This window comes from Candidatus Uabimicrobium amorphum (genome assembly GCF_009002475.1).
GTDB classification, from domain to species: Bacteria; Planctomycetota; Uabimicrobiia; order Uabimicrobiales; family Uabimicrobiaceae; genus Uabimicrobium; species Uabimicrobium amorphum.
In genome coordinates this window covers 7067982-7183324 of sequence record NZ_AP019860.1, presented here as the reverse complement: position 1 = coordinate 7183324, position 115343 = coordinate 7067982, and the positions used below count along the sequence as shown (strand labels likewise).

Here is a 115343-nt window from a genome sequence, read left to right as displayed (position 1 = left end):
CCACAAGTGCGTGGATGCCAAAACTACTTTGTTTTGGCGGAAGACCATAATTTCCCCACTGTCCGGTGAGAACTGCAATCAATTCTTGGTTGTCGGTAAGTTTTTCCAGATGTTCATACGTAGTATTCTTCGAAAATTGCAGGAACTTTCGCGTGAGAAGAGGATATGTTAATTTAGCAAGGGGACCAGGTATTATTTTTTGCACAAAAAAATTAGAACGACACGCAGAGCCACCCACAATATCGTGTATGTAGGTCTCTATCGCTGTCTGCTCTTCCGGAAAATCGACGCAAAGGCTATTTTGAAATTTTTGTGGGTCAGAGTAAAAACAGTAAGATCTATCGGGGAAAAATAAGCGATCGTACACCTCACCCATATGTGCCCATTTTAATTTAAAATCACTCAAATAGTCGAATATTTGGCGCATGGTGCTTTCGGGGTTTTGTACTTGACCGATGTAATGTAGACCGGTGTTCCACTCGTATCCACGACGTTTAAAAGTGTGGGTGAATCCTCCTATTTCGTAGTGTTTCTCCAAAACGACGACTTTTTTTCCCTCTTTGGCAAGAACACCCGCCGCAGTTAGGCCACTAATCCCCGAGCCGACAATAATTACATCTATATCTGAGTTTAACTTTTCTTGTTGATAAGGTGTCCAACGCATTGTGATTCCTTACATGTACATTCCGCCATTGACCGCGATAACTTGCCCGGTAATATAGCTACTTTTTGCCGAAGCTAGAAAACCTACGACTGCTGCCACTTCTTCAGGAGTACCGATTCTTTTCATCGGTATATGAGGAAGCACTTTTTCTTGATCCACATGCTGCACCATTTCGGTATCGATAAAACCTGGTGCAACGACATTTGCGGTGATTTTCCGCGAAGCAAGTTCTATCGCCAACGATTTTGTGGCGGCGATAATTCCCCCTTTGGAGGCGCTGTAGTTTACTTGACCACGCATACCTGCTTGGCCTGAGGTCGACGCAATAGAAATAATTCGTCCATATTTTTGTTTTACCATGCGCTTACTGACGATTTTAGAGACATAAAAGAACGCGTCAAGGTTGGTGCGTATGACATCATCCCAATTGTCTTTGCTCATCCACACAATAGAGTTGTCGCGAATAATACCAGCATTGTTGACAAGAACTTCAATTCCCTGTTTTTGTTCTTCAAAGATAGGTAATAGATGCTGTTGCACTTCGTCATGGTTTGCCACGTTGAACTTCAACAATGTGGCACTACCACCTTTCTCTTCGATCATTTCTTTTGTGGTATTCGCTGCGTCATCGTCGCTGTGATAATTGACCATGACATGATAACCACTCATCGCCAATTCAATACTAATCGCGCGACCGATACCCTTACTTCCCCCTGTGATGAGAGCGTTTTTTTTCTCTTCCATTTTTTTAAACCCATATCATAAACGATTTATAAATACCTTGTGTTTCTTTTACATATAGTGCGTGGCGTATTTTCCCTGAAGAGCCTTGTATGTTATAGCCTTCGATCTTATCAGGTAATTCACCACGTTGTAGTGTTGCAAGTATTGCGGTTATTTCCATACCACTGTCTGTAGGGTAATATGGATTTTTTGCGTTGTTTATTACATTTACTTGCGTAGAGAGCTTTTGCAAGAATGGTTGCGGAGTAGAAACGCCACTTAACCACAACATGTCTATGTGAACATCGCGAAGTTTATTGGCTAACTGCGAGGCATATGCGACAGTTTTTAATGTATCTGCTAACGAAATTATTTCAAGATACGGTCCATGGTCGCAGTCGCGTGAAAGTAGGAAACTCGAAGCCCCACAACCAAAAGTATGAGGGTATTTCTCATTATGCGGATCGAGAACTGAAAAGCGAAAATATGTGTCGACGCCGCCCACGAGAGCATGCTGTGTTTGTTGACTATTTATCAATAAATGTCCCGCTGCCAAAGCGGCTTCTAATGAATGGTTTTCTTGACTAATTGTCAACGTAGGGCCTTTCACTTTCAACATGATACCTAAATAACCCGCCGCGGTATTGTGAACACTGTTGTGAAATTGTGTGGGAGATAAGGCTACGTCTCCCCCTTCAATGATTCCCATGAGAAGTTTTTCTGTGGTTTCGAGTTCTCCCCAACCTGTGGCGATGATGACACCTAAATTTTCGCGATCATACGCGCAATCTTGTAAACATTTCGTGGCGCAAGAAATCATCATTTGTGTTAAAAAACTCATGCGTCGCTTTAGTCGCGAAGGAATCATTGATGTATCGACATTGTCGATTTTTTTTATGTGTTGCGCGTATTCTTCATTGAAAAATTGTAAACTACGTTCCGTGCTTCCCTGGAGGCTTTGGGCGAAAAAACGTTCGGTAAATGCGGCATAATTTTCACCACTAGGAGCAATAATTTCATTGTTTACTATGGATATTTTTGTGTGATGCATTACATTTTCCCCAAGACAAGACTCGTGTTGTTTCCGCCAAATGCAAAGGCATTGATCATTGCGTAAGGAACTTCTACATCAACTCCCTCTTGTGGTACCATGCGCAACGAACATGCTTGGTCGCGTTCGCGTAGTCCCAATGTCGGGGGAATATATCCATGTTTCATACTACAAATGGTGATGGCAATCGCCATGGCCCCTGCGGCTCCCAGGGTATGACCTACATAAGATTTTAAACTATTCACGTATATATTCCTAGTGTGCTCTTGAAAAACTTTATTAATGGCAATACTCTCGGTGTGATCATTTAATATAGTTCCCGTACCATGAGCGCTCACATAGGAAATTTCTTGCACCGTGATACGCGCATTTTTCATCGCGCGATTCATCGCCAGTGATGCACCACTGCCTTCAGGATCGGGGGAACTCATGTGATGTCCATCGGCACTCATTCCGACACCCATGACTTCCGCATAAATTTTTGCACCACGCCTTTGCGCATTTTCCAGTGTCTCTAAAACAACAAAAGCCGCCCCTTCACCAAGATTCATTCCTTGACGGTTTACATCGAAAGGTGTACATGGTACAGGAGACATCACCTTTAGGCTTTGAAAACCATAGTATGTCAAACGACACAGCGCATCAGCTCCTCCGGCAAGTGCAGAGTCGCAAATGCCGCTTTGCACTTGTAGAAAAGCATAGCCTATGGCATTGGCACTTGAAGAGCATGCGGTAGAAAATGAAGTCGTTGTGCCTTGTATATTATATTTTCGTGCCAATTTATTGGCAAATTCTCCCACGGAAAGCGCGTCGTTATAATTGAAATTCTGTGTACCTCCTTCATGGCGCAACAGAAAATCTTCTTCCAATTCTGGCATACCAATCGTTGAGGTACTAAAGACAAAAGCATATGGATCTATGCCACTGTCTTTTATCGCTTCCTCACAAGCGTTTTCCGCTAAATCTAAGGTACGATAGCCGGAAGGGGACATAAAATTTTTGACTTCAGCAACGGGGTAAGTGGCCGTAGTCGGAAATAAACTAACGCTTCCGATATTGCGTTTACAGGCGCGAAGAGCCGGCAAGAGTTGTGAAAAATCATTGGCAATGCTGTTAATAACTCCCACACCAGTAATAACTACTCGATTCATGTTTTAACTTCTCCGGGGACAAATTTTTCGTCAGGGATGTCGCGCGATTCGACCTGGAGTATTTCTAACTCTACAGTAATTCCCGGATAAGAAATAAATGCTTTTTCAAAGAAAGGCCCATCGCCCAACTGAAAACGAATTTCTTTTATCGTATCCGAGCACTTGCCCACAGTAATTTGTTGTGGAACTCCTGTGGAGCTTATTTTCCAAGCGATCCACGAACCATCGTCATTGTTTTTTACATATGTGGTGTTTTTTTTGTCATCGGTAAATATTTTGTTCGCACTATCGAAAGGGGAAAGAAATAACAAGCGGATATCTGCCGCAATATTTTGTAAAACATCGTATTTTTCTAAATCACGAAATGTTTTTACTGTCGTAAGTGGTTTATTAATTTCGTGGTATATATCAAAAAGTGTGATACCAATTTCGTTCATTCCCAATAAGCGAAAATTATCATTTTTGACCATTAAATAACCAATTAAATCAATTTCATTATTCTCATCGTTATCAAAAATAATGTTGGTAATATGTTTCACTGTAAATTGAGAGGAAGGTTTGGTAAACCAATTCATTTTAGGAGTGTCGGTGACAACATTGCCAAACGTAGGCATACGACAACAACTACAACAAAGAATCATAAAAATCCATACTAGTTTTTTCAATTTTCAACTCCGACTCTAAAATATCGCAGATTTGACTTGCATGTAAAAAAGTTACTTTATATAATAATATTTTCTACAGTGTCAATAATTTTCGAAATTGAGTATTACGTTTTACAAAAAACAAAGCAAGCGTTAGCAAAATCTGAGTATATAGTTTCATAATATCAGCAACAAAACAAAAATCCGAGCTATTTCTTTATCACATTGCTCCATATACACAACCTTTACACAAAATATATGAAATCTTTTTATAAAGATCAAACGCTCCACCCATACTCAAAAATTATATTGACTTACTAAAATATAATTTATTTCCAATTTTTATTAAGGTTGTACTTATGTCAGATAAACAAACAGGTACAGTAAAATGGTTTAACGAGAGCAAAGGCTACGGATTCATCCAAAGAGAACAAGGTGACGATTTGTTCGTCCATTATTCAAGCATTTGCGGTGATGGATTTAAAACCCTTCATGAAGGACAACAAGTAGAGTTTACCGAGTCTCGCGGACCAAAAGGTCCTCAAGCAGAACAAGTGCAAGTTACTAGCTAGTTCATGCTCTAATTGAGTTCAAAAAAAGTTATTGTAGTGAAGACTACAATAACTTTAAACACTTCCAGCCCAAACACTTCCCTTATTCGTGCCAAACGAAAAATTATTTATAAAAAAAATTTTTCCACTTGCAATTTCACTTTCATGTTGTAGAGTTAACATATGTAATAACTTTTTCTGTAGTGTCAATAGTTCTCAAGATTGAGTATACATCTGTTTTTCATAAACAAAGAAGTAAGCGTTACAAAAATCTGAATTTTCATAATAGTGTAACCATACATTATTAAATCATATTCGCAAAAATCCGAATTATCTCTTGTTATATTGCCTCGTATCACAAACTTTGCTACAAGATTTATGAAATTCCTCTATAAGATCTAAACGCTCATCCCATACTCACCAAAGTTACATTGACTTACTGAAAGTACCTATGTTAGTAAGTAAATTTAAGTTTTTTATTAAGGCAATTCTTATGTCAGAAAAGCAATCAGGCACAGTAAAATGGTTTAACGAGAGTAAAGGCTACGGATTCATCCAAAGAGAGCAAGGTGACGACTTGTTTGTTCACTATTCAAGCATTAACGGTGATGGATTCAGAACTCTTCATGAAGGTCAAAAAGTAGATTTTCTCGAATCTCGCGGCCCAAAAGGTCCTCAAGCTGAGCAAGTACAAGTTGTAGAATAATACGACTCAAAAGAGGTTATTGCAGCGGTACGATGCTGCAATAACTTTTTAAAATTGTAAAAAAAGTTTTTTTTGCATTGAAATTATAACAAACCATTGTTATAATCATAAGAACGAAAGAAACAACAGCGAATTTTTTTACAATTAGATTATAACAAACCATTGTTATAAGGGAAATATAATGGACACAATACACAAAACTATCGACATAAAACTTATACAAGAATATTTCCAGGTGGCAAAGTCCACAGCGTATTACTGGTTGAGAAATGCAGTGCTGGATACGATCGGAGACGGACGGCGAATTGCGCTAATTAACAAAAAATTTTATAAATTAGCCAAAAAGAGAGATCTTCCACTATTCCACAGATGGGTGAAAAAACTACGTGGAAAAATCATAGTGGTGAGCAGTCATCATACGATTGTAGAGGAGAGTTTGAAGGAAAAACTCTACAAAAACCAGCTAGATCATGGAGCAATTGTTGACTACTTGATTGAGAATACCGCATGGCTCAGAGAGCAAATACCTTTTTCCATCATTTATGTAAACTGTGAAGGAAAAAAGTACATAAGAAATCTCAACTGGATTCAGCTTGCGAAATTGTCTAAAACACACACAATTTCGACGAGAAAAGGGAAAGAGGTGAATTTTCGCCAGTACCTACACCAACTTTCTCACTACGACAATCCTCGTGATCGTTACCTGAAATATAAAGCTCTGGCAGCTTTAACTATTTTTGGGTAAATGTAGGGGCGGACCTAGTGTCCGCCCGTCTCACAAACACAAGTAGATACACGAAAACCTAGAAAGATTTACATGGTACTTGAATCCACGTCACAAATCACCAAAGAGTGGTTACAACAAACAATAAACCAATTTTATCCCCAAGCACAGATCAAAAACGTCACCTTAAATTGCGGCAATTCACGCCACGCAAACAATGCGATCATAAATATAGAATATTGCGAAGATCACCATAGCTATCCCACATCTTTTTTTCTCAAAATTTGCCAAAACTGTGCATATTTCATCACCGACTCAGAATACGATTACTATAAAAAAGACTATGTCGATTTAAAAAATGCCCCGATCCCCGTTTGTTATGATGCCCAATATAGTGAGAGTGGTTATCATTTGTTACTCGAAGATTTATCCGCGACACATTATTCCAACCAAGATATTGAACCAACGCAACAACACGCTATTGAATTGGCAAAAGAGCTAGCGCGCTTACACGCTTTTTACTGGCAGGAGGATTCACCAATTTCTGCGGTGGATAAATATATTGAAAAAACATCACAAGGTTTGCCCGCGATTTTTTCGCATACTTCGTTGTCTCAACAAGACAAAATTTCCATTGGCAACATTATCGAAAACTGCGGACAAAAATTTTACGAACGACAACAGTACCGCAATGGTTTTACAAAAATTCACGGTGACGCGAACCCATGTAATGTCATGTCACCCTATGATAAAAAAGGCAAAACCTATATCATCGATCGCCAACCATTTTTGTGGTCGTTAACTCACTTTTTAGGCATGTACGACTTGGTTTATGCGACAATTCCCTGCTGGGAAACTGACAAGCGCCGTAGTTTTGAAATGACAACGTTGCAGACATATCACCGAAACCTGCAAAAATTCGGAGTACAAAATTATAGTTGGGAACAATGTCTTGACGATTATCGATTATGTATTATTCTAGCGTTCTATGTTCCGATTTCGTGGGGACTCAGTGAAAAGTCCATGAAGGAAATGCAGTGGTTGTGGGAAAAACAATTGCGTCGCTTACTACAAGCTTCTCGCGATTGGTCTTAAACTTAGCTTCACTTAAGTATGGATAATTGCTGGTATGCGATGCCCTCTCCAGCGGGAGAGTTTACGTATATCAAAAAGTGTTGAAAAAACGCAACTTTGGTTCAAGTCAACCAGCATGAGTATTTGTAACGCATCAACGTGTCGTTTTTTCTCTTACGAAGTACACTACGTAAGTCCTCCCAGTGGGAGGACAGCCGGCGGTTAGCCGGCAGGAGGGCACCGCATATCATTAGAAATACTATACTTCTGACAACTAACTCGATGTAACAAGAGAAAATACCCGTTCTACCATCTTGTGTAAACTTTCACGATCGTGATGAATTTTTCCGGTAATGCTCATTCCTTCTAAAAAACACATCAACAAACGCGCGTGTGTTTCTAAATCTTTATCTGCGGCAATTTCATTACGTTGCTGCGAAGCTTGTAGACAATCGTAAAAAACTTTTTCTTGTGCAACTAGGTGCATTTTGACACACGAATTGATCTCTTCATTCAAAACTTCTTTTTCTGCGACACTATTGACGAGAAAACAGCTTTTACACTGCTTGTTGGTAAGTATGTCAATGCAATTGTAAAAAAACGCTTTGATGTTCTCAAAACCTAAAGGTTTGCGAAGCAATATACTCATATTGTCTTTCATCGCTTCACCAACGTAATTATCAATACAAGCTTTGAACAATCCCTCTTTATTGCCAAATTCTTTGTACATGCTATGCTTGTTTAAACCGGTTGCTTTTACTAAATCGTTGACGGAAGTTCCGTGAAATCCCTTTTCCCAAAATACGTTCATCGCAGCATGAAGCACGTCTTCCTTGTGGTATTCTTTTAATCGCGGCATAATTATCTCCTACTACTTTTCTCTATAATAACCGTTGCCACCAAAGTTGAAAACCATTTTTTTTAAGGCCAGTTAAGATATAAAACCCTCATGGTGTCATCCTGCAAAAGCACATGACTGTCAAGCTAAAATGTAAACCTCTTATGGTGTCATCCCTGCAAAAGCAGGGATCCAGCGTTTACAAGTCAATTTTACATTGCTGGTTTCCCGCTTACGCGGGAATGACATGGATTTGTAAGTCTTTATTAAGAAAGCTTTCACGCTTAACTTGATAGCCATGCGCTTACGCGTGAATGACATGGATTTGTAAGTTTTTATCTTTTAAAATTTTACGCCTTAGCTAATCTGGCTGGCCTATATTTTTACTCTTCTGCTAATATGGCATTTTGTGCAAAACTTTGGTATTTTTCTCCAAGATCTCGGGCAATGGTATCGGGAAATAAATGGAAGTCTCCAGATTTTAAAGAATTAATAATTCCCTCCGAAACCACTGTAACCGGTTCCGCGATGTCTGAAATACCAGCATCTTCCGCCATATCCGTGGCAATTGGTCCAGGATGCACGCTTAAGACAGCGGTATTTTGTTCCTTCAGCGCACTGCGCAGTGATTGAGTAATCGAGTATGACGCTGCTTTAGAAGCGGAATACGTTGCAATATCGGGATAAGATTTTAAAGACACCACCGAATTCAATTGTACAAAAGCTCCGCCACCGTTTTTTTGTAAGACAGGAGCAAAAGCCTGTGCAATTCGTACTAAACCAAATAAATTAATATCGATTTCAAATTTTAATGACTCAAGAGCATTTTCTGACAAAGGATTTGATAAAGCTAATACACCAGCGTTATTGACCACAACTTCGACATCTTGTACTTGTTCTGCCGCAGAGATAATGGTTTGTGGTTTTCCCAAGTCGATTTCTACCGCGACAACTTTGTCGCCGTATTTTTCAATGAGTTCGTTGGCAGATTCTAATTTGCGTACCGCGGCATATACTTTTTTTACTCCATACGCGATAAATGATTCCACAATCGCCTTACCAATACCTCTATTTGCTCCGGTGACTAAAGTGACCTTATCTTTGATATCATAACTCATGATTATTTCTCCTGTTTTAAAATGATCGTTCTGAAAAACGACAAAAAAATATAAACTTGAAATGCGTCGGGTGATTAAGCCAACGTGAAAAATTATAAAACGATCGTTCTGCAATGTCAAATATATTTTTAAAAAAAGTATAAAATTTTTTGTAAAGCTCTGAAAAAACTAGCATTTATTGCGCCACACAACGTAGAATAATTTATAGATGCTTCACTTTTCAGCGAAACATCCATCGATACAAAATAAAACTATGTTCAATATTCGAGATATTCGCAGCGTAAACCACTAAAGTCTGGTGGACTAGTAAGTTCATTTCCTTTTAAATCTAGTCCCTCTAAATCACTAAGTTCGTTAATTTCTAAAGGTACACTGCGTATTTTGTTTTGTGATAAATCGAGCTTTTTTAGTTGCTGGAGTTTACCTATTCCCGCAGGGACTTCCTGAAGTTGATTGCCATTGGCATACAACTCTTCCAACAAAACTAAATCGGCAAAAGAAGGAAGAAATTGCAACTCATTGTAAGCGATGTTTAGGTATTGCAAATGTGGAAAAAACTCCACCTGCGGAAGTTCCACCAGAGAATTTTCGTACAAAAATAAATGTGTAAGTTTTGTAAGTCGCGACATTCCCTGAGGCAATTGTTGCAAATTATTGTCCGATAACAATAAAACTTTCAACTTTTCTAAGCTGGCAATCTGTGAAGGCAAACTTTGCAGTGAACACCTGTGCAGAGCCAATGATTCAAGATTTTGCAAATGTGAAATTTGTGGTGGAATTTCTCCAATAAAATTCTCTGATAAGTCTAAAGCGCCTATGCTTTTCATCTTTAAAAGCGGTTGTGGAAATTCCTTGAACATGTTAGCGCGTAGGAGAAGAACTTGCAAATTCACTAGTTGTGTGATTTCCTCGGGCAAAGTCTTGAGCATGTTGTCTTTTAAGTCGAGAAACATTAAGTTTTTTAATTCGCAAATTTGCTGCGGAACCTCTTTCAACCGATTTAAACTGAGGTTTAGCTTTGTTAGATTGGTCAGCTGTGTAATTTGCGGTGGCAAACTACTAATTTCATTGCTCGCTAAATTTAGACTTTCGAGCTCTGGCATTTGCAAAACTTCCATGGGAAATTCTTTGAGATTCATACCGCATAGTTCAAGGTTTGTTTCGTTGTATTTTCTTGCTGTTTCGATTTCTTTTAGTATCGCATTCATAGCTACTCCTTTTTATCTCGTTTTTAAGAGGATTCTCAACCGAGTTGAGAATAAAATTATTAGTTAGAAGCAAAGGATTTCGCATGAAAACTTACGTATTTACAATTGTAGTGTTGTCCTTACTGACTCTAGCATGTTCCCAGGAAAATAAGTTACCATCGCAGAAACAATACTATAAAGACGTTTCGTCTCTCGACGAAAAACTACAACGCCACCACTTTCGTGCGGTGGATGAATTACAAAAACCATTTCTCTCTCTTATTGAAAAACACAAAATCTTCCATCCTGGCGGAATGCATGACTGGTATCCAAGTCACAAAGAGCCAGGACAAACGTTCTTTCAGTACAAAAAACGCCAAAAAAATTCCAAACTCACCACGATTTACATTCAAAAATTGGGTGATTTTTCCCAAGAACAAAAGCAGGTAGTCGCCTTAGTAACGCGTTATATTAGTTCGTACTTTCAAGTACCGGTGAAATTCACCAAACCAATACCTTTGAGTAAAATTCCCAGATCGGCGAGACGGATTCATCCCTCATGGGGGGACAAACAAATTCTGACAACGTACATACTACGCAAAGTCTTATACCCAAATCGTCCTAAAGATGCGATTGCGTATATCGCTTTGACAGGTACAGATCTCTATCCACGAGAAAGTTGGAATTTTGTCTACGGCCAAGCATCGTTAACTCATCGCGTAGGTGTTTTTTCTATGTATCGCAATGGTGATCCATCTTCGTCGAAAGAGTTGTTCTTGCGATGTTTCTTACGCACAGCAAAAACCGCCACACATGAAATCGGTCATATGCTCGGCATGAAACATTGCATTGCCTTTGCCTGCTGTATGAATGGTTCCAATAATCGCGAAGAGTCCGACCGCGGTCCGCTATGGCTTTGCCCAGTTTGCTTGTGTAAATTGCAGTGGTTTTTACCTGTTGATTTACAAAAACGCTACGACGAACTCGCAGCCATCGTCCAGTCTCTTGGTTTCCATACAAGAGCCCAATTTTTTCGCGATTCAATAACACTCATCGATAAAAAATAAATCTCAACAATAACAATTACGAGAGGCAAATGAACATGGTCGATAAAAGTATGACAACCGGTGTAAAGGGTCTAACAAAGATCCTTATGCCAAGTCAACACTGGAAAACAAATAACATTCACCAACTACGTTTTGACTTGACCGTCGGTTGGCCACCAAAACTAGAAGCACCGCACATCACTCTCCTAGATCCCATTGCCGCAGATGACCGCTTTGAAGATATGCGAAAGCACCTATGTGAAGCACTGAAAGACTTTCCCGTATTTACTGTGAAACTAAGCAAATTTGATTTTTTTAGACATCGACGTCGCGGTTACACGCTGTACCTTGTTCCCGAAGTAAATCCACAAAACGCCTTGCGAGAACTGCAAAGCGCAATTTCTACGGCATGCACAAATCTTCACTTTTTAGAAAACAAGATCTCCAGGGGATTCAATCCTCACGTTTCCATCGCCAAAATAGCCGACGAAAAAACGTTGCACAACACCATGGAAAAACTACAAAAAAATTGGAAACCCATTGAATTTCAAGTACAAGAAATCTACATAATGTCAAAATTACTACACGATACCGTAGTGCGTCACGTAGTGCCGTTTTCAGCGAACACAACGCCAAATTTTTCTCCTATACCTTTTTCACAATACGGACAACATTCGATTAACATTAATCATGTTCCCTTAGGAACCACAAAAAAACAATTGCTAAACACCTTTCAACAATTAGACGCCCTCAAAGCACGTGTGACATTCAAAACAACAGGAAGTCAAAAGCAAAAAGGCTGGGGACACGTAATTTTCCCCTCCAAAGAAAAAAGAGACCAAGCACTGCACCACGATTTTTACATAGACGAAAACTTACTGGAAATATTTCCCTGCGACTAAATGACAAAAAAATAAAAAAAGAAATTGTAAGCCATTGAAATATCTAAACTTAAACAAAATTCTTAAAATAAAAAATATTTTAATTTGCATTTTCCATAAATCGTGTTGTAGAATTCCCGTCAGAGTGTTGCAAAAAAACCTAATTACCAATAGAGGTTTGTTACATCCCCAACTACAGTACTCAAAAACACTGTAGTTGGGGCTAGTAATAACCGAAATTGTAATTAGTACAAAACTCTTCCCTAGACAAAAGTTTAGGTTACAAAAAACTCAGGTAAATGTAAGTAAATTGTAATAGATTTTAACCATTCACAAAAAACCTTTAGGAGAGTTAAAGGATGAAGATTAAAAAAATTCGTTCCAGTATCGATCTATATACAAAAAAACCATTTCAACACGTAGAATTTAAGGAAGCCTGTGATGTCACCTAGTGACGCGAGCGAAGGCAATCGCGACGACATAGACACACACGCTTCGGATGATCCGAAGCTTTTTTTATGCCTTCACCGAAAAACAGAATGCCGGCCTCTGTTTTAAAATAGGGACGTAAAACCTCAGGAATATCAAGTGGTATGTAGGTTCGATTCCTACCGTCTCTTTTCCCGACCTTGTGGTGAAATTTAGGTAGTCACGCAACACTCAGAGCGTTGTGCCGAAAGGTATGGGGGTTCGAGTCCCCCCAAGGTCAATTGCAGTGAACTAAACTCCGAGAGTGGTTTAGCTACAAGCCAATGTCTCCTCCTCTCGGAGATATTTTTCTTTGGAGAGATATGCCCAAACTCCTCTTTTGTAAGCATCATTCCGCAACACGCCGATTGTGAATCCCCAAAACAATAGTCAGTAATTTGTCATCGTGTCAGAGGTTTTTCTTCGCACAATAACACCACTTTTTTTTCTAAATCAGCCAATATTATTGCTTCTTCAACAAAATCTTTTATTTGTGCAACTGGTGCCTCAACTGGTGCCTCAACTGGTGCCTCAACTGGTGCCTTTTTTAGCTGTAGTCTTTGAGTTTTCAAGCGGCGGTGAATACGTTTTGGATTCGCTGGTATGTGATGCCCTCCTGCCGACGTTAGCCGGCGGGAGGGCACCAAATACTAGCATATTTCTATACTCAGAGAATATCGACTAATGTTGCAAAGTACTCAACTTTACTTACGAGGCAATCCACCGGTGTCGAGATGCTTTAAAGTGTCGGTACCTCCCAGCCACAGTGTAAAATAACGACTTTTTACTCCGACAACACGAGCATTTACTATTTGAATAGGCGGAAGCTTTTCTATCCAAATAACACGCCCTCGCGAATCGAGAACTTCGCGTGTAGGTGTGTACGAAGTAGTTCCATCGACAATTGCCACGAATTCGATGTCGACAAGTCCAGGATATTTCCAATCAATATGCCCTTCCTTCGTCATTTCATATTTTTGCAAAATTCCCGCACGGAAATCCCTAAAAATCTTGAATTCGGCGAGTTCTATTTCGCGAAAACGTTTCCACAATTGTGGGTCCCACACATAGGAAAACATTTCATTACCGTGTTGTAAGAACCATCCTTTGGTGTTCCAACTTGCCACAGGGAATTTGGCATTGGCAATGATCTTACCTTCGTAGTTTTCAGGATTGTTGAGCATATCCATACGATTGGCTTTTGCCTGGGTGTATTGATCGCGAAATGTATCAAAACCTTGTTGGGCCGCTTTTTGTGAAGCGGTTTCTATACGGCCAAGTAAATCTTGTTTAAGCTGTTTTAACGTACCGTCAATTTCATTGTAGATATCCGCATAGGTGATGTAGTAATCGAGAAATTGTTGTAGTAACGCATTGCCTTGGGCTTTTTTCTTGGCATCGGCAATTTGGCTGCGCTTAAAATCTTCTTGGTTATTCTCGGTGATATTGCGAATACTATCGCATAGTCCCAAGAATTCCTTGTACTCAAGAGCCTTCTTCGAATTTGCTTCAATATTTTTGCACCATTTTTCGATTTGTGGAGACAGTGCGATTCCTGCGCCAAGAACAGCAATCAACTTTTTGTTTTGTTGAAAATACGTTTCTAACGGTTGGTTAAAAGTTCTTGGTCCTTTATTCCACTGATCACGTTGTTTGATGACTTGTTCCACATCGGCAAAACGCTCGTTGGATAAATCGTTGATACGTGTCGCTGCGTCGGATAGTTTGCTCTTCATTTCATTGAATTTCGGCGCAATCTCCTCATGGAGTAGTAAAGCTTTGTAGCGAGGATCATAAGGTGAATTTTCGATCTCTAAAGCTTTTTTGGTATCTTCTCTCAGTGCCGATAAAACGCTGTCGATGGCTGAATCAAGATAACGTCCACCGCGGTCAATATCTTGGAAATAGCTTCTGACACTGGGGTTTTCTTTTTCTAGACTTTTCCCGACTTCAATGATTTTATCCTGGTTGAATTTATACTTACACAACAATAACATGTTGTCGGTGGCTTTGAGTCCTTTTCCTACTATTCCAAGAACACGGTCTATTAGTGCTCGCTGTGCACTATTTGCGGTATCGGCGATGCGCTTTTCTAATGCCGCAATTTGTTCGAATAGTGGTTTGACTTGTGGGTGATTGCGAACACTTTCGAGATCTCCTGTGTAGTAAGAGGTATTTTTGAGCATCGAACGCAAAACATCTACATCTTTGACACGCCCTGTACTCGCAAGAGTAGCCTTCAGGTTCTTAATCGCCTTTTTTTGGCGGTAAGTGAGTTCTTTGGGTGTATGAGTATTGTCAGGTGTAGTCGTGGTATTGTTGTTGTTTTTTGCCGCAAGTATGTCTTTCAAACGTTGTTGCTGTGCGTCGAGTTGCTTTTGCAGAGCCTGAACTTCGGGGTGAGCGGTTTTGTTTTGCAAGTCGGTCATTTGGTACTGAGCGTTCTTGATAGAAGAGCGCAAAACGTCGGGGTCGGTGATGCGATCCATGTTGCTGAGTACAGCGCGCACATTACCAAGAGCACGTTTTTCACGGTAAGTAAGCTCTTCTTTTTTCGGAGCGGTCGTCGTGGTGGTGTTGGTGTTGTTTTTGGCGGCAACGATGTCTTTCAAACGTTGTTGCTGTGCGTCGAGTTGCTTTTGCAGAGCCTGAACTTCGGGGTGAGCGGTTTTGTTTTGCAAGTCGGTCATTTGGTACTGAGCGTTTTTGATAGAAGAGCGCAGAACGTCGGGGTCGGTGATGCGGTCCATGTTGCTGAGTACAGCGCGCACATTACCAAGAGCACGTTTTTCACGGTAAGTAAGCTCTTCTTTTTTCGGAGCGGTCGTCGTCGTGGTGTTGGTGTTGTTTTTTGCGGCAACGATGTCTTTCAAACGTTGTTGCTGTGCGTCGAGTTGCTTTTGCAGAGCCTGAACTTCGGGGTGATCGGCCTTGTTTTGCAAGTCGGTCATTTGAGATTGAGCGTTCTTGATAGAAGAGCGTAGGACGTCGGGATCATTGATGCGATCCATGTTGCTGAGTATAGAGCGTACATTACCAAGGGCACGCTTTTCGCGGTAAGTAAGCTCTTCTTTTTTCTCAGGAACTGTTGTGGTCGTGTTGGTATTGTTTTTGGCGGCAACGATGTCTTTCAAACGTTGTTGCTGTGCGTCGATTTGCTTTTGTAGAGCCTGCACCTCGGGATGATCGGTCTTGTTTTGTAGGTCGGTCATTTGGTACTGAGCGTTCTTAATAGAAGAGCGCAAAACGTCGGGGTCGGTGAGTCGGTCGATATTACTGAGTACAGCGCGTACATTACCAAGGGCACGTTTTTCACGATAGGTAAGCTCTTCCTTCTTTGGAGCTGTCGTAGTGTTGGTATTTTCTTGTACTTTGGGCTTTGTTGCTTCGTTGACTTTGTTTTGCAATTCTTTAAAGGATTTTACAAGTCCGAGAACCTTTTCATGTTGTGCGTGTTTTTCAACAAGCGCTTCGAGATCACTTTCTGCCTGAGCCAAATATTTTTTGATCACTTCGGCATCATTGCTTTTTTGCGCATTATCAAGGAAGTACTTTACGTTGTTGAGTTTTTTACTGTCTTGATACGAGAAACGTTGTTTTTTCGTTTCTATTTTGACCTTGGCATCGGCTATTTTTTGTTGATACTCTTTTATGGAAGGATGCGTAGCGCGACTTGCCGGCATTTCCGCTATTTTGTCTTTGGCTTGCTGTAGGTATTTATTGGCAACACTACTGTCGTCCGTGTTTCCTGCCGCATTCAAAAAGTACGCAACATCTTGTAGTAACCTTTTTTCCTTGTAGGAAAGAGGTGTCATTTTTAATTTGGCATGAAAGGCAACAACCGAAGAAAAAGAGGTACTAATTGTCCCTGCGGTGATGTGCTCTTTTGTAATCGTGAGTTCCTTGAGTCCAATAGCGTCATTATTGCGCAAGTCGGAGTCTTCTATTGTTATTTTGATTTTATCTCCGGCAACGACATTGATCTTTGTGTCTATTTCTTTTTCCACCTTTAACACATTGGAAAGTTTTGCAGAAGTAAATTTTTTTTGCCACACCTTACCGTTCCATTTATAAATGGAAATAATGAGGTCTGGCTTGCCGAGAGCATCCCATGATTTTCCATTGGGCTTTTTGGCAGCAACTTCCACTTTGTTAATCGTCATTGCATACTCTGCAAATATAGGTATCCACATGATACATAACAGTAATATAGATTTTTTCATTGAAAACCTCAGTCGTGAAAATGAATAAGGAATTATTCGAACAATTTACACTGATTTTCGAACTTGAGTTCGCCTTGAAAACACATGAACTTCTATCATTTTGATTCCATTAGATGATGATTTCTATTGGCCTAACGGAATCGTGCGTCTACAGCTCGAATGTTGCGAAAAGTTCTGCGTATTGTTTGGCTGCGTCCTCTTTGGGTAAAATTGAATTGCCCAGGCCTTTTTTTTACGGTGGCAGGGTTTACCTCAAAAATATTGTTATTTTGTAAACGAAAGAGCAGTTGGTAATTCCAACTTTTTTCCTGAAAGACGCGTACTTGGTAGGAGATGATAAACCTACCTGTTTTAAATATGGTAACTGTGGCATGTTGTATACTCACTACTCTTTCGCCATCTTCAAAAAGCACATCTCCAGTAAGTTCAAAATCTTTTTCGGTTATTTCGGCCTTAATGACAAAAGAAGCTGTCTGTTCGACGCCATAACCATCGGAAACGGTGACGTTGTAAGTTCCCGGTTGGTTTCCTGCGAGAAATTCTCCGTTGGCGTTTATTTGTCCCCCTCCCGCTTTCCATACAGGCTCAAAATACAAAGGTCTATTTTGATAATCGTAGCCCACGGCTTGAAAAACATGGCGATCACCACCGTATATGAATGGGGGAATATTGACAATTTTGATGCTTTTTATAATCGGAATAATCTTATAGTACATTCCCACGCGGATGTCCGTTCCGATACCTTCGACAAAAATTTCGTAGGTGCCAGGAATTTCGCCGGGGGTCAGATTTCCGTTGGCGTCTACTTGACCACCTGTTGCCGACCATTTTACAGGAAAATTAATTTCATTGCGATAGCGATCAAAGCAGACGGCGCGGTATTGGAATGTTTCTCCTGGGCGTAGGCTCTTTTCTGTACCATATAAATCAATGACTTTGAGCGGCGCTTGTATGTGAACAAAACGCGATATACTTTGTCCGCTGTTGCGATCGCGCAGACGAATTTCGTGGCGTCCATATTTGTTACCCACTACAAAATGCCCCTCGGCGCTAATTGTACCCGCAGGAGTATTCCATTCAGGTTTGATGGGGAAACGATCACCAAACTGATCATAGGCAACGACGCGAAGGTCGCAACTTTCCCCTGCGTTCAATGTACCGGGCAAACCTTCTATAGAAAAGCGCGATAAACGTGGAATTTCGGTAATGTCGATAAAGGCATCGCCGTTGGCAAGTGTTTTTTTATCGGTACAGCGTAGCCAACCAGTGCTTTGTAGCGAACGATAAGTAGTAAGTTTGATTTTATTTGAGGCCATATACTCGATTTTACCAGCATTTGTACTCCACTTTCCCGAAAAAGAAACTGGTTGCTCTTGTGCGTTGTACGCCGTGGCGGTAAAAATATCCGATCCTCCGGGTTTGAGTGTCACTTTTTGCGGAAAAATTTCGATGCGTGTCACATTCGCACTTCGTTTCTCTTCTTGCTGTTTTTGCAATTTGTTGAGATTTTGGACAATCGGTTTTTTGGGCAGTTCTTTGGGTTTTAAGGCCGTATCCTGCGATGGAGAAATCTCTTCCACGACTTCACCATCTTCAAGCTGCGGTTCGGTGTTTTCCTCTTCGGTAACGACGACTTCTTTAACTCCGCCTACTCGTTCTTCTGTGTCTTGCAAATTTTGTTCGTTGTCACTTGTATCACGTGGCTGAACGCCTTGGAAGACCAAAAAAACGAAAATACTTACCCAAAACAAACCTAATAGAACTAAAAACTTATTTTTCATACAAAAATCCTTGTTGCATAGACAAAGTGAAAAACAAATGTCAGAATAACATTGCGATTACTCTTTACCATCAATTTCTTTTAACATGGGAACAATGATTTCTTCCACAGCAACGTCGGAATGATTTCCTTTGATCGTGTCTTGTAGCCACGTTTTAAACTGCTGTTGCTGCTCTTGTGTCCACTTAGAAGTAAAACCTTGCTTTTCTCCATCTTCTACCTTTACTTTGGTTTCTACGCGTTTTCCGTGTGCTCTATTGACCATATACGAATAGTACAATATCATGCGGTCAACTAAAATATAATAAAATTGTATTTTCTTGTTGGCGATAGTGACATGTTGTTGTTTACCAACAGACACATCGAACATATCTTCGCCTTTGAAGTGCGCTGTTGCGGCAGCAGCGGCTCCGAGAAGACCGCCAACAGCAAGGCTTGCCCCTCCAGTAATTGGGGCAAGTAAAGCGCTAATCCCCAAACCAATACCTGTGCCCCCTGCTGCCGCAGCGAAAGTAAGTTGATTCTTAGTAAGACCCAAAACGCTCCATGTTTCTTCGGAAAATAATTCTTCATTGATAATGGATTTTTGTGGAATTTCAACGTCGAATATTCGGTGGCGATACACACTGCGGACTTCTTTGCGAAATTCGCTTTCAATTTTTTCGATTCCCTTTTTGTAGGAGATGATAAGTTTTTGCTTTAAAGTTTTGATATCACCGATGGTGTTGCCTTTTGTCGAAAAGGCGATGCACTTTCTGAGTTTGTCTGAGATATGTTCTGCGATTTCTTTGTACAAACGATCGCGTTGTTGCTTGAGGTTTTCGGTAACAAGCTCCAATGTGTCGGCCAGATTGTCTACCAGTGTTCCCATTGTTGTTAGTAAACGTACGCGGTCTTTGAAGTTAGCACGGTGTGCATTGAAGTTTTTCACACTATTGAAATATTTGCTGCACTCATTTTTCCATTTATCGATGTGTTCTTCGCTGTCTTTACGGCAATTAATAAGAGCAATGCGCCCACAGCCGGACATACTGACTATTTCCATGGCCCATATATCTTGCTGATCCACAGGACGAGATCCATCAAATACGTAAAGAATACAAGCCTCCATGTAGTTTTTTATCGGAGCGAGTAGTTGACAATCGAGTTCCAGATTTTTTTTCTTGTGGTGCATATCGCAAAAAGCGCTGATCAAGTTCTTGCTATTTTCATAACTATTTTCGTTTTTCCTCAGCCATTTAAGTATTTTTTTCGGGTGTTCAAAACCAGGCGTATCGATAAAATCCATGATTCTTTCGCCGTCGATTTCTATGGGGAAAACACGATATTCTTTTGTGGTCCCCGCATCGTGATCTACTTCTACTTTATCGTGACCAACGAGTGTGGAAACAATAGAAGACTTTCCTTCATTGCTTTGCCCCATAATGATAAATACCGGTGTATCACTCATCTTTTTCTCCTAAACAAACCACACTGGTATACGGATCTCCTAGCTTCGCGATAGCATTTGTCCACATTTTGTAGTCGTTTTTGTCTACCTTGTGTTGCTCACCATCTACAGGTTTTCCAAGTAAAGCAACAATAATTTCTTTTTGCGCAATTGTTTCGCGTATATCGCTAATAAACTCCACAGCTTCGCCAATAGGAGGTTTCCATGCCGCTTGCAAAACAACTATACCATCGCAATGAGAATTTTCAATATAGTCAATGGCTTTGTCTTCTCCCTCTAAACTCGATTCTATCATGTATATTTCATTTTTGTATGTCAATTTTTTTTGCACTTGTTGCTGCAAATAACCGTCCGCGTACAATTTGGCAATCGATTCCCATAGCAAGATTTTATACTCACTTTGCGCTGTCTTTTCCACTTTTTTGATTTCGATATTGGATATTTCTGTGGTTTGGTGTTGTTGGTTCTCTTGGGCAACATTTGTGCTGTTGCCGTCTATTTCGACATATTGTGTAACAAAACGGCGCACTAATCTTTGGCAGTTGGCGTGATTAAAATCAAAGTGAGCAACACTGCGGCGTTGCGCAAAATAGCCAATAAATAAAAACAGTAGACGAGGTAGTAATCCGTAAAATAATATCGACAAACACAGAAATGGCCACCACGAGGCGAGATGTTCGCTCTGTAAGTGGTAAATACCATCTTTGAGTATGATGCGGCTGCCCTCGATCTCTTCTAAGGAAGGGTAAGCATGTTGCTCCATGCACCATGACCATGGTGTGGCGATTACTTTGACTGTTTTATGAAGTACTTCACTTTGAATTTCGGCGGTAGACTGCCAACCGAGCGCAAGGTCAGCGGTAAAAACTTTAAATAGCAGCGTGAGAAGAATGGCGATATTGAAAAAAATGGCAAACAACTGTGTCGCGTTGAAAATTTGCCATTTGAACAAACGACCATAAATCAATTTTTGTGAGCGAATAAATCCCATTTTAGCTTCGAAATTCTTAGCATTTTTACTAGACAATTTGTGGTAGGTATTTTTTAAAACAAATAGCGCAAGTCTTTTGAGAAGTCTCTTAATGATAGGACTCAAAAATGTCAAAGAGCGCAATTTGTTGCGCAATAAAAATACAAAAAACGCCGCAATTAACAGCAACATTTGTAAAATAATGAGCACAAAGAAAAACGCACTGACATTTATGGGCATCTTCCCATCATACCACAGAAAACTATTGGTAAGAGCAAAACCCGAAATAATACCGACAAAAATCAAAATGTTTTTGAGAAGTAAATAACTGTTGTTGTAGATGTCTCCAGGTAATTCTTCGAGATCATCTTCTTGTGAACGACGTAGCTCGAGCCACTTTTTGATTTGCGTTGGTTTATCTTTACACATTTCCTCAATTTCATTGACGAAAAGCAAACGGTCACGCTTAATTAAATTTTCTTGATCTTTTTCGCGGTCGGTATAAAAAAAGTATTCCAAGTCAATAAAGTCTTTTATTTTCCACATAGTTATTCCATTGTTACTAAATTGAAGTTGTTTAACAGTAAATTTGTCATCATCAAAATACACTACTTATGATAAAATAATTGTTGGAATGTGTCATCAGTAAAATTTTGAGAGTATTGTCTTTGATTTTGGTTTCAGCAATGGATTTTCTAGGGGGGAAATTCAATATGTTTTTATTGCGAATATATATATTATTTACGGCGACCATGTTAAAAATGATGGTTCTCATCGTTCTGATGGCCTTACTATGCGACATGGTACGTATGATTCCCGCCTACGCTACGGCCTTAACACACGGTGATTTTTGGGAAGATGCAAATGAGTATGCCACAGGAGAGCAAAGTTTAGAGCAACTTACCGCAAAGTATGGCAAAAATTTTACCAAAATCGCCAGTGGTGCTTTTTGGATGTTTCTTCCTAGCGAAAAAACCATCACATTTCATTTGACGCTGGCCACAAAATCCGGAGGTTCCATCACTCAGATTTTAGTTCTCATGATATTTTTTTACATACTATTCCGCATCACAATTTCCTGGTATGCCAAGCAATGTTGTTGCGAGAACGATCCATTTTTACTTTACCATGAGTATTTCTATACGACCTCCATCGCACATAAACTATCTATACTAACCTCTGCGATCGTTGTATTGGTGATTTCATATATAAATGCTTCTTTAGAAACACAATACACGCACTTGTCTTTTCACGAGTTAGTGGCGGTGTATTTTGTACTGTCTTATACCAGTGCGATATGGTTTTTGGTGATTAAATACATTATCGATATACAATACATCGAACAAAATCGTAATCCGCACGATATGTACCGCGATGATGTGATTGCGGTCATTTTGACGATAGGTATTTTATTTTTTTTCAGCAACTCTTTTTTATCTATTCTCTCGGAAATCATTGCCGGAGTATTGCCGTTTGTGTTGGTGAAAACAATACGTTTTAATGTACCAAATAGCAAACTACTAGAAGAGAAAGACTCTCTCGTATACAAATATGAAGAAGCAATGGGGATGCATAGTACAATATACCGAGAAATCTCACTGGCACTTATTGGTGTTGTTATTCTCGCGGTGATTATTGGGCAAATTTTTATGGCCGATGGTTTAATGTGGAGTTAAAATTTGAGCCCGTTTCGGGCTTCAAATTCACTATCTCATATGATTGGTGATGTTACAAACAATGTAGTCTTCCGGAAGACCCTGTTCTTGCGCACCTTCTAGTACTTTTTGGTAGTATTCATCAGAAGGCAGTTGTGGAGCGCTGAACACACTTTTGGATATATACGTAATCGCGCGCATAGGTTTGTTATTTTTGGTTTTCACATTGACGTAACTTTGGTCGTAACCACCTTCGTAGCGAGCGAGTATAGGCAATGCACTTTTGTCGACCTCATAACAAACACCCCAAACTTCTTGCTCCTCTTCTACAAAAACATTTGCTTTTGCGGTTCCATCTTTTCCTTTTTTGTTGAAGGTGAACTTGTGGTTTTCGAGATACACCACACAGTAATTGTGTATTTTGGCAGGTTCGTCGCCGCTTTGCAAACGCTTGAGGAGTCTTTCGAGTTTCATATTGCTACCATAAGCAAAATAGTAAACATGCTCTATACCACATAACTCATCTATTTTGCGGATAAAATTACGCCGTAGTTGCAAATCTTGTGCAAGTTGTCGCTTGTAGTTTTCGATATACTGCAAAATAGCTTGTTGAAAGTTGGTACGGTAGATAATCATATTGCCGTCGTCAAGCGCTTTGATCAAATTCTCACGACTAGAAGCACGTATCTTCGACGTTTCCTTCGTTTGCGCTTCATGTAGTAGTCCACAACGAATATTACTGTAAAAAACATTTGCTAGCTTTTCGGTGAAATAATCTTTAAAAGGTGTGTGGTTTAATAAAAAGTCTTTGAATAACTGTTTGCTACTGACATACTCATGTACCCACAAATCTTTATGCTTTATCGTGTATGTTTTTCCTTGATAGAAAGCCTCGAGAAACTCGATCAAAATGCACTGAATAGCCACAATGGTAAAACCTTCGCCACCCTTGAGGTCTTTTTCTAAAATAGAATCTATGGGGTCCAGGAAGCGCGAACGTATTCGCCAATCAAAAATCTCATAGGCTTTCTCCCACGCGTCCTCTGGCAACTCTTGTATGTTTTTTAAAAGAGTTAGACGTAAAGATTTCCAATCTCCAACTGTCGTATGCCCCGAAATTTTTGTTTTGTCATCGATTTTTGTCGACATTCTATTCCTTTCCATTGTGGGAGTCATATGAACTAATGTGAATCAATAGCGAAATTGTCGCATATTCTTAATCCGCAACTCAAGTCAATTTTAAACTTTAACTTTTTTCGTATTCATTTATTTTTATGATTTGATTTTGACTTTCTAATTCATAGAATGCTTTTGTTATTCTGTCGATCCTGTCCATTTTTTAGAAATCTAGAAGAGAGACTGACATGATAAGTTTATTTCATTTAGCCGTACCTGTTGGTGACTTAAATGCCGCCAGAGATTTTTATAAAAATGTCCTTGGGTGTAGCGAAGGGCGCAGTAGTGATTCTTGGGTGGACTTTAATTTATTTGGTCACCAATTTGTCATTCACCACGTACCAGGTTACGTGGCAAAATCGGCAACGAACCCTGTCGATGGTCATGAAGTCCCCATTCCACATTTTGGCGTTATTCTGACCATGGACGCATGGTGTGCACTACGCGACTCGTTGCACAAAGCAGATATTTCTTTTGTGATTGAGCCATATATTCGTTTTAAAGGTGAGCCTGGTGAGCAAGCGACAATGTTTTTTCACGATCCGAGTAACAATGCTTTGGAGTTTAAGGCGTTTGCTAATTTCTCTCAAGTATTTGCTAAATAGTGACCTGTGCTATATACGCTTCATGAAAATGTGAGATTGATTAAAGTCAAACTTTCTTTTGCAAAATTCGTCAAAAACATATGCGATTCTGTTTGTAATATTTTTACTAAAGAATGAGGTGCTACGTTGCGTTTATTTAAAATATTTGGAGAAATGACCGACTTAGGGGATGAGGGAACGATTTATTTTGGAGTTCCCCAGTACCGCTACCCATCGCAAAAAGCGGTGGTTTTAAAATTCGCGGTCGCGATGATGATGGTTTATGTCGTTATTTACACAATACAAAGATTTCATTTGCACCAGTCAGTGGTAAGTTCATCTGTCATTGCTGGATATTTTTTTGTCGCTTATTTTGTACACCCCATACCCGATAGATGCGGAATCAGATGGTTCAGCCTTTTGATTGACATTCCATTTTGCGTTTCGGATGATCACCATAGATTTCTTTTATTTCTCGAAATTTTACTGTCGCCAGGATTATTTATGATGAGTTCGGTAATCGATTTCTCACGACTTTTTATTACCCCTGGATTTATTACAAAATAGCTCTTTTACCGTTAGGTGTTTTACAATGGAAGAAAATAAAGTTAACGTTGAATTTTATGAATTCACTAGCAAGCAGTTGTTCGCAAATTCCCAAATTCCATTAGAACAACTACCCGATTCCTTCGCGATCAATACCACGATTCACTTTGGGGATTCGGATTGGAAAGTAATGGCGGCACAACCACTCAAAAAATCAGAATTTGCGGTGTCGGGAAAAGTGGAATTGTTTCTTTCCAAAGTAGAAACAATGGACCCTAAAAATATACTCTACAGTTTACCTTCGATTAATGATGAACTTCCCAATGTGGTTGAGCAACAGGGAGAGAACGTTCTCGTCTTACTCGAAGACGACTGGCGTCAAGCGGAGTGCGTGAGCACAGATTTTTTAGAACAAATCAATGTCGAAATTGAGCAAATTCGCGACATTTACAAAAACGATCGCGAAAGCTCTGGATTTCGCAATATGCATTTGCGTAAGAAAATTACCGCACCACTTGAAGGAAAAAAAATTGTTTTGGAAGATTTATACAACCATTTTAAGTGTAATGTTCTTTATGATGGTGTTGGTTTTAATACGAGTCATGGGGCGATTGAAAATGGGTTTGCGTTTTCCACGGCAGGCAACTGGATTTTTTGGGGGCAGATCGGGGAACAAAAAAGTATTGCCTTTTTAAACGTAATCGCGATGGCAAATGCCATCATTGAGCCATTTTCTTCGCAAATGGACCAGTTTTTAAAAGACCAAGGGTTATATGTTGTGGATTGGACGCGCATGTTGATTGTCGGAGATGGACAGAGTTCTTTCGATCAGTTTATGACTTTCTGAAAATAAGATGAACAGGAAAATTCCTGTTCATCTTGCTAGGGGGTGTACCATTGCCCGTTTATCAATACATGAATTTTGGCGTAGCCAGCCAAGGGCAGAGCGTGTTTTTCATATCTTTGGTACATTGTGGTTTGTTTGGCATGCCCAATAAGCGTCGCGCAAATATCTCCGTGGCTAAATATAATGATCGTTTTTGTGGTCTTATATTCACTGAGTTTTTGCAAACAGCGTTTTGTGGCATCGGATAAAGATTCACCTTCCGTAGGGCGAGGGTCTTTACCCTCTTTCCAATTTTGCGTACGCCACTGCCAACTTTTTCCGCCTTTTTTCATCGACAAAAACGCCTGTGACGTTACCTTTTCCCCTCCGTGATTGTTTTGAGCAAATGCGATATCACGTGTTTGCATCGCGCGTTTTTTTGTCGAACTGATCCATAGGTCAATGCGTTCGTTTTCTAATATTTTTCCTAGAGCTTTTGCTTGTTTTTCTCCGAGAGTTGTCAAACTATCTGCTTCGGCGTTTTCTGGTATCTTCGCGAGATTTTTGTAAGCTTCGGCGTGACGAACTACGATAATTTTTTGCACGACTTTGGGAGAGGAGTAAAAGTACCCGAATATGCCTGTTAGTACAGCGAATAAGACAAATATAATTGTGTTGCGCATTGTCATTCCTCGTTAATCTATTTCGTAAAAAAACAACCATTGGTATGTCGATTTTTGTCGCATTTCCAGAGACGTTTGTCGATTTTTGCTTGCGGCGTCTTTGTTTCCTTGTTTCTCGTAAATAGCAGCTGCAAGTTCGTAAGCCGCAGCCGGGCGTTTATCGGCGGCAATGGATTTATCTATACACTCTAAAGCCTTGGTGTACTTTTCTTGTATATAAAAGACACGCGCCAACCAGAAAAATTGCAATGACTTATCAGACATTTCTCGTGCGATTTTCGCGACTTGTTGCAGTTTTTGTTCATATAAATCGTCATCATCTAGATATTTTTTGGCAACAATCGCTAGATAAAAAGAGGGATATGGTTCCTTGGGTAAAAGCTTTTCGAGTTTCTGTAAAAGTTCCGCAGCGTTTTGCGGTTGTTTTTTGACGAGACCAATGGCGCGTACGACAGACGGTTCGCTCTCTGGTGAGGGAAACTGTGTGGCGACTTTGGCATATAATTCAAAGGCCTTTAAGTTTTGACCCAACTTTTCCGCTATTCTCGCACCCTCGACAAAAAAAGCCGGCATTTCTTGTTCGCGTTCTAGAACAAACTGCACATCTTGCCATGCGCGTTCGTTTTTTCCCAAAGCAGCATAAACTTTGCCGCGCCACAAAATGGCGTGTAGTATGGGAGGAATATGGCCATACGTTTGACAAAATTCTTTGGTAAGAAGTTGGTTAAATACCGTGAGTGCTTCGGAAAACTGTTCGGTGTTCACATGCATTTGCGCCATTCTAATGTACAAATCAGGCGTGGCACTCGCAGGTTGTTTCATGATATCCAAAGCTTTTTGTATGTGGTCGATGGCCTTAGGATATTCGCCTTTGTTTTCGTAGTAATGCGAGCAGATAATAAGGGCTTCGACGTCTTGGGAATTCTTTTCGAGACGCTTTTGCATCGCGGCAAAGACTTCTGGCGTTACCACATGGGCTTGTAGATAGCCAAGAAAAAATAAAGCGAGAATAAAGACTCTCATATTACCTCCTTTAATGTTTTGTTCTCGCGCAAACAACGCGATAGTAAAGGCACAATATCTCCTTCTCGGTCTAGGTATTGCGAAATTATTTTCGCAGGAGGAGATGAAAAACGTTCGCGCAATATTGTGGCATATGGAGAATCATCGCTTTGCAAAATGTTTTCGAGCATCTGCTGTGCGTAAGCAGGCAATGATATTTTATTGCCATTAATATGTATATGGGCCTTTTCGCCATGGATCGTTGCTTCGTATACATTGTTGCGCAACTCATCTTCATTATGCGTCATAAGTGGCCATATGTCATCTAATTGTTCAACTATTTTTCGCAGCAGATAACTAATTGCCACCGTGGCTTTTGTGCACTCTTGTGCATCAATACACCTCACCTCCAAGTATTCGGGATATCCGCTTTGTTGGTTAAAGCGTACTGCTTGGTTGGTAAACAATTTGTAGAATCCCCACAGAGAGTCGCGGTATTTACTGATGACTTCTCTTGGAGTTAGGCCGTCTTGTGTAAAAAAAGGGTTGTGATGACGTAGGCGATCCTCCGCTTTTTGGATGACGCGTTCCAAGGAAAGTGTGTATTGCGAAATTTCATTCAGCGGGAAAGTGTCTTGTAGACAAATGTTCGATTGAAGGTACATTGCATTGATGAGTTGTTGCCTACGACTCCAAACGTTTACTTTGCGTCCGTGAATGCATGATGAAAGGGAAAAGGCATAGACAAAAACAGGTGAAAGTCCCAAAAGGCAGTTGTATAATTTGGGATGTAGTTCTTTTTTTTTGGTACTTATGTTGATGTGATCTGCCGCGGTATAACGCATAAGCGAGTCTGCGGGAAAAACGATATTAAACTCATTCCAAAAAGCATTTTTTCCCATGCCACTTTCATTTTGCCAAATATCGAGATTGGGATCATCTTGCCCTTGATATGTACCGCAACTGTGTACATAGTCACTGGGAGCTATTTCAAAGAGCTTTTGTACTTTTTGTTGTAAGTTTCGCTGCGCTTCCTCAGGAGAGTATTCCTCTTCTCCATTTTGTGTACGCAGTTCAATTAGGTTTTCTTGGTATTCTAAATCTCCGCCGTTTTGTTGTAGTTTGTGGCAAAACTCTTGGTTGTCTTTGATGTTGTAAGCGTAGTAATTTTCGGAACTACGCTGTACAATCCATAATTCTTTCTCGATGCCACAACGTGTTGTGTAATCAGTGATGTTTAATCTCCAAACAATTTGTTAACTTCTACAGATGTTGCTCGCTTAACGGGAAACCATATACTACTTGCTTTTCCTAGAATATTGCTTTTGGGCAACCATCCCCACACGCGGCTATCTTTACTGTTGTTGGTATTGTCCCCCATGACAAAATAACAATCTTTGGGTACCGTGATTTCCGATTTACATGCCCAGCGGTACATTTGGCGGTCAAAACCTACGATTTCACGTCGGTGATTTACGATGGGAATTTCACGCACATGATTGTACTTGATATTCTGAAAAATTTGTGGCTCTTGGAGTTTTTTCCCGTTGATGTACACATGGGGGAATTTCACTCTTATTTTGTCTCCTGGTAGCCCCACGACTCTTTTTATCACAAACATGTCTGGGTTTTCCAGAGATACAAATGCCACAATATCTCCGCGGCGTATGGTGTCGTATTTAATGATGCCTTTCCACGCGAGGATGTGGTCGCCTTTGAATAAATGGAAAAGACTATTTGGATTTGATTTGACACCATTCTTTACAGGTATACCGTAAAAAGTGGGTTCCATGGAACCAGTGGGAATGCGGTAAGGTTCGGCAATTAAGTTGATGAATGTTATATAAAAAGCGCCAAACACTACAATCGTTTTTATCCAATCTTCGGCAACGCGGTATGATTTGTTTTTATGAATCTTATTGCCTTTACTAGATGGAACAAAAGAATGGAAATCGTGTAACATACAAAACCTCAAAAATTATTGACAATAGACTTGACTATTTGTTAGCTGCGATTCAGAATACAGTAGTATTTACAACAAAGTTTACCGCGACATTTTGCGGTAAAGTTATTGTGCAGTTTTCTAACTATAACATTATTATTCAACAGAAAACAATTTTTTCTATATAAAAATATTTTGATATGAATACACCTACTTTTCAACCACATCCACTTTTAAAAGGGGGAAATGCGCAAACTATTGCCGCTGTTTGGTGGCCTGCCACGCGTTTTTTTCCCAAGCACACAAAAAAAACATTTCGCACAGTGGTCGACGCGGAAAATACCTTGATTACGCATAGCCATCTACAACCACAGAATAGCAGTGAGTGCGATGATATTTTATTAGTACACGGTTTTGAAGGTTCTAGTGTTTCAAAGTATATGTTGCGTATGGCCAAAAAGAGTCTACAACGCAAATATAACGTACACCGTATGAACTTGCGTAGTTGTGGAGATAGTATGCGTCTTTGTGCATTGCCGTATCATGCAGGGTTATGGTCAGACGTACTCAAAGTTGCGCAAGATGTACAGGTAGGAAAACGCCTGTTTATCATTGGATATTCTCTTGGTGGAAACATAACACTCAAAATGGCCGGTGAAAAAAAATTACCAGAGTCTGTTGCCGCAATTGCCTCTGTTTGTGCACCGTTAGATTTACAAAAAACTCTCGATCGACTTATCGAGCGCCCGCTGTACCACAAAAAGTTTCTCGGCTATATATGCAAAAACTACGAACGCAAAAGGCGCATTCATCCGCATACATTTCCCCGTTTAGACGCAGCGCCGCGTTCTTTAGTCGATTTTGACGAAAAGGTAATTTGTCGTATATACGGATTCAAAGGGTCACAAGATTACTACACCCAAAGTAGCTGCAAAGATGTTTTGTCGGAGATTGAAGTTCCTACTTTGGCCATTTACGCAAAAGACGATCCGATTATCCCCTGTGAAAATTACGATGATTTGTTGCAACAAAGCGAAAACATCGAAATTCTCGCACCATCACACGGTGGTCACGTCGCTTTTATTGGCGATGGCAAAGTGGCCGAAGATAGCGATCGTTTTTGGGCAGACGAACGAATTTTTTCTTTTTTTTCTCGTTTTTGAGAGGTTTGGTATGCAAATTGGCAAAATATTACTCTATATGTGTATATTGCTATCCACGGTAATATATGCAGACTTGGAGATTCTAAAAATTGAAATAACACGTACGGAAACGCAAATTGCCGGAGATGGAGACCTTCTGCACTACGCGTATGGCAATGTGTATCGAAATTCGATCAATCAATATGGAAAGAAAAAACGCCTTCCATCACTCAATAACGTTTTCCTCGGAGAGTTACGCGATATGCGTCGCCTTTCCAAGATGGGTTGGTATGTTGTGGGAGATATGAGTTATCAGCAGCGTAAAAATTTTCGTTGGGGAAGAAGTTATCGTATTGCTGGTAAACGCTACACTAGTTTTTTAGGGCTGGGAAACCATTTCCCTCGCCGCACGCGCCGCTATAGAAAACATCGCAATCCATTCAACGATCGCAACGATTACTACAACCGCGACAATGATTACGATGAGGAGTACACCGACGAATACGACAACGACGACTATGAAGATGAACGCCGAAACTACGAAGACGATGAACAGTACAGCGACGAGGAATATGACGAGGAATACTACGACGATGAGAGCGATGAGTACTACGATGACGAGGACTACCGTGAAGAGGACGACACGTACGCCCAGCACGAGAATTTGCGAAAGTTTCGCCGTGAAATAAAACGCTTGGCGTTTTTACTCACCACCGAAGAAAACCTAAACACACGCGCGCAAATTTTTGGCGATCACTTTTCTCATATCACCAAAAACCATAACGGTTTGGCAAGAAAAATCGATGCGGCTCTCGCCAAAGAATCACAAAGAACCAAAGGCATATTTTTTTCTACGGCCATTCAACACTGTATTAAAAGTGGCACGACCTATGGCTTTTCTTACTACTTGTCGCGTCTTCATAAACTAGTCAATAATGAAGACACAAGTATTTACGCGCAGAATTATCGCGACGGAAGTCGTTACATGGGAGATTGGGTGTCACATCAACGCCACGGTTATGGAATTCTTACCAAAGAAAGAGGGGCTCGTTACGTAGGCCAATGGCGTTATGACAAGCGCAATGGCGTTGGTTTGTACGAATGGAACGACGGCTCCTTTTACATCGGTGACTGGAACGACGGTCGCAAACACGGATATGGTACTCTTGTGTCGCGCGACGGGCACATTCACCGCCAAGGTTGGTGGCGTAATAATCGCTTTGTTGGAAAAAACTATCGCGAAGATTAATCACCATTTTTTCGTTAGGCAGCCGTGTAACGACGGCTGTTTAACTACCCACTCCTCTTGAGACTACAACCAAATAAAAAACAATTGTTCTACAGACCTACCTTCTAAGAATCAACATCGAGAGCACAAAATCACAACAAAATCTATTCGAAAGGAAAAAAATGCGAGCATTTTTATTCACATCCATCCTTTGTGTCTGCTTACTTGCGCAACCCGTTACCCTGGGAAAGCTCCGATTTGATTTACCGGATAGCGACACCTGGAAGATAAGCCAAACCAGATCAAACAACATAACAATAAAAACAATACAAGGTTCTTCTGACGATATTGCATTGGTGACATATCATTCGATATCTCTCAGGGGGAATTCACTCGCTGGAATTATTCAAACATTGGGTAACAATTTTGTGAGTTCGGGTTTGCGTTTGAGATCTAAAGAACCATTTCGCGTGTCTATGAGAAAATCGCCAAACAATTTACGTTATGCATACCAAAAATGGTATATGAGCGATGAAGGTGGTCGAGGCTGGATGGACTTTTACGCTTTTGAAATGAGAGATCGAACAACAGAAGTGGTGGTGGTGAGTACATATAACAGAAGTCAGAGAACCGCGAATACAATCATTGATAGATTGCTACGTAGTGCAAGTACTAAAACTGTGAGGATTATCGAAGAAAACAGTAATCCCCGCAACACTTCCTTGTTTGTGACATCTGATAGTTCCACGCGTTTTAATTCTATGTCTTTTGACATAGAGTGGTGGAAAAGTGGATTTTCGAGTACCTATAAATATATGAGGCATGCATACGATGGGCAGAGTATTTATTGGGTAAATGCCGACAAAAAATACAGTTTTCATCAAGACGGTGAAAAGGGGGTGTGGGTTTACTTAAATAAAAGTAAAAGTAGTCGTTTGACTGGCATTAATCTCGACACAGTTCGTAGATCCCTTGGTAAAACTGTTTATAACTTTGATAAATTGGAAACGGACCAGCAAGGAAACTTTTATCTCCATGTCGGTTTTGCTTCGAGTAAAAACGGTCCTATTATCACTTGGAAACCACCATACTATCGGCCAAAAGTTATGGTTTCTTCGCGTTACATGCAATCTATCGCAAACAAAATGAACATTATCGATTATAAGCCCGAAACATTTCGCGTTGCACCCAATGGAAATGCATGGATGGTTTCTATGTACAACGGTATCTTTGACATGAGATTTTTACAAAAAAGTGGGGGCGAATGGAATACTGTTGCTGTAAAACCTACTTTCATGACACAAAATGGCAGAGTTCCGACACCTTATCTTGCACACATAAGATGGGGAGCGCCCGACTGGAGAAATGGTTGGATTTTTTACTCTAGAGGATACTTTTGGCGGTTGGCATATACAAATAATCGCTTTGTTGGTCAACCACTGGCAAAGATTAAACTTCCCTCTAAAGATGAAGTTTATTTCAGCAATATGGTAGTGACGAAAAATAACGATGTGTGGTTTGCAACCACCAGTAAACATAGATCACATATTATCACGGAAGACAATTTTTCCACAGTACACTCTTCTTATTCTATCAGTGGTCGGTCGCGTTGGATACGTGTGGGGCTTGGTGGTAACAGAATAAAACTAGGAGAAATTTCCGCAGAAGCTTTGGTCGCCAAATTCAAGCGCGTCGGATTTCGCACCGATAGTACGGTGGTTTCAACAGATCGTATTGCACTGGACTACAAAACCGGTCGATTACTGGCGTACGATGACCACCAAAAATTACTGTACCTAGTTCGTCCGAGAAACTAAGTTTCCAAAGGAAAAACATACATCCGATTCTAGGGCCTGTTCTCTGGAACTACAAAACAAAATGGTTTTGCAGTTTTGACCGTAAGTAATAACTGTACAACAATTTACACGACCAAATTGTACAATTCCAACAGCAAGTTGAAGTAGTTTCATTTTAATAAAACAACAGCGAACTGTTGGGCACGGACATCATTCAAAATATTGTCGTTTTTTCGAGCCCGAGCCCAATAATACTGACGTATCATTAAATGAATCAGTTATATCTGTACGGAATGATGACAGGCCCTACTTACAAAATAATAGGACAACCATTATGGCGAAAAAAACGATAAGCTTACTGTTAAAAGTAAACTCCTATTCTAACATCTGGGAAAGTTTGTGGCGTTTTAAAGAAGATGCCATCGTCGAAGACGTTCTCAAATCTAGTCGTGTCAGAGAAGGCTACTGCACTCTACCGGATGGAAAGAAACTGACAAATGATACTCCTCTTTCTAAAGTGATTAGCAAGAAATACTCTTCATTGCCCAAATTGTACGATCCTATTATCGAAATAGGTCGTTTTTTTGTATTCTGCAAGAAAAGCGAAGTCAATGGTGATTTTTTTAATCATCTTGGTTTCAAAAAGACGCCTGCGTTGATTTCGCGTTTTTTTCCCAAAGATTTACAACGTTCCTTACATCAAATCTCTAACAAAAAACCATTATTTCGAAGTTTATGTGCGATATCCACGGATCGTTTGACATATGAGCCTGGAGACAAGGTGAGTGCCTTCATTATGTTGACAAATGAAGCGTCGCAGTCACAGAAAATACGCTGTTATCTAAAATCGGGTGGTGGCACTGTCCCTAACTCCGAAAAACATCTAGACATTGAGCATGGTCTTGCCAGTGTTGGCTGGGATGGTTTACCACCTGGATATTACACTGCCATCGTTGGTGGGAGTGGTGATCAAAGTGAATGTTCGTTTACTGTAGGGACGTTTTCTCTTTCGAGTGCACAGGCCACTTGGGAGCAACAACCACTACTGCAAAACGAACAGTGGCGAGGAACAGCGCTTCTTAAGTTATACGGAATCAATGTGAAAAATACTGAGGTAAGAGTACGACTAGAAAATGCCACGGATGTTGAGAAACTTATCACAACGAATGAACATGGGATGTTGGAAATTGAATTGCCACAAACCAACTCCGAGGCAACTTACATCGAAGCGCAATGGAATGACTCTGGTTTTCACAGTGTACAACTGCCACTACCTTGCGCAAAGAAGACCTATATCGGGGAAGTGGAGTTGTGTGCTGTACAGCAAGAACATACGCAAAAAGCAGCGGGAATACATGTCGGATATTCTGCAAACAACGAAGAATGTCTACACATAACGAAAATTGTTGGGCGCAAAATTCACATTGTTGCCAATAACGATCTTGAGGTTGCGGGTGTCATTGGGATGTTTCCTGGCGAAAAACACATTGGAGAAGAAGTCCGCAACATAAGTAAAGGACAAAACATCGTTGTCGTAATTCCAGAAGAAGTGAGCCACGGTTACCTTACAATTGGTGCTATTAGTAACGACGGCAAATGTTTTGAAAAATTGCTTCCCGTTTTTGCAAGTAACGACCTGAAAATAAAGTCTAAAATGGCCAAAACCGTAACCGCGGGTAGTAAAGTACCGTGTACTATTACGACCAATAGCGATGAACCCACAGCGGTTGCAGTGATTGTTAAGGATGCGCGCTTGCACTCCGGGGGTGGTTTGCCAGCGGCTGCGGCGAAAAAACGCATCGAACGCCTAGAAGAAGAATGGCAGCAATTTGATGCAAAAGAAAATAAGTTTTCTGAGTGTTATTTTGCGGGATGTTTGCACGTGATGGAAGATATTACGCGTTTGGGCGGTGGTGGTTCCGCGTTTGCGATCGATGATGTATATGGGGTTACGGCACAAATGTCAATACCAACCCCGTTCTCTGCCTCTCCACGATCGGGTAGTGCGGAAGTATATGCTCCGACAATGCAGGTTTCTTGTGCACCTTTAGAAATGAACGGATCACCAATGCAAATGCGCGGTTTTCCAATGGCCGGAAGCATGAGTACACCCGCCCCTATGGTGAGTAATCGCACACAAGTTATCGCCTATAAACAAAACACTTTATTTGCCGATGTGATCATTGTCGAAAATAGTACCACTATTACTCTCGATGTACCAACAGCGCCCGCAGGTTATACGATTGAACTTCTCGCCTTGAATTCACAGGGATGGGTCGTACATCACAATCACTTTCAAGCCCAGCAAGCAATCGAAATTCACACCTCCAGTTTGCCTAGTGGTGTCTCTCCACAAGATAGCATTACTGGTTCGATTGCAGTCGTTGCACAGTCTGCTCATTTTCATTTTACCGTTTTGCGCGACAATATACCCTTTCCTTGTATTTTAGAAAACGGTACTATTGTCGATGGTCCTATGGAATGTGAGTCGGGAGAGCCAGTCACCATACTTTTAGAGGATCTACAGCCAGGGCACTATACATTTACGGCAAGTAACGATACCCATGAGTACGTAGAAAAGTTATGGATAAAGCCGCTTAATCGCATTTGTGAACGTGTACGGCGCTTAATTATCTTGGAAGAGGGGCAAGGATTTCACCACGACGAATGCGATCACTTATTTGATATAAACTTTGTTGAAGACTTCAATGAAGTTACCAAAACATGTGGGCAGGCCATCGCAAATTATGCACACGCTTGTTGTGAACAAACCGCAGCAAAAATGCTCGGCGCCTTTCTTGCTTGGTGTGTGGGCGATGTCAACGAAAAGTCGCAATCCATGTCCTCTTTATACCAAGGATTAAAACGCTTGCAAGGAATGTGGACGAAAAATGGATTTACGATGTACCCCAACCACAGTAAACCTTGTGGTTATTGGGGACCACTGGCATATCGTCATTTACTTACGATGCAACCACTATCGCAAATGAATATGCTTGATATGGACATGAGTAATTTATTAACAGAACTCGCCACTCTGACACAAAAAGCCGAACAAGTATATGGCGAAGCGAATGAAATCAAGTCGTGTCGTGATGCATATATTAATTTACAAAAGCAACCACAAACTTCTTTAGAGTTTGTCTTGCAAAATTGGCAACAACAACAAGATGCTGACTTTATATACGGAGTAGCAAAAGCCGATGACTCCAATGCGGTAGATCTACGCGCACAAACTTGTTTTGCCGCAGCAGTACTACTTAGTGACGAACAACAAAGCCAACAGCGTCAACAAGAGCTCAACGGTACCTTACAGTGGTTGGGTAAACAAATGAAAGAGGGCGGGCGCTTCTATAGCACTCCCGACAGCGCAGCATTGGTGGCGTTATTGATGAGCCTGACCAATAGTGATTTTGTACAAGGTGGCGAAGTATGTCTCGATGATCACGACGCATTGCCCGTCGTCGAAGCAAATAGTATGATCAAAGATTCTTTACCACAGAATGTTTTTTGTAGCAAAGGGAGAGTGCAATTTTTGCTAGACGCCGTTTACGAAACGACCATACCCGAAAGCTCCATCGAAATAGGGCGAAATCTACTACAAAAAGATGGCCAAACAATTCGCAAGGCCGCCGTGGGGGAGCATGTTGATTTAGTTGTGGATAACGGTGGTTACAAAGACGGAATGGTTGCGCATATTGCTTTGCCTCCATGTATGGCTTTTGAAAAAGGCGGAGCGCGTTTACAATTGTTTGAGCATGATTTTGCGGGGGAAGACCAATTACACATTCGCTGCAAGTTTATCGCTGAACCTGATCAGGAGCAACACGGTATGGTGGTCATACGCAATATGTATGATGAAGAAGTGTGCCAACCTCTGGAAATTGTTGTTAGTTGATTGATACGTCCGAGAAATTAAGTGTAAAGTAGAAACATGTAAATGCAAATGGGTTAAGCAATTCTGATTTTACCGGTTGCTTAGCCCATTTACGTTGACAGGTTTACCATTTTCATTTTGAAATAAATTTCGGAAAAGAGCTGTATTTTTTGTAGACCTTACCATCGTGTGCAGGAATGATTTCGAGATGAGGATATTTTTTCGACAACCAGTGTAATTTGACGATCATGTTACGTGTTTGTTCTTCATCATGGTCTGGTTTTACAAGGCATCTTACCAACCATGCTTTTTGAGTTGGAATTTCAACTCCTTCAATGGCCCAAGTGGTATCTCCCGAAAAAAACATGCGCCTTCCCGAGGGAAAATTGACAAACATGCCGACGGAGCCAGGGCTATGACCTTCTAAAGGAACTAAGATGACAGAACCATCGTCGAAAATATCTAAACTACGTGTAAAATTTTCATAAGGTATGTCTTGAAAAGAAAAAAGTTTCCAGTTAATCGTACGTGGATGAATTTGTTTGGGAAGTACATGAGGCGGAAACATGGACTTTGCCCATAGCAGTTCATTTTTTTGTATCCATACTTGTGCATGTGGAAAATCAACAATACCACTCGCATGATCCCAATGCAAATGTGAAGGGATGATCATTTTGATATCCATGTCATGAGACGCTAATTGCGTTGAAGCAGCCTGTGTTTTGTTGTAAGAAAGTATCATCTGGTGAAAACAGCAATTGTCGGCAAACTGTTCGTCAATATTTTCACCAAGACCTGTGTCGAATAAAAAAGTTCCTTGGGGGTGTTTCACCAATACGGCCACAAAGACTGTTTCGTGGGAGCAAAAAGTTCGTCCGCCATCAAAAATCATGGATTCAGATGAAAAAGTATTACCGGTATGTATGAAGGCTATGGAAACATCTGTCGTTGCGGAAGTTGTCGCTTGGGTAAACGTATCTCTATGATATTTTCTGGTATCAATCGCTCCTGAACAGGAAATGTAAAGTAGTGCACATATCAGGAACAACTGGTGAATATATTTATTATTTTTTGTTGATTTACACACCGCAAGTCTCCTAGTTTTGAATTCGACAAATAAGATGTTTATGGTTTGTAGCCCAAGTTATGAAATCTATGTAGATAAAAAGTCACGAATCGTTTGGTAAAAGAGCTGTGGCTCGTCGGCATGGGTCGAATGTCCCGATTTTTCAAAAATGACCAGTTTAGAGTTAGGAATTAAAGAGGCGATCTCCTCGGAGTACTTCACCGGAGTAATCCAGTCGTATCTACCGACCAAAACCAGCGTTGGTATCTGTAAACTTTTGAGTTGTTCGCGAATATCGTATTTCCAAAAATCTCCCTTTTCGCGATCAAAAAAAGCATTGTGCGTTTCGTAGTGGTAGTGTTTGGTATTCAAAAATTCGCGTATTTCGCTTTGCGAATGTTCGCCTTTGCTGTACAGTGGATAAATACGCGCAAAAAAATCTTTATACTCTTCTTTGGATACAAACCCGCCTTCAAAGCCGCGCATCATTTCTTCGTAGGTCATCCCACCGCGTCCATCCTCCAGGGCATTTTCGATAGAATCCTCAACAAAACCATACCAGCTAGACGTTCCCCTTAAAACTAAATGACTTACCCTTTCGGGAAAAGCAAGTGCGTATAACATGGCAATAAACCCACCGTAAGATCCGCCAAAAACACTCATTTTTTCGATTTGTAGGTCCGCACGTAACGCTTCCACGTCTTGGATAAGTTGTTGGTGCGTATACGTACTTTTGTCTGTTTCTTGCGAAAGACCACTGCCGCGTTGGTCATAGTAAATAACGCGGTGATCTTTACCTAAAGGGCCGATCCATGTTTTAGGTTCTCGAAAATCACTCACCCCAGGACCACCGTGAATAGTAAAGATCACCGGTGAACCCGAACCTTCGTCGAAAACTCTTAGTTGTGCATCGTTGATTATTTTCTCCATGATATTCTCCTACTCTGATATACTAAGAAGTAAAAAAGTAAAATAGTTTTTATTTAATGGAGTTGTTATGCGTTTTTTCGTTACATTGTTATTGACCGGTAGCATTGTTTTTGCCCAAGAAACAACAGATGAGGTGACTTTGTTAAAAGAACAAATTCAGATGCTGCAAAAACAAAACCAAGAACAACAGCTACACTTTGCACGTCTATATGCGATGAGCTTTCACCAACAAGCCTTAGAATATTTTCGGCTAAAAAATTATACAAAAGCTATTTCCTCTTGTGAAAAGGCTCTGGAACATAATCCCAAACACATTCTTTCTTTGGAATGCATGGGGATGAGTTATATTCACTTGCAAGATTATGAGCAAGCCACAAAACATTTTCGCAAAATTTTAAATATAGAGCCTGACCACTCGGAGAGCTTGATGCATCTTGGGGAGGTCTATTTCTTCCAAAAAAAATACCAACAAGCTTTGGAATACTTCTCTAAAGTACTAGAATTTTATCCAAATCGGGAACTCGTATACTATAACCGTGCGCTTACCTACATGAAGCTGGGAAAAAATGATCTTGCTCATGGCGATTTCTCATGGATTATCAAACACAATGCCAACAGTGTTGCCGCGTATCAAAATCGCGGGAATATTCATTGGACAAAAAAACAATACCGAGAGTCAATCAATGATTATACAAAAGCAATTGAACTCAACAGAAACAAGTTATTTCACAACTACTACGATTTGAGAGGGTATGAAACATCTCAGCAATACGACATTATTTTATTACAATTGCATGCTTCTTACAACAATCGTTCTCTATGTTATGAAAGCCTCAAACAATACCAACAAGCAATTGATGACCTGTCACAAGCAATTGCATTGCGTCCCACACATATATTGGCGTATCGCAATCGCGCGAGAAACTTAATGGCTTTGAAAAAAGCACGCCTAGCAGCCGCAGATTTAACAAAAGCGATTGCGATCGAGAAAGAAGTACCCTACCTCTATACTGCGCGAGCTAAAGCTTATAAGGATTTTTTGGATTTACAATTTACAACTCCTCCTCTGAGTACGTCATATGAAGCCAATAGAGCTGCCCTAAATGACTACGCGTCGGCCATTAATTTGAACCCCAATGACTACGACGCTTACACGGAAAAGGCATTTCTTCATTACGAGGAAGATCAATTTGTATCAGCGGCACGATGTTTTACGAGTGCCATTAGGCTAAAACCCCAGGTTGTCGAAAACTACAACAATCGCGGTTCTTGCTATTATTCATTACAAAAATACGAAGACGCTATGAACGATTACCAAAAAGCACTACAGTTGCGACCTAAATTTGTCTTGGCTCATCGAAATATCGCTCGAGTTTATAAACGCCAAAAAAAGTATCGAAAAGCTATTGAACACTGGCGAATATTAATGGACCTCAAACCGAGTTTAAAAAGAGAACTCGAAGACGATATTCAAGATGCGGAACGTTATTTAAAAGAAAATGAAAAGTAAATTTAGACAGGATTAACAGGAAGAACAGCATTATATATTTTTTATCCTGTTCTTCCTGTCTAAAAATTTAATTAGCGTTGGTTCGCTTCTTTGAGTACTTCGTCAATTGAGCGTCCTGTGCGTTTCGCGACAATCTTGGCGAGATGGTTAAATTCCGCAGTATTGATGATCTGTTTGCGAACATAGCGACCGAGATCGGCAGGCTGAACGTTTTTGCCCATCTGCACCGCAATTTCAGAACGGATTTGTTTAAAAGCCTCTCCGGTAATTTCACCGTTTTTCAAAGCATTTACCGTTGCTTCCATGGCGGCGGCAGATCCTTTGTTGCTAATTTGTTTTTGAACAGCCGCGCGCAACTTTTTTTCGCCCTGTTCACGGAAAATTTTTGCGGGACCACTCGTTTCAATTTTCTTAAAGGCGTCGGCCAGCTTCTCCACCACTTCCTCTTTACTAGAACCAATCGCTTTGAGCATCTGCTCTCCTTGTTCTAGAGGAATTTGCCCTTTGGCCACTTTGTCAAAGATCTCTTTTCCTTTTACCAAGGTGGGGTCAAGATAAAGATCGGGGTCCATACCGTATTTTTTGAGACGCGTCGTAATGGCTTTGTCATATTGCTTGGTTGCCTGACGCATACCTTCTGTGGTATTTTTTACCGCATCGCCGGTTGTTTTCTGAAACCAGTCGGTGGATTTCGTCTTCATCGTTTCGGTAAAGTTGTTCAACTGTTTTTTACCGGTAACGCTGACATTTCCTAATCCACCTTCAAAGAACTCTTCTACGGTTAGGTTACCTATATCATAAGCTTCATGGTGTTTTGCAGAGGTAACCATCTGATCCATGCCGTCTGCGAATTTATGGGCATCGTCCATGTTTTTGAGTTTTTGACCTGGATGAGCCTGTTCCCATAAGTTCTTTTTGTAGACGTTGTCACTCACTCTATGGTCGATATCCATGGTTTTGTAACGCGGATTTCCGGCTTTGGCCAGGGCATCGTCTTTGATTTTGACACGATAGGTAACGTCGCGGTCGCGGCCGACGGTGCGTTTTCCTCCTTTTTTGTTGGTCGGAGCAACGACATCTACCTCTAAGTCATCCACGTCAAGTCCGTGTTTTTTGGCAAATGCCTGAACATCGTCTTGGAACTCGGTCAACTGCTTGGGGGTCATCCCCATTTCATCGGCCATTTTACTTAGTTTTTTGGGATCTTTGGTCTTGAGTACATCGTCGAAATATTTTTTCACACCTTTGTCCGTTTTTTGGTAAAGTCCCTTACCGGTTGTCGGATCGTCCAGGTAGTCGATCATTTTATCGCGGACCGATTGATTGACACCATCTTCATTGATCAAACGCTGGGCAGTTTTATCATGCTGAAGTTTCTTACTTAAGTCGGCGATTTCATCTGGATCTGTTGCCTTGTTGAGCTTTTCAATCAACTCGCGGGCCTGTTTTTCATCCGCAGCTTTGCGTAAATGGGCGGCTTTGCCTGCATCTGATTTGCGAAAAATGTCTCCGGCAGTATCGGCCATCTCATCCATTTGTTTCTTGACCGCATTTCGCCCCTGCTTTTTAAATTTATTAATCGTATCAAAGGCTTTGTCAACAATCTTTGGATCAAGTTCTTTACCCGCTTTTTTGAACTGTTTAATCAAGGCGTCCTTGAACTCGTCTCCACCGTGACGATAGGCTTCCGCAAAACTATTGGCAAATCCTTTAAGCGCTTTCCCTTTACTGTAGAGCTGTTGCGCGGCAGGTATTCCAACGCCTAAACTACGCATTACTGTTTCAAAGGCATCTACTTGACGACCACTGAGAGCGGTTCTACCGGTGACAATCGCGTAGACATCGAGCACTTCACCAGCATACGGTAGGGCTTCGATAATCTCTTCGGCAAATTGTTGGTCAGCGGTTAACTTATCGACAATAGCCTCAGCTTGCATCGAAGATGCTTCATCGTATTTTTGCAAAGCCTTGGCACGTTTGCGCATACCATTAATCACTGTCTGTGGATCGTTGGAGGCAAGAAGTCGCAACCAGTAAATTTTGGTGAGGTCCTTCATACGTTCGCGCCATTTTCTCAACTCCGCGGGATCTGTCGGCGGATCAGGAGCGACAAAGCCGAGGTTTTGCAAGAAACTAGGCATTTTTCCGTCAACGGGAGTTAAACGATCGCAGCGTTTTAGTAGAAGGTCGCGGAATTGTTCCAGGAATTTATCCATGGTCTTGCCTTTGAACTTACGTCCAAAGTTGTTGTACCAGAATTTTGCGAGAAGTTTCGCCTCCAATTCCTTGAATTCTTTACTGTCTGGACCGAGCTTCAAGATTCTCTCATATTCCTCTTTGGTCATTCCTTCGGGAACTTTAAAGATCGTTTTTATATTCGGTCGGTTGGGACAATACCAGTCCTTGCGCTGACGGTTGTGATTGAACCCTTTGGGAGCGGGCCTACGACGTGGATTACGTTGTGGATTGTATGTCGGTCGTCTATACTTTGTCGGTGGCTCAAACCCCGTAGGAGGTTCTACTTCATTTTCTTCTGGGATTTCTACGGGCAGAGGTGTCGGTGCTTGTGGCGTATCGTCTGAATCGTCGTCGGCATCTTCTGAACCACCATCACCTGCGTCTTCATCTTTGTCCTTTCCTTGTGGATGATTTTGTTTACCTTGAGGTGACTTTTGATCTTTTTTGTCGTTTTTGTTTGGCTGTTTACGTCCTTTACCACCTATTTGATTATTTTGTTGCGCAGGCTTTTTGAGCTTGTCTTTTTCCTTGTTATGTTGATCAGCTGACTTGTGCGGTGTATGTTTATCTTTTTTGTCATGCTGAACTTTTGTATTGTTGTGTTTGTTATTTTTATTTACGTCGTCATTATTTTTTTGTTGTTGTTTTTTCTTTGCACTTTTTTTGCCGTTTTCATCATTGCCTTTATCCGTATCGTCCTTGTCCTGATCTTGCGGCTGTGCAGAGCAATGGACAAGGATCTTCTTTTTTTGCTGAAGTCCATTGCTATCAACAACAACTGTCTCGACGTGACATTCACCAAAAGTAAGATCCACCTTGCCCGTCCACACGTTGTTGTTTTCCATCAAGCTCTGCCACGGACCGTTATTGACTCTCACTGCCACTTTGTCCATATTTTCAGCAGAAACCAAAATATCTATGTGGCGGTTGTCGGTTTGTGTTTGGTCTTTGGGATGGATTACCTTAAATTCCGGGCGTTTTCCCGCGACAACGACAGTGCGCTTTTCACTAACACGATTTCCTCCAGAATCCGTCACTTGGAAATGTAGTGTATGGCTACCTGGTTGTAAACGAGCTTTACCAGCATAACCTTCGCTCGTTTTGTAGAGTGGTTTCATGGCGCCATTGTCGACGGACACATCGATGCTGATGATTCCGGCATCGTCGGTGGCATTGGCGAGCAATTCCATAACATTTTGATCGCTGTTGAAATTATTCGTAGGCTTTATTACGGTCAAAACCGGTGGTGTATCCTTACCTGGAATCTGGACATTGATAATCGCTGTATTGTTTCTGCGGTTACTTTCCCCAAGAAGGTTATCTGGATCAACAACTATTCTCAGACTATGACTTCCCGCAGAAGCAGGCCAAGTAAACTGGAAAGATGTTTCGTCCATCATGCCGGGCGGAGCAATCATTTGTCGCGTCAACTCTTTTCCTTTGGTTCCCGGAACCGCCAAGAACATCGCAATTTCTAAGCGTTCGCTGGGACTAACACCAAGGTTGAGTACCTTACCGTGGATCACCACTTTTGCGCCTTTGGCTAAATTGGCAGGCATGACCGCATTGAGATCTTGTGACGAGATACTGTAATCCGGTGCTTCGGTGGAGAATCCCTTATTGTTTTTGTAGAGGCGTTGTACGGCATCTTTCCGCGATGTACCCACCATAAATGTGTCGGTGTTCAGTAGACGAGTTTTTAGTTGAAAATCACTGGAAATCGCATAATGGGCGTAGTTGAGAAAACGAGAGTTAATCTCCAATTGATTGCTGCTTCCTGCTCCCCAGTTTAACGTCGTTGCCGGTAGCGAAAAGCGGTAGTTCCCCTCGGGAATTTGTTGCTGCAATTGTCCGACAATTTTGCCATTTACCACAAGATCCAGGTCATGTTTCTTGTACTTAGTGCGATGCTTGGGAATCGAGAAGTTCATCTCTAGCCACGCATCGAGCATATTCGTCGGTTTCCATTTACCGTTTTCCATAACCGAGCAGTGATCTATTTCCCCGTCCATACCTACATCGGCCTGTACAAAATCAATCTCACTGTCACCATCGGTATCTTGCCCGAACCATTTGGTGTTATTTAGGTCGTCTAATACGCTCCAATGGTCTGGCTTTCCATCGCGATTGGTATCCCGAGGGTTGGTTTTATGACTCCAGTCAATATAAGCAGGATCTAGGTACTGGCCAACTATGCGCCGCGCAGCTCGAATCGCTGAGGACATGTCATCCGGTTTGCCTGTCACCGGATCAATCCCCGCCATCATATTGATGCGGTAAATCTTCTCTCCTGGTTTCAAGCTGGTTTTGAAATCGACAGGAATAGAGGTTGCAATCGATTTGGCGACAATTTGGTCCTTGCAAGAGTGAAATCCTTCGTAGAGTTTGGGGAACACTTCAAAACGCAGGCGCTCTCCCTTTTTGCACAGACCATGCTTCATTTCGGGAGAAATCTTTACTTTGTCGTGAACGGAACTGACATTTAAATCGGTTAACGTGTCACCTTCATTGGTCAATTCAAAAATTTTGCCTAGGCCCTGATGGTTCTTTGGGGTGACATCCTTCCATTTTAATTTCACCAACGGAATACGTACTTTAACTTTTACTTGTGCCTGATCGGAAAATCCATCTTTCGATTTAATAAAGATAGGTAGTGTATGATCTTCCTTGAGTACATCCTGAGCACTAAACCCGAGTAAGAAAGTTCGTTGCTCACCGGGCGCCAATTCGACAGGACTTCCTTTTTCACCATCACCAATAAATTCGGCCAATAACTTACTATTACGCGGTAGTTCACATCGCAAACGCACTATGCGTTTTTGCGCGGCATGATTGCGAACACTCACCGGAATTTTTTGGTCATAATCGCGTTCAATGGTACCGCCATATTGCGATTCGGTAAATGCCAATCCTTTTACACGAGTTACTTGACGGATCGGACCGGGAAGTTTGCCGCTAATGGGTTGAATTTGGTATACTTTTCCCGCTTCAAGATGGGTAATGCGCACCTGACGTTTACGACCATTTGCTCCGACAATTTCTTGCCATGGAATTTTTGCGTCACCCGCTAAACGATATTTCACGCGACTGGAACCAAACTTGCCACCATCCCAAGAGATGGTCACGTCTTTTCCGGTGATCACCGCGCCGTCAACTGGTCGTAAATTGAAGTAATCAGAAACGCGCACTTTACGTGTGGCACGTTTTGTTTTACCTGTCGAATCTACTGCGGTAGCAAGAAGTGTACACTCACTACCAGCTAGACGATACCACGGAACACTAAACTCATAAGGGACTGTGTAGTCGGTTCCCACGCTGCGTCCATTGACTTGGAGGTTTACCGATGTGATTGGTTTCCCCTCGAAACTAATTGCCGTGACGCGTACGGGATGATTTTCATGAATCAACTGACCTTCGCCAGGAGTGGACACCAAAACATGTATTCCCTTGCGTATGGGTTGTCCTGTTGCTTGTACCCACATTTCTCCGCGATAGCTACTGTGTTTGTTACGACCGTGATAGTGAATTTTGTAAAGACCTTGTTTGGGAAAGTCTAGAGTTTTCTTGGCACCTTTCGTTAAGGTGGCATCTGTGTGGCCGTCATTGTTAATATCAAGTGCAATATTCGCGGACGGTTTTACACCACGACAACCAACAGCGGTAAACGTTACCTTCGTTGGATCGACGGGATTGGTTTTCCACTCCAGATTCAGTAACGTTAAGGCGACACCTTTTTTGGCAACCATAATCCAGTTAGGGATGATAGAGGCTTGATTGTTTCCCCATTCACGGACGGTAATGAGGAGTTCCATTGGACCTTGTGTTTTAAAATTTCTCGCGATGGAGTGTCCAGCATAGGCATTGAAGTGAAGAAACGGTTTTCCGGTGCGGATATCTTTGACATGAATGGAAGACTCTAGTGGTCCTCCAATCGTTAGTGCATACTCACCCTTTTCGGGAATGCTAACGCGATAACGTTCGACATCTCCCACATGTTCTATTCCACAGGTTCGTGCTTCACCTATTTTTAAAGGCACAATAGGGCTTTTCGCCATGTCAGCGGTTTCACCAGGAACAGCGCGTTTTAGAGTGACTTTCATGGCATAGTCCCAAGCACAAGCACCGTTATTTCCCCAGTCGGCGACTTTAATGTAGTAGATACCTGGGAGTACGTTCCAGTTCACCACAGACTCATGATTGTGATAAATGTTTCTATGTCCGACTAGCTTTCCCTTTGCGTTGAAGAGGCGCACGTCTAACTCTGGTCGCGCTCTATTCCACACTTCAAGCGTTCCGGGTTGATCAATCGTTACTTGATACCAATCCTGATCCCCTACGGGATGTATGTTATCTCGAACCAACACTCCCAGTTCTATTGGGGTTGCTGTTTGCATTGTTTCATTATGTTGTAGGCGCTCTAGTTCTGCGGCAGGGCTAAACCAAGTTTTCAATTCATAAGGAAATGGTGACCAGCCATTGTTTCCCCACTCTGTCATTCTATAATATACTGTTTGTGCCCGTTGAAATCCGTAAGCCATGTGTGTGCTGTGTTTCGCATAACTATTGACATGCCGTAAAAGTTTTCCCTGCGCGTTGTATAAACTACCAGAAAGTTCACAATCCCCGTGCTGGTAAATATTCAACATACCCTTACTAGGTACATATATCGTATAAACATCTTGGTCGTGTACGGGATTAATCGTTCCGTAAATACGCTTATCCAACTCTAAGTGTCGTAAAGAGACAATTGGTTGTCCGGGAATAAGAGGCAGATCATCAATTCCGTCGTCGCTAATAAAACGGATACGTATATCGTAAGGATCTAATGACAGCCCATTATTTCCCCACTCACTAATTTCGATATAATACACCCCAGGTTGTATCTGAAACTCATTTTTTCCTCCGTGACCTGTGTACATATTCAGATGACCAACCACTCTGTTGTTTTCATTAAAAACGCGTATGCTACGCTCAAATTTTGAGTTATACATACTGACCAGTTGTACCCGACCGGGACGATCTACTTTGACGCGAAAAAAATCCTTATCTCCGACAGGAAAAATCAGCCCGCGCATATGTTGTCCGACGCTGATGTCTCTAGCCAAAGCCTTATTATCATTTGGTTCCAGTGGATCAGCAGCCGTTTGCGATGTCATCTTCAGTTTAAACTCTTGCGGAGAAAAACCATTGTTGCCCCATTCCAAGATACGGATAAAATATTTTCCCGCTTTGTAGTGTCCCACCCAACGAATATCATGTCCCGCATACTGATTGTAATTGCCGATTACTTTTCCCGCGGCGTTCATTACCTGCATGCTAATTTCTATAGGAAGTTTTGCCATAAACAAGGTCACTTGGGCGGGCTCTTTTAGCTGAAATGAAAACCAGTCTTGATCTCTAAATTTACCAATTTTTAGAGATACCGTATTGCCTGGGCGCAGCAACTGTGCCTGCTCTTTGCTATTATTTGGTTCATTTTCACTGAACTCTTTGATCTTGTTTAGCGTTACAATTTTGCGGTTGCGAACTGCCAAAGACAGGGATTGTAATGTAGGATGATACCCCTTTGCGGTTACCCGTGCAACGACTTCGTTGCGGCATGTTGTGCTGAGAACTTTGTCTTGGTTGATTGGGTTCACCACTCCTAGTTTGAGTGTGGAGAATTTTGCTAGACCATTTTGATTGCTCCTACTCACCGCAATTTTTGCCTGAGGATAACTCTCCCAAAGTTCAACGTTAGCACCGCCAATAAAATTTCCATCGTCTCCCTTGACGATCACCGCCGTTGTCAGTGGTTTAAAAATAGGATCGAGTTTAATTACGATATTATTTTTTACGGCCTTGTGAACAAAGAGAGCATGATAATCTTTAAACCCTTTTGCAACAATTCTCATGGAGTATGTTCCGGCAGGAACGGGAATCGTGGTAACATGTCCTTCCCAATTAGGATTAAAGTTCAATTTCGCGGCAAAAGAAGAATGAACTTTTACACTAGTCAAATAAACACGAGCATGAGGAATGGATTCTCCACTCATAGACGCCACTAGTTTTAACTTAAGAGGTGTAAGAACCTCTGGAGTGAGAATCACCGTGTGTGGTGGCCTTTTACCGTTTGGTATCGCAAGTTGTTTTTCATAGTGATTAAATCCAGGTTGATCGCATCGTAGTTGATAATTTCCCTCGGGAAGTCCATCAAAAACCACCTCTCCCGCAGGATCTGACACCGCTTTGCGTCCACCAATGTAAACCGTTACGTTCGCAAGTGGATTTTTATGACTAGACGAGACTACCTTGACCTTAAACGGACCTGGTATGGTCTCCGCAATAAGGATCATTCCATAAAAACTAAAAAACAATATGAGGAATAAACAATATCCCTTGAACCGTGAATAACTAAACATCTTTATCCTCCCCTTATAAAAAAATGTGACGGTTGCATAAATGAAATTGTTAATGGGTAAATCTCATTTATATAACTTAACATTTTCACTATTGAGCTGCTGTGACAGATTATCATTGTAAAGCTACTATGAGTGATCGACGAATAAAGTTAGGCGCTGAGCTACGACAACGTTTGTATATGAGTATTTATCATGAAAGCAGTCAGCAACGCATCACGTCGCTTGCTTTCACTACTCACAATCTGATAAAATAATTATGCAAAAGACATTTTTACACTATTTGCAAAAAATAGGCCAATCGAACAACACGTATGCGAATAACATTCTCTACTATTCAGGAGCGATATTGTGGTTATTTTTACGCTACTATCCATGTTGATAGCAATTACTTTTTTCTACTGTATTTATTTGTCGATAAAAAATCGAAAAACTCCTATTGTGCTTTGTCTCGTACAGCTTGCTTTATTTTGTATTTTGCATATGTATACCTACCACTACATTGACCCAAACCACTATCGATTCTCTGGGACAGAGGCTCCTCATATCGGTAATTGGATCCAATTTGTGCTAATACACGTACTACGCGCTGCCGACATTCTCGATTTTTTGGAAGAATTTGACATTATTGGCCAGGCGATACGTCACAATAGTTCATTTTCGGGTATCATTATTATTTCGATGCACTGGATTGTAGACATATTTCTTCTCTCGGCATTCGTACGTTGGGGAAAGCGTTACTTTTTGGAAGAAAAATTTGATTTTGAGTGGCATTGGGGCAAGATGAGCTTCATCGTCTTTTTTTATTTTGTATACACAAACACCAATAATTGGAGCATGTCAGATACCTTAATTTTTTGGTTTTTAGATAATATATATCGAGTAATTGATGTGGGAGATACCTTTCAAATTTTTAACTGGTCTTTACACAATGCGGAAAAATCTATTATGTCGTCGTGTATGGCGTTGCTATTTAGGGCATATGTTTTTGTCATCATCGGCAAAGGGATTAGCCGCTTAGCAGAACGATTAGGCGATCGCGGGCAAGGGACGTCTCCTTTGAATCCTTTTTCACGTAAAAATTTACCGCTGGTCATTAATATTGTGTTACTCGTGACGATTATTTTCGTCGTGGAAGTAAAAGAACCATTTCCGCGTATACAAAAACAATTAGACAACGACGATTCTTACCATCGAACAGGAGCGGCAAAGGCGATGGAGTTTATGGGGGACAAAGCCATTCCTTCTTTACTAATCGCATACGTCGATTCCAATCAAGAAGTAAGAGAAGCCGCGGAAAGATCTCTCCGAGGAATTGACCGAAATTGGTATGTGCGCGAGGAAACGAAAAAATTCATAGACGAAAGAACAAAATTTCTGATAAGCGGAGATGATCCCATGAACTTAATGTCTCTGGTTATGATAAATTATGATGTGAAGTATGCCAACTACCTGGCCATACAGAGACTTCATCCTAGTCATGATGTACGACGTAAAGCGCAAAAAAATATGCAAAGCATCAAGTGGAAGTGGGAAGATTTAACCGCTGCCGACACGCGTTTTTTCTATACGGTGAACAACGCCTTGACAAGTAATTCTGACGATCGCAAACTGCATGCCTTAAAGATTTTAAAACATACTCCTGGAGAAAGACCGAGAAATACAATTGATGTGTTGCTAAAATGCTTGAATGACAGAACGTTTGGTCGATGGGCGATGCGTGCCCTTTGTAGTGCAAAACCGTTGGAAAAAGATGTTATCTCTCGCGTATTGAATTTTCACGAATGCGATAAAATCGCCATTGAGATGCTAAAGAAAAATGCACAAGAGGACTTGCTTGTACCAATGTTAATACTCGAAGGGGCACAGTACCGAGAGTGGCTTGATGAAGTGTACCCCCAGTGGTATAAAAACCAAAGCCATTTGATGCACTTTTTCGATGTTTTGGAAAGCGAATACTACGACGCCGAATTATGTAAATTCTTCCTCGATGCTTTGGACCCGATGTGGTTAAAACAAAATGCCAAAGAGAATATTCCTCGTCTGTATCCCCTTGTTGTTCACAAAGAAAAAACAATTCGCAAGTTAGCCTTTGCGGTACTCGACAAAGTCGATGGAAAATTTGAATATGCCTCTTTGTCTAAGCTAAAAACCATTGATTTGTTGACGGAATGCGTATTTGGCAAGAGTAAATCTATACGTAGAAAAATGCACAGAATATTACATCGAAAAGACAAAGAATGGAATAAGAAAACCGACTACTTGCGCAGCTTTATCATAAGTATGGTTTCTAGAGACGTAAAAAGTTATCACCGCGGAGTCAAATACTTGAACAAACGTGTTGCGAATTGGAAATCAGCAAAAGAAGCGCTGATCGCTACCAAAGATGTTTTGGATCGTACTTTTGCCAATGATAAAGTTACCATAGGTAAACTATTCTTAAAAGAAATGAATGTGGACTATGATTTGGAAGTGCGATTTGACAAGGCAACAAAGGCCCAGCGCTATTCGATGTCACTGATGAAAGATAACTTGTTGAAAAAACGATTGGAGGCTGTAGGAGTAAAGTGGACTAGCTTTTCTGATGAGAAGAATAGGTTTAGGCTCAAAGACTATGAGTATAAGTATAAGAATATGTACAAGTATAAGTATAAACATAACAGAAAATAATAATATTCGCGACTTTTAATGAAAGATAAAAAATGAATAAGATAGAAGTCAATCCACAAATCACAAACTTTGTTTTGTTTAGTGGTGGTGGAGGTTTAATTTCCCGCGAACAGTTGTTAGCACTTACCGCCGGGACAAATCAAATTGTTATACGTGAAGTCCCTGCGAGTTTCGACCCCGAAACTTTGGTGATTGATTTTGACCAACCCAACGTAAATATATCAGAATTCGTCATAAAAAAACCGAATCGTCAATATGTCGACGATAACCTAAAACGCGAAGGCGCTTGTGCCGAAAAACTCATCCAAAACTCGGTGGAGATAGGCAATCGCCGTCCCGAAATTATCGATGTATGCGAATCCGTTATGTTGCGCACGTATCTAGACGAAGAAGTCTACTTGGTGATTTGTCTCAAAACCGACAAAGAGATCTCCACAAAACTTACTATGTCATACTTCATTGATGACACACGTTTTAGTTGGAAGCCAACCATAACCGTTGAGCTAGATGAAAACGGTGAAACCGCGATGGTAAAAGGTTTTATCGCCATCACCAACGAAAGTGCCAAACGTTTTGAAAATGTAGAGGTTTCTTTCGCTGATTTTGCGAAAGACATGGGAGAAGATGCCACCAATATGCGTCTAGAACCCAAGAAATTCAAAGAAGAAATGCGCAAAAAACGCGTCCGAATGATGAAACTGAAATAGGAGATTTGCAATGAAAATTTCGATAGAACCGCGAAAAACGACATGGGTGCCGTTCATTTCTTCCAAAGCAAAACTATCCGTAGAATGGAAGGCAAAAGTAGAATACAACGAAAGCAATATTCGCTATAGCAATACCCTAACGACCCACATGCGCTATGTTTTTAGTGGGCTACAAGGGGCACAGTTTATCCCCTCCTCTAACCTAATTATAAAAGAAGAGGGTATACCCCTAACGATTACCGAAACGGTAGTTTCTCCCGCAAAGGACAAATTTCAAACGCAATGGCTCGAAGACCCTTTTATTGAAATTTTTGACAAACTTGGCGGAATTGAAAAATCTAAAGTCGTCTCCAAACGCCTTTCCCCGCGAATGATTGAAAGAACCTGGGTCGAAACAATCCACCGTTCCATACGTATCGAAAACAAAACAAGCAAAAAAGTACAGATGCGACTCACCATCATCGATAATCCCGCCGCAAATATAAATTTCATCAAATCAACCCCCGCAGCAAGTAGCCAAGACGCTCCTGAATACATATTTGATGTAGAAATGGAGTCTGACGCAATACAAACGTTAAAACTGACATTTCAAGAAAATAAACAAGAAAAATTGGAGTTACCACCCGAACGTGGTTCCAGTCGTAACTCTTACGACGAAGAAATCGAAGAAGACTTTTTTGATGAAGCAATGGCCGAAGAAGAGTAGTCGTATTGAAACACTTGTTTTTACAAGTGTTTTAACGTAATATGGGAACGCTTTAGTACAATGGTAAGGACCGTGATAAGAATATGTATGGTACGAACAGGTAAAAGTTTACTTGCAATATCTAAAGCAAGAGCTTTAATCAAAAATTTTCGTAGTGACGTAGAGCAAGACCGCATCTGTTCAAGAAAAGAAAGAATTGAGTACTGAGAATATCTAAAACTAACAGAATAAACAATGTGATTGCGTGAAACGGCAACATCACCCCCACAAAGTAATCAATTTTACAGAGTACTAGATTAACTGTCCAGCAGGCGAAAACGAAGTGGACGATGCCCATCCATAATTGGCCTCTCATCCTCCAACAGCTTGTTATCATGTTTCCTGATCGCCTAGGTATAGAAATGTAATGTCCACAGTTCGTGGCACATTCCCTTCGTAGTTGTAATCGCAAGTTACAACTGCGAATCTAAATATTTCGAAGCGCCACAACTTGGACATTATTTCGCTTCAATTAACATGTTTTCTCTATAACAAACTTTCCGCATACGACCTGATCCTTCTATGTCCGGCTTCATCATAAGCGTGTTGTGCGCTTCTATACTTTCCTTGCATAACTTCAGACATAGCAATTTTATCATATATACGCCCTAAGTTTTTGTACTCTTCATTTTCCAATCTTTTCCCTATTAGACTCGCCGCTCCCAGTTCTTCCACAATAAACCGATCGTATTCTGTGGGATAAAACAACTCAATCATTGGATCTTCATCACTAGAGTCACTATCACTAGAATCTTGCTCTTTTCTAAACCATCCAGGAGAATAAGAAGAAGATGATGATGATAATGAATCTGAATCGCTATTTGCAGGAGATTCGTCGACAAACTCACGTTCGAAATACCACATGGAACCCTTTTTAACAATTTTTTTTACACTCTCTTCGATGGTAAGTCTTCGCGATTTCATATTGTCGGCGTCTAGTGGTGCGTGAGCACCTGCGTAATTTGCTTTAGGAACATAGAGCGTCGTGCTATTTGTGACATAATCGTTTAGAGATAAGCGATCTACACTTCCAACAAGCATTAGCGCTTCCACGGCATTGCCAACCATCCTCAGCGAGTGTCCTCCAGAAGTGACGTCCATAACTAACTTCTTTCTGCTATCTCTGATAACACTTAAACCGATGGCTTTCTGCACATAATTTTGTAACCGCCCTAACTCAATCTCACTCCATTCACGATCTTCTGTTGGCATTGTTTTTACTTTACTAATGGGAATTTTTGCCAGAGTAGCGTCGCGGTATTTGAGTTGGATGTATTCCAATACAAGATCACAGCTCGCCCCAATGCCAATATAGACGTATTCTCTCAGAGGGTACGCGCGAATAATAGCATTTACATAACGGGCAAACATCCGTTTTTCTTCGAGATTGGGAATGTAGTTTAAATTGAATTTAATTGGTTTGTGATCTCCCAAAATGATGCCTGTGAGACCTGTTTTTGAAGTGAACGTTTTTTGGAAACGTGGAGCTTTGCCAAATGTTGCGCGTTGTACTGGCTCGCTTTGGTTTTCGTTTTTATTGTTAGAAGTGTTAGGTAAGATGGTAAAGATATCTTGTTTTTTCTTTTGAACACCTGCTTGTTGTGCATTTGGGAGAATAGAAAATATTTCTTTTTTTGGCTGCATTTTGTGCTATTCTCCATTTTGCGATTACTGTTATTTCGAAATGAACAGGTTTAGTCTTGTTAACAAAATAGTTCTATTTCTTTTTCTTGCCTCTTCGGTTTTTTTTGCCTTTTTGAGGTGCACTTTCTTCTCTTTGAAATGCGGGAAAAAAAGTATCTCCCTTTTTTACGATGGGTATACCTGACTTCGATACTCGACTACGTCCTATTTGATTAGAACCAGCTAATTCTCTCCAAAGATCATCCTCACTCCACCCTCTAGGGAAAAAAGTGCTCATTTTCCAAGCATATCCTGGAATTCGCCATCTGCCAATGCAAACGCCATTTTGATCTTCTTCCGCTATTTCAATTTCAGCGCCAGGGTGTGTATTTTGTATAGCCGAAATTAAATGTCCCCCTTTGAGAATTTTCCCAGAACCAATTTCACCTGCCATATGTGGTAATAAATTCCGATACTGTGCTAAGCGTTGCTGCATGTGAAGTTCAGCATTTGATCTATGTGCTTGTTGAATAGGATTGTTTTGGGGATTAGGTGAAAAAAGCTCAAAAATGTGTTTTTTTTGTTTTCTTTGTATACTTTGCTCATTTTGGAAAAGCATCGTGAAAACTTGATTAGAATTTTGAGGTAGAGTATTCCGTATAAGAGATGGTTTTTGTTCTTTATCTAGACTCGGTAAAATTTTAAACACACTCATTATTTCCATATTCCAAATAAAATTTTCTTTTACTTAAGATGAAAAATGATACGATAGAACAAGTCAATGTTATTGTATAGGGAGTACCTTATGGCGCAAAACAACAGTGTATTTCAATTGTTAAAAAACACTTCTGATAAACAACAAAAATTTCCATATGGAAGTGTATTTCAAATGCTACCACATAGTTGTAGTCCAATGCAATTACAAAAAAGACGTGACTGCCAAGTTTCTATGCAAATATTGCCAAACGGAAGAACGATTTCACTGAGTTCTCATGGGAAAAAAGTAGGAGCTGTTACTCTGCTATCCTCGCAATCGAGAACTTCGGAGTTAGTGAATTTAAATGTGGATCAAGAACATCGAGGACAAGAATTCGGCAAACAACTTGTTTTCGAAGCCATTCACACCGCCAAATCTATGGGAAAAAACAAAATCCAGTTGCAGAGCGAAGACAACGGCTCTCGCAAACTTATTCGCTGGTATGAAGGACTGGGGTTTAAGCAAATTGGTCGTGGACGAGATGGATATCCACTTATGGAAAAATATATTTAAATACCTCAGTGGAAAACATCATGGCAAACGACCAAACGTCTCCTTTTCTCTACTTAGACAATGTGTCCAAAAAAGAAACATCCTCTAATCAGGTATTTCAACTACTAGCTCCCCAAAATTGCAGTAAACCTCTCCAAAAAACAGAGTCTAACCAAGTATTTCAATTGTTAGTTCCTCAGACAAAAATAAATGATACTCTTCAAAAAGCAGAATCATCGAATCAAATATTTCAACTGCTTGAAACTACGCAACAATTACAAGCATACTCGACAAACACCATACAAAAAGCACAAACTGCAAGTTTCCAAATATATCTACCTGGATCAGGAGATGATATTTGGCGTAGTGGATTAGAACATATTGATTGGTCAGATCAAATGGGAGGTTCAGGCTCAGATCCCGCTTATTACACATTTGCAACTATAGCGGGTTACTACTTAATGGTTAGTGGACCAGGAGCCAGCAAAGCAGAAGGTGGTTATGGAGGTTTGAGCGACACAGGTTCAAATAGCATTAGAAATAATATTAAATTTGTTTTGAACTATGCAAATGTATTGTTAAATGCTGATGAATACATATCAAAAATATCAATTGTATGTCACAGTCGCAATGCGGTAGCTGGCTGCACAATAGCTGTAAAACTTAGAGAGCTATATCCACAAATAGCCATCAGTCTTGTTGCATTTGATCCTGTTCCTGGACCAGGAAACGGAGAATTCGAAGTTATTAAATTGCCTCGTGATATTGAAAGTACAGTAGTATACTCGATTGCTTCTGGGTATCCAGTGGGATTCACCCCCAGTGAAGTTTATAACGCCAAAAGATATATAATTTCTACGCAAGATCATGGTGGAGGAATAGAGAATGGTTATAATGACCCGTATACGAATAGAAATTTACGTATGATTGATATAAATCGTTTGCCTTCAGGTTGCTATACAAATAGAAATCAAGCTGGTAATTTACGGCAAATATATTCACTAGACGCAGCGATGAGTTTTTGTAAAGCAATGCAAGAAGGTAGAATAGGTATTTATAAAAAAGTAGCTGCCACTATGTTGCTTCCTCTGCCGCTTTCGATGTTAGTCATCTCAGATTCTATATCCGTAATTCCAGATATCCCAGATCTTCCAAATAGACGTTATGTTATAGGTAAAGTTTCGAGAGAGTTTTTTGAAGTAGATTAAATTTTATCCAGATTCTATTAGTAAGTTTTACAAATTACATTTCCCACCACCAGGACATGTTCCCACACACTTTCCTCTAAAAAGTGGTGGGCTATACAGCCCTCGGGCACCGCTTTTCGATGAATTACAAGATGTACAAGACCACTGCAAATTATTTGTGTCGTTATAGTCTTTTTTTGCATCTTCAAACAAAACCCCTTCCCAGTGATAGTTACCATCGCAATATTCATATGTCGGTAACATCGTTTGAGTTGTTGCAAAATCCACTTTATGATCAATAGCATCTGCCTTTCCAGTACACTGACTTCCTTGAATTTTACAGCCATATATTTTTAACGTAGCCATATACTTTTTTGTGGCTGCATCAAAATGAAGTTCTCCTCTAAAACCATTCCAGTACCTCACTCCACGTTTGTCTATAGAGCTAGGAGCTACTAGAGGAACAGTATAATGAGTATAACCAGGTGCGGCTATACGCGCAGATCTTCTGGATGTTTGGATTGATAGAGATTGATTCGGAACATTTAACTTTTCTCCATGAAATTGAGAAAACATTCTAAAAGGATTTAAATTATTAGAATTTAGTTTTTTTTTACAAGTTAGACTTGTTTTGGGAGGCAACATAGTAAAAATCGAACCACCTTGCTTACTTTCCTTTTTTTGTACAGCCTTAGCACCGTTTAACATAGTAAAAATCGACGACACGCCTTGCCTCTTTTGTATCAATTTCGGTTGTATGCACACAACTTGCCCACTAAGCGATCTATTTGTGCGATTGAATTCGCTATCTCTTCGCGGTTGAATCGATCCTGCAAACTTCTGCGCTGCTAAGTCGCCATAGTATTCAGCCTCAGCTTCTAGCTTGGGATCATCCAAAATCACGATTCCGGAACCGCTTGGATTTTTTGCGCGTCCACTACGCTGTTGCACTACATGAGTAAGCTCGTGCCCTAGGATTTGAATACCGCTATGTGTTGTTGGATTGTATTGGTTTTCGGCAAAGTAAATGTCTGATCCCCAGGTAAAGGCGAGGGCACCTATTTGCGAAGCTTCTTTTCCTACGTGAATGCGCACGTCGGAAAAGTCTGCATCGAATAAGTTTTCCATTTTTGAGCGTATCGAATCTGGTAATGGATTGCCTGAATTTCTTTCCAGTCTCAGTTCCACAGGTATTGGTTGGCAACCTTTTGGCAACTGAGGTAGGATAACTTTGGGTAAGGTATTGATTAAAACAAACATAGTCATTCCTTAAAAACAGTTGGTTGTGAGACGACATTTTCGTTTAGGAAATTCCTGGTATTTGATGCCCTCCCGCTGGCATAGCCAGCGTCCTCTCATGGGTGAGTAATCGGCGAAAGCCGATTGAGAGGGCTTCGCAAATTAGTGAATCATGTGCCCTAGAGTGTTTTATTTTAATCAATCATCCATTTGCTTTTACAACAAATGGATGATTTCGCATAAAATGATTTACGCTGCCGATTCTGCTGGTTCCGCGCTTGCCGCTGCGCCTGCTTCTTCGACTGGGTCCATGTCGTAAGTGACTAAACCGTGCACGACTTTTTCGAATTGTTCCATACCAAAAATAGAGTACAACAAAATACCAAAAATCATGACGTACAGCGCTACCGGGTTTCCGACAAATAATAGCAATAAGGAAGAATAAAGCATAACCGAAAACAACGAAAAGCGGAAAGTCACAGGAATCAATTCATTGATCGCCCAGATGCAGCAACTAATCACAACGGCACTTGTTACTAGAGTTAGTAAACTTGTGTTTTGTAAGAAAGATAGCATTTCTGGATCGATATCATGAGCGCGCCACGCGATGATGAAAGCAAAAATCACGAAAGGCAATATAACCGCTGCATAAAATTGGAAGCGACGGAAACCTTTGAATTCTCCCGATGGGAATCTCTTGAAGCTTTTATCCACAAAAAAGATGAAAAATGGGATAAACAAAATGGCAGCGATCATAAATACCCAGATGATCAAAAGTAAAATACTACTAAAGATAGCTGTCAAAGCAGTTTGAGGTCGCCATTCATTGTATGCTTCTTGTAGAGATACCATGAAGGAAAAATAGTACTTTTCTTGCTTGAAAGAACGACTTGTTTCTAAAGGAATAACAGATGCTATTTTTTGCATTTTTTCAAAACTTTTTTGAGCATTTTTTACTAGTGAAACCTTCTTTAAGTGTTCTTCAAGTTGTGTTGCATCTAATTCAGGTTGTTCTAACGTTTCCAGAGTACTTTGTAAACGATCTCTAACATCATTATCTATGTTCATTATTTTTTCACTATACTTCTTCACTGTAGATGTAGTCAAGTTTTCTTGAGTAAATAAACTATCTCCAGTTGTTTCGATATCTTTGATATCTTTGATTAAATTATCAGCTTTTAATGCAGCATCCAGTTCATCTTGTGCTTTTTTTATGTCGCCTGGAACTTGGGGGGTTGCTTTCTTTGCTTTTTTTAAACTTTTTCTTTTTTCTTGTATTTTCGCATCACTCTCTTCTAAAGCCTTTTTAACAACCTCAGCATGTTGTGATATCTTTTTAATTCCATCTTGATCAGAAATCACACCATGATAGCGGCTATACAAAACCAAAACAGTCAAACAAAACAAGCCTACAGCAAGAATAACTGTGCGCTTAAAGAATAGTACTAAGCAACAATACAAAAAATCTTGCCTTTGTCCAGCGATCGCAAGATCTTGTTCTGAAAAGGAATTTTCAAACTTTTTCAAAATATGTTCCTTTCTCATAAGAGTTTAAAATAATTAATTTATTAGTCTATGTTATTTATTGTGGGTACATGCGCATCTGTTCTTGGTTCTAAATCGTAAGCAACAGAGTGGCGCACAACTTTTTCCATTTGATTGATTCCAAATGTGCAGTACAACAAAATACCGAAAATCATTACGTATAAAGCCACCGGTATACCTTTGAACAACAAGAATAGGGAAAAACAAAGTACAAAAGATAGCAATGAAAAACGGAAGGTGATGGGAATAAACTCGTTTACTGTCCAGATCAGACAACTAACGACAATTGCTCCAAATAGCAGAGTAAAAAAATCGGCATTCTGCAAAAAAACTAGGCTTTTTGGATCAAGTTTGTTTTCTTTGGTGACAACAAAAGAAAATATGACAAATGGTAATACATTTGCCGCGTAGAATTGAAATCGACGAAAAGAACGCGTTCTTGTTCCAGGAAATCTTTCAAAACTTTTGTGAATAAAGAAAATAAACGATGGCACAAAAAGTAAAGCAGAAATACCAAACACCCACATCGTCAACATGGAAATACCATACAAAAATGCAACCACAATAGGTTCTGGTTCCCCCTCCTCAAAAGCTAGTTTTGCAGAAGCCATAAATTTGAAATAGTACTTGTAATATGGATCTTCTTCTTTTACCGGAATCACATCGTAAATATAATAGATGTCGATCATTTCTTTTTTGATTCTTAGAAGAGATTGATGTTCCTTTTTTTTCACTTCGGAGTTATTCTTTGCTTTTTTGATGACACCATCCATGATCTCAGTTGCACGCTCTATCTCAGTATTTTCGAGCAAAAAATGCTTTCTTATTTCAGCTTTTTCTTCTATGGTTTCAGCCATTTGCATATCATCATTAGCTTTTACATTTGCCTTCATTTTTTCTACAGCTTTTTGTGCATTAAGATTGTAGACTGATCCTACTTGGTGAGTTTCTTCATCTATTTTTGCTACAGAAGGAAGAATAGAAAGGTCATCGTCGATTGAGGTTCCTTTTAGAAGATTTCTTTGTTCAATAATAATCGTAATCTTATCGAGAACTTTCAAGATTCCATCTTTGTTTGATGTCACTCCATGATGTTTATAATAGATCAATAACACAGTCACACAAAACGCACAAACGGCGAAAACGGTGGCATTTTTAAAAAATCTTAATAAGCGATCAAAAACGTAATGTTGACGTTTGGAAATCACAACAAGATCCTTATTGTCGTATATGTGTATATCTATTTCCAAAACGCACTCCTCCATACCAAAGATTTCATTGTGAATTATTTACAACCAGATTTTTTTACTTTGTTTTTTCCCAATTCAATGTTCCATTGAAAACAGTTTTTTGGTCTTACACGGTACCAGTTATCTGGCTCGTAGCCACGGAAGAAGCAGTAAATGCCTATTTCTTGTGCAAAAGCTTCGTAAATGGTGATTTGTCTCTCTCCGGCACCGATATTACAAAAAACGGGGAGTTCGCTGAATCTTATATCGTTTTTGGCACTAGAAAGTGTGTTCTGGTTTCGAAGCTCTTCGTAGTTTGGGTTATCGATTTTTTTACTGAACATGATCCACAAAGGATTTCCGCTATTTGTCGTTTCATCTGCGGTAATCGTTAGTGTTATGTCTTCGGTGTTTCTTGATACAGTGCCTTGCATACCAGAGTCTTGTACGCTAGATGGTGGCTTCGTATTTTTTTTACTACTGGAGCAACCAATACACAGTAATAAACTACAGCAAATGCACAATATATGTTTCAAAACCATTACTTCCATCCTTCTAGAATATTTTCATTACTTAGGATACTGATCGTTATGTCACCGCCAACCGTCCAGGATATTTTCCAACGCGTTTTCGAAAAGCGCTCTGCTTTCGCAAGATTTAATACACGCAAGTAACTCCATGGTCCTTCTTTCCTTACGTATATTATTTGCTCGTTAAAATTAAAGCCTTGATTTGCTTCTTCTATTTTCTTTTTCAGATTCACTTTTAAACCACAAGCGGAATTCTTCTGCCAGCCAAAGGCGATTTTGATTTCCTTTTTGTCGCCATAGTCCATGGTTAGCTTGCTTTGTGTCTCCTCTGTTATCAGCTTCTTGATTTTTTTAATTCCGATCTCTTGCGTTCCTCTATCTTTGTCTTCTTGCGTTAAATTTAACGCTTCTTCTTTGGTGCTGTAAACAAAGATTGCTCCGGCCACTTTTTTGGGATCGGGATCTATAGGATAAAGTTGAATAACAATTTCTTTAAAGTTTTGTGCTCCATCATTCCATAGTGTTTTGCGCACGCGTTGAATTTGTTCGATTTCTTGTAGTTGTTGCTCGTTAAAAATAGGCCAATTTGGAGCGTCGTCTAACAAAAGAATGTTTTCTTGTTTTGTAAACAAGTTTTTCATGTCTGCTATGCTTATGTCCGTTTTATTATCTAACGCAAATGGGTATAATTTAGCTAAAGTGGTGATGCTCTCTTGCGCCTTTTTAATTCTTCCGCGAAGTCCTATTTTAACTACATCTCTTCCTTGTTCTTGTTTTATTTTGCGGTCATCAAGTAAGGGGTCTAGGAACTCCTTAATTTTTTCTTGTTTGGGATTTAGAAAATTGCGTATTAACTTTGCTTTTTCTTGTTCGATTTCTAGAAAGGAATCGGCGATTTCTTCTATATCTTTATTTAACTGTTCCGGTTTTTTGGGTTGCGAAAACAGTTGTTGTTCTGATAATTTTTGAATGAGATTTTTGGGAATATTATCCATGTAATCAGCTATTTCTTTACTGTTTTTGTAAATAATATCCTGTACAGCATCTATATTGTCATCTCCACCTTTTTCATAATACAAATGAATGGCCGCTACCATTTTTTCAAAGGCACCTCTTTCTGCGCTTCTGTTGAAATAACTCATCGATAGAAAAATCAAACCGGCTACCATCAACAACCCGCAAATGATTAATGCTCTTCTTTGTTGTCTGGTATTTGTGCTATTTAGCAACTCTTGACTTGGCCACTCGCAATCAAATGGAGCAGAAATCGAATCTCCGCTTGATGAGGTAAAATAAATACTATCTATTTGCAAAGCATGAGAGAGAGGATTATTATCCGCTAAAATTCCCAAGAAAGGTTTTAGATCTACTAATACTTGTGATATATGCTCAAAAAACGATAGTAACTTTTGGTAGTCAGGTGTTTCTAGTTTGACCAAACCTTGCGAGATATAATTGCCAAATAGTTTTTCGCAATCATCTAAATCCTCAACAGAAAACTGAAAACTTTGGTTGTGAGTCAAAAGCGAGAATTCACGATACCCTGCAACACTTTCCATAGATGTTAAAACGACGCGAATTTGAAGTTTTGTTTTTTGTAAACTAGATAGAATATTGATCTTGTTGCGAATCGCCGCCATTTGGTTCATTAACTTTTCTGGCTCAATCGCAGAGGCAACAGAGATTGCTACTATAATAATTGGTTTGCGAAAAGTACAAAAACTTTCCCATACATCTGCTAATGCTTTTTTGGCTTGAGGAGAGTTGTTATGCAACAAACTACCGGAAATACTTTGTACAAGCACTTTTTTCCCTAGATAAATGTCCAATTCACCGTTGCTTTGGAAATTGGGAAAAAATTGCTGCGACATAGATTGCCACCCGCTATAGTTTTTGATCAGTTGGCTTTTGCCACTTCCTGTTGATCCTAGTACGATCACTGGTTGGTAAAACAATACTGTACGTCGTAACTCTGCTGGAATATTGTGTTGGAACATTTTCCATAATTTGTATAGTTGCAGCGAAGATAAACGGCGATAACTCAACGAAGATTTAAATGGGTCTTGGTCTGCCGCTGCTGCTTTGCCATCTTTTACTTCAAAGATAAATTTTGATAGAAGATAAATATTTCCAACGGCAATAAATATCATGGCCAGCAATTCATGATTCTTAAACTCTTGGTTCGGCAAAAACAGCATTGCCGTACCAAAAATGAGCAAAATGGCTGCGATGTAGCTCAATATTTTTATCGAAAGTAAGTTTTTTACAAAATCCATGATTTTATCTATTGCTATCTATTAACAAAATCTCAAGAAAATCTTCTAGTTCGTTTAAAGAAGTAACCAAGTCTGGACCTGGCGATTTCATTTGTTGTTCTACTTGTTGCAAAATGGGCTGCAGTGATTCCAGCGCATGAGGAAGTTCTAGCTTGATGTTCTCCTTGAGTAACTCCCAGTAAGTTGATAGATCTTCCATATTGTTTAAATGTAGTTATTGATCAGGTAGTAAAAGGCAAAGATAGCTAAACATATAGCCACTTTTACTGCCAAAAAGTAATAAATGAATGTCGATGACTTTTCGACGACAAAAAAATTGAATTCTGGCTCTTTTAATCCCGCATTTGGAATCTGAGGAAACACTAGAAAAGACTCCAATCGTTTTTGGTAGCTCGTTGCACGAGTTGGATTGTCGATATAACGTCCGACAAAACCATCTTTGAGGCAAAAATAAAAAACTTCGTATATAAACTCATGAGTATTATTTTCGAGTACTTCGTCCAGTAAATTGTAAAACTCTACTCCACCATTTTCGATGCCGCCAAACTCTTCTTCTTGTTGTAGAGTCGGCCAATTACGACACTCGACATCAATGTGGCAGCGAATCATTTCATCAATGTGAATGACCAATGGAATAATGCACTTGCGCCAATCTTCGCCATATGCGTTTTGGCATTTCTTTTTTAATGAACATAATTGCGACCTGATCTCTTTTTTTAAGTTAACAAGTGCAGTGCTTTGCTTGCTTTTGTTGTCGAGAGAATCTTTAGAGTTTTTAACTGTCTTGAAAATTTCATTAATTGCCAACCACAGTTCGCACTTTACAATCTTTTTCTCACTGTTCATAGTTGGCTATGATTCCTCTTTGGTCAATATAAAGTATCGATGAACCTAATTGTGCTCGTAGTTCAGCAGGTTCGTTTGTGCTATCATTAAGAACTAGAACTAAGCGTTGCAAAAATATTTCAAGTATTATTTGTTCTTTTTCTTCTAATTTCTTTATTTGCAAATGGTATATTCTTTTTCTGCCGTGTAATGCATCAGGACAAGTCGTAATGTCTAACTTTTCAAAAGCCTCGACAATTTTTTCAAAATGACTATTCTTAAATATCTTTAGTGATTTGATCAAACTTAGTTGTTGCGACGGTTTAAGGTAGCGATTCTTTCCTAGAAACAACAGTTGTAACAGTAAGTCATAGTCCTCGACGATAGAGCTATCATAATGAGGGTGAATCGTATCTATTAGCTCACATGTTACACCTTCTAGCTTTTTGTTATGCATTTCTATTTTCAATCTTTGTTGAACGTTTTCTGAAAACTCAGGTTGGAACCACAAAGCTTCCACAACAATCTGACGCGGATGAGCAATGGAATCAGGCATGTTAAAAGATATTTGTCCTTTAAATTGACCAAAGTACTCCACTTCATATGAATTTATTCCGCTACGAATGAATGCTGGACGCAAAACCTCCAAACCATCAGAGGTCACCTCATATACTCCCAAAACCGAATGAATAGAGTATGTGGAGTCTATCGAGCGAATCGGATAATAATTTTTTGTTCCATCACAAACGATTGTTTTCGCTGTATCTTTTTTCAAATTGGCAATCGGTACAGTAAAAAGTTGAAAGATCTCGTCTGATACATGTTCGTGAAAATTCTCAGGTAGTGGTTCTTCAAATTCCATCTTAATATCAAAATACTGCCAATTCCTAGGAATCCCTTCTTCTGAATTCGCATTGACTTCAAAGTGAATATATAATTCAATTTCCGGATAGTGTAAAAAAGACCGCATTTGATAAACAGGATGATTTAAATCCGAATCCATTAAATGATGAGTTTCTTGTGATAAGCCATAACTAACATCACAAACAAGCCACTCCGAGAGACCTTGCTCATTTCGGAAACGAATCTCTACTGATATTGCCTTTTTTAAATGTTGAAAAATATACAACGAATTTGCATAGTCATCAAATTTTTGAATACATATCGACAGCTTACCAATATTGCCATTTCTCGGATAAAAAGCTGCAAAATGTAACTGCAACTCCTGCGGTGCTTTACTAATACTTTTCAAGGATATAGGCTGTATTTTTAAATCCATAACAGTATAAAATGTTGCACCTGGGGCACTTTTTCTAGTGAATAGCGGCGTTGCCAAAACTTCAGAACCTTTGGACAACAATATGGAGTCGCGCAAATTCAACGTCGTTTTACAACGCAGTATTCCCATTGCTGGTATAGGGATAAACAAAAAGGGAAACATCTGTAGTGCCAGACGCAACTGGGTATTCATAATGTTTTCACTACTTGCTTGCATAATGCGAGCATTAAAAAAAGCCATCGCTTCAATAATTCTTTTTGCATCTGGATCTTGTAAAATATTTACATCGACTTTACGATGTTGGTTCAAAAACTTTTTTAAAGCGCCCAACTCTTGATCAAAAAACTTTTTGCTATCGTCATCCATACTTTTACTAGCCACCTATATCTATACGTGGTCCTTTAACCTTGATCGCGAGTCCTTCTATGTCAGCTGTTAACTTTCCTTCGAGCTTTGTTTGCGTTCCAGACATAGATAGCGATTGTGCTTCTACTGCTGCTTTTTGTGAAGAAGCCTCAATGCTTGCCGCTGTTGCTGACAAGGTGGTATTGGTTTTTAGTGTCATGTCTTGTGTACTTGTAACTTCATATGTTGTACTACTTTGATGCGCTGTTTCTTTACTAGATTTACAGTTGATTGTTTCAGCATCGATAACAAAATCTTTACATTTTACGGTAACACTTCCTTTTTCACTGGTGAGAAAAATGCTATCTTCTGTTTGTTTTATCTCACTCTTGCTACTTTGACCCTCGCAGGTGGTAATGATCGTAGTTCCGTTTAGGGTACAAGTCTGGGTAATGTTGTCATCTTTATTGAAAACAGTAACTGTCACACCATGACCTTTATTTTTATTCAGTTCTATTTTGCAAACGAGATTTGTCATGTTACTGAAACAGTCCCTTCTGAAAACTTAATACTGGCAGTATGTGTAGAACTAGCCAGAGAAAAAGTGATCTGAAAATGCAAGCTAAATGGCTCTGTATTTTCTTGTTCTTCAATATCAATTAATGTTATGCGCGACTCATAAAGATGTATATTTTGTTGTATTTGATTTTTTACATAAGTAACCACTTCTAAACTTCCATAACAACTATGGTCTTCTATTCCAAAATTTTCCCAAACAGAGCCATACAATCTTTTGGTTGAGAGCATATGATTTAGATTATGTAAAACTTGTTCAAGTTCACTATAACCACGAGGACGCTCAGAAAAATTTTGCAAAAAATGCATACTATCTCCAGTAAAGAAAAGCAGTCACACCTTCAAAAAGTGGCTCATAGTAAAAAGCGATAGAGTTCTCTGCTAAAACGTGATCCCATTCTTCACCAATACTCAATTCAAAAATTTCGACTTCTTGGTCAAAAGGAGCACGCAAAGAATTTAAATCTTTCTTTTTTAACGACACTCCAGGAAGAGAGAACTTGCACATTCGTGGTAAGCGCTGTTTACTAGCCAAACGAAATCCTTCCATAGGCAATTTGTCTTGCACGTTTCTCTTATAAAAAGAGATATACACCTCTTTTGTATAGTAGAGTGCTTTTGGTAGTGGCTCAATGATCATCAAGTCACCTTTTCGCTCAAATTTATGAGTATAAGGTCGTAGTTCTTTATCACTAAGTAGTTCGTAAAGCGGATCTAAAATGCGATGCAAACAATTATAGAGATCATCGTGCTCATATAGCAAATTGTCATAGTTTATAGGTTGAATTTTGTTTAGGTAAATGCATACATTAAAGTAGAAATTTCTCAACATCTCGTATAAGTAAAAAGGATGCGGATGAATATTGGACATATTTTGCAAAAAATTTGCCAGACGGTAAGTATCAAACAAACAATGCCTGGCAGCAATTCTTTTTTCGCTATTGAAATAGCTAAGCTCTATACTTTCGATCAATTGGGGGCGTAACTTTTGAATTTGTAACTCTAACTTATTAATAACTCCTGGTAAAAATTCTTTGCGCAATTGCAACAAAGGTGGTATGTAACCATGATCAAGAGACCAAATGTTATCAACATCCTTCTCTAAAACGGCAATCTTCATACAATCCACAGTCTCTCTTTGTTCTTCGGGCGAAATTTCCAAATTGAATAACACTCTCGGAATCTGTGAACGTTCAGGAAAACAGTCGTTTTGTGGCATAACCTGATAGTTACGCGCTGATTTTTCATCACGTGAAGGTGGCCACAAATTCAAATATACATGGACTACTTTCCCTGTCAACTCTAGTGCTTTTTGCTCATTGACAATTTTGGAGTTTCCAGGAATACGAACCAGGTAACCACTGTGAAAAAAAATGGCACATATCTTTTCTAAACGAAGCAGTCCTTTCTTGAGAAACTCTTCATTCCACTCCAGTTGTGACAAACCATAAAAAGGAAGGCCTGTTAGTTGAAAACGATAGGCCATATCAGCCAGGAGCGATTCTTCTTGCGCGATTAAATGTTGTGGTAACAAACTTTGTCCTGTTTCCCAATAGAGTCTGGGAATTTTTGATAACAAAGGTTGTTCGTATTGATCTGTCATAGTTCTTCCAATATTATGCAGAGCCTTGAGTCGTACCCCATTGTTTACTTATGTTCGCTCCTTCTCTTACGGCAAAGTTGAGAACTTGCTGTTCACGTGCTGGGGTAATGGAAATTTCGAATCGAAAATTTGTCGGTTGTTCTACCTCTTGGGAAGGCTCTTCAGAAATAGCAATCATGCGATCTGTTCCGTTTAACTTGATACTTCCTTTCATATTCTTATCATCAGTATCTACAGCTTTGAAGTACTTTTTCTTCGGTGTATCGTATTCGTAAACGGTGAACTTTGCTTCGACAGAAGTATCCTGGATTCCCTTCAAAAGTTTTCCGAGCAACTCTGTTTTGTTGTCATCACTTACTTGCATAGATAGGTCAAATGAGCCTGTTATTTCTAAATTCCAAGCAAAGGCATTAATCACCCCGACCACTTTTACTGTTTTGCTCGCATCTTGAGGATTCATAGGGTCGCGGATAGTAAGATCTGCGGTAATGTCTTTTCCATCAACTTTTAGTGCTGTGACATGACCTAAGCGTGCTTGACAATCAGAATTGAAGCGAAAAGCTGAGGCACTATCACAATATTTCGAAACGGTAAATGGCATAGTTTCTCCTACGTTTATAAATATCTAGATTTCTTACTGGGCCAATTTTGGTTTGAGCATCAACTTAACTCTTAGTTCTTCAAATTGAATGTGAGGAACAATCTGCACTTCACAATCAAAAGAACCAATATTTTCCGCTGGAGTTACTTTTACGTCAATAGCTTTAAACGGAAATCTTTGCAAAGTCAAATCATTTGGGTCAACAACAGTTGTCACGTAGTTGGATAACCAGTTGTTGATTGTTGTGTAAATCGATGTTTCATCTTGGGAAGTACCAATGTTGTCACGCATGATACATCTAATGTAGTGCGCAATTCTACTAACAGAGAATGTATAAGAAAGATTGGTAACAAGTTGCGATTCCTGAGTTTTATCTATTTCGATAAATACTTTAGAAGCTTTAATGGACTGGCAACTAAAAAAAGTAGCGACACCATCATTTCCTTTACGGTAGAGCAACGGAATAAATCCGCCTTTGCTAAATTCCCATTCCCTGTAGTCTGGAATAATCATTTCGATTGGTATTTGAACTTTTAAGTTATTAGCTCCACCATCTTTGCGAAGAGAATAGGCAAATACAGGTAATCCATCTATGAGACCACCGCTGCGTACACCTCTAATGTATTGGCACCAACCGTAGCTTTGAAAAGAGCGCACCATGTTGCGCGCAAAAAGCGTTGCTGCATTTCCCCATAAGAAGTGTTCTGCACTTTCTTTTCCGTATTCATGTACATCAAAAAACTGCTTTGCTTCTTCTCCTTCGGCTTGTTCTTGATACGTCTTAATCATATACTTTGTATAAGAACCATAGTCAGTGATTAGCCAACTTTCATCAAGCTTTTCAATAAAGGTGATTTTGGAAAGAGAATAATGCCGATCTTCAAAGGCTTTTAGTATACTCTCATTGAGCGGATTGAATGTTCCTTGGCTTGGTAAATCACCAAGTTTTATTTCGCCTTCTTGCATAGAAAATGCTTTAGCACCAGCATTGTAGGTATAGACATCTTCACTATAATTTACAAAACCAAGATCTGGATTGTTATCGGGATCAAAAGGAAGTCGAACCATGTATTTTGGCAAAACAAGTCCAATAAAAGCAGCAGAATCTTCATTGCGTAGCTTTTTCCAAAAGCTAAACTCTGGTTCATCTAGCAGATTTTTTACATTTTTAATTGCCGCAAGTTCTTGTATGCTATCGCATTTAAAAAATTTAGGTGATGCTGAAGTGATAAAAGGAGCATAAGCGGCATTTGCCACTTTAGCCATACGACTTAACCAGTCCATATCTGGTTTAGAATGGGTAAATTCATAGAGACCGATCATCCCACCAAAGGGAGTTCCACCATACTGGTCGTATTCGCGAATATAGATGCGATCATATAACGCACCAAATTGTGGCGCCATAGTATTGTCTTGCAAATCGCGGCCCAGTTCTTCTTTGGTCACATCCCACAAATCCATTTTGACTGGAAAGTCTTCATTGTTCCACTCAACCATCTGCGCAAAATCGTATATTGAACGCCATGTTGATTCTATTTGTTTAAAATTTTTGTGGTGTAAAATGGCATTGACTTGGTTTTGTATTGCTCTTTGCACAGAACTTGTGATCATCTGTAGCATACCTTTGTCAAACTGCTGTTCTTTGACAAACATGACATTGTCTTCAACAGTTATAGTATAGTGATATTCTCTCCCCAGTTCGTCTGTACCGCTAACAAGCCATTGTTCTCCTTGTTTCTCTACTTTTGGCTGACTAAAAGCAAAGCCATATTTATCAAACACTTTTTTGAGTTCTGGGTAGTCTTGGCCATCTAACTCGGTTTGATATGTCTGGCTATCTTTTAGTTTGAACAGTGTTCTCTGACCAGGAGGAACATTGAAAATAAGTCCAGCAACGCCGTATAAAACGCGATCTTCAGCTTTGATTCTATTTAGTTCCACTTGTGGTAGAGGGATGAGAGATTCGTTTACTATTTTTAGTAGTTTTGCTGGCCACTGATTTTCTTCATACAGTGTAAGCAATGTATCCTCTATATTTTGATCGCTTTCAGGTATTTCAGCAAAAGAAACGGCAGTCCACGGCAAAGCAAGTGCAGGACGATTATTTCCTTCTGCCTCAAACAGCGTTTTGTATTTTGCCAAACCGTTGTTTAAAAGTTTTGGATTTTGATAGATTTTGTTTACTGCTTGTCGGAATAACTTATTGTTGTTGTAACCTGCTTGGACACCAAGTAAAAGTTGTTCTACTAATTTAAGCCCCTGAATTTTAGGAACACTCTCAATAATACTATGTGGTGTAAAACTATCCATGCTGTTAATGTTAAGCGCAACAGTTAGGTTACCATCATCGTCTATTTTGTTTTCGACATTTGCCAAAGTGATGTCTAGCTTCATTTCATCCATCACTTCTTCAAAATTAGTTCCATTTACAGCGTACATCTTACGTTCACTGAGATCTTCTCGGCGATCGGGTGAAAATCCTAAAGATAAGTCTCCTAACATGAGTATGCGCAGAGGAATGACCACCGGTTTAGGTGTTCCTTGTATATCTGTCACATACGTTAGAGTGATGCGAGACTTAGGCAAATTATCTTGAATAGCCATGAAAGCTCCTTTTTCTATTTCTACTATTCTAACAACTGCTCAAAAAATTGATTTTGTGAGTGAATGGAAACGAAACCATGATATAGAGTAATCGCTGTAGCTTTGGAAGCATTTTTGCTTTCCTCATCGTAGAGGGCATCAATTCCTAAATAACTTTTTGCTTCTAACTTCAACCATTTATGTTGTGGTATTGGCAAAATTAATTTGACAGTTAAGTGTAAAGTCAAACCTTCTAAAATATAAAAAATATCTTCCTGTAAACGTTTCTGAATTTCTTGTGTCCACAGAATACCAGTATTGGTTTCTTTCTGCTCTGCAACCAGACAAATACAAAAACTTGTTGTTTCAGCTGCCCCCTCACGTCCAAGAAAGTGAAGTTCGTTGAGCAATGATTTTCCTAAACGAAAATCATCCACTGGAAAACTGTGCACTTGTTGCCTTCTCTGTACACGAACGCCTAACTCTGGAAACACCGCCTTAAAGAGACAATGCAGCATTGTGACAGAAGCTAAGGGCAGCATATTAAATACAAAATATTTGATGTGCTCCCAATCGCGAAACACTGGAAATATTTCATTATGTTCAAATTTTTTAGTGATATTGCTTAGTAACTTTGAGTTGTATTCAGGATATATACTACGCAAATAAGAATGAATGAGATGATGTTCTAAAACATTTATAAATGCCGTAAATTTTTCACTATTGATCTCATCCGTTTCCATAAGTTGCGAAAAATAAGAAGGTAGTAGTCCTGTGGCACCTAGCAAACCAAAATTAACAGTAACAACAACTCGTTGTTGGCGATACACACTTAATTGTCTTTTTTTGTGTAAGATAGAATAAACTTCTTTATCCTGTATCAACCATGAGTTGTTTTTTTCTACTTGTTTCACTTCTACATCTTTAGAAAGGAAGACTCCTTCCTTAAAAAAACTTTGGTGCAATGACGGGCAAATAGTTCCTTGGTTAAGGTAATCAGTATCACCACTGCTAAAAAATAGAAGTTTTTTGTAAAAGTCTATTTTCTCAACTACTGTTGCATTTGACTGTAAATCTTTATTGCTAATGAACATAATTTGCTCATCGTGGAATCCACGGTAGTGCAGAAATTTCAGCAATGCAATTATGTCAAAACACTTTACAGTGCGTTTTACTTTTCTTTCTACTTTATCAAGATGTTCAAACGGCATAAAAATCTCAGAGTTATTTCAACATAGTTATCATTTGACCTGGATTTAGAATACGTATAACTCCTAACCATTGGCACAATAAAACAGAATCTTTGTCTAAGGTTGGAAATTTATCTATGGTGATTGTCGGTTTTAGAGGAAGCCAGGGGAAAGATGTTGCTGGAATACACGGCATCGGAGTTAAAACGCCAAGCGCTGCTGCTGTTGCTGATGCAACTTGAGGATTAGCGATAGACGTACAAAGTCCAAAAGGAAGAATATTGCTAAAAGGTTTGTGGTCCATAATATTTGCTGCTGGAGTTGTTGTAAAAACTGTTCTTGCAACAATTAAGGAGGAAACTGATACACCAAAACTACATTGGAGAGTAGCACCCATGCAAGTTTGTTGGGCCATAATTCTAAACCTTACAAAGTTAAGCAGGAAGTAGTTTAGCAATTTCTAAATCATGAGGGATAATGAAAGTATATCATGATCTACTTTTCATCACATCTCTGGTAAGCCAGCTCTTGAATATTTGCTAATAAATCAAAGGTTTTGTTGTTCATCTTAAAGTGTAGCTTCTTTGAAAAAAATTGGCCCTGACACCATTTATGATCAGTTTTTTCTTCTTTTTTGTGGGGAACTAGAGGAAAAAATTCTATAGTGTTGGGAAGATAGTTTGAGCCAAGTTGAAGATTTATAACATTTTTTATTTCTTGTGTCCATTTATTTTTGTTCTCAGATAGCATTTTTTTTGTTTTTACACCTGTAAAAATGACTAAAATATAAGAGTATTGCTGTCCCAACTCTATCTCTAGCGAAATAGCAAAAGAACAAGCGTAGACAAAATCAAGTTCTTCCACCATAGAAATGACTTCTTCTATCGGCCAAGTGAAGCCGCTTCTTGACGGAAAATCAGTCATTGTATAACGCCAATAGGTTTGATTTTTCATGAGTAACAGTGAGCCCAAGCTACCATCTCCTTTATTCATGCCTTCTGCAACAAAAAATCCAACGGATGAATTTATCACTTCTTCAGAAAGATTCTCCATCTTCCATGGAACTCCTGCACAAGGTTGAAGTTCAATATTGAGCAAGTCTTTGCGCCGGGAAGCAAGAACACACCCGCCCCAAGCAGCTTCGGCTACAATATTGCAACACTCTACTTCTTGTAATTTTAGCTCTGAGGAAAACTGAATCCAACGAGCCAAATCAATGGACTCAATAGCACTTTTCACCCATAAAGTACAGTTTTTTAGTTTTACTTTGGGAGCTTCTAGCAAAAGTTCTCTTAGTTTACGAGGGATGAATAGAAGACTGTTTTTGTATGTATTGAGAAGTTTAGGTTGTTCCTTGACTTGATTTATCTGCAAATAAACGTAGCTACGCCCAAATAGTAAACTCATCAATAGTAAATATGGTTGGTATTGAAAAAAATCTACTTCACTATCCACAAAATGTTGTTGCTTGTGCAGCGCAAACGTAAGTAAGCCGTCCCTTAATGCATATAAATAAGCTTGATCACATAGCAAAGGTATAGGTTGTGTACAATCTTTTCTCACAGATGAAAAAAACATTCCCAAAGCTTCCCCACTTTTGTAAATATGAGCTGAAAAATCAAATTGGCCTTGCACTTCGACATCATCAGGCAAAATTTGCTCTTTGAAATCTTTAAGCCATAAGTGGAAAATTTTATTAGTAAAAATGTGTTCAGGAGTTAGATTTGTCAAACGGTTCATTATAAACGCTTGCCCTTGCGGTACCAACACAGAAAAAATCAATCCCAGTTTTAGCGCTGTCATGATCGCAACAACCAACTTGGGTCCCATAGGCAAAACAATGCACATTATACTACCAGCTTTTACACCACTGCTGCGCCATTGCAAAGCTAAGTGCTCTACTTGCATATGTAAATTGTAATATGAAAGTTGTTGCCATTTCTGATTGTAATAGTAAAAAGCTACTTTTTTCTTATTGGATGTGTGACGTAAAACCAAATCGTAGTAAAAATTATAACCATTAAAAGGACAGCTATGTGCTGAGAACCTTTTATTCTCCACAGAAAAAAGCTCTTGCCAGAAATCTTTAGGTTTGGTATAGCTATCTTCTAACCAAGTGTTAGAAGAAAACTTGGGAAATTTTTGCATTTTTCATCTATAAATTTAGAAGTTTGTATTTTTTATGCATATTGCAAAACAAATCACATCATAACAATATTTCTGTGTATACGACTAATAAAATTTCAGAAAGACTATCATGTTTAAAGAAGGTATTAAGGTTACTTTACAACTTACAATAAATGGGCAATCCTGGAAAATATTGGGAGGACGCATAAAAGATTTTTCTCTGCAAATGCACAACTATGGATTTGAAGCTAACGCAGAATTTTGGATGTATAAAGAAGATGAAAAAGGACTTTTCTCTGCTTTTTCTGGAGATTCTTTGATAGAAGCAGAATTGAAACTTGAACTTTATTTTGAACGTCCTAAACCAGCACCCAATGCTATTGTTGCTAAAGGCATTGTCTTTGAAAGACAATTAAAAGAACGTGTTCTCAATCAGCCAGATGAACCATTCGTACGTTATTATCTACTTAGGTTCTGCGATGCTGCACAACTTTTTTGGACACATCATAAACCATGTAAACTTTTCACAGAAGCGACAATGCAGGATATTCTTGATTCTGAAAAAGGCGAAAAAATAGACATCAGCACCACATGGGAAATATTTACCAAACAACACCCAATACTTTTTCTAGGTTTTCCCCAAGATATAAACAATGCTTCTTTTTATGATTTCATCTTATGGTATACACATGCGCAAAATGGAGTATGGAACTACAAACACAAGGAAAATAAATACACAATAGAGCAAGAAAAAGAAAGCTCTACTGCTCTACAATTACCACGCGAAGACGTCAGTGAGTGGAGAGTCTCTTTACCGAAAATAATGCGTTACAACAAGAGAATACTAAATGGTTACACAGAAAACGCGGTAACTACAGACATCATACTAGATACCTCAATCAGTGACTATACACAAGATGTGTACATTCGCACCGCAATCAACAAACAACTAGAAGAGCAAACCCAACTGCAAAAAGACATTCACCAAAACGAAGAACACCAAGTCTATTTACAGTTCACCCATTTTCCCACAGTAGACGTTGTTCCAGGAACCATTATCGAATTTGATTCACAAAAAGGTTGGGAAGGCAAAGCTTATTTAAGTGAAAATACATATCGCAGTGTATCTCTAACAATCAATGCCTCTGCAGAAAGACAAGATCCTTACAGTGATTTAATCACAGCTTACAATTCCTATTTTTTTAATGTTCATGCGCGACTAGAAACCCAAGATGAAAAAAAAGTAAACCTTCCACATTTTCGTATTCCGAATTACAAAGTCTATGTTGAAGGAAAAGTAGTCAGCGATGGCGATGAACCTGACGAAACATATCAAATTTACGAAAACGAAGATACATCAGAAAAAATCTATCGTGTAGCTATGCCTCTCTGGGAAGATAAACAGGTGATTGTACCATTCGAACCTAACTTATTTTCTGGACACATATACTTTCCATGCTACAAAAACTCGCGTGTCTTAATCGAACTGAAATTTCAAACAGCAGCGATCTACCGCTTTTTAGACTGGCGTTTAGATTCTAAATTACCACAGGACACACAAGGAAACAGCATATTACTTGGATTGACAGAAAAGAGCGAAACAGCTGTTAAACACGTTTATGAAGACTCCAAGCCCGTTTTTAATATGTGCCGCAAAAATGAAAGTGATACTCAAGTTGTGGAGTTTAAAGAGGGAATTATTACTATAGAAACTAAGGATTAAATTTTCAAATAGTATTCAACATCAAATAGAGTTACAGTTGAAAAGATATATAAATTTGGTAATGACATTTGTTCGAAACATTCTTATAGTAAAAAATAATTATATAAACACGAATCTCTTTCGTTACCAAGATTCTGGATTTTGCATTTTATTCCACTAACAACAACCTAAAACACGATGATTTTTAACCATACCATTAGGATAACGTTGTGTATACAGCATGGCACCACCAGGTTCATTATATACATTGACTTCTATAGAACCAACCATTCCAGGCACATAAGGTGCTGCTGGAGGCCCGTTGTAATGGGTACCCGTATAATCAACCGTCACCTCAAGGAAAATACTCGCATTAGCACCGTTATTTTCAAGAATCTCGCGTACAACCCCTTCGATATCTGCCATCATGGGTGCATTTGTACCATCGGACAGCCCTACTAAGTTACGTACATCTGCCCCGTTCCCCCCCAACTGCTTTCCTATTAGATGCCCACGTTCATGGTGATAAGGGTGATTATTTCCCATATGTCCAGTGACATTACCACTTGCGACCGATGCTGGTGTACCAGTGCCTAGGTCTGTAGGTCTTATCACAGCAGAAGCATAAATTGGACGTCCCGAAAGATCTGCAATATATGTAGTTGCTATTCTCTGAATAGTCTTTTGTTTTTGATTTAAAGTTGATGGAAGTATTTGAAACACGTTATTATAAGTTTTTGCTTGAACAGTGTAGAAAGTACTTGGAAGTAGTTGAAATATTTTACCAGAGTGGCTTTTTGAACTTGAAACATTTGGGAGCATTTGAAATATATTATTTTTCATTTTATTCTCATATTAATCATTAATCACTAGTAACTATTGAAAATAGCAACCTAACAAAATAAATCTTAAAATTTCAACAAAAAACAATTTTTGATAATTTCTTCGTTTTAAAAACAGAGTAAAATGTAGTGTTAGACTCAGCCTACTGGTACCAGATTTGAATTGGTAACATGCTCTAGTCTAACCACTCGCATATATTTTAGATGCTATGAAGGTTTTCTTTGATGTAATTCACGCGTAGAATTTACCTTACGCATTCGTTGAAATTGCAATAAATTCCAAACGCAATGGCTGGAAGACCCTTTTATTGAAATTTTTGACAAACTTGGTGGCATTGAAAAATCTAAAGTCGTCTCCAAGCGCCTTTCTCCGCGAATGATTGAAAGAACCTGGGTCGAAACAATCCACCGTTCCATACGTATCGAAAACAAAACAAGCAAAAAAGTACAGATGCGACTTACCATCATCGATAACCCCGCAGCAAATATAAATTTCATCAAATCAACCCCCGCAGCAAGTAGCCAAGACGCAACTGAATACATATTTGATGTAGAAATGGAATCTGACGCCATACAAACACTAAAGCTCACATTTCAAGAAAATAAACAAGAAAAATTAGAGCTACCACCCCGAACGTGTTTCCAGTAGTCGTAACTCTTATGACGAAGAAATCGAAGAAGACTTTTTTGATGAAGAGATGGCCGAAGAAGAGTAGTTCGTATTGAAACACTTGTTTTTACAAGTGTTTCAACGTAATATGGGAACGCTTTAGTACAATGGTAAGGATCGTGATAAGAATATCGATGATTTGACAACTCAAGACATAAAGTTTGCAAATACACTCGTTCAAAGCAACATCATCGATACAGCGTAAGCCTGTTGAGATGGGAGAGGATTATCAACAACTTACTAAGAGAATCAGTTTAACAAAATGGCATATCACTAGCAAGTATCCAGACCAAATCCCGGTGTATGGAAAAGATATTTTCGTAAATAGAACCCACTAGGACCTGAAGGCGGGATCGGAAAAAGTGAGAAAAAAATTGGGCTAACTTGTAATTAAGTAAAATCGGTGATATAAATAGAAGTAACTAACACAACAAATAACAGTCTAGCACACATCAAATATACCATGTGGCTAGATAAAAAACTCTCATTATTTTACATAACTCCTTCTAAATAAATGACTTATTTAGGAGAGGCACATGAAGCGTGCGCAGGTAAAACCATCACCCATTCGTCACCGTGATGGCTTTCGATTACATTTTTCATTTCAAGGTAAGCAACATCGTCGTTTTTTTATTAAAGACGAAGATATTGCCTATGCATTACAGAGTAAAGTCAATTCATTAATAACATACGTGAAGTACGGTTTTAAAACCGTACCTCAAGACGTATCTGTTGCTGACTTTGTATTTAACACTGCAGTAAACCAACCATACCAACAAGACACACCAAAACCCAAAAGCGGTATGAAGCTGCTCACATTACTAAGCGAGTATGCTGGTACGATGAGCTTGCAAGCTAAATCAGAAACCACCATAAAAACGGAAGAGGTTCACATTCGTCATATGGAGCGGTTTCTTCAAGCAACTAAAAATAAACGGATTACCGTTCGTGAACTCAATGTTAAGTTCTTTTTAAAATACAAACAATATCGTTATGACAAAGGTGTACGTACCGATACGGTAAATAAAGAACTGACCACATTCCAACTCATGATGCAATACGCTGTTGACAATGCCTATGTCAAAGAAAACATCGTTAAACGCGTCAAAAAAGACCCCAGTCAAGTACCCGATTTCCGCTTTCGTACCAACAGTGAAATTCTCGAAGCTCTCAAAACAGGCAAGCATACAAAACGCGAAGAGAAGGAAATAAAAAGGTATCGTTACCTAACTCCTGAAGAAATAAAGCGTCTTGCCTCCATTGCCGAAGGAACTCCAACACACCTCGTTATTCTCGTTTTTGCATGTACTGGCATGCGCCGCGGTGAACTAAGAAAGTTACAGTGGAAGGATATTGACTTTACCAGAAATCTTATTTGGATTTCCTCTCAGAAACAATCTCGCAAGCGCAAAGAAGTCAAACGTCGCGTCGAAATGACCGAAAAACTCGCCGAAAAACTCAAAGAACACTACGAGACTTCACATAAAAGCAAGTGGGTATTTTCCCGTAAAGGCAAGCAACTCACTAATGATCAACTGTACTATCCATTTCAAAAGCTCATTCAAGGTACAGAGTTCGAAGGGGTTGGGTTTCACGTGTTTCGGCATTCGTTGGCCAGCAATTTAGCTGCGGAAGGAATCGATCAGAGAATTATCGACAGCATACTAGGACATCAAACAGAAGAGATGCGCGAACGATATAGACATCTATACCCGCAAAAGCAACAACAAGCTATTTCGAAATTGAGTTATATGTAATTCGTTTTTGGTAAGGAGGTATGTTGGTGAGAGGCCGAGCTGATATTCGCAGTATCAGCTCAGCAAGCCACATATCTTTAAGAGATTCTGTGTCTATACAACAATAAAATTATACACAGAATCTCTCCCTGTGGAAAGTAAAATTTAGGAGAGAAACAATGTCAGTGCAGCAAAAAATACTCGACAAATTAGATATCGAAGCCTTTTACAAAAGACACATGCAAGGCAAGATCACCAAAGGAAACAACGATTGGTTCAACGGCCATTGCCCGTTACCAGGTCACTCAGATTGCGCGCCCTCTTTTGGCTTTAATGCAAAAACAGGCGCTTTTAAATGTTTCGGATGCAATCAACAAGGAAGCGTTTTTCATTTTGTACAACAACTCAAAAATACCACAAATAAAACCTCTATCGACTTTCTATCCGTAGAAGCAGGTGTTAGTAAAAAAGAAAGTCTAGAAGATAAAGTATACCGATATCACGACAACCTGATGCGTAACTTAGACAAAAGTCTTGCCGCTGTAGAAGCCTTAGGCATTTCTATACATACCGCCAAAAAACTAAAGCTAGGTTATATGCCTACTTTTGGCAAATATGAAGCGCGCCTAATTTTTCCTATCTTCGATGAATATGGCAATGTGTTTACATTGAAAAAATACTCACGTAAAGCACCCAGTAAAACCAAATCTAAATTCGAGCGCGGTGGTAAAATTTCCCTATACGGTATTCACGAAATAACACCCTCCACTATCGATAAACCCGTTGTTATATGTGCCGGTGAAAAAGACAAAGCCGTAGCGCAAACACATCTTGGTGACGACTTCGTCTTTACCACTTTCACTGGTGGTGAAGGTTCGCTACCCAGCGACAAGCAACTCATAAAAACCAGAGAGAAACTCAAAGGACGCAATGTTATTGTTATCTATGATGTCGATGAAGCTGGCCAAATAGGCGCGCATAAGGTAGCCGGCTTTTTCTCTGATATTTGCAACGTGAAAATAGCCAAGTGGCCTGGGAGTTTCGGACGCAAATTTCCGAAAGGAGATATCACAGACTTTATTACCAAACATAAAGCCCAAGACAATGTCGAGGCATTGAGAAACATTCTAAACACTGCACAGCCATTTCAAGGTACAAAGATAAACACTAAAGTCAATGTATATAGAAAGCATACTGATATGGGAAATGCAGCAAGATTAGTTAAAAGACACGGCCATAAGATCCGTTACTGCCACGCTTGGGGTAAATGGTTGGTGTGGGATGGTACTCGTTGGGAAATAGACACTACTGAAGAAATTGTTCGCTTAGCAAAAGATACAGTTATCAGCATCTACCACGAAGCGGATATGGCAAAAAGTGAAAAGGAGTATAATCGCCTAATAAAACACGCAGAACGATCACAGTCTTATAACCGTATTATGTCAATGATCAAGCTCGCTAAATCAGAACCAGGTGTACCCATTCAAACATCGCAGCTAGATACAAACCCATGGTTACTGAATGTTGAAAATGGAACCGTCAATCTAAAGACAGGTGAGCTACAACCACACAACCCACAAGACCTTATTACCAAAAAAGCTCCTGTGCATTACGATCCAGAAGCTCCTTGCCCGACATGGAACAAATTTCTAGAAACCGTCACCAGTGAAAACGAAGAAATACGCAAGTTTCTACAATCGGCAGTTGGTTATAGTCTTACCGGAAATAACAACGAAGAGTGTATGTTTATGCTCCATGGCAGTGGGCGAAACGGTAAGTCGAAGTTCCTCGGTGCTATAGAAAAAATGATGGGGGATTACGCAAAGCCAACGCGTCCAGAAACCTTCCTTAAGAAACGCGGAAGTATTCCCAATGATTTAGCCGCACTAAAAGGAGCACGCTTTGTTCCTACCGTCGAAACAGAGCAAGGTGGTAAGCTAGCTGAATCGCTAATCAAACAAATCACAGGGGGAGATACAATACAAGCAAGATTTCTACATAAAGAGTTCTTCGAGTATAAGCCAGAGTTCAAGATTTGGATGGCGACAAATCATAGGCCTACCATTGAAGGAAATGACATGGCAATTTGGGAGAGGTTGTGTGTAGTACCTTTCAATACTACAATCCCTGCGCAAGAGCGTGATAAGTTTTTGTCGTACAAGTTAGCACAGGAATTGTCAGGTATACTCAATTGGGCGATAAAAGGTTGTCTCAATTGGCAAGAACGAGGTCTATGCAAACCTGATTCCATAGAGAAATACACCAATAAGTATAAACAAGACCAAAAGTAAAATATAGCTAAACATTTAATTTGAAGACATAGCAAAATGAAGAGATGTGCTCATTTCTATTTTGCCATGGGGTCGGTATGCCTATACTTGAGAGCTTTTATCAAGGTTTGCCTTTTATACAACAATCGTATTCAATTTTGAAAATTCGACTTCTTTTCAAGATTGTACTGTTAATAGAAACAGCAAAATGAAAACATAGTACCATACACTTTAAATCAAAACCTTAGCGTTGAGTACAGTTAAATGTGACTTTACAATAAGTTAAATATTTTCAGGAAATCCTTGTTTTTGGATAATTTCTGTTTTCAAATTTTCACTATATTCAATGATTGCAGATGCACAAAACTTAATTTTTTCTTTATCTAATCGTATACCGCTGTCATGAGAGTGTTTGTTTGTTATGTTCTTTACCTTTAATAATATATCTTTATTTTCAGACGTTGCTTTTTTACTATATACTAATGTTATAAGTTTGTTTGCAGATAGATAATTGACCTTTTTGGGATAATCTACTTTTCTATAGCAACATTCTACTTTTAAAACGTTTTCTAACCTTGATCGAATACTATTTGCTTTACCTTGTAATTCATCTTCGTCTTTCTCGTCTATCAAAGATGAGATAATATTATTTAATCTATTAATAGAGTCATTAATATTTGTAACACATAAGAGTACTGTAGATAAAGGGCTTGTTGTCCCACCTTTAGGTATCAAAACAGAAGAAAATATTGGTACAAAGTGATAGTTAGTCCATCCTAGGTTGTTACCTGTATGTGTAAAAATACACTTTTTAAAAAAAGCTTCATTTTGTATTTTAAAATTTTTTTCTTCTTTTTTTATACCCAAGTGGGATAGAACCTGTGCATCTTCTAAAGCATAATTCTTTATCAAACATGCGCAAAAATTGTCTGTGAGTATGGGGACCAGCGATTTAATATGGAATATACATTTACAAAAATCGCCACCAAAGACATGTCTTAACCTTTCGCGCTCTTCAAGATCTTTGATATTCCGAAAATCATGCCAAACTAAAGTTAAATATCGTTTTTTCTTATCAAGATCAAATTTTTCAAAATTGTCCCAGTGAGTTCTATCCATGAAATCGAGGATGACTTGTCCCTTTGTCTCGTCTAAGAGCCTGCAAAAAAAATTATTGATGCTGTCAATGTCATTAATTTCTTTCTTGTAAGGCTGTAAAACCTTTCTAAAGGTTTCTATGTAGTTTTTCATGAGATTCTATACCATCACTAAATATTGATAATTAGGTTTTATCTAAAGGGTATTGTAAAAAAGTTTTACGGTACCTGTGTTTTTTATATGTTTTTAGCCGCCTTGCGCTATAAAATTTCAACCATATCGCATTTGTGTTCAAGGCTTTATAGCTATTGTCAGATGTACTTCTTAAAATAGTCCGGTAGATAACCAGTTCCAAAATTACCAACATAAAAATAAGTATCTGGTTTGGCTTCTTTTTAGGTTTATCTGATTTACTATGTTATGTTATTTTTGATGGTGCAAGGTGAGTATGATTTTAGGTTAGTTATTATTACATGTCTTGTCTTTTTTTGCCACAATTTTTATTGCTGAAGTATGCATGGCCGATAGATTACTTGTAGCTGTAATTTGGAAGTTATTGAAGTTATCGGTTTTTACAATATACCATAATAAGACATGTATGTAAATTTGCTCTTTTTGGTTTCCCTATTGTAGGTTTAGTTTTAACATTTTTTAAACATAGAGATTATTTTATCACGAAAGTTTTACAGTAGAAATTGCAAACTCTTTTATAAAAGAACAGTTTCATAATAAAATTTAGGTGAACAAATTATGAGCATATTTTTTGAAGCTATACAAAAATTGGAAAAAAGCCAACAACTCGTTGGGCAGCCAATATCTTTTCAGGATTATATTACAACTTTGGGTATTGGTACAAAAAATACAGCGCAGTATATTTCTATTAATAGTCTTAACGACTTAAGTCGAGATTTGTACGAAGCAGATTGTATGGTATTTAGGCTGGGTGCTCCCAAAGGAGCCAGGTATACTCATTTTGCTTTAGCAAAAACTGCACAAGGTTGGGATGACTATTTTTTTATTGATGAGAATATTTTTTCTTCGACTAAAGTTGAAATGTATTTACCTGACGTATCCGTGCGCAGCTTGTTTGCTTATCAATTGCTACCTGTTTTGACCGAAACTTCAATCGTAAACTTAGCTATTGCTTCTGGCTTACTTCCTCATGCATTGGGAATATCTGCACAGCAAATTATACCAGCAACAGGTAAAAGCTCTTTTACTTTTGAATTTCAGCCAATATCCACTTGTGCTACAACACTACTGCATAACCAAGGACAAGTAGAAATAGATGCTTTATTTGTAGGACAACGTAACGATAGAGAATGTCTTTTTGTTGTAGAAGCCAAAATTGGTAAAGATTTTTCTTCGCTCGCCAAACATAAACTTTTGTACCCTATTCTGTCTGTTTGTGAAAAAATACCTTCTTATATGAAAGTTGTCCCGGTTTATCTCCGTGTGATAAAAAAAGATAATAGTATTGAATTTAATATTGCAGAGTGTGAATTATCTCGATATAACGACACATTTGGAGCTATGGATCAACTCAGGTGCCATAAAGTAAAACGCTATGTTTTACACGGATATAACTAGTTTACTTAGGCATTGCATTAATGAACTTTGGGGTTAAATCGTAATTGTTGTCAAGAAACCTCTATTTTGTCCATTTACCTTAATACTTATTTTTTTGCCAGAGACATATCCTGATTTACAGAGTATGAAAAATCAGATGTTAATATATTCTTATTAAATGTTTCTGAGTACTTAAAAAGCTCTATTCTTGGTAAACGCCATATTTTGACGATGTGATCACTGGAGCCTGAAACTATGTATTTACCATCTTTACTGAATGCTATTGATTTCACAGATTCGTTGTGTCCCTCAAAGCTAAACACTTGTTTACCCGTAATAATTTCTTGCAGTAAGATATTTCCATTTTCTAATCCCAGCGCTATTAGAGAATTTCGAGGGGAAAAAGCTAGAGAAACCACTTCACTACTTTCCAGGGCTATGACTAATATTTGTTTATTTTTTTGTATATCCCACAACTTAACAGTTTTGCCAAGCGATGCTAAAAGTAGACCGTCAGGACTAATTGTTATTGAATCTACTGGTGAGTCATGAGTATCAAATATTGATGAAGTGCGCTTTTCTAAATCCCATACTCTAACAGTTTTATCCCATGAACCAGAGAATAGTGTTTTTCCATTAGGGTGTAGCGCAAGTGATTTTATATAGTCACTGTGATCGTTTAAGATACTCATTTCTTTTTTTGAACCAATATCCCATATTCTTATTGTTGTATCTAAAGATCCTGAAATTATATAATTGTTATCTGCACTAAAAACTAATGAGCTAAGAGGTCCAGAGTGCCCTTCTAAAACAGATACCTTTTGCAGTGTTTGGATGTTATACAACTCTATGGCATTATGTGTTCCTGCTGCAACTAGAGTGTTATCTCTGTTTAAAGAAATCGAATTTACTGGAGAGCCACAAGTTACAACTTTTGTTGCGTGTTTATTTGTAGTATCCCATATTCGTACAGTGGTATCCCACGAACCAGAAACCACGAATTGCCCCTCAAACAAAACAGACAAAATATAATCGCTATGTCCGCGAAAATTATGGACTGGCTTATTTTTTCCTAACTTCCACATTTTTGTAGTGTAGTTCTCTGAGTTGCAAGCTATAGTTTCATAGTTGGGATTAAACGCTATCGAGTTGTAAAAGAAGGTTTCCTCAATGGCATATACTTGTTTTCTTGTTTCAAAGTTCCATATCTTCACACTTTTATCACAGGAAGCGGATGCAAGGTATTTTCCATCTTTACTAAAGGCAGTACTAAACACATAGTCACAATGTCCTCTAAATTTATATTCTTCTTGCTTTGTTTCGAGATTAACAATTATCACATCGTTATCTTTAGATGCTAGAGCAACCGAGTTTTGGTTTGGATGGAATGCTACCGAATAAAAAGTACCTTCGAAGAGAAGTTCTTGTTGTTTTGTAGAGATATTCCAAGTTCGAACAGCTCTATCGCATGAAGCAGAAACTAAAATCGTTCCATCAGGGCTAAAGGCTATGGCGTTAATTAAAGCATTATGTCCTTCAAATGTATGTAACAATTGGTGTGTGGAAAGATCCCAGATCTTTATTTTAAAATCCTTTGCTGCAGAAGCGAGTAGTGTTCCTTGACAATTAAATACTACTTGTTCTATCGATCCACAATGCCCTTCAAAAAGATATTTTACATCTTGGTCGATATCGTATAAGTAAACCTTGTTGTTTTCTAAACCAACAGCGACATATTTTCCATCTGGACTAAACGTAACGGAGTCAACACGAGATGGAAAAGTAACCTTTCGGTCTTTTTTTGTAATTAAATCATGGATAAGAAGACTGTTGTTACAGGTATTAAAAACTAAAAAATTTCCGTCGGGGCTAAAAGAAATAGATGATTTTTCATTGTAAATATTTTTGCCCCCTGGATTGCTCCAAAGTAAAGAGCTATAACTACGATTTTGGCATATCCAAATCATTACGTAGCTAGTTTTCTTTGCGGTCTCAATTTGGTTTTCCTGTTGAGTATTTGGTACTTCTATACTTTTTAAAAACTTCAAACTTTCCAGTGCATAGGCTCCGCATTGATTGTATAAATTCTCTGCGGTATGAAGATCAATTACATTTTGGGAACCTTGATTATGAATGTTATCTAATAATTGTTGATACGTCTCTTCGGATTTTCGCAAAGCTATTTGGGCAAGTTGTATGTATGCGTCATTCCTTTGTTCAACGATCTTTTTTTGTAGTTCCTCTGCCATCAATTTTAACTTTAATTTTTTATCACGTGCTTCTTCGATTTCAACCTTTAGTTTATCAACCTCTTTATTGCCTTGAATAGTCGCAATTTGTGCATTTGCTAATCCAAAATCTTCATGCGCAAAGGCTATCTTGGCGTACTCGATACGTGCGTTTTGTTGTCCTTGTTTAGCGTCTTCATTTCCATTCCATAAATCAACTGCTTGGTCAAATCCAAAAATAGCCTTTGAAAAATTTGTGTATAAAATATCAAGCTCGTTTTCTAAAAGCTCATTTTTAATTTGATTACAGCATTTATTTAGTACAGTTTGGGCCGTATCTGAAATCATTAGACTTTCGCGATGTTTTAAGTAGTTTTGAAGATCTTTACGAAAATCTTCAACCGCTTGGTAACGTTTTTCAATTTCTTTGGCCATGGCTTTGTGGCAAATTTGTTGGAGTTCTCTGGGAATTTTATCTTCAAAAGTTGGTAGCTTACCAGTAACTGCTGCAACCAAAGCTCCTATAGTACTTTCGCCATGTGGAGGTTTTCCCATTAGAATGTGGTAGAGAATTCCTCCAAGAAGATAAACATCAGTCCATGGCCCAATATTTTCGCCTACCCCCTCGGCTAATTCCCAAGGCATGTAGCATGGTGTTCCCATAGGAGACTTTACCATAGATTTATGAATTGTTATTTCGTCAGATTTATCTTTATCTTTAACGTTTACAGCGATACCCCAATCCATCACTAGTACTTCACCAAATTCTCCTACCATAATATTTGAAGGCTTGAGATCATTATGAATGATATCTTTACTATGGGCATACGCAACAGCATTGCAAACATTTAAGAGGATTCCTAGATGCGCCTCCAAATCGTATGAATTTGCTTTTTCCTTGTGGTAGTCATTGCGTGGGTGTAGTAAGTGCTTCCATTCTAAGCCACCTACTAATTTCATCGCTAATATTACTCCACCATCTTGATCTTGACTTAGCTCATGCACTGGAACAATATTAGGATGTTCAAGATAAGCTGTAACAAGCGATTCTGATATAAACTTACTCTTGCTAGCAGAGTTTTCTTTGTTGGGGATAATTTTCTTTATAGCTATTTCTCGCATTAAACTATTCTGTTTCCCCTTAAATATAATCCCCATGCCACCGCGCGTAATTTCATTTAGAAGTATGTAGTTAACTGATTGCGTTGCTAAAGAGTTATTTGTTTCCCCTTGTGATTCATTTTCAGTGCTTGTGATTGTTTTGTATATAAAGTCCAACGGTACAGTTATATCTTTAGTAAAATTTACGTCTTTGTAAGTGTGCTGTGGGTCAGATTTGTCTATTTCAGGAATTATATTCCCCCATAGTTTTATAGTTTTTTCGCTGTCCATTGTAGCCTCATATTGTTCGCATTTTGTAATATCACTTTTTTCATAATAGGAGTTAATCGTTTTTTTTGTAAAAAATGTTATGTAGTTAAAAAGCTACAATAATAAAATTTCCCCCTTATACTTTTGCATCTTTTCTTTATGATATCCATATTCAATTTGGGGAAAGAAAATGCGACAAAATACCCTTTTGCTGTCGGGTTCATCTCTAAGAGAGACTCAAGTTTCTCTATATCTTTCATTGCCAATTCTTCGTTTTTCTTGGAGTGTGCTTTGAAAAACTTAATTTCCACAATAGCCAGCACATCATCAGCAAAAACTTCCCAGAAAAACTTTTCTTGTTCGCGTTTTATACCTTTTTTTACATAGATAGATAAATCTGGCTTCTTTGAAAGCTTACTATTTCCATCGCGAAAAGAAGTTTCGGTATGTATTGAAAAACGATCACCTAATTCACCTAATATTCGAGCATAAATATGGCATTTGAAATCATCTTCAGATAAAAAACAATATGGTGACTCTTTAAATTTTTCTTGCACGTCAATAATCGATTTTTCTAATAACTTTAGAGCTTCCCTCTTATTCATTCCCGTTCTCCTGGCTTTCAATTTCTTTCAATGTTTGACCATCCTTATCTTTCCACTGAATCAGGCCATTTGTATTACCACCCCTAACTATAGCTCCAGCAGTACTTGGACTAGAAAAATCATGATCTCTAGTAAAAATGAGGTAATCATTTTCTTCAATGAGAATTTTTTTATCAAGTAACATTTGCCTTCTATTTTTAATAGCATTGCTCACAGAGGGTCTCAATTTAAAAACTGCTTGTGACCCTTTTAAAACGATAAAACCACTGTTAGTTCTGCGACCTTTTGCTTCCAATTGCTTTATTTTGCAGTAAAGGACTGAAGACTTTGCCTTTGATTGTTTCGTTGAAAAGTAGTATACACCTAGAATTGGTAATATCTGGTAAACACATTCTAGAAAAGCGTTCATGTAAGCTATTTCGGACTCCGGTAGTTTAGCTCCACTTGTTTGCGCATTATGAACACTAACAGCATCCACTTCTCTAAACTTATCGATGAGTTTACCTTCGAGATATTTTATATGCGATTTTGTTAAGTTATCGTCTTTACTAATGAAGGTGATTACTTGTGTCCAGTCGAGTGTTTCATGTTTTTTTAAACGTCTGCCAATATCCTCAGCTTCGCCAATATACACTGTAGGATTGGAATCCTCTTGGTCACCAAAGAGTAGATAAATACCCGGTTTTTCAACTTCGTCTCGTTTTAGCAATGTGTTAAACTCATTGCGAGGGCAAGCTATTGCTTTGCCAGACCAATTTGATATTTCTGCTATTCTTAGACCGTCAGCATGTCCTTGGGCTAAAAATAATTTTATTGTGATAGGATGCATATAAGACACCTCAAAGATTATTAGTATGAGTTTTAATTCTTTAATTTAGGTAAAATTAAAATTTTCGTTCATAGATGTGATAAATATTTACTCCACTTAAGAAATACAAAAGTTATTCTCTAATATTGAATTTTCCCTCTTCGTTTCTTTGATCTAGCTCTTGTCCTAAATTAATTTCTAAGTACAGTGTTAAATACCCTAGTCCGAGAGCAATAGTTCCACCAAGCGCAAAAAAAACACCATCCATCTGAGCTAGCCCAAATTGTTTTAAGATGTTACTGTGCGCTAATCGTATAACTACAACCGTCCACAGTATAAACCAACCAACAAGGTAGTTTAGTACTCCTTTTGTTGGTGATGCAGGTATTCCAAAGTGAATATACATGTAAGTAATTATTAAAAGAGAGATGCCTATTATTATAATAGAGGGATCTTTCAAAAAGTATAACACCATGCCGAAGCATAAAGGCGTTACCAATTCTATAGCACTCGAAGAAACATTGTAAATTTTCTTACAACCAACACATTCATATTTTTTGTTGTAAAACAAAACATTCGGTAGGAATAGAAAGAGTGTTGTGAAAAAGTTTTCTTGTCTAAAAGCAGAACTACCGCAATTTGGACATTTTTTATTTAGTAGTTTTAAATCCATTATTCCTGATCCAGATCTAAATATATTAGACAGGTTATGTTTTTGATAGGTGAGACCTTTGTTTGTGTTCTTCAAGATAGCGATAAAAAGTCCTTTTGGCAATTCCAAGGCTTTTGCATATATCTGTAACAGGTGTTTTATTTTCTTCATAGAGTTGTAGTGCTATTTGAAATTTTTTGTCATCAATTACTCTTTTGCGGCCGCCTTTACGACCACGAGCACGCGCAGCCGCTAAGCCAACTTTTGTTCTTTCCTGAATAAGATTTCGTTCTAACTCTGCAAAAGCTGCTGTAACATGAAAGAAAAACTTCCCTGTAGGAGTCTCTGTGTCTATAGCCTCTCTTATACTTCGAAATGCAACACCTATCTTTTTTAAGTCATTTACAAATTCGATGAGCTGTTTTACCGAGCGTCCTAACCTATCTAAACTACAAACAACGAAAGTATCACCCTTTCGCAGCTGGTCCACAGCTTTCGCCAATTCTTTTCGGTCCTTACTAGTACCACTGGCATGTTCTTTAAATATTTTTTCGCACCCTATTTTCTGTAACTGATCTACTTGACCATCTAAATTTTGATCTTCAGTCGAAACCCGTGCATAACCAATTAACATGTTATATCCCTTTCTTGCCAAAACTCAACTTTTGCTGTTAATTTTGGCATTTTGATTTTGGCATGAATTTTAGCATGAAATATTGGGGGATTACAAGGTAAAAAGGAAGGATTTTAAAAGAGTGCCAAAAACGGCCGTTTTTGGCGTGAATTATTTAGAGCTGAAGTGCTTATAAAGAAGATAATTATTTTTGTGATTTTTTTAATTGTGTTTTCAATTTTTCATTTTCACTTTTGATCGCTTGTAATTCCATCTTCAAAAGCCTTTTTTCTACCTTAATGGCTTCTTCTACATCAGTCTTATAACTAGACTCAAGTTGCTGTATCTTTTTTTCTGCTAGTTGATATTGGATTCTTACTACAACGATGTATACACACAGACATGATATAGCTATTAGATAAATTTTTCCGGCCTTAAACTTTTCTTTCATATACTTATTTTTTACAGCTGCGGCTCCTCTTTTTTTAGAAGAGTTCATTTCGTTGTATTGTTTTCCATGCTCCATGGCACTATAGATAGCAAAAATTGCCATAACTGTCGGAATGGCAATAAACGCCAAGTTAACCCAATCTCTTATTACGTCGATATTATTATATAGGTAATATAGATATTCCATTTCTTTTCCTTTATGGTCCAGTATTTTTCTTTTCCATTAAAGCTTTTTTTAGTTTTTGGATTTCCTGTTTTAATTTTTTATTATGAGTTTTTAGACGTTCAATTTTTTGGTTTTTCTTTTTTATTTCTTTTTGTAAGTTTTTATTTGAACCAGTGAGACTTTCGTTTTCTTCGTTTAGACGATCATTTTCTTTTCCTAAACGGTCATTTTCTTTATCTAGTCTTGAAGACTCTTTTTGAAGTCGCTCATTACTCTTTTTCAAATCGTAGTTTTCAGATTTCAAAGCCATTATTTCTTCTTCATTCTTTCTTATTGTTTCTTGTCTGACTTCGATAGACTTGTATATATCTTTTAAATACATCTCTTTCTGTGACGGTGCGAAGTACACAAAGATTGCCCAAATGGTACCAATTATTGTAAAAATACCAGCTATTATTGTAAAAATATTAGCTATTTTATCTGTGGAAGAATTGTCTTTCATTTAATCTTTCTCCCCCATTTTACTTAATATTTCTTTTAGCTCTTGTTTATGTTGGTAATCTTTATGTATAAACATTGCTATAGTCATAAGAGTTACGCAAAGTAAAAGAAGGAATATTTTTTTCGTTTTTTCGAGCTTGTTTGTAAGATCAGATATCACTCTTTCTTGTTCTTTTATTTTGCTTTTTTGTTCCTGTATTAACTTTTGTTGATCATCTTTTTTGCTTTGACCTTGTGACACTTTTACCTCTTTTCTTTTTTTACGTACGGTTGAATTATCAAACTTGATATCGAATATAAATATTTCGCTAGATATTTCGGTATTGAATTTTATTATTCAACTAGCAATCAGAGTGGTTTTTACTCCGATCATAATTTTAGCATAAACAAATCAACAATAAAACATATCGTTTTGAACGATACTAAAGTCCCAAAATCTGCTTCTTCTTAGCGCTGTATTCTTCATCGGTAATGAGATCTTCTTCCCATATCGCTTTTAACTCTCTTAACTCTTCAGCTAGCGATTTTTTATTTTGAGAAGTTTGCTCATTATTTGGAGTTTCATTTTTTTCTGTCGCTTGAGATTGAGTTTCGATTAATTCCTCAATGAGAAGTTTATCTTTATGCCCAATATTTTTGTTCACGATATTATCAGGTTCTGGTAAAGATCCTTTTGGGTATATTTCGCGTACTAACTTCTGGTTTTTATCATCGGATTTTTTCTCTATCTCTTCTTGCTTTGGATCGTCGTTCGCTAAATCTATTTCATTTTCAACTTTTGACACTTCTGGGCGTTGGGCAATTTGTTCTATTTCTCTTAAAGGCTCCATACCCAAGTCTTGCCGTAAATCGTTCATTGCGCCATATATCAAAACGTAAAAATTGTATGCTTGATTTGCAATGGCTTTGTCAGAACATTTTATTTTGACCTTCATTTCCGGCTGAATTTTTTCGAGATCTCCGAGTAAACGCTTTTTCTTATCTTCCAAACTTTCACTTGTAAGCCATTTATATGCAAGAGCACTTCCAATTCCAACAGCAACCGGCAATGCAGCAAGAGCAGCTATGCCACCAAGCATAGATCCACCGATAGCAGCTAACCCACTTGCGATGCCTGCTGCTGACAACCCTGTAATCCCAGCACTATATAACGCTGCTAAGCTAATAGTCGCACCAATTCCCAAACCAGCAGCCCCGGCTCCAGTAGTTCCCATATCAACACCTTCGGCAAAGCTCAACAACTGCTCTACTTCTTCGGGCATTTCTGCCATTTGCTTTTTGGGATTTTCGAGGAAGAATCTTGCTTGTTTGATTAATAAAATAATAACGCTTAATTCTTTATCGTTTTTATATATCACTTTTCGCTCCTTGAATTTAAGTTGCGTCTTTTAACTTATGATCAAGCCATTCGTAAATTAAATTATCAAATCTTTTCTTTAGCTCTTCGTTCTGCAACAACATCGTTGCCATTGTTTCATGTGCTGTAAGGCTATCCATAATTGCATTTTTTGTTGCACCTGGAAGGTTGCCTTTCATCACCTTATCTTTGGGGTTGTTTTTGACTTGATCTATGATCTGTTTATCCTGAACCAGAATATCAGTGAGTGCACTGAAGTAGCTAAGAGAATAATTTTCCATAAGATCAGCGTCTCGAAATAGGTCATTAATTTGTTGAATAATTTGTGACATTCGGTCTTTTTTGGGGTCTTTGCCTTTTGCCGAGCCGAGAGCGTTTGTGGGCTGTAGCTTTTGTTCTGCCTCTAGTTTTATGGCATGCTGTTGTAATTTGCTTAAACGGTAGTGGGTCAGTACGACATCATTTAGGTTAATTGGGTCACTAGTTTTTTCTGTTTTGAGGTGGCGAAATAGAAAGCGACTAAATATGTTGAGCTTTTCAAGATCGGTGTCACCGAAGGCGATAATTTGCGAAACGAATTCGTAGTAGCGTGAGAAGCTACCTAGGTCTCTTTTAAATATCTTGAGTTCGTCAATTTGCTCGCGCGTTTCCTTAATTTCTACTTGGATGTTGCCAATGCGAATTTTATCTTTGTCTTTTTTCGCGTAGTGTAAGTTGCGTTCCAGGTTGAGTAACTCATCTCGTGTTTGTTTGTAGCGATTATTAAAGCGGTCTACCGCAGGTTGAATAATCGATTCCAATTTTTCTTGGGTTTTGTTCTTTGGATCGTAAAATGCGATGGCAAAGGCATCAACTTCTTCAAGAGTGTAAAGGCGCGATGCGTTGAGTTTATCTTGCATATCATACACAAGGTTAGGATCAGACATATCCGTAAGCTCCGCAGTACGGTAGTATGGCTCAAATGCCGCACGTACTTCCTCCGCGTTGTTGACAAAGTCGAGAATAAATACCTCATTTTTACCGGGATAGGTACGATTTAAACGAGAGAGGGTTTGTACACACGCCACACCACCAAGAGATTTGTCAACATACATCGCACACAATTTGGGTTGGTCAAAACCGGTCTGAAATTTATTCGCGACAAGCATCACTTGATAGTCATTAGAATCGAACGCCTTGCGTAGGCTACGGCGATTAAGACCTGGATTCATGCTGCGTTCGCTAAACTCCTGATCTTCGTCCTTTACCGTACCAGAAAAAGCCACTAATGCACGTACATTGTCATAGTTGTTTTCTTCAATATAAGCATCAAACGCTTGCTTGTAACGTACCGCCTCCTTGCGACTTCCCGTTACCACCATCGCTTTAGCTTGTCCATTCAGTAGATGGGCAACATGACAACGAAAATGCTCAATCGCAATCTGAACTTTTTGCGAAATATTGTGAGGGTGTAGTTTTAACCAACGATAGATCTGACTCTTGGCACGTTTGGTTTCAATTTCATTGGTGTCGTGCTGTGGATCTTTGTGTGCAAGTTGATAGGCCATCTCATACGAAGTGTAGTTACGCAACACATCGAGAATAAAACCTTCTTCGATTGCCTGTTGCATCGTATATACATGAAATGGTGCGGGAAGATTGTCCTTGTTAATCGGTGCATCGGGGTTGGGAGCACGACCAAATAGTTGGATCGTTTTTTCCTTTGGTGTGGCAGTAAAGGCAAAGTAACTAATATTTTTGGCTTCTTTTAACGAAGTAATTGACATCGTCAACATATCCTCAGCACTGATCTCGCTGTTTTCATCAATGTATTCAGTCGTTAGAGTTTCGATGAGTTTTTTGGCTGCCTTACCTGTTTGTGAAGAGTGCGCTTCATCGGCTATAATCGCAAAGTTTTTCTCTCGCAGTGATTTCTGTTTGCGGATTTCATCGAGAACGAAGGGGAAAGTCTGTATGGTGACAATGATGATTGCTTTTTCTTCGGTTAGAGCTTGAGATAGTTGTGTTGATTTAGAGTTGGAATCTTTGCGATTGATGTGCGCAATTACTCCTTTGTGATGGTTAATGCTAGAAATGGTACCTTGCAGTTGGTTATCGAGTACGGTGCGGTCCGTCACCACAATGACTCCATCAAATATTTTTTTATCGTTCTCATCATGTAATGCAGAAAGTTGATGAGCTGTCCAGGCAATAGAGTTCGACTTTCCAGATCCAGCACTGTGTTGGATGAGATATGTGTGGCCAGCTTTTTCTTTTTTTACCGCTGCGAGTAAATTGGTAACGGCTTCCCATTGGTGAAAGCGTGGAAAGATGAGCGTTTCTTTGATGGTTTTCTTGCCATTAATGTCTTCCTTTTTCTCACTCTTGAGATGGATAAAACGTCCGAGGATATCGAGCCACGCATCCTTTTGCCAGATCTTCTCCCACAAGTAAGCAATAGGATAACTATCGGAATTGGGTGGGTTTCCGGCCCCACCATTGTTGCCCTGGTTGAATGGCAAAAAGAACGTGTCTTTTCCGGCAAGTTTGGTGGTCATATATACCTCAGTACTACTTACCGCAAAGTGTACCAATACACGTTTGTTGAATACGAGAAGAGGTTCTTCTTTGTTGCTTTTGGGATCTTTGGGGAGTCGATTTTCTTTGTATTGGTTGACCGCATCATCAATCGATTGAGTGACATCGCTTTTTAGCTCCACTGTGGCTACGGGAATGCCGTTGACAAATAGCACTAGGTCAAAGGAGTTGTTATTGTGTTTGGAGTAGTAGAGTTGTCGTACTACTCTTAGGCGGTTTTTTTGGTAGTGGTCTAGCAAATCGGGATTAGCTTGGTGTTCTGGTTTGAATTGGCATAGTTTGAGTTTCGCTCCTCTGTCTTTGACTCCTTCGCGTAGTACCTTAAGTGCACCATGTTTTTGCATTTGTTTGGCGACCATCTGGCAAATGGATGTTTCAGTCTCGTCTTTGTAAAACTGTTGGAGTTTGGCGATTTCTTTTGGGCGTGTGTCTTTCAGGAAACCGATGAGGTCTTCTGGGTAGAGTGCCAGGTCTTTATTGTAGTTGCTGGATTTGCCTTCTTCCCAGTTGTTTTGCGTTAGTTTAGAGACTATGTCGTTTTCAAAGTCTTGTTCTTTTTCGCGATCAGTCATTTTGCGCTTCCTCGATTTCTTTTGGAGTTACTTCGTTTCTTACATCTATTTTTCCAGTGACTGCTGCCGTGATTAAAGCGATACGTTTTTCTTTTAGAAGTGCTATGGCTGTTTGGGTTTTGTTGATTAGAACGTCTATTTTTGCAGTTTTTTGATTGAGATACGTTATAATATTTTTTTGCTCAGTCAAACTGGGTGTTGATATATTACAAGATCCTAAGGTTCCAAGGTATACAGCTGGTTGTGCACTATATCCTGCGTTTTTCAAGAGGTAATTTTGGAACATAAAACTTTTAAAAAAGTAAAATAAAAATTTGTTAATTACTCTTTTATTAACTCTTATAGTTGCAACATTTCTTTGTGTGGCAAATTTTTCTTTTAGCTTTTGAACCAAGGCAACTTTCCCAATTCCACCGATTATACCTAGTTGTATATCCCCACTCATTACCAAAAAAGACTTTGTTATGGTTTTGAAATCTACTTCTGAAATTTTAGAATCATCATCTCTAAATATAAACAGATCATTTCGTATATTTCTTACACCTAACAAACGATACCCTTCATCAACTCTTTTAAAAGAACTATGAGTACCGTCTTTCAAAAGGACTGTTAATAACTTTAACTTGATGCTATCCCAATGCTCAGGTATTTCTCCCAACCACTCTACTCCGGAATCCTTCATTTTTACGTTGGGATCGAGTCCTTTGGTGACGGCGTGTGAGATCACTGCCTGGCGTTTTTCCTGTAAAAGTTCAATCAACTTTTGTTGTTTGGCAATGATTTTGTCTATTTTTGCCGTTTCCCTGTCGAGAAATGTGGCAATGGCTTTTTGTTCGAGGAGAGGGGGAAGTATTAATTTGAACTCTTCTACAGCTTCTTGGGTAATACCATGAAAAGTTGTACCTGATTGCCTCAAGGCAACAAATACTTTAAAAACAGGTGATATCAATAAATAGTAGGCATACCTCGCTATATATTTTTGTTGTAAATCTCTAATTATGAGTAAATGGCTATTGAGGCAAGCTTTGCCTGGTAATTCTTTGATATGTGCTATCTTTCCAATAGTTCCATCTTTTGTCATTAGCAGATCGTTTTTCTTAATCCAAATATCTTTATCGAGTTGATATCTTTCTTCGCTAACATGGTAACAGGCTTCCCAATTTACACCATCTTTTTTATCAAAATGTGCTCCTGTTACAAGGTAAGGACCTAATTCTGTATACTCATCCTTACGCAAATTTTGCCAGCCAACGCGTCCTTTTACATAAGAATTAAATTTTATTTTTTCTAAAGACCAATGATTGGGTATTTTAGTAGTTTTAGGCATAACAGAATCTTTATACTCAGGATAGGGTTGATAACTCACGAATGAACCTCCTTAAGAAGTTCCAATATCTTCTTGGTTACCTGATCCAAATCATGATCGATTTCCTGCAAACTTCGTGGCGGAGTGTACTTGTAAAAATGGCGATTAAACGGGATCTCGTATCCGACAACTCCCACCAGTCCATCCTTGTCATCTTTTTTCTTCTCATCAATCCACGCCTGTGGTACATGAGGTTTGACTTCGCGTGCGAAATACTCTTCGATATTCTCGGTAAGTGTTACGTTTTCATGATCGCGTAATTCACTATCTGCTTCGATTTTACCTTTCTTATCGCGACAGATTTCCGCATCCTCACAACGCTCTCCGAGATTACTCCACACAAATTTCAATTGCGATGCTGATAGCTTTTTGTCTTCGCGTACTTGCTCAAATGCGATCATAAACTGTTCGCGGCTATTGTATTCTTTGCCAACGAGTTGCTCCAAAGCATTGATGATATTCTTCTGGATTTCGCCCTTTATTTTTCCCCACGCTTTTTCTTGTGTCAGTTCGTTGATCTTTTCTTCGCTAATCGCAAACTTGAGTTGCAGTGGTCTTTCCACGGTAATACGCCGATAACCAAAGCTTTTATTGGCGAAAACTTTACAAGTATCGCTCTCCACAAAATTCCCCACGGTGCGCGTGATTTCTGCGATATGTTCTTCGGTAAGGTAATTGCGCTTGCTCCCTAAAGACTTGCGCATCTTGGCAAATAACTCTGTGGCGTTGACCAGTTGTACTTTTCCCTTACGTTCTTCACTTTTGTTGTTGCTCAAAATCCAGATATAGGTAGCGATTCCGGTGTTGTAGAACATATCTGTGGGCAACGCGACAATGGTTTCTAGTAAATCACGCTCTAAAATATAACGACGAATCTCCGATTCCCCTGATCCTGCTCCACCGGTAAAAAGTGGTGAACCATTGAGGATAATGCCAATGCGACTCGTTCCATCACGTGAGTCGTGCATTTTCGAGATTAAGTGCATCAAGAACAACAGCGAACCATCGCTTACCCGCGGCAAGCCAGGACCAAAACGTCCATCATAACCTTTTTGCGTATGCTCTTCTTGGATCACCTTCTGTACTTTTTTCCACTCCACACCAAACGGTGGATTAGAGAGCATATAGTCAAACTTCTCTCCCCACAACTTGTCTTCGGATAAGGTGTTTCCCTGCTTGATATTGGAAACATCCTGCCCCTTGATCATCATATCCGCTTTACAAATCGCATACGACTCGTCATTGAGTTCCTGACCAAATACGCGAATTACTGCCTGAGAATTGAGCTCGTGGACATACTCGGTAGCCGTGGACAAGAAGCCACCCGTCCCAGAGGTAGGATCATAAATGGTGCGAATCACCCCCGAACCAGCAATCGCCTCATCATCTGGCATCAACACCAATGAAGTTGTCAAACGCACAATATCGCGCGGCGTAAAGTGTTCCCCTGCTGTCTCATTCGAAGCTTCTGCAAAGCGCCGAATCAATTCCTCAAACACCAAACCCATATGGTAGTTGTCAATGGTTTCTGGATGCAGGTCTATGTTTTTGAACTTTTCCACAATTTGATACAGCAAGTTTTTCGCAGCGAGAAAGTCAATCTGATCGCGAAATTTAAAACGCTCGAAAACATCCCTGGCATCCTCGGAAAACGAATCGACATACTTCACCAAGTTCTCACCGATATCTTTTTGCCCCAGCGTTGCCAGAGCGAGTTTTGACGTATTGTAAAAAGACTGCTCCGCCTCACGTACCAGAAAGTCGTGTGAGGGAATACTGGAGTCTTTGAGTTGCTCGTGTTTGGTGATCACCTTGTCGCGTGTTGGTTCGAGTACGCATTCCAGGCGACGCAATAGAGTAAAAGGAAGTATGATCTTGCCGTAATCGGATTGTTTGTAGTCGCCACGAAGCAGGTCCGCCACTGACCAGATAAACGCAGCGGTGGAAGAAAAAGAGGAATCGCTCATGTTGTCCTTTCCGTTTTTGGTGTTCATTTTTTGTAAAAAAGTTACTTTTAACGTTTTATCTGGGTGCCAGGTCGAAGTATGTTAAACTTCCCGTTTTGATAATGTAGTAGTATAAACTAGTAATACTATGACAATCGGTCCATATTATTATTTACATATTTCTTAATAGATGTGTGATTACTATATTGCAATAAAAATAGCCGCTAACTCTTTAAAATAAAGGATTTTTAGCCATTTCGCTGTTGCGAATTGCGCGTAAGTATTGTATAATGTTAGTACAAACCTAGAAGATTTCCCTCTATATACACATCACCAAATTTCCACTATTCTACCTCATCTATTCACTACTAAATTTCTCACCGGAAATCAGAAAGTAGTTTAACATTCAACCTCTAAGTTACGGTATAAATACGTAATCTGGGTAATGGTTTAGATGTGGTAATAGTTTTTTTTTCCTGATGTATAAATGTGTAAGGGAGCCTGCCGGGGCTCCCTTTTTTTATTAACTTCACTTAAAAATGTATAATATTTAATATAGGAAAAAAGCTATGCCAAAGCAACTACTTTTCCTATCGTGGGGGAGTAGTAATCCTAAGGTCAAGAAGTGTAATCTTGAACTTGGGTATCTTACTGCTATTTTAAATCTTTCACCTCATTACGAATCCCAAGTGCAAGTTTCGGATAAGGAAACTTTTCGCAAGTGGATTGGTATCTACGAAAACTACTACAATGTTTGTCCTTTTTCTTCGCGAGGCTGTCGGCAGCATTGTCTGCATTACAGTGGAAGAAGTAAGGTGTTTGAGCATATTAGCCGCAAGAGAATGCAACGCACGCGCATGCTGCTTGTTGATCCGGCGTATGCTTTACAACAAATCATTAAAGACATTCGTATCGTTGTTTCGGAAGCAAATAAAAACGATAAGCTACCAGCGATACGTCTCAACGGAACCTCTGATCTGGCATGGGAGTGTTTGTACTTCTATCCCGATTTTAAACCTCGTTGTGGTTCCATTCTCATCGAAACAAATCCCAGTGACGCTAAACGACTTGGAGCGATCAATATATTTGATCTGTTTCCTGGCGTGCAATTCTGGGACTATACCAAAAGATCCGACCGCTGTTTTACGTCTTTACCAGACAACTACAGTCTGACGTTTAGCAAGTCGGAAGCAAATGATCTTTATTGTCAACGAATACTACAGCGTAAACACGCGAATGTTGCTGTGGTGTTTCGCGATCACAAACCTAAAACCTATTGGGGGCACCAGGTAATCGATGGCGATGAACACGACCTACGATTCCTTGACAGTGATCCCCAAGACAATCCTGTTATTGTTGGTCTAAAGGCTAAAGGAGACTCTAGCGAAGACCAGTCAGGATTCGTCGTTGATGTAACCGATTCTCAAAGAAAGGAATAACATGTCACACTACAACAGACAAATTCATAACAAACATCAACGCCTCAATAAGAAAATTGCACCTGCTGGCAAAAGCATACCGCAATTAATCGAAGATGCGATTTCTGGTAAGGAGTATCTATCGATTCAAATTCATAAAGCCAACACAGAAGTACAGGTTGAGTACCAACCTAACGCTCGTGGTGGCAAAGATGATCTATCTATTCGTATTAAAAATTAGGATATGAATATGACTTCACACGAACAGTTTATTGACTGCTACTGCGCTGAATTGCAGCGAAAATTACGTAGCAGTTTGAAGTTCTTCCCTGATGATTGGGATGAACGATATATTTGTGCGCTAGCAGTGATTATACTGCTGCGCAATCAACATAATTTAAATGATATAGTTCATAAAGTCAGAAGCTCGTTAACATACGGGTATCTGGACATATAATATATAAAGCCCGACCAACTCTAATGCTTGGTTTGGGCTTTTTTTATTGTGAATCATGCGCATGAATATTGTTTTTTGTAGAGATAAAAGTACGTTGTCATTTTTTTATTTTTACCTAATTGCAGCATATGGCTTTTATGGAAACGTGCTCAATTATCTATGGAAGCGACGAAAGGCCTATTTTTAAAATGATTATAATACTCTATTTTGATAAGCGCAATTTTTTAGATTTGATTCTATATGCTTGTGTAACAAGGATGAAAAACATAAAAATTCACGTAATTTTTTATCATAACTTTTTTATATAGTAGTGTCTTTTTGTGTAGCAAATAAGAATAATAATTATGGGGTGTTGGGTTAGTAGTATCTTGTTGAGGAAAACATTTAGACTTGATTGATGTGCACAACGATAGTAAGAAAGTTGTTGTTTTTTCATGAAGTAATCGCAAACATACGATATGTATTCATTAGTTGATTGATGTCCATATGTGATATTATAACTATTTAAGTTTGCTATTATAAAATGATTTACCTCATCAAAAAAGTCCAGAACCGTGGACTAAATCTTTCGTATAGAAAGGATACCCAGGGAACCCCGAAAAGTTTACCTCATTAAAAGTCCAGAACCGTGGACTAAATCCATGAAATTAGACACTAACATAAAATTGTTATAAGCCCAACATTAGGGCTCAATTATTCTTCGGTTACATGTAGGACACCAATCTATTTATGGATTCTCGCGTAATAAGAATGTGACTCTTTTCACCGTGTCCTAACTTTATGCCTGTTAATTTTTGTTGTTTCACTAGTTGCCTAATACGCGCAGGAGACATTTTTAAAATTTCAGCAACATCTTTTACTTTTAGGTACTTTTGCTTTTCATCCCCTTCTTTTCTGTGCAGTATTTCGAGAACTTTCACTAATAGTGCATTTTGTTTTTTCAGCTGTTCTAGAATCGCGTCATAGGTGTCAGTTTGGAATATACCTTTAGAGGAAAGATCCACCATTGAAAGTACTCCTTATTCTCAAATTAATTTTACCAATGCGTTTTTCACATTTATCGAAATTTTCAACGCCATCGTATTTACTAACAACGGCATTGAAAATTATACAGTGTATAGTTAGTTACTTAAGATTTGCATATGTTGCATAGGCAAATGCACACACTTTTTTTTCTCATAAATTAGTGTGTTCTTTTTTCCATGCAAACCATGCAACACATACATTCGTCATTTTTTAATTTTTATTCCTAAGTAAACACAGACTTGTTTGCCACTAAGGACTTTTCTAGCCTTGTTTATCTTTTTACTGATTATTTGTTTACCAAAAGTAGACAAAGATAGAGGAACGGAGTTCCTTTTTTGACAAATTTCTATATACTTGTCATATAACTCTCCCACCGCAACATATTTGTTTACGTCTCGTTCGCAAAATTCAGTCAGAAAGTTATGAACTGTTACTTGAGAAACGGTGTTGATTTTTCTTTTGTCAACATTCTCTACTTCTGGGCATGGGCTAAATTTCCAGCCATTGTTAATCAAACGACTAAGTCCTTCTATCGCCCAGTTGAACACCCCAGAAAGTTCGCCATCAATTTTTGCTCGAAGGTTATTATCTCTTACGTTTTCGGGAAAAACCTTAGGGAAAATGAATATATCCAATCTACGCCAGAAAGCTTCGTCCTCATTAGAAACATTTAAAAAACCGTTAGCCGAAAATGCTAACTTAAACTCGGGCACAAACTCATATCGGTCTATAGACTTCCTTTCTGTAGATTGTCGTGTACCCGTCACAAACTCTTTAAAATCTCCAGCATTTATTTGTTTGTTGTTTATTTCTACATCACCAGAGACGTTACAACGTTTACCTTCTAAAGAAGAAGAATCAAAACGGCCATTGATAAGTTTATCTAAACTACAACAGCTAGCATAATCTCCTAAAAGATTGCGTAGCGTATCCAAGATAACACTTTTTCCATTAGATTGTCTTCCCAAGAGGTATAAAACTTTTTGAATTTTTCGTTCGGGAGATAGACAGTACCCAAACCATTCCTGAAGTCTTTTTATTTTTCTTGTGGAAAAATCTAAAGATGCTAAGAACTCCATCCATACAGGGCACTTAATGTCTTTATTGTATTTGAAGTTCAATCTCTTTGTAAGGTACAAATCGGGATTATGTCTGACAAATTCTTTGGTGTAAATATTCAAAACGCCGTTTTGCAGACAGATTACATCCGTATTCTTGTCGAAAAGAACATTTTCCTTGGTAAGGTAATTCTTAATCAAAAAGTACTTGTTTTCTATCTTCGCTTTAGATGAAAAATCTAAACCTACAAATTTTTGAATGTCTGATTTGATAACTTGCTTTCCTTTTTTCCTCCAAACTCCATTTCCAAACTCCCAAAAATCTCCTTGTGTGTATAATAGATTTCGAGATTTACAAAACCTACTAACAATCTCTGCAATTGTTAGTTTTGGAGTTTCGTTACCCAAAACCACTTGTTGAACCGTTTTCACATCTGGCCTATAAACATTCTGTTGGTACAGAATTCTTCTGAGTTGGGCAAAAGATTTTGGTTTTCCTGACATTCTACAATTGGCCGAATGGCATTTGAAAAGCTCTTTACCATTCCACTCGTAGATACTACCACTAGGCTTTTGGTCGGAATGAAAAGGACAACAAAAGCTACGCTCTTTAGTAATGGTAATACCAAAATGTTTCTCTAAAAGAGACCTAATTTTGCTTGTATAGTTTAGAGGTTTATCTTTTTTGTTATTACCTTTTACTGGGAAGTTGTTACGACGGTCACGGACAAATTTCATAACTTTTTCTACACTATTTTTACGAACAGCTGTAACGTAAGTCCAGTTTTCTGGACTTTCAAGTGAATACCATTCGTTTTTATTACGTATTTTAGACCATTCGCGTTTTTGTCCTAAGGCACAAGAGTGGTAACGACCAGGGAGTCGTACAAAGTTACCTTTTCCTCTTAATTCTCTGGTTTTAGGAAACTTCTCAATTGTTTTATCCTTCTCTATTGAATGAACAAAATCAAATGCAAGAGAGACAGGTATTGGCTCGGCGAAAAAGATCCAAATGTGAAACCCACCAACAGAGTCCTCCACAACGTAGTTGATATTCTCTGCGCCTAAGACTTTACAAGTTTTTTCTACCTTTCTATAAAGTTTTCCTTTTACAAGTTTAAACGTTTCTTTACGGCCTGTTTCGATAAACGTCCGTTTTGTCTTTGTGTCTACGTCAAAATCTATGCACACCCGTTCACATAATCGATTTTTATTGTAAAGATAAGAACCAATTGTTACTTCACCTTTGATATGTTTATATATCATTTCATCCGTCAACGTTTTTGCTGTTATTGGATGTGCTTTCCTTCCAGGCGCTTTTTTAATATAAAGACCATAGTGGTCAGTGGCGCTTATAAACCAACTTTTTACGATAGCAAAAGATTGGTTGAAATCTTTGGTATTGCGTGATACCATATATGGCTCCTAAATAATAAAGGTAGGCAGATACCTACCTTTGTTAACCAACAAATTCAGTAAGGTAGGCGGCCACCTAACTTACTGAACACAAAAAACTCTCTTTACATACTCCTCCTATTCAATAAATCCTTTACCTTGATTAATTAGATTATCAATAAACGTTTTGGGAATTAGGTAACGGCTTTGTTTATTACCACTACCAATTTTAAAACCTTCGATTTTTCCTTCTTGTATTAACCTCCTAATAGTTCCCTCTGATCTTTTTAAGACACGCGCAACACTGCGAACATCCATAAATCGATCATTGTATTCTTTTTGTTTTAGAAGCGACTCTATGTTTTCGACTTTATCAAGAATTACTTCTAGGATGTCTTTGTCCAATCGATACCCTCCTTGTTCATACATTTTGTTCAACAACGATTGGTATTGATAAACGAACATGTGTGTTCATTGCTAATATTTTATAGCTATTAAAATAAAAAAACAATGTAAATATTTGCAGTAAAAAGACTTATATTTGCTTGTCTTTTTTAGACAAAAACTGACTATTGACAAAAATAATTTAAGTATATATATATTAGTTAATTATGTATTTCTGTGTGGGAATTGGTTATTTTGTCTACCTTGTTTGAACATGAAAATTTTTTTGAGGATTATAAAATGAAGTGTTTGCACCAAGGAGGAAATTGCAAATTAACGGATATTCTCAATATCGATGGAACTATTTTACAAGACTTGCTTCCTTGTATGGATTGCGATTATTTATTTGATAAAGGTAAACTTCCAAGATTAGGTATACACGAAAAAATCTTTTTATTTAGTTTGTACTTAGAACAGCAAAAAAACCTTTTTGGATTATCGTCGTACTTAAGTATTAGCAATGAAAATTTTCTTTCGTACAAAACTAAGTTTCCAAAACGAAAATTTGATATATTTAAAAAGTTGACAACACACAAATTTATAACAAAGGAATACATTCCATCAGGCTATGAAATACCTAAAAAACAAGAGTATTACATTCCCCATTTTGAGATAGTAGATGAGCAACTCAGAAAAGGTTACTTGTATATGACTCCTGACAATGTAATTGTTGAGAAATTAGATTTACATAGGTTTAATAAGTCTTTACCAAAAGAGATGGTTATTCAACCTGATCGAAAATCTAATATATGGCACATTATATGTGGACATACCAACAGGCTTTTATTTGATGTATTGGTATCTCTGAATCCTAAATATACTGTCGTTACTGCCTACAATTACCAAAATTATGCCAGTTGGTATATGACAAAACACTACTCAAAAAAAACCTTCGCCAAACTCACTCCCTTTGCAATAAAACTAATCGAAGACCAACCTTTACCTTTTATAAATACTTTTCTCAAGACTTTTGGAAGTCAAGGATATACTGATAACGCTAAGGACAAGATATATAAGGATTTTGTTAGCACAGATGAGATATATAAAGACTTTCTTCGCCAATTAAAGTATAACAATCTCACTGTTACTTACATGGAAGAATTTTCGAGTTTAAGAAATGTAAGCGGTGCGCAAATTGAACGTTTTTTTAGTAAAGTAGAAAAAAATGAATTATCATCTATTACACGAAAAATGAACCACTTGAATTGGGATGCATTTTTGAAAAGTGTTAATAGAAATCCAAGCAACGAATATCTAACAAAAAAATTCAAGGAAAATTGTCATAATCAACTATCTACCCTTGTTTCGCAGATGCAAGCAGCGCAGGATTTTACGTACCATCAACAAATTGTTGAAAAAGCTCAGGAGGTACTAAAATTACTTAGTAGTGCAAACGCTTTCTGAAGAAGATAATACACCTAAATCGTGGCTAGATGGTGGTTTAAAATGTGTTGTATGTTGCTGTATGGTATGATATGATGGTAGACGAATTTAGAGGAGTTATGTAGGCAAAAACTCTATTTCTCACCTAATTACTTACCTCACAGCCCAGTATTTTTCTGGCGCATAGAGGGGGATGCCCTCCCCTAATCTTATTCCATCCCACTAGAACCTGAAGGTAAAGTATATGTTATTTGGTGAAGTTGTTTATGCGATTTATTAACCTCCTGATCGATTTGGGCAAATGCAAAATAAAAACTCCGTGGAGTGTCCGGGTGCCAAACACCTAAGCGTTTGTTACAGAAAACCTTTGGCCCTACACTCCTTATCAATTGCGGCATTTCCAATGTTTTGTCTGTTCGACCGATTATTGTGTAATACTGAATAAAAAATGGCGTCAAGTTTAACTGTTGGTATATTTGATGTTATTTTGAGACACACTGAATGTGTGCCTCAAAATCGCTATTAAGTTTGCGCTATTTTTTCTTGGTCATACAAACGTATTACACTGCCGGGTTTTATTTTTAAAATAGCGTTCACAAGAGTCTCTAATTTCACTTTGTGGTGAAAACGAATAAGACCATAGTTTTGAGTTATTATTTGCTCACGCTCTTTTTCCTTTTGCGCATCATAACTGCGATGGCAATCATAACCATTGCATTCTAAACACAGTTGCAACTCAGGAACAAAATAATCAACATAGTAGCGGTATTTTCCAATGGGATGGTTACATTTAAAATCAAAATCCGAAAAGATTTCTTTCAATACAGAGCGCCACTCAATTTCACTTCGACTATCAAGTTTTGCAAAAGTACCCAGTTGCCCAAACATTTCCTGTTTTATTCGTGCAGTGACTTCTGTATCTATGCCAAAAATAATTTTTACGATATCGTGTAAATGATAACCATTCATGCGCGATGCTTTACTACCAAATGAGCGGATCCTTGGAGAGTCAAGCTTTATGGGTTTGATTTCGTAACTATGTTTGTATAAAAAACTGTTGAGTGTGCTAATCGGAATGTTAAGAAATGAAGCAATGTCCTTTTTGGTTGCAATATGTTGATCTACTGTGCAATGAAATCCCATTTTTTGAATTAAACTAATGGCCTTAGAATAGTGATTTTGTGCTGTTTGCTGTACCTGTGGAATAAAACCACAAGCTTCCTGTATAGCAGACTCCAGTGCAGTTCTCACCAATGATTTTAAAAGAAAAACACATCTTTCACCAATATGCTTTTGGTTTTCTCTTAGCTGACGGTAAGCTAGAGCCAAAGCGTACATTGATATAAGAGACTCTATGATTTCAGCATCATAAACTTGAATACTTCTACCTTTGTACGGACAGTTGTTTGCTGTAACTTTAACCGTTTTAGTCACCATGCTCAAACCTTTTTCATTAAAGCGATTGAGCTTGTTTGGAAACCCTTTAGTCACCATGCGAATTAGAGCTGCATGATTCATATCTAATAAATTTGCAACACCTCTTCCCTCATTACAGCGGTGTGGTCATTCAATACGTAACCATCACTAACAATACCAGGTATTATTTTTACCTGTCCGTAGTAAACAGCTTTTACTTCTGTCAATTGAAACCTCCTTTGCAAGGTTCTTTGGTAATATTATGTGAGACAACTGGCCAAAGTATCCAGCTTTCGGGAGCTACCCTAGTCTCACTTTTCAATATACCAAATGTAAATTTCAAGAGTCAAAAGAAATGCTATTTCGAAAATTGAATTACTACCTGGATGTAACAAATTTGAATTTACTTTTATATTGATAACAACTTTGTAAAAAGTGAACATAAATAAAATACTGGTGTGTCCGAGCCCCGAACACCCAAGTGTTTGTTACAGAGAACCTTTGGCCCTACACTCCGCAATCCATTGTGGCATTTCCGATGTTTTGTCTGTTCGACCGATTCTTGTGTAGTACTGAATACTTTCTTCATAGCATTTGATCGCTTTGGCATAATCGCGCAAAACATCTTCGTGTATAATACCCATTGTTTCACATGTCGCCGCGGCCATGGGAAAATCACCTATTTCCACCATAATGTCAAGTCCCTTTTGTGCGTAGTTCAGTCCTTCGTTGAAATTCTTGAAGGCCAAAAAAATCGAGGCGCGGTTGCTATAAATTGTTCCGAGTATTTTTTTGTCTCCGATCTCTTTGCATATTTTTTCTGCTTCCACGTAATACCCTACAGCATCATAGTATTTCTTTTGGTGGTAGTAGATAGCCCCGATGTTATTTAACTGTCGTCCTAGCCCTTTTTTATCTCCTAGAATACGCGTGATCTCTAGAGATTCCAAGTAGTATTTGAGTGCTTCATCATGTTTTTGCTGATTACTGCATACGCTACCAATGTTATTTAATCTTGTGGCTAAAGAGTATTTGTCACCTAACTCTCGCGCTATTTCTACGGCTTCTTGAAGGTATTTTAAAGCTTGCTCGTGATGTTTTTTGTCGTGATATATCATCCCGATGTTGCCAAGTAAAGATCCCATATTTTTTTTGCTAATGGCTTTGCGATTCATGTCCAAAACTTTGAGATAGACTGCCAATGCATCGTCTAGTTTTCCCTGAACACTATAGATGAGTCCCAGATTGTTTAGTGATCTTGCTAGTTCTGTCTCTGATCCTGTTTTTTGGGCAATTTCTTTGGCTTTTTCAAAATAATCTAGAGCTTTATGATATTCACCTACGCCGTGATATACTAAACCGATATTGTTGGTGATTTTCGCTATTTCAAGCTCGCTACCAGAGTTGTCCTGACAAATTTTAAGTTGGTGTTCCAGGCATTCTATGGCCTCTTGTGTTTTACCACTGTGCTGAAGTAGTCGCCCGTATATACTAGAGGCATCTACCTGCTGTAGATGCTGTGTAGCCCATTCTGTCAAAGCATTTTTAAAACGTACATTTTTTTGCTCTCGCCATGACTTTTCTTCTTCGGCACTGTATTTTGTACGTTCTATCTGGTCACTTTCAGCTATAAAGTGGTCAAAAATATCAGGGAGTTTACCATGGACAACGTAAGCTTTTTCTCCGTACATCGCATCTAGCTTCTCAACATTGGGATTTATCGGTTCTTTGTAGTTGGGCAGTTCTAAAAAATTCCACACAAATCCTTGGGCCTTTTCACTTGCTGAAACCATGCGCAAGTAGTCCAAATCTATTTTTAGATCCGCCCCACTGTATCCCCAAAAGACAAAGCCATAGTCTGCAAGAAGCAACTCAATGGCATCGCCAATAACGGGCAAAAGACCTTTCGCTTCTTGTTCAACAGTTGCGGTAATGGTTCTTGGTTCACTAATGCAGCCATGTATTTTTATGATGTGTATGGTGTCTCTACGAAAGTTTTGCGGAAAAGAAGCAAACTCTTCCTGGGTACGATATGTAACGTAATCGATATTTTCTTGTTCTAAAGCTTTTTCTATAAATACATCAAAGTTGGTCGTAATAATGTATTTTAGTAGCCCATTTTTCGCCATTTTGGCGAGATAACGATGGTTGGCATTGGGTTGTCCGTCTTTGAGAGCACGAAAACATTCAAAATATCCATAGCAATTTTCAGATATTTTAGATGCGACAACCTCGGGGGTTAAGCCTTTTTTCCCTGGCGATGCAATCATCGGAACGGACACTAAGACATCAAAGTATTTTTGTAAAAAAGCGTCTCTAGAACTAACGGCCTCTAGTGTATAGTCGCGTAATTTATTCCAGTCCGGTAAACCTGCAGGCGGTTCTAAACTTATACCTGCACCAGCGAATACTACCGCTTTTTGGCTGGCAAATAAATTGGCGAGATGTTGATTTATGGGGGTATTTTTTTGAAACTGCACGAAATACTCCTTTTATTAGTTGTTTTGCAGAAGTTAGTGTGCCTTATGGTAAACTACGAAAGTAAAAAAGCAGTTCAATTTTAGTATAAAATGCGTAAAATTGTAAGGAATACTTTTTGATATGGGCAAACTCTCCGGTGAGAGGCATTGCATACCAGCAATTAACGATACTATGTTATCACCACTGTTCTTACTTGACAAAATTGTCATCCTTTAAGGATTTAAGATGGAAACTATTCGCATAGCACATTTAAGTAAGCTTTTACAGGGAAAGCTAATCGCCGCAGAAGTAGAAGGTGTTTCCCTTGTAATTCTAAAAAACAAAGAAGAAATTTCTATCTTTCAAGGGGAATGTCCTCACCAAGGTGCATTATTATCAGAAGGAACTATCGAAAACGGAGCAATTGTATGCAGTGGACATGGATGGCGTTTTGATTGTTCATCAGGAAAAAGAGTACAAAATAGCAACACTTGCTTAAAGAAATTTACCGCTTGTATACAAGATGAGTATGTTACAGTAAAAAAAGACGAAATTTTAGCTTGGAAACAACAAATCCAAAAAAAAGAGATGACGTCTTCTGAATCTACAACTCAACCATTTAAAAAGTTACCGCGCCCTAAAGGAGTTCCTTTTTTAGGGAATATTCTACAAGTGGATAAAAAACGAATACATGTAACTTTAGAAAAATGGGCAGATATTCATGGTTCGATGTATCAATTTCAACTAGCACATAAAAAAATCGTTGTTGTTTCTGATCCAGAGCTAATAGGCGAAATCTTACGCAAGAGACCAAATACTTATCGCCGTTTAAGTGTTATGGAATCTATTTTTCAAGACATGAACGTTCGCGGAGTTTTTTCCGCTGAAGGAGACCGATGGCGTAAACAACGACGTGTTGTCATGCATGCTCTGAATACAAATCACTTACGTAATTTTTACCCAACGCTTGTCAAGGTCACTGAACGGCTAAAAAAACGTTGGGATCATTCCATCGACAGTTCTCCGAAAAAAATATTACTCGATTTGATGCGCTATACGGTTGATGTTACCACAAATTTAGCCTTTGGATATGACATCAACACTCTCGAAGAAAAAGAAGAAGTGATTCAACAACACCTGGAAAAGATATTTCCTGCTATTCACTATCGAATCAGTGCACCTATACCGTACTGGCGTTTTTTTAAACTTTCGATAGATCATGCTTTAGACAAGGCCTTAGATGCGGTACGCAAAGAAATAAAAAATATTATAGCTCACTGTGCACAGAAGCTTGCGCAAAACCCTGAGTTAATGGAAAACCCCACAAATTTCCTAGAGGCGATGATGGTTGCCCGAGAAAAAGAAGACGCGGAATTTACAGACGACGACATTTTTGGCAATGTTGTTACTATATTATTAGCAGGTGAAGATACAACTGCGGGAACCTTGGCGTGGATGATGTCTTACATGACCAAATACCCTGAGGTTCAAAATAAAATGCAACAAGAAGCAGATGCTATTCTTGGTGATGCAAAAGTATTGCAAAACTTTCATGATGTAGACAAATTAAGTTATATGGAAGCCGTTGCAAATGAAACAATGCGTCTTAAACCTGTTGCACCACTTTTATTTATGGAAACGACGAAAAATGTTGATTTAGGTGGATACGATATTGCCGCAGGAACTCCTATTTTTTTGCTGACCCGCCATTGTTCATTACAAGACGATGCCTTTACTTCAGCGCGCGAATTTCAACCACAGCGTTGGTTAACTCCGCCATCTTCAGGCCAATCTCACAATCTCAAAGCGTTTTTGCCATTTGGTGCTGGTCCACGATTTTGTCCAGGAAGAAACTTAGCGCTTCTAGAAATAAAAACCGTTATGGCGATGCTATGCAAAAACTTTTCCATTACAAGTAAGGAAACGCTAAGTCAAAATGATGAAATTTTATCTTTTACCATGATGCCCTCAAATCTATTTGTAAGTTTCCACCAACGCGAACAGTAAAATCTGAAGTCAAAATACAAATAGCTATTCAACTTGGTTTACAGTGAGAAACGCTATACCACTAAGCTAAGAAATGGATTTTACACATTGAAGATGTAACACACGTAGCTAAGAAAGTATAAATTTCACCACAAGATATTCGTTTGTGGACAGATGAAAAAGAGTATGTGATTGATGAAGTTCTTTGTTGACAATTAGGTATGAAAAAATGAAAGAAATAAAGAGTGTGAAATAGTAAGCTCTGTTGACATTTGATCCATGGTACTGTCTCACAATTAAGTGCGGTATCTGGCTAGAAAACTACGTTTTACAATGGTCATTCCCCGTTTGATTGGGAACCGTAATCAAGACATTTAATTAAAGGAATTTCATATGACTCAAAGTCAAGTTCAACTCGAAAAAGCGTTCTTTTTTGTATTTCTTTGTGTTGTTTTTCAATATCTATACTTCACTATACTCCGTATTTATTTCCAAATAGATATTTCACATATCGGATTGTATTGTCTTACTGCATTCTCTGCCACAACAGTACTTTTGCTACTGAATAAGCTCGATCTGCAACCCAAAACGAAGCAAATATATCTCAAAATATCCAAAGTTTTGTATAGCCTTGGAGGATGTGGTTTTGTTATGGGAATTATATCACTCAGTATTCCCATGGATGGAATGGGGCCACTTTTGTTTTTTATGCTTATTATGATTTCGTATATTCCTCTTGGGATAGCTATTGTGTGTAGTTATTTAGCGCAAAAAAATGGGTTACTTTTTGTAAACATTTTGATCCTTATTAGTCCGTTATTTGTTTATTACCTTGGTACTTTGTAACTCATGCTATTACTCTGGAACATAAGTTGTTAAACATATAACTTGTTCTTTTAATTGAGATCTTTAAAAAAGAGTGTCAGAACCTGGCACGAGTCTGGCATTTTAGTATTGTTTACATAAGTTGATAGAGTGTATTTTTTCCAGACCAACCCACCCAAGACTTTCCGTTGGGATGTGGTGTGTATTTATCTAATTTGACAGGAAAACGTTTGATTAATTTACCATCAACTACGGATTTAACGGCCATGTCTATACCGTCTGGTACAAGCATATATTGTGCGTTTTCTAGCGACCAGATATCGCCTTTTTTTGTCTCGACTAGATTTCCCTTACGCCAATCCCAACAATCGACGTTTATGCCGTTTTGTATAAAGAGTA

At 38.8% G+C, this 115343-nt stretch carries 89 protein-coding genes and 1 tRNA gene (2 of these 90 cut by a window edge); 31 read left to right on the top strand and 59 right to left on the bottom strand.

Going from position 1 to position 115343, the window contains the following annotated elements; genetic code table 11:
* The 5 genes in view from UABAM_RS25180 to UABAM_RS25160 are tightly spaced (at most 9 nt apart) and all read right to left on the bottom strand, a layout consistent with a single transcriptional unit that may run on beyond the window.
* Positions 1–664, bottom strand: the start of a protein-coding gene (locus UABAM_RS25180) for a phytoene desaturase family protein (RefSeq protein ID WP_151970763.1). Its footprint begins 938 nt before the window's first position; the window shows 664 of its 1602 coding nt (coding positions 1–664); the start codon lies at positions 662–664; its stop codon lies beyond the left edge, outside the window.
* A gap of 9 nt (positions 665–673) precedes the next feature.
* Entirely contained in the window at positions 674–1408 is a 735-nt protein-coding gene (gene fabG / locus UABAM_RS25175) for a 3-oxoacyl-ACP reductase FabG (RefSeq protein ID WP_151970762.1), read from the bottom strand.
* Positions 1409–1412: 4 nt separating this feature from the next.
* Positions 1413–2438, bottom strand: a complete 1026-nt coding sequence (locus UABAM_RS25170; protein WP_151970761.1) for a beta-ketoacyl synthase chain length factor — start codon at positions 2436–2438, stop codon at positions 1413–1415.
* Positions 2438–3589: a beta-ketoacyl-[acyl-carrier-protein] synthase family protein gene (locus tag UABAM_RS25165; RefSeq protein ID WP_151970760.1), complete on the bottom strand. Its 1152-nt coding sequence runs from the start codon at positions 3587–3589 to the stop codon at positions 2438–2440. The genes UABAM_RS25170 and UABAM_RS25165 overlap by 1 nt, the downstream gene beginning before the upstream one ends.
* Complete coding sequence (locus UABAM_RS25160) at positions 3586–4254, bottom strand: hypothetical protein (RefSeq protein ID WP_151970759.1); 669 nt, start codon at positions 4252–4254, stop codon at positions 3586–3588. Before UABAM_RS25160 ends, UABAM_RS25165 begins: the two co-directional genes overlap by 4 nt.
* A gap of 338 nt (positions 4255–4592) precedes the next feature.
* Between UABAM_RS25160 and UABAM_RS25155 the strand changes: the two genes are divergently transcribed.
* The 4 genes from UABAM_RS25155 to UABAM_RS25140 all read left to right on the top strand — a co-directional run bounded on the left by UABAM_RS25155 (position 4593) and on the right by UABAM_RS25140 (position 7309).
* On the top strand, positions 4593–4805 hold the full coding sequence (locus UABAM_RS25155) for a cold-shock protein (RefSeq protein ID WP_151970758.1): 213 nt from the start codon (positions 4593–4595) through the stop codon (positions 4803–4805).
* Positions 4806–5277: 472 nt separating this feature from the next.
* Positions 5278–5490: a cold-shock protein gene (locus UABAM_RS25150; RefSeq protein ID WP_151970757.1), complete on the top strand. Its 213-nt coding sequence runs from the start codon at positions 5278–5280 to the stop codon at positions 5488–5490.
* Between the two features lie 181 nt (positions 5491–5671).
* Positions 5672–6235, top strand: a complete 564-nt coding sequence (locus UABAM_RS25145) for a hypothetical protein (RefSeq protein WP_151970756.1) — start codon at positions 5672–5674, stop codon at positions 6233–6235.
* Between the two features lie 72 nt (positions 6236–6307).
* Positions 6308–7309 (top strand): protein kinase family protein, encoded by a 1002-nt coding sequence (locus UABAM_RS25140; protein ID WP_151970755.1) that lies wholly within the window; start codon positions 6308–6310, stop codon positions 7307–7309.
* A 253-nt stretch (positions 7310–7562) separates the two neighbouring features.
* Here the strand turns inward: UABAM_RS25140 and UABAM_RS25135 are convergent, their stop codons facing one another.
* The 3 genes from UABAM_RS25135 to UABAM_RS25125 all read right to left on the bottom strand — a co-directional run bounded on the left by UABAM_RS25135 (position 7563) and on the right by UABAM_RS25125 (position 10452).
* Positions 7563–8147 (bottom strand): TetR/AcrR family transcriptional regulator, encoded by a 585-nt coding sequence (locus tag UABAM_RS25135; RefSeq protein WP_151970754.1) that lies wholly within the window; start codon positions 8145–8147, stop codon positions 7563–7565.
* Between the two features lie 362 nt (positions 8148–8509).
* The gene (locus UABAM_RS25130; protein ID WP_151970753.1) at positions 8510–9244 is read right to left on the bottom strand and encodes an SDR family oxidoreductase; all 735 of its coding nucleotides are present in this window, start codon (positions 9242–9244) and stop codon (positions 8510–8512) included.
* A 257-nt stretch (positions 9245–9501) separates the two neighbouring features.
* Positions 9502–10452 (bottom strand): leucine-rich repeat domain-containing protein, encoded by a 951-nt coding sequence (locus tag UABAM_RS25125; protein ID WP_151970752.1) that lies wholly within the window; start codon positions 10450–10452, stop codon positions 9502–9504.
* A gap of 83 nt (positions 10453–10535) precedes the next feature.
* Between UABAM_RS25125 and UABAM_RS25120 the strand changes: the two genes are divergently transcribed.
* The 3 genes from UABAM_RS25120 (at position 10536) to UABAM_RS25110 (ending at position 13067) form a co-directional block, all read left to right on the top strand.
* Positions 10536–11498 carry an archaemetzincin gene (locus UABAM_RS25120; RefSeq protein ID WP_151970751.1) on the top strand — a complete coding sequence of 321 codons (963 nt, stop codon included), beginning with the start codon at positions 10536–10538 and terminating at the stop codon, positions 11496–11498.
* A gap of 35 nt (positions 11499–11533) precedes the next feature.
* A complete protein-coding gene (locus tag UABAM_RS25115; RefSeq protein ID WP_173013567.1) occupies positions 11534–12379 on the top strand; it encodes a 2'-5' RNA ligase family protein in 846 nt (281 codons plus the stop codon).
* 604 nt (positions 12380–12983) lie between these two features.
* Positions 12984–13067 (top strand) — tRNA-Leu (locus UABAM_RS25110).
* Positions 13068–13530: 463 nt separating this feature from the next.
* Here the strand turns inward: UABAM_RS25110 and UABAM_RS25105 are convergent.
* The 4 genes from UABAM_RS25105 to UABAM_RS25090 form a co-directional block, all read right to left on the bottom strand.
* On the bottom strand, positions 13531–17049 hold the full coding sequence (locus UABAM_RS25105; protein WP_151970749.1) for a GumC domain-containing protein: 3519 nt from the start codon (positions 17047–17049) through the stop codon (positions 13531–13533).
* Between the two features lie 131 nt (positions 17050–17180).
* On the bottom strand, positions 17181–18830 hold the full coding sequence (locus UABAM_RS25100; RefSeq protein ID WP_151970748.1) for a hypothetical protein: 1650 nt from the start codon (positions 18828–18830) through the stop codon (positions 17181–17183).
* Positions 18831–18887: 57 nt separating this feature from the next.
* The gene (locus UABAM_RS25095; RefSeq protein WP_151970747.1) at positions 18888–20279 is read right to left on the bottom strand and encodes a DUF3482 domain-containing protein; all 1392 of its coding nucleotides are present in this window, start codon (positions 20277–20279) and stop codon (positions 18888–18890) included.
* Positions 20272–21795 (bottom strand): DUF2868 domain-containing protein, encoded by a 1524-nt coding sequence (locus UABAM_RS25090; RefSeq protein WP_151970746.1) that lies wholly within the window; start codon positions 21793–21795, stop codon positions 20272–20274. Before UABAM_RS25090 ends, UABAM_RS25095 begins: the two co-directional genes overlap by 8 nt.
* A 167-nt stretch (positions 21796–21962) precedes the next feature.
* Between UABAM_RS25090 and UABAM_RS25085 the strand changes: the two genes are divergently transcribed.
* The gene (locus UABAM_RS25085) at positions 21963–22925 is read left to right on the top strand and encodes a hypothetical protein (RefSeq protein WP_151970745.1); all 963 of its coding nucleotides are present in this window, start codon (positions 21963–21965) and stop codon (positions 22923–22925) included.
* Between the two features lie 30 nt (positions 22926–22955).
* Here UABAM_RS25085 and UABAM_RS25080 read toward each other — a convergent pair whose 3' ends face one another.
* Entirely contained in the window at positions 22956–24053 is a 1098-nt protein-coding gene (locus UABAM_RS25080; protein WP_173013566.1) for a gamma-glutamylcyclotransferase family protein, read from the bottom strand.
* Between the two features lie 215 nt (positions 24054–24268).
* Here UABAM_RS25080 and UABAM_RS25075 point away from each other — a divergent pair, with 215 nt between their 5' ends.
* From UABAM_RS25075 to UABAM_RS25065, 3 genes are all read left to right on the top strand, one after another.
* The gene (locus tag UABAM_RS25075) at positions 24269–24685 is read left to right on the top strand and encodes a VOC family protein (RefSeq protein ID WP_151970743.1); all 417 of its coding nucleotides are present in this window, start codon (positions 24269–24271) and stop codon (positions 24683–24685) included.
* Positions 24686–24811: 126 nt separating this feature from the next.
* A complete protein-coding gene (locus UABAM_RS25070) occupies positions 24812–25231 on the top strand; it encodes a hypothetical protein (protein ID WP_151970742.1) in 420 nt (139 codons plus the stop codon).
* Positions 25232–25256: 25 nt separating this feature from the next.
* On the top strand, positions 25257–26057 hold the full coding sequence (locus UABAM_RS25065; protein ID WP_151970741.1) for a hypothetical protein: 801 nt from the start codon (positions 25257–25259) through the stop codon (positions 26055–26057).
* 35 nt (positions 26058–26092) lie between these two features.
* On the opposite strand, the gene UABAM_RS25060 is transcribed toward UABAM_RS25065, so the two are convergent.
* The 4 genes from UABAM_RS25060 to lepB form a co-directional block, all read right to left on the bottom strand.
* A complete protein-coding gene (locus UABAM_RS25060; RefSeq protein ID WP_173013565.1) occupies positions 26093–26719 on the bottom strand; it encodes a histidine phosphatase family protein in 627 nt (208 codons plus the stop codon).
* Positions 26720–26731: 12 nt separating this feature from the next.
* Positions 26732–27742, bottom strand: coding sequence for a tetratricopeptide repeat protein (locus UABAM_RS25055; protein WP_151970739.1), 1011 nt, complete (start codon positions 27740–27742; stop codon positions 26732–26734).
* Positions 27739–28623: a hypothetical protein gene (locus tag UABAM_RS25050; RefSeq protein ID WP_151970738.1), complete on the bottom strand. Its 885-nt coding sequence runs from the start codon at positions 28621–28623 to the stop codon at positions 27739–27741. The genes UABAM_RS25055 and UABAM_RS25050 overlap by 4 nt, the downstream gene beginning before the upstream one ends.
* Before the next feature lie 335 nt (positions 28624–28958).
* On the bottom strand, positions 28959–29684 hold the full coding sequence (gene lepB, locus UABAM_RS25045; RefSeq protein ID WP_151970737.1) for a signal peptidase I: 726 nt from the start codon (positions 29682–29684) through the stop codon (positions 28959–28961).
* A 179-nt stretch (positions 29685–29863) separates the two neighbouring features.
* Between lepB and UABAM_RS25040 the strand changes: the two genes are divergently transcribed.
* The 4 genes from UABAM_RS25040 to UABAM_RS25025 all read left to right on the top strand — a co-directional run bounded on the left by UABAM_RS25040 (position 29864) and on the right by UABAM_RS25025 (position 37727).
* On the top strand, positions 29864–30826 hold the full coding sequence (locus tag UABAM_RS25040) for a YheT family hydrolase (RefSeq protein ID WP_151970736.1): 963 nt from the start codon (positions 29864–29866) through the stop codon (positions 30824–30826).
* A 10-nt stretch (positions 30827–30836) separates the two neighbouring features.
* The gene (locus tag UABAM_RS25035; protein WP_173013564.1) at positions 30837–32054 is read left to right on the top strand and encodes an MORN repeat-containing protein; all 1218 of its coding nucleotides are present in this window, start codon (positions 30837–30839) and stop codon (positions 32052–32054) included.
* 161 nt (positions 32055–32215) lie between these two features.
* Entirely contained in the window at positions 32216–33850 is a 1635-nt protein-coding gene (locus tag UABAM_RS25030; protein ID WP_151970734.1) for a hypothetical protein, read from the top strand.
* A 313-nt stretch (positions 33851–34163) separates the two neighbouring features.
* Positions 34164–37727 (top strand): hypothetical protein, encoded by a 3564-nt coding sequence (locus tag UABAM_RS25025; protein WP_151970733.1) that lies wholly within the window; start codon positions 34164–34166, stop codon positions 37725–37727.
* Positions 37728–37839: 112 nt separating this feature from the next.
* Here UABAM_RS25025 and UABAM_RS25020 read toward each other — a convergent pair whose 3' ends face one another.
* Positions 37840–38793 (bottom strand): MBL fold metallo-hydrolase, encoded by a 954-nt coding sequence (locus UABAM_RS25020; protein WP_151970732.1) that lies wholly within the window; start codon positions 38791–38793, stop codon positions 37840–37842.
* A 66-nt stretch (positions 38794–38859) separates the two neighbouring features.
* Positions 38860–39702 carry an alpha/beta fold hydrolase gene (locus tag UABAM_RS25015; RefSeq protein ID WP_151970731.1) on the bottom strand — a complete coding sequence of 281 codons (843 nt, stop codon included), beginning with the start codon at positions 39700–39702 and terminating at the stop codon, positions 38860–38862.
* Between the two features lie 67 nt (positions 39703–39769).
* Between UABAM_RS25015 and UABAM_RS25010 the strand changes: the two genes are divergently transcribed.
* Positions 39770–41212 (top strand): tetratricopeptide repeat protein, encoded by a 1443-nt coding sequence (locus UABAM_RS25010; RefSeq protein WP_151970730.1) that lies wholly within the window; start codon positions 39770–39772, stop codon positions 41210–41212.
* Between the two features lie 71 nt (positions 41213–41283).
* On the opposite strand, the gene UABAM_RS25005 is transcribed toward UABAM_RS25010, so the two are convergent.
* Positions 41284–49851, bottom strand: coding sequence for a CARDB domain-containing protein (locus UABAM_RS25005; protein ID WP_151970729.1), 8568 nt, complete (start codon positions 49849–49851; stop codon positions 41284–41286).
* Positions 49852–50415: 564 nt separating this feature from the next.
* Here UABAM_RS25005 and UABAM_RS25000 point away from each other — a divergent pair.
* From UABAM_RS25000 to UABAM_RS24990, 3 genes are read left to right on the top strand one after another with little or no spacing between them, the layout of a single operon-like run.
* Complete coding sequence (locus UABAM_RS25000) at positions 50416–52518, top strand: HEAT repeat domain-containing protein (RefSeq protein WP_151970728.1); 2103 nt, start codon at positions 50416–50418, stop codon at positions 52516–52518.
* Positions 52519–52550: 32 nt separating this feature from the next.
* Complete coding sequence (locus tag UABAM_RS24995) at positions 52551–53225, top strand: hypothetical protein (RefSeq protein ID WP_151970727.1); 675 nt, start codon at positions 52551–52553, stop codon at positions 53223–53225.
* Between the two features lie 10 nt (positions 53226–53235).
* Complete coding sequence (locus UABAM_RS24990; RefSeq protein ID WP_151970726.1) at positions 53236–53931, top strand: hypothetical protein; 696 nt, start codon at positions 53236–53238, stop codon at positions 53929–53931.
* Positions 53932–54456: 525 nt separating this feature from the next.
* On the opposite strand, the gene UABAM_RS24985 is transcribed toward UABAM_RS24990, so the two are convergent.
* Together UABAM_RS24985 and UABAM_RS24980 are read right to left on the bottom strand one after the other, a co-directional pair.
* On the bottom strand, positions 54457–55614 hold the full coding sequence (locus UABAM_RS24985) for a hypothetical protein (protein ID WP_151970725.1): 1158 nt from the start codon (positions 55612–55614) through the stop codon (positions 54457–54459).
* 73 nt (positions 55615–55687) lie between these two features.
* Positions 55688–56308, bottom strand: coding sequence for a hypothetical protein (locus UABAM_RS24980; protein WP_173013563.1), 621 nt, complete (start codon positions 56306–56308; stop codon positions 55688–55690).
* Positions 56309–56398: 90 nt separating this feature from the next.
* Here UABAM_RS24980 and UABAM_RS24975 point away from each other — a divergent pair, with 90 nt between their 5' ends.
* Complete coding sequence (locus tag UABAM_RS24975; RefSeq protein WP_173013562.1) at positions 56399–56863, top strand: GNAT family N-acetyltransferase; 465 nt, start codon at positions 56399–56401, stop codon at positions 56861–56863.
* 20 nt (positions 56864–56883) lie between these two features.
* Positions 56884–58050 carry a hypothetical protein gene (locus tag UABAM_RS24970; protein ID WP_151970722.1) on the top strand — a complete coding sequence of 389 codons (1167 nt, stop codon included), beginning with the start codon at positions 56884–56886 and terminating at the stop codon, positions 58048–58050.
* Positions 58051–58077: 27 nt separating this feature from the next.
* Here the strand turns inward: UABAM_RS24970 and UABAM_RS24965 are convergent, their stop codons facing one another.
* The 16 genes from UABAM_RS24965 to UABAM_RS24890 all read right to left on the bottom strand — a co-directional run bounded on the left by UABAM_RS24965 (position 58078) and on the right by UABAM_RS24890 (position 75998).
* Complete coding sequence (locus tag UABAM_RS24965; protein ID WP_229759305.1) at positions 58078–59289, bottom strand: eCIS core domain-containing protein; 1212 nt, start codon at positions 59287–59289, stop codon at positions 58078–58080.
* Between the two features lie 228 nt (positions 59290–59517).
* A complete protein-coding gene (locus UABAM_RS24960; protein WP_151970720.1) occupies positions 59518–60795 on the bottom strand; it encodes a hypothetical protein in 1278 nt (425 codons plus the stop codon).
* A gap of 41 nt (positions 60796–60836) precedes the next feature.
* The gene (locus UABAM_RS24955) at positions 60837–62063 is read right to left on the bottom strand and encodes a hypothetical protein (RefSeq protein ID WP_151970719.1); all 1227 of its coding nucleotides are present in this window, start codon (positions 62061–62063) and stop codon (positions 60837–60839) included.
* Positions 62064–62098: 35 nt separating this feature from the next.
* A complete protein-coding gene (locus UABAM_RS24950) occupies positions 62099–62584 on the bottom strand; it encodes a hypothetical protein (RefSeq protein ID WP_151970718.1) in 486 nt (161 codons plus the stop codon).
* On the bottom strand, positions 62584–64848 hold the full coding sequence (locus UABAM_RS24945; RefSeq protein WP_151970717.1) for a hypothetical protein: 2265 nt from the start codon (positions 64846–64848) through the stop codon (positions 62584–62586). The genes UABAM_RS24950 and UABAM_RS24945 overlap by 1 nt, the downstream gene beginning before the upstream one ends.
* A 4-nt stretch (positions 64849–64852) precedes the next feature.
* Positions 64853–65047 (bottom strand): hypothetical protein, encoded by a 195-nt coding sequence (locus UABAM_RS24940; protein ID WP_151970716.1) that lies wholly within the window; start codon positions 65045–65047, stop codon positions 64853–64855.
* 5 nt (positions 65048–65052) lie between these two features.
* Positions 65053–65694: a DotU family type IV/VI secretion system protein gene (locus tag UABAM_RS24935; protein ID WP_151970715.1), complete on the bottom strand. Its 642-nt coding sequence runs from the start codon at positions 65692–65694 to the stop codon at positions 65053–65055.
* Positions 65684–67318, bottom strand: coding sequence for a type VI secretion system baseplate subunit TssF (locus tag UABAM_RS24930; protein ID WP_151970714.1), 1635 nt, complete (start codon positions 67316–67318; stop codon positions 65684–65686). Before UABAM_RS24930 ends, UABAM_RS24935 begins: the two co-directional genes overlap by 11 nt.
* A 7-nt stretch (positions 67319–67325) precedes the next feature.
* Positions 67326–67835 carry a hypothetical protein gene (locus UABAM_RS24925; protein WP_151970713.1) on the bottom strand — a complete coding sequence of 170 codons (510 nt, stop codon included), beginning with the start codon at positions 67833–67835 and terminating at the stop codon, positions 67326–67328.
* Positions 67832–68182 (bottom strand): GPW/gp25 family protein, encoded by a 351-nt coding sequence (locus tag UABAM_RS24920; protein WP_151970712.1) that lies wholly within the window; start codon positions 68180–68182, stop codon positions 67832–67834. The genes UABAM_RS24925 and UABAM_RS24920 overlap by 4 nt, the downstream gene beginning before the upstream one ends.
* 1 nt (position 68183) lies before the next feature.
* A complete protein-coding gene (gene tssK, locus UABAM_RS24915) occupies positions 68184–69476 on the bottom strand; it encodes a type VI secretion system baseplate subunit TssK (protein ID WP_151970711.1) in 1293 nt (430 codons plus the stop codon).
* A gap of 13 nt (positions 69477–69489) precedes the next feature.
* A complete protein-coding gene (locus UABAM_RS24910; RefSeq protein WP_151970710.1) occupies positions 69490–70077 on the bottom strand; it encodes a hypothetical protein in 588 nt (195 codons plus the stop codon).
* Between the two features lie 33 nt (positions 70078–70110).
* Positions 70111–72681, bottom strand: coding sequence for a type VI secretion system contractile sheath small subunit (gene tssB / locus UABAM_RS24905; protein ID WP_151970709.1), 2571 nt, complete (start codon positions 72679–72681; stop codon positions 70111–70113).
* A gap of 23 nt (positions 72682–72704) precedes the next feature.
* On the bottom strand, positions 72705–73871 hold the full coding sequence (locus tag UABAM_RS24900) for a type VI secretion system baseplate subunit TssG (RefSeq protein ID WP_151970708.1): 1167 nt from the start codon (positions 73869–73871) through the stop codon (positions 72705–72707).
* Between the two features lie 13 nt (positions 73872–73884).
* Complete coding sequence (locus UABAM_RS24895; RefSeq protein WP_151970707.1) at positions 73885–74265, bottom strand: DUF4280 domain-containing protein; 381 nt, start codon at positions 74263–74265, stop codon at positions 73885–73887.
* Positions 74266–74345: 80 nt separating this feature from the next.
* Positions 74346–75998, bottom strand: a complete 1653-nt coding sequence (locus UABAM_RS24890) for an AMP-binding protein (protein ID WP_151970706.1) — start codon at positions 75996–75998, stop codon at positions 74346–74348.
* Between the two features lie 109 nt (positions 75999–76107).
* Between UABAM_RS24890 and UABAM_RS24885 the strand changes: the two genes are divergently transcribed.
* Positions 76108–77700, top strand: coding sequence for a hypothetical protein (locus UABAM_RS24885; protein ID WP_151970705.1), 1593 nt, complete (start codon positions 76108–76110; stop codon positions 77698–77700).
* Positions 77701–77856: 156 nt separating this feature from the next.
* On the opposite strand, the gene UABAM_RS24880 is transcribed toward UABAM_RS24885, so the two are convergent.
* A complete protein-coding gene (locus UABAM_RS24880; RefSeq protein WP_151970704.1) occupies positions 77857–78522 on the bottom strand; it encodes a DNA/RNA non-specific endonuclease in 666 nt (221 codons plus the stop codon).
* 375 nt (positions 78523–78897) lie between these two features.
* Between UABAM_RS24880 and UABAM_RS24875 the strand changes: the two genes are divergently transcribed.
* From UABAM_RS24875 to UABAM_RS24865, 3 genes are all read left to right on the top strand, one after another.
* Positions 78898–79170, top strand: a complete 273-nt coding sequence (locus tag UABAM_RS24875) for a hypothetical protein (RefSeq protein WP_151970703.1) — start codon at positions 78898–78900, stop codon at positions 79168–79170.
* A 557-nt stretch (positions 79171–79727) separates the two neighbouring features.
* Complete coding sequence (locus tag UABAM_RS24870; RefSeq protein WP_151970702.1) at positions 79728–80948, top strand: tyrosine-type recombinase/integrase; 1221 nt, start codon at positions 79728–79730, stop codon at positions 80946–80948.
* A 158-nt stretch (positions 80949–81106) separates the two neighbouring features.
* The gene (locus UABAM_RS24865; RefSeq protein WP_151970701.1) at positions 81107–83218 is read left to right on the top strand and encodes a phage/plasmid primase, P4 family; all 2112 of its coding nucleotides are present in this window, start codon (positions 81107–81109) and stop codon (positions 83216–83218) included.
* A 261-nt stretch (positions 83219–83479) separates the two neighbouring features.
* Here UABAM_RS24865 and UABAM_RS24860 read toward each other — a convergent pair whose 3' ends face one another.
* On the bottom strand, positions 83480–84448 hold the full coding sequence (locus tag UABAM_RS24860; protein WP_151970700.1) for a hypothetical protein: 969 nt from the start codon (positions 84446–84448) through the stop codon (positions 83480–83482).
* Between the two features lie 597 nt (positions 84449–85045).
* On the opposite strand from UABAM_RS24860, the gene UABAM_RS24855 reads away from it, so the two are divergent.
* The gene (locus UABAM_RS24855) at positions 85046–85885 is read left to right on the top strand and encodes a DUF6997 domain-containing protein (protein WP_151970699.1); all 840 of its coding nucleotides are present in this window, start codon (positions 85046–85048) and stop codon (positions 85883–85885) included.
* An 86-nt stretch (positions 85886–85971) separates the two neighbouring features.
* Here UABAM_RS24855 and UABAM_RS24850 read toward each other — a convergent pair whose 3' ends face one another.
* From UABAM_RS24850 to UABAM_RS24795, 12 genes are all read right to left on the bottom strand, one after another.
* Positions 85972–89484 carry a WD40 domain-containing protein gene (locus UABAM_RS24850; RefSeq protein ID WP_151970698.1) on the bottom strand — a complete coding sequence of 1171 codons (3513 nt, stop codon included), beginning with the start codon at positions 89482–89484 and terminating at the stop codon, positions 85972–85974.
* A 77-nt stretch (positions 89485–89561) separates the two neighbouring features.
* Positions 89562–90068 carry a hypothetical protein gene (locus tag UABAM_RS24845; protein WP_151970697.1) on the bottom strand — a complete coding sequence of 169 codons (507 nt, stop codon included), beginning with the start codon at positions 90066–90068 and terminating at the stop codon, positions 89562–89564.
* Entirely contained in the window at positions 90061–90897 is an 837-nt protein-coding gene (locus tag UABAM_RS24840) for a GIY-YIG nuclease family protein (RefSeq protein ID WP_151970696.1), read from the bottom strand. Before UABAM_RS24840 ends, UABAM_RS24845 begins: the two co-directional genes overlap by 8 nt.
* Positions 90898–91009: 112 nt before the next feature.
* Positions 91010–91549 (bottom strand): hypothetical protein, encoded by a 540-nt coding sequence (locus UABAM_RS24835; protein ID WP_151970695.1) that lies wholly within the window; start codon positions 91547–91549, stop codon positions 91010–91012.
* A gap of 34 nt (positions 91550–91583) precedes the next feature.
* Positions 91584–92162, bottom strand: a complete 579-nt coding sequence (locus tag UABAM_RS24830; protein ID WP_151970694.1) for a recombinase family protein — start codon at positions 92160–92162, stop codon at positions 91584–91586.
* 184 nt (positions 92163–92346) lie between these two features.
* Complete coding sequence (locus tag UABAM_RS24825) at positions 92347–92778, bottom strand: hypothetical protein (RefSeq protein ID WP_151970693.1); 432 nt, start codon at positions 92776–92778, stop codon at positions 92347–92349.
* 10 nt (positions 92779–92788) lie between these two features.
* The gene (locus UABAM_RS24820; RefSeq protein ID WP_151970692.1) at positions 92789–93259 is read right to left on the bottom strand and encodes a hypothetical protein; all 471 of its coding nucleotides are present in this window, start codon (positions 93257–93259) and stop codon (positions 92789–92791) included.
* Positions 93260–93499, bottom strand: coding sequence for a hypothetical protein (locus tag UABAM_RS24815; RefSeq protein ID WP_151970691.1), 240 nt, complete (start codon positions 93497–93499; stop codon positions 93260–93262).
* Positions 93500–93680: 181 nt separating this feature from the next.
* The gene (locus UABAM_RS24810) at positions 93681–94616 is read right to left on the bottom strand and encodes a hypothetical protein (RefSeq protein ID WP_151970690.1); all 936 of its coding nucleotides are present in this window, start codon (positions 94614–94616) and stop codon (positions 93681–93683) included.
* 16 nt (positions 94617–94632) lie between these two features.
* The gene (locus UABAM_RS24805; RefSeq protein ID WP_151970689.1) at positions 94633–97764 is read right to left on the bottom strand and encodes a type I restriction endonuclease subunit R; all 3132 of its coding nucleotides are present in this window, start codon (positions 97762–97764) and stop codon (positions 94633–94635) included.
* Positions 97757–99130 carry a restriction endonuclease subunit S gene (locus tag UABAM_RS24800; RefSeq protein WP_151970688.1) on the bottom strand — a complete coding sequence of 458 codons (1374 nt, stop codon included), beginning with the start codon at positions 99128–99130 and terminating at the stop codon, positions 97757–97759. The genes UABAM_RS24805 and UABAM_RS24800 overlap by 8 nt, the downstream gene beginning before the upstream one ends.
* Positions 99127–101097: a type I restriction-modification system subunit M gene (locus UABAM_RS24795; RefSeq protein ID WP_151970687.1), complete on the bottom strand. Its 1971-nt coding sequence runs from the start codon at positions 101095–101097 to the stop codon at positions 99127–99129. The genes UABAM_RS24800 and UABAM_RS24795 overlap by 4 nt, the downstream gene beginning before the upstream one ends.
* Positions 101098–101645: 548 nt before the next feature.
* On the opposite strand from UABAM_RS24795, the gene UABAM_RS24790 reads away from it, so the two are divergent.
* Both UABAM_RS24790 and UABAM_RS24785 read left to right on the top strand, forming a co-directional pair.
* On the top strand, positions 101646–102515 hold the full coding sequence (locus tag UABAM_RS24790; RefSeq protein WP_151970686.1) for a GP88 family protein: 870 nt from the start codon (positions 101646–101648) through the stop codon (positions 102513–102515).
* A gap of 1 nt (position 102516) precedes the next feature.
* Complete coding sequence (locus tag UABAM_RS24785) at positions 102517–102735, top strand: hypothetical protein (protein ID WP_151970685.1); 219 nt, start codon at positions 102517–102519, stop codon at positions 102733–102735.
* Positions 102736–103655: 920 nt separating this feature from the next.
* Here UABAM_RS24785 and UABAM_RS24780 read toward each other — a convergent pair.
* The 3 genes from UABAM_RS24780 to UABAM_RS24770 all read right to left on the bottom strand — a co-directional run bounded on the left by UABAM_RS24780 (position 103656) and on the right by UABAM_RS24770 (position 106835).
* Entirely contained in the window at positions 103656–103958 is a 303-nt protein-coding gene (locus UABAM_RS24780; protein WP_151970684.1) for a helix-turn-helix domain-containing protein, read from the bottom strand.
* Between the two features lie 222 nt (positions 103959–104180).
* Entirely contained in the window at positions 104181–106451 is a 2271-nt protein-coding gene (locus UABAM_RS24775) for a phage/plasmid primase, P4 family (RefSeq protein WP_151970683.1), read from the bottom strand.
* A 117-nt stretch (positions 106452–106568) separates the two neighbouring features.
* A complete protein-coding gene (locus UABAM_RS24770) occupies positions 106569–106835 on the bottom strand; it encodes a helix-turn-helix domain-containing protein (RefSeq protein ID WP_173013561.1) in 267 nt (88 codons plus the stop codon).
* A gap of 234 nt (positions 106836–107069) precedes the next feature.
* On the opposite strand from UABAM_RS24770, the gene UABAM_RS24765 reads away from it, so the two are divergent.
* Positions 107070–108278: a hypothetical protein gene (locus UABAM_RS24765; protein WP_151970681.1), complete on the top strand. Its 1209-nt coding sequence runs from the start codon at positions 107070–107072 to the stop codon at positions 108276–108278.
* Positions 108279–108779: 501 nt separating this feature from the next.
* On the opposite strand, the gene UABAM_RS24760 is transcribed toward UABAM_RS24765, so the two are convergent.
* From UABAM_RS24760 to UABAM_RS24755, 3 genes are all read right to left on the bottom strand, one after another.
* On the bottom strand, positions 108780–109694 hold the full coding sequence (locus UABAM_RS24760; protein ID WP_173013560.1) for a DUF559 domain-containing protein: 915 nt from the start codon (positions 109692–109694) through the stop codon (positions 108780–108782).
* An 83-nt stretch (positions 109695–109777) separates the two neighbouring features.
* The gene (locus UABAM_RS34025) at positions 109778–109900 is read right to left on the bottom strand and encodes a hypothetical protein (RefSeq protein ID WP_261343908.1); all 123 of its coding nucleotides are present in this window, start codon (positions 109898–109900) and stop codon (positions 109778–109780) included.
* Positions 109901–110161: 261 nt separating this feature from the next.
* Positions 110162–112153: a tetratricopeptide repeat protein gene (locus UABAM_RS24755; protein WP_151970679.1), complete on the bottom strand. Its 1992-nt coding sequence runs from the start codon at positions 112151–112153 to the stop codon at positions 110162–110164.
* Positions 112154–112379: 226 nt separating this feature from the next.
* Between UABAM_RS24755 and UABAM_RS24750 the strand changes: the two genes are divergently transcribed.
* Together UABAM_RS24750 and UABAM_RS24745 are read left to right on the top strand one after the other, a co-directional pair.
* Positions 112380–114140, top strand: a complete 1761-nt coding sequence (locus tag UABAM_RS24750) for a cytochrome P450 (RefSeq protein ID WP_151970678.1) — start codon at positions 112380–112382, stop codon at positions 114138–114140.
* A gap of 372 nt (positions 114141–114512) precedes the next feature.
* Positions 114513–114965 (top strand): hypothetical protein, encoded by a 453-nt coding sequence (locus UABAM_RS24745; RefSeq protein ID WP_151970677.1) that lies wholly within the window; start codon positions 114513–114515, stop codon positions 114963–114965.
* Between the two features lie 112 nt (positions 114966–115077).
* Here UABAM_RS24745 and UABAM_RS24740 read toward each other — a convergent pair whose 3' ends face one another.
* On the bottom strand, positions 115078–115343 hold the end of the coding sequence (locus tag UABAM_RS24740; protein WP_151970676.1) for a hypothetical protein. 1456 nt of this gene lie beyond the right edge of the window; 266 of the gene's 1722 nt are visible here — the last part of the coding sequence; its start codon lies off the right edge, out of view; its stop codon occupies positions 115078–115080.

Excerpts from the sequence above, each read along its gene's own strand:
- fabG (WP_151970762.1), bottom strand. The coding sequence starts at position 1,408 with ATGGAAGAGAAAAAAAACGCTCTCATCACAGGGGGAAGTAAGGGTATC.
- UABAM_RS25170 (WP_151970761.1), bottom strand. The coding sequence starts at position 2,438 with ATGCATCACACAAAAATATCCATAGTAAACAATGAAATTATTGCTCCT.
- UABAM_RS25165 (WP_151970760.1), bottom strand. The coding sequence starts at position 3,589 with ATGAATCGAGTAGTTATTACTGGTGTGGGAGTTATTAACAGCATTGCC.
- UABAM_RS25155 (WP_151970758.1), top strand. The coding sequence starts at position 4,593 with ATGTCAGATAAACAAACAGGTACAGTAAAATGGTTTAACGAGAGCAAA.
- UABAM_RS25150 (WP_151970757.1), top strand. The coding sequence starts at position 5,278 with ATGTCAGAAAAGCAATCAGGCACAGTAAAATGGTTTAACGAGAGTAAA.
- UABAM_RS25145 (WP_151970756.1), top strand. The coding sequence starts at position 5,672 with ATGGACACAATACACAAAACTATCGACATAAAACTTATACAAGAATAT.
- UABAM_RS25140 (WP_151970755.1), top strand. The coding sequence starts at position 6,308 with ATGGTACTTGAATCCACGTCACAAATCACCAAAGAGTGGTTACAACAA.
- UABAM_RS25135 (WP_151970754.1), bottom strand. The coding sequence starts at position 8,147 with ATGCCGCGATTAAAAGAATACCACAAGGAAGACGTGCTTCATGCTGCG.
- UABAM_RS25130 (WP_151970753.1), bottom strand. The coding sequence starts at position 9,244 with ATGAGTTATGATATCAAAGATAAGGTCACTTTAGTCACCGGAGCAAAT.
- UABAM_RS25125 (WP_151970752.1), bottom strand. The coding sequence starts at position 10,452 with ATGAATGCGATACTAAAAGAAATCGAAACAGCAAGAAAATACAACGAA.
- UABAM_RS25120 (WP_151970751.1), top strand. The coding sequence starts at position 10,536 with ATGAAAACTTACGTATTTACAATTGTAGTGTTGTCCTTACTGACTCTA.
- UABAM_RS25115 (WP_173013567.1), top strand. The coding sequence starts at position 11,534 with ATGGTCGATAAAAGTATGACAACCGGTGTAAAGGGTCTAACAAAGATC.
- UABAM_RS25105 (WP_151970749.1), bottom strand. The coding sequence starts at position 17,049 with ATGAAAAAATCTATATTACTGTTATGTATCATGTGGATACCTATATTT.
- UABAM_RS25100 (WP_151970748.1), bottom strand. The coding sequence starts at position 18,830 with ATGAAAAATAAGTTTTTAGTTCTATTAGGTTTGTTTTGGGTAAGTATT.
- UABAM_RS25095 (WP_151970747.1), bottom strand. The coding sequence starts at position 20,279 with ATGAGTGATACACCGGTATTTATCATTATGGGGCAAAGCAATGAAGGA.
- UABAM_RS25090 (WP_151970746.1), bottom strand. The coding sequence starts at position 21,795 with ATGTGGAAAATAAAAGACTTTATTGACTTGGAATACTTTTTTTATACC.
- UABAM_RS25085 (WP_151970745.1), top strand. The coding sequence starts at position 21,963 with ATGTTTTTATTGCGAATATATATATTATTTACGGCGACCATGTTAAAA.
- UABAM_RS25080 (WP_173013566.1), bottom strand. The coding sequence starts at position 24,053 with ATGTCGACAAAAATCGATGACAAAACAAAAATTTCGGGGCATACGACA.
- UABAM_RS25075 (WP_151970743.1), top strand. The coding sequence starts at position 24,269 with ATGATAAGTTTATTTCATTTAGCCGTACCTGTTGGTGACTTAAATGCC.
- UABAM_RS25065 (WP_151970741.1), top strand. The coding sequence starts at position 25,257 with ATGGAAGAAAATAAAGTTAACGTTGAATTTTATGAATTCACTAGCAAG.
- UABAM_RS25060 (WP_173013565.1), bottom strand. The coding sequence starts at position 26,719 with ATGCGCAACACAATTATATTTGTCTTATTCGCTGTACTAACAGGCATA.
- UABAM_RS25055 (WP_151970739.1), bottom strand. The coding sequence starts at position 27,742 with ATGAGAGTCTTTATTCTCGCTTTATTTTTTCTTGGCTATCTACAAGCC.
- UABAM_RS25050 (WP_151970738.1), bottom strand. The coding sequence starts at position 28,623 with ATGGGAAAAAATGCTTTTTGGAATGAGTTTAATATCGTTTTTCCCGCA.
- lepB (WP_151970737.1), bottom strand. The coding sequence starts at position 29,684 with ATGTTACACGATTTCCATTCTTTTGTTCCATCTAGTAAAGGCAATAAG.
- UABAM_RS25040 (WP_151970736.1), top strand. The coding sequence starts at position 29,864 with ATGAATACACCTACTTTTCAACCACATCCACTTTTAAAAGGGGGAAAT.
- UABAM_RS25035 (WP_173013564.1), top strand. The coding sequence starts at position 30,837 with ATGCAAATTGGCAAAATATTACTCTATATGTGTATATTGCTATCCACG.
- UABAM_RS25030 (WP_151970734.1), top strand. The coding sequence starts at position 32,216 with ATGCGAGCATTTTTATTCACATCCATCCTTTGTGTCTGCTTACTTGCG.
- UABAM_RS25025 (WP_151970733.1), top strand. The coding sequence starts at position 34,164 with ATGGCGAAAAAAACGATAAGCTTACTGTTAAAAGTAAACTCCTATTCT.
- UABAM_RS25015 (WP_151970731.1), bottom strand. The coding sequence starts at position 39,702 with ATGGAGAAAATAATCAACGATGCACAACTAAGAGTTTTCGACGAAGGT.
- UABAM_RS25010 (WP_151970730.1), top strand. The coding sequence starts at position 39,770 with ATGCGTTTTTTCGTTACATTGTTATTGACCGGTAGCATTGTTTTTGCC.
- UABAM_RS25005 (WP_151970729.1), bottom strand. The coding sequence starts at position 49,851 with ATGTTTAGTTATTCACGGTTCAAGGGATATTGTTTATTCCTCATATTG.
- UABAM_RS24995 (WP_151970727.1), top strand. The coding sequence starts at position 52,551 with ATGAATAAGATAGAAGTCAATCCACAAATCACAAACTTTGTTTTGTTT.
- UABAM_RS24990 (WP_151970726.1), top strand. The coding sequence starts at position 53,236 with ATGAAAATTTCGATAGAACCGCGAAAAACGACATGGGTGCCGTTCATT.
- UABAM_RS24985 (WP_151970725.1), bottom strand. The coding sequence starts at position 55,614 with ATGCAGCCAAAAAAAGAAATATTTTCTATTCTCCCAAATGCACAACAA.
- UABAM_RS24980 (WP_173013563.1), bottom strand. The coding sequence starts at position 56,308 with ATGAGTGTGTTTAAAATTTTACCGAGTCTAGATAAAGAACAAAAACCA.
- UABAM_RS24975 (WP_173013562.1), top strand. The coding sequence starts at position 56,399 with ATGGCGCAAAACAACAGTGTATTTCAATTGTTAAAAAACACTTCTGAT.
- UABAM_RS24970 (WP_151970722.1), top strand. The coding sequence starts at position 56,884 with ATGGCAAACGACCAAACGTCTCCTTTTCTCTACTTAGACAATGTGTCC.
- UABAM_RS24965 (WP_229759305.1), bottom strand. The coding sequence starts at position 59,289 with ATGTTTGTTTTAATCAATACCTTACCCAAAGTTATCCTACCTCAGTTG.
- UABAM_RS24950 (WP_151970718.1), bottom strand. The coding sequence starts at position 62,584 with ATGGTTTTGAAACATATATTGTGCATTTGCTGTAGTTTATTACTGTGT.
- UABAM_RS24945 (WP_151970717.1), bottom strand. The coding sequence starts at position 64,848 with ATGGATTTTGTAAAAAACTTACTTTCGATAAAAATATTGAGCTACATC.
- UABAM_RS24940 (WP_151970716.1), bottom strand. The coding sequence starts at position 65,047 with ATGGAAGATCTATCAACTTACTGGGAGTTACTCAAGGAGAACATCAAG.
- UABAM_RS24935 (WP_151970715.1), bottom strand. The coding sequence starts at position 65,694 with ATGAACAGTGAGAAAAAGATTGTAAAGTGCGAACTGTGGTTGGCAATT.
- UABAM_RS24930 (WP_151970714.1), bottom strand. The coding sequence starts at position 67,318 with ATGGATGACGATAGCAAAAAGTTTTTTGATCAAGAGTTGGGCGCTTTA.
- UABAM_RS24925 (WP_151970713.1), bottom strand. The coding sequence starts at position 67,835 with ATGACAAATCTCGTTTGCAAAATAGAACTGAATAAAAATAAAGGTCAT.
- UABAM_RS24920 (WP_151970712.1), bottom strand. The coding sequence starts at position 68,182 with ATGCATTTTTTGCAAAATTTTTCTGAGCGTCCTCGTGGTTATAGTGAA.
- tssK (WP_151970711.1), bottom strand. The coding sequence starts at position 69,476 with ATGACAGATCAATACGAACAACCTTTGTTATCAAAAATTCCCAGACTC.
- UABAM_RS24910 (WP_151970710.1), bottom strand. The coding sequence starts at position 70,077 with ATGCCATTTACCGTTTCGAAATATTGTGATAGTGCCTCAGCTTTTCGC.
- tssB (WP_151970709.1), bottom strand. The coding sequence starts at position 72,681 with ATGGCTATTCAAGATAATTTGCCTAAGTCTCGCATCACTCTAACGTAT.
- UABAM_RS24900 (WP_151970708.1), bottom strand. The coding sequence starts at position 73,871 with ATGCCGTTTGAACATCTTGATAAAGTAGAAAGAAAAGTAAAACGCACT.
- UABAM_RS24895 (WP_151970707.1), bottom strand. The coding sequence starts at position 74,265 with ATGGCCCAACAAACTTGCATGGGTGCTACTCTCCAATGTAGTTTTGGT.
- UABAM_RS24890 (WP_151970706.1), bottom strand. The coding sequence starts at position 75,998 with ATGCAAAAATTTCCCAAGTTTTCTTCTAACACTTGGTTAGAAGATAGC.
- UABAM_RS24885 (WP_151970705.1), top strand. The coding sequence starts at position 76,108 with ATGTTTAAAGAAGGTATTAAGGTTACTTTACAACTTACAATAAATGGG.
- UABAM_RS24880 (WP_151970704.1), bottom strand. The coding sequence starts at position 78,522 with ATGAAAAATAATATATTTCAAATGCTCCCAAATGTTTCAAGTTCAAAA.
- UABAM_RS24875 (WP_151970703.1), top strand. The coding sequence starts at position 78,898 with ATGATTGAAAGAACCTGGGTCGAAACAATCCACCGTTCCATACGTATC.
- UABAM_RS24870 (WP_151970702.1), top strand. The coding sequence starts at position 79,728 with ATGAAGCGTGCGCAGGTAAAACCATCACCCATTCGTCACCGTGATGGC.
- UABAM_RS24865 (WP_151970701.1), top strand. The coding sequence starts at position 81,107 with ATGTCAGTGCAGCAAAAAATACTCGACAAATTAGATATCGAAGCCTTT.
- UABAM_RS24860 (WP_151970700.1), bottom strand. The coding sequence starts at position 84,448 with ATGAAAAACTACATAGAAACCTTTAGAAAGGTTTTACAGCCTTACAAG.
- UABAM_RS24855 (WP_151970699.1), top strand. The coding sequence starts at position 85,046 with ATGAGCATATTTTTTGAAGCTATACAAAAATTGGAAAAAAGCCAACAA.
- UABAM_RS24850 (WP_151970698.1), bottom strand. The coding sequence starts at position 89,484 with ATGGACAGCGAAAAAACTATAAAACTATGGGGGAATATAATTCCTGAA.
- UABAM_RS24845 (WP_151970697.1), bottom strand. The coding sequence starts at position 90,068 with ATGAATAAGAGGGAAGCTCTAAAGTTATTAGAAAAATCGATTATTGAC.
- UABAM_RS24840 (WP_151970696.1), bottom strand. The coding sequence starts at position 90,897 with ATGCATCCTATCACAATAAAATTATTTTTAGCCCAAGGACATGCTGAC.
- UABAM_RS24835 (WP_151970695.1), bottom strand. The coding sequence starts at position 91,549 with ATGGATTTAAAACTACTAAATAAAAAATGTCCAAATTGCGGTAGTTCT.
- UABAM_RS24830 (WP_151970694.1), bottom strand. The coding sequence starts at position 92,162 with ATGTTAATTGGTTATGCACGGGTTTCGACTGAAGATCAAAATTTAGAT.
- UABAM_RS24825 (WP_151970693.1), bottom strand. The coding sequence starts at position 92,778 with ATGGAATATCTATATTACCTATATAATAATATCGACGTAATAAGAGAT.
- UABAM_RS24820 (WP_151970692.1), bottom strand. The coding sequence starts at position 93,259 with ATGAAAGACAATTCTTCCACAGATAAAATAGCTAATATTTTTACAATA.
- UABAM_RS24805 (WP_151970689.1), bottom strand. The coding sequence starts at position 97,764 with ATGACTGATCGCGAAAAAGAACAAGACTTTGAAAACGACATAGTCTCT.
- UABAM_RS24795 (WP_151970687.1), bottom strand. The coding sequence starts at position 101,097 with ATGAGCGATTCCTCTTTTTCTTCCACCGCTGCGTTTATCTGGTCAGTG.
- UABAM_RS24790 (WP_151970686.1), top strand. The coding sequence starts at position 101,646 with ATGCCAAAGCAACTACTTTTCCTATCGTGGGGGAGTAGTAATCCTAAG.
- UABAM_RS24785 (WP_151970685.1), top strand. The coding sequence starts at position 102,517 with ATGTCACACTACAACAGACAAATTCATAACAAACATCAACGCCTCAAT.
- UABAM_RS24780 (WP_151970684.1), bottom strand. The coding sequence starts at position 103,958 with ATGGTGGATCTTTCCTCTAAAGGTATATTCCAAACTGACACCTATGAC.
- UABAM_RS24775 (WP_151970683.1), bottom strand. The coding sequence starts at position 106,451 with ATGGTATCACGCAATACCAAAGATTTCAACCAATCTTTTGCTATCGTA.
- UABAM_RS24760 (WP_173013560.1), bottom strand. The coding sequence starts at position 109,694 with ATGGTGACTAAAACGGTTAAAGTTACAGCAAACAACTGTCCGTACAAA.
- UABAM_RS24750 (WP_151970678.1), top strand. The coding sequence starts at position 112,380 with ATGGAAACTATTCGCATAGCACATTTAAGTAAGCTTTTACAGGGAAAG.
- UABAM_RS24745 (WP_151970677.1), top strand. The coding sequence starts at position 114,513 with ATGACTCAAAGTCAAGTTCAACTCGAAAAAGCGTTCTTTTTTGTATTT.